Annotated in this window: 92 protein-coding genes and 1 tRNA gene (1 of these 93 running past the window's edge); 56 read left to right on the top strand and 37 right to left on the bottom strand. The window is 65.4% G+C overall.

Annotation, left to right across the window (positions count from 1 at the left end):
* A protein-coding gene (locus tag DL240_RS10080) for a biosynthetic peptidoglycan transglycosylase (protein ID WP_111729768.1) crosses the window boundary here: on the bottom strand, positions 1-720 show its 5' portion. Its footprint begins 2,073 nt before the window's first position; only the first 720 of its 2,793 coding nucleotides appear in the window; the start codon lies at positions 718-720; its stop codon lies off the left edge, out of view.
* Positions 721-1,340: 620 nt separating this feature from the next.
* Here DL240_RS10080 and DL240_RS10075 point away from each other — a divergent pair.
* Together DL240_RS10075 and DL240_RS10070 are read left to right on the top strand one after the other, a co-directional pair.
* The gene (locus DL240_RS10075) at positions 1,341-2,804 is read left to right on the top strand and encodes a M23 family metallopeptidase (protein WP_111729767.1); all 1,464 of its coding nucleotides are present in this window, start codon (positions 1,341-1,343) and stop codon (positions 2,802-2,804) included.
* Between the two features lie 42 nt (positions 2,805-2,846).
* A complete protein-coding gene (locus DL240_RS10070) occupies positions 2,847-4,427 on the top strand; it encodes an AbgT family transporter (protein WP_111729766.1) in 1,581 nt (526 codons plus the stop codon).
* 107 nt (positions 4,428-4,534) lie between these two features.
* On the opposite strand, the gene recN is transcribed toward DL240_RS10070, so the two are convergent.
* Positions 4,535-6,244, bottom strand: a complete 1,710-nt coding sequence (recN, locus tag DL240_RS10065) for a DNA repair protein RecN (protein WP_111729765.1) — start codon at positions 6,242-6,244, stop codon at positions 4,535-4,537.
* A 248-nt stretch (positions 6,245-6,492) separates the two neighbouring features.
* On the opposite strand from recN, the gene DL240_RS10060 reads away from it, so the two are divergent.
* Both DL240_RS10060 and DL240_RS10055 read left to right on the top strand, forming a co-directional pair.
* Complete coding sequence (locus DL240_RS10060; protein ID WP_111729764.1) at positions 6,493-7,674, top strand: tetratricopeptide repeat protein; 1,182 nt, start codon at positions 6,493-6,495, stop codon at positions 7,672-7,674.
* A complete protein-coding gene (locus DL240_RS10055; RefSeq protein ID WP_111729763.1) occupies positions 7,674-8,483 on the top strand; it encodes an HAD-IIB family hydrolase in 810 nt (269 codons plus the stop codon). The genes DL240_RS10060 and DL240_RS10055 overlap by 1 nt, the downstream gene beginning before the upstream one ends.
* Positions 8,484-8,499: 16 nt before the next feature.
* On the opposite strand, the gene DL240_RS10050 is transcribed toward DL240_RS10055, so the two are convergent.
* Positions 8,500-9,234 carry a hypothetical protein gene (locus tag DL240_RS10050; protein ID WP_111729762.1) on the bottom strand — a complete coding sequence of 245 codons (735 nt, stop codon included), beginning with the start codon at positions 9,232-9,234 and terminating at the stop codon, positions 8,500-8,502.
* Between the two features lie 300 nt (positions 9,235-9,534).
* Positions 9,535-10,188 (bottom strand): hypothetical protein, encoded by a 654-nt coding sequence (locus tag DL240_RS10045; RefSeq protein ID WP_111729761.1) that lies wholly within the window; start codon positions 10,186-10,188, stop codon positions 9,535-9,537.
* Between the two features lie 177 nt (positions 10,189-10,365).
* On the opposite strand from DL240_RS10045, the gene DL240_RS10040 reads away from it, so the two are divergent.
* Both DL240_RS10040 and DL240_RS10035 read left to right on the top strand, forming a co-directional pair.
* Positions 10,366-11,448: an arginine N-succinyltransferase gene (locus DL240_RS10040; protein ID WP_111729760.1), complete on the top strand. Its 1,083-nt coding sequence runs from the start codon at positions 10,366-10,368 to the stop codon at positions 11,446-11,448.
* Positions 11,449-11,496: 48 nt separating this feature from the next.
* Positions 11,497-14,550 (top strand): serine/threonine-protein kinase, encoded by a 3,054-nt coding sequence (locus DL240_RS10035; RefSeq protein ID WP_111729759.1) that lies wholly within the window; start codon positions 11,497-11,499, stop codon positions 14,548-14,550.
* A gap of 62 nt (positions 14,551-14,612) precedes the next feature.
* On the opposite strand, the gene DL240_RS10030 is transcribed toward DL240_RS10035, so the two are convergent.
* Both DL240_RS10030 and DL240_RS10025 read right to left on the bottom strand, forming a co-directional pair.
* On the bottom strand, positions 14,613-14,945 hold the full coding sequence (locus tag DL240_RS10030; protein WP_111729758.1) for a hypothetical protein: 333 nt from the start codon (positions 14,943-14,945) through the stop codon (positions 14,613-14,615).
* A gap of 99 nt (positions 14,946-15,044) precedes the next feature.
* Positions 15,045-16,583 carry an amidohydrolase gene (locus DL240_RS10025; RefSeq protein ID WP_111729757.1) on the bottom strand — a complete coding sequence of 513 codons (1,539 nt, stop codon included), beginning with the start codon at positions 16,581-16,583 and terminating at the stop codon, positions 15,045-15,047.
* A 137-nt stretch (positions 16,584-16,720) separates the two neighbouring features.
* On the opposite strand from DL240_RS10025, the gene DL240_RS10020 reads away from it, so the two are divergent.
* From DL240_RS10020 to lspA, 4 genes are all read left to right on the top strand, one after another.
* A complete protein-coding gene (locus DL240_RS10020; RefSeq protein WP_111729756.1) occupies positions 16,721-17,725 on the top strand; it encodes an amidohydrolase family protein in 1,005 nt (334 codons plus the stop codon).
* Positions 17,722-18,543, top strand: coding sequence for a hydroxymethylpyrimidine/phosphomethylpyrimidine kinase (locus DL240_RS10015; RefSeq protein WP_111729755.1), 822 nt, complete (start codon positions 17,722-17,724; stop codon positions 18,541-18,543). The genes DL240_RS10020 and DL240_RS10015 overlap by 4 nt, the downstream gene beginning before the upstream one ends.
* Before the next feature lie 118 nt (positions 18,544-18,661).
* The gene (gene ileS, locus DL240_RS10010; protein WP_111729754.1) at positions 18,662-21,517 is read left to right on the top strand and encodes an isoleucine--tRNA ligase; all 2,856 of its coding nucleotides are present in this window, start codon (positions 18,662-18,664) and stop codon (positions 21,515-21,517) included.
* Positions 21,514-22,263: a signal peptidase II gene (gene lspA, locus DL240_RS10005; RefSeq protein ID WP_111729753.1), complete on the top strand. Its 750-nt coding sequence runs from the start codon at positions 21,514-21,516 to the stop codon at positions 22,261-22,263. The genes ileS and lspA overlap by 4 nt, the downstream gene beginning before the upstream one ends.
* A gap of 93 nt (positions 22,264-22,356) precedes the next feature.
* Here the strand turns inward: lspA and DL240_RS10000 are convergent, their stop codons facing one another.
* The 6 genes from DL240_RS10000 to DL240_RS09975 all read right to left on the bottom strand — a co-directional run bounded on the left by DL240_RS10000 (position 22,357) and on the right by DL240_RS09975 (position 27,417).
* Positions 22,357-23,373, bottom strand: a complete 1,017-nt coding sequence (locus tag DL240_RS10000; protein ID WP_158542470.1) for a sigma-70 family RNA polymerase sigma factor — start codon at positions 23,371-23,373, stop codon at positions 22,357-22,359.
* 491 nt (positions 23,374-23,864) lie between these two features.
* The gene (locus DL240_RS09995) at positions 23,865-24,785 is read right to left on the bottom strand and encodes a PorV/PorQ family protein (protein WP_111729751.1); all 921 of its coding nucleotides are present in this window, start codon (positions 24,783-24,785) and stop codon (positions 23,865-23,867) included.
* A gap of 95 nt (positions 24,786-24,880) precedes the next feature.
* Positions 24,881-26,002 carry a glycine oxidase ThiO gene (gene thiO / locus DL240_RS09990; protein WP_111729750.1) on the bottom strand — a complete coding sequence of 374 codons (1,122 nt, stop codon included), beginning with the start codon at positions 26,000-26,002 and terminating at the stop codon, positions 24,881-24,883.
* Positions 26,002-26,607, bottom strand: coding sequence for an A24 family peptidase (locus DL240_RS09985; RefSeq protein ID WP_111729749.1), 606 nt, complete (start codon positions 26,605-26,607; stop codon positions 26,002-26,004). The genes thiO and DL240_RS09985 overlap by 1 nt, the downstream gene beginning before the upstream one ends.
* Before the next feature lie 188 nt (positions 26,608-26,795).
* Positions 26,796-27,002 carry a Flp family type IVb pilin gene (locus tag DL240_RS09980; RefSeq protein ID WP_111729748.1) on the bottom strand — a complete coding sequence of 69 codons (207 nt, stop codon included), beginning with the start codon at positions 27,000-27,002 and terminating at the stop codon, positions 26,796-26,798.
* Positions 27,003-27,210: 208 nt separating this feature from the next.
* On the bottom strand, positions 27,211-27,417 hold the full coding sequence (locus DL240_RS09975; RefSeq protein ID WP_111729747.1) for a hypothetical protein: 207 nt from the start codon (positions 27,415-27,417) through the stop codon (positions 27,211-27,213).
* A gap of 315 nt (positions 27,418-27,732) precedes the next feature.
* Here DL240_RS09975 and mfd point away from each other — a divergent pair, with 315 nt between their 5' ends.
* The 6 genes from mfd to DL240_RS09945 all read left to right on the top strand — a co-directional run bounded on the left by mfd (position 27,733) and on the right by DL240_RS09945 (position 36,843).
* Positions 27,733-31,350 carry a transcription-repair coupling factor gene (mfd, locus tag DL240_RS09970; RefSeq protein ID WP_111729746.1) on the top strand — a complete coding sequence of 1,206 codons (3,618 nt, stop codon included), beginning with the start codon at positions 27,733-27,735 and terminating at the stop codon, positions 31,348-31,350.
* Between the two features lie 12 nt (positions 31,351-31,362).
* Entirely contained in the window at positions 31,363-32,391 is a 1,029-nt protein-coding gene (locus DL240_RS09965) for a peptidylprolyl isomerase (RefSeq protein WP_111729745.1), read from the top strand.
* Between the two features lie 73 nt (positions 32,392-32,464).
* Positions 32,465-33,457 (top strand): peptidylprolyl isomerase, encoded by a 993-nt coding sequence (locus DL240_RS09960; RefSeq protein ID WP_111729744.1) that lies wholly within the window; start codon positions 32,465-32,467, stop codon positions 33,455-33,457.
* A complete protein-coding gene (pdxA, locus tag DL240_RS09955) occupies positions 33,444-34,448 on the top strand; it encodes a 4-hydroxythreonine-4-phosphate dehydrogenase PdxA (protein WP_111729743.1) in 1,005 nt (334 codons plus the stop codon). The genes DL240_RS09960 and pdxA overlap by 14 nt, the downstream gene beginning before the upstream one ends.
* A 254-nt stretch (positions 34,449-34,702) precedes the next feature.
* Complete coding sequence (locus DL240_RS09950; protein WP_111729742.1) at positions 34,703-36,196, top strand: hypothetical protein; 1,494 nt, start codon at positions 34,703-34,705, stop codon at positions 36,194-36,196.
* A complete protein-coding gene (locus DL240_RS09945) occupies positions 36,193-36,843 on the top strand; it encodes a CDP-alcohol phosphatidyltransferase family protein (RefSeq protein WP_111729741.1) in 651 nt (216 codons plus the stop codon). Before DL240_RS09950 ends, DL240_RS09945 begins: the two co-directional genes overlap by 4 nt.
* A gap of 86 nt (positions 36,844-36,929) precedes the next feature.
* Here the strand turns inward: DL240_RS09945 and DL240_RS20710 are convergent, their stop codons facing one another.
* Complete coding sequence (locus tag DL240_RS20710; RefSeq protein WP_283808355.1) at positions 36,930-37,061, bottom strand: hypothetical protein; 132 nt, start codon at positions 37,059-37,061, stop codon at positions 36,930-36,932.
* A 227-nt stretch (positions 37,062-37,288) separates the two neighbouring features.
* On the opposite strand from DL240_RS20710, the gene DL240_RS09940 reads away from it, so the two are divergent.
* The 3 genes from DL240_RS09940 to DL240_RS09930 all read left to right on the top strand — a co-directional run bounded on the left by DL240_RS09940 (position 37,289) and on the right by DL240_RS09930 (position 43,668).
* The gene (locus tag DL240_RS09940) at positions 37,289-38,320 is read left to right on the top strand and encodes a M42 family metallopeptidase (protein WP_111729740.1); all 1,032 of its coding nucleotides are present in this window, start codon (positions 37,289-37,291) and stop codon (positions 38,318-38,320) included.
* Between the two features lie 8 nt (positions 38,321-38,328).
* Positions 38,329-39,498, top strand: coding sequence for a pyridoxal phosphate-dependent aminotransferase (locus DL240_RS09935; protein WP_111729739.1), 1,170 nt, complete (start codon positions 38,329-38,331; stop codon positions 39,496-39,498).
* Between the two features lie 702 nt (positions 39,499-40,200).
* On the top strand, positions 40,201-43,668 hold the full coding sequence (locus tag DL240_RS09930; RefSeq protein WP_111729738.1) for a pyruvate carboxylase: 3,468 nt from the start codon (positions 40,201-40,203) through the stop codon (positions 43,666-43,668).
* Positions 43,669-43,798: 130 nt separating this feature from the next.
* Here the strand turns inward: DL240_RS09930 and DL240_RS09925 are convergent, their stop codons facing one another.
* Entirely contained in the window at positions 43,799-44,896 is a 1,098-nt protein-coding gene (locus tag DL240_RS09925) for a hypothetical protein (protein WP_111729737.1), read from the bottom strand.
* Positions 44,897-45,088: 192 nt separating this feature from the next.
* Here DL240_RS09925 and DL240_RS09920 point away from each other — a divergent pair, with 192 nt between their 5' ends.
* On the top strand, positions 45,089-45,595 hold the full coding sequence (locus DL240_RS09920) for a hypothetical protein (protein ID WP_111729736.1): 507 nt from the start codon (positions 45,089-45,091) through the stop codon (positions 45,593-45,595).
* A 4-nt stretch (positions 45,596-45,599) separates the two neighbouring features.
* Here DL240_RS09920 and DL240_RS09915 read toward each other — a convergent pair whose 3' ends face one another.
* A complete protein-coding gene (locus DL240_RS09915) occupies positions 45,600-46,262 on the bottom strand; it encodes a hypothetical protein (protein ID WP_111729735.1) in 663 nt (220 codons plus the stop codon).
* Positions 46,263-46,439: 177 nt separating this feature from the next.
* Between DL240_RS09915 and DL240_RS09910 the strand changes: the two genes are divergently transcribed.
* On the top strand, positions 46,440-47,600 hold the full coding sequence (locus DL240_RS09910) for an SAM-dependent methyltransferase (RefSeq protein ID WP_146618223.1): 1,161 nt from the start codon (positions 46,440-46,442) through the stop codon (positions 47,598-47,600).
* A 124-nt stretch (positions 47,601-47,724) separates the two neighbouring features.
* On the opposite strand, the gene DL240_RS09905 is transcribed toward DL240_RS09910, so the two are convergent.
* A tRNA-Thr gene (locus DL240_RS09905) sits at positions 47,725-47,797 on the bottom strand.
* A gap of 55 nt (positions 47,798-47,852) precedes the next feature.
* Between DL240_RS09905 and DL240_RS20705 the strand changes: the two genes are divergently transcribed.
* Together DL240_RS20705 and DL240_RS09900 are read left to right on the top strand one after the other, a co-directional pair.
* Positions 47,853-47,978, top strand: a complete 126-nt coding sequence (locus tag DL240_RS20705) for a hypothetical protein (RefSeq protein ID WP_283808354.1) — start codon at positions 47,853-47,855, stop codon at positions 47,976-47,978.
* Positions 47,975-49,639, top strand: coding sequence for an OmpA family protein (locus DL240_RS09900; RefSeq protein WP_111729733.1), 1,665 nt, complete (start codon positions 47,975-47,977; stop codon positions 49,637-49,639). The genes DL240_RS20705 and DL240_RS09900 overlap by 4 nt, the downstream gene beginning before the upstream one ends.
* Before the next feature lie 43 nt (positions 49,640-49,682).
* Here the strand turns inward: DL240_RS09900 and DL240_RS09895 are convergent, their stop codons facing one another.
* A complete protein-coding gene (locus DL240_RS09895; protein ID WP_111729732.1) occupies positions 49,683-50,594 on the bottom strand; it encodes a LysR family transcriptional regulator in 912 nt (303 codons plus the stop codon).
* 215 nt (positions 50,595-50,809) lie between these two features.
* Here DL240_RS09895 and acnA point away from each other — a divergent pair, with 215 nt between their 5' ends.
* Both acnA and DL240_RS09885 read left to right on the top strand, forming a co-directional pair.
* Complete coding sequence (acnA, locus tag DL240_RS09890; RefSeq protein ID WP_111729731.1) at positions 50,810-53,563, top strand: aconitate hydratase AcnA; 2,754 nt, start codon at positions 50,810-50,812, stop codon at positions 53,561-53,563.
* A 453-nt stretch (positions 53,564-54,016) separates the two neighbouring features.
* Entirely contained in the window at positions 54,017-56,347 is a 2,331-nt protein-coding gene (locus DL240_RS09885) for an FG-GAP repeat domain-containing protein (protein WP_111729730.1), read from the top strand.
* Between the two features lie 311 nt (positions 56,348-56,658).
* Here the strand turns inward: DL240_RS09885 and sigJ are convergent, their stop codons facing one another.
* Both sigJ and DL240_RS09875 read right to left on the bottom strand, forming a co-directional pair.
* Positions 56,659-57,540: an RNA polymerase sigma factor SigJ gene (gene sigJ / locus DL240_RS09880; RefSeq protein ID WP_111729729.1), complete on the bottom strand. Its 882-nt coding sequence runs from the start codon at positions 57,538-57,540 to the stop codon at positions 56,659-56,661.
* 16 nt (positions 57,541-57,556) lie between these two features.
* Positions 57,557-58,711 (bottom strand): NAD(P)/FAD-dependent oxidoreductase, encoded by a 1,155-nt coding sequence (locus tag DL240_RS09875; protein ID WP_111729728.1) that lies wholly within the window; start codon positions 58,709-58,711, stop codon positions 57,557-57,559.
* A gap of 201 nt (positions 58,712-58,912) precedes the next feature.
* Between DL240_RS09875 and DL240_RS09870 the strand changes: the two genes are divergently transcribed.
* Complete coding sequence (locus DL240_RS09870) at positions 58,913-59,728, top strand: zinc-ribbon domain-containing protein (RefSeq protein ID WP_111729727.1); 816 nt, start codon at positions 58,913-58,915, stop codon at positions 59,726-59,728.
* A 90-nt stretch (positions 59,729-59,818) separates the two neighbouring features.
* Here DL240_RS09870 and DL240_RS09865 read toward each other — a convergent pair whose 3' ends face one another.
* The gene (locus DL240_RS09865; RefSeq protein ID WP_111729726.1) at positions 59,819-61,174 is read right to left on the bottom strand and encodes an iron-containing alcohol dehydrogenase; all 1,356 of its coding nucleotides are present in this window, start codon (positions 61,172-61,174) and stop codon (positions 59,819-59,821) included.
* 248 nt (positions 61,175-61,422) lie between these two features.
* Between DL240_RS09865 and DL240_RS09860 the strand changes: the two genes are divergently transcribed.
* The 5 genes from DL240_RS09860 to DL240_RS09840 all read left to right on the top strand — a co-directional run bounded on the left by DL240_RS09860 (position 61,423) and on the right by DL240_RS09840 (position 67,198).
* Positions 61,423-61,710 (top strand): hypothetical protein, encoded by a 288-nt coding sequence (locus DL240_RS09860; protein ID WP_111729725.1) that lies wholly within the window; start codon positions 61,423-61,425, stop codon positions 61,708-61,710.
* A 168-nt stretch (positions 61,711-61,878) separates the two neighbouring features.
* The gene (gene accC, locus DL240_RS09855) at positions 61,879-63,399 is read left to right on the top strand and encodes an acetyl-CoA carboxylase biotin carboxylase subunit (RefSeq protein ID WP_111729724.1); all 1,521 of its coding nucleotides are present in this window, start codon (positions 61,879-61,881) and stop codon (positions 63,397-63,399) included.
* 44 nt (positions 63,400-63,443) lie between these two features.
* A complete protein-coding gene (locus DL240_RS09850; RefSeq protein ID WP_111729723.1) occupies positions 63,444-63,971 on the top strand; it encodes an acyl-CoA carboxylase biotin carboxyl carrier protein subunit in 528 nt (175 codons plus the stop codon).
* Between the two features lie 40 nt (positions 63,972-64,011).
* Positions 64,012-65,703 (top strand): acyl-CoA mutase large subunit family protein, encoded by a 1,692-nt coding sequence (locus tag DL240_RS09845; RefSeq protein WP_111729722.1) that lies wholly within the window; start codon positions 64,012-64,014, stop codon positions 65,701-65,703.
* Between the two features lie 145 nt (positions 65,704-65,848).
* Complete coding sequence (locus DL240_RS09840; protein ID WP_111729721.1) at positions 65,849-67,198, top strand: NAD(P)-dependent oxidoreductase; 1,350 nt, start codon at positions 65,849-65,851, stop codon at positions 67,196-67,198.
* A gap of 83 nt (positions 67,199-67,281) precedes the next feature.
* Here the strand turns inward: DL240_RS09840 and DL240_RS09835 are convergent, their stop codons facing one another.
* Positions 67,282-68,340 (bottom strand): type II secretion system F family protein, encoded by a 1,059-nt coding sequence (locus DL240_RS09835; RefSeq protein WP_111729720.1) that lies wholly within the window; start codon positions 68,338-68,340, stop codon positions 67,282-67,284.
* Positions 68,341-68,523: 183 nt separating this feature from the next.
* Here DL240_RS09835 and DL240_RS09830 point away from each other — a divergent pair, with 183 nt between their 5' ends.
* Complete coding sequence (locus tag DL240_RS09830) at positions 68,524-69,129, top strand: alpha-isopropylmalate synthase regulatory domain-containing protein (protein ID WP_111729719.1); 606 nt, start codon at positions 68,524-68,526, stop codon at positions 69,127-69,129.
* 22 nt (positions 69,130-69,151) lie between these two features.
* Here the strand turns inward: DL240_RS09830 and DL240_RS09825 are convergent, their stop codons facing one another.
* The gene (locus tag DL240_RS09825) at positions 69,152-69,973 is read right to left on the bottom strand and encodes a hypothetical protein (protein WP_111729718.1); all 822 of its coding nucleotides are present in this window, start codon (positions 69,971-69,973) and stop codon (positions 69,152-69,154) included.
* Positions 69,974-70,546: 573 nt separating this feature from the next.
* Here DL240_RS09825 and DL240_RS09820 point away from each other — a divergent pair.
* Both DL240_RS09820 and DL240_RS09815 read left to right on the top strand, forming a co-directional pair.
* Positions 70,547-71,263: a hypothetical protein gene (locus DL240_RS09820; protein ID WP_111729717.1), complete on the top strand. Its 717-nt coding sequence runs from the start codon at positions 70,547-70,549 to the stop codon at positions 71,261-71,263.
* A gap of 99 nt (positions 71,264-71,362) precedes the next feature.
* On the top strand, positions 71,363-71,836 hold the full coding sequence (locus DL240_RS09815; RefSeq protein WP_111729716.1) for a response regulator: 474 nt from the start codon (positions 71,363-71,365) through the stop codon (positions 71,834-71,836).
* Positions 71,837-71,910: 74 nt separating this feature from the next.
* Here the strand turns inward: DL240_RS09815 and DL240_RS09810 are convergent, their stop codons facing one another.
* A complete protein-coding gene (locus DL240_RS09810; RefSeq protein ID WP_111729715.1) occupies positions 71,911-74,883 on the bottom strand; it encodes an FHA domain-containing protein in 2,973 nt (990 codons plus the stop codon).
* Positions 74,884-74,998: 115 nt separating this feature from the next.
* On the opposite strand from DL240_RS09810, the gene DL240_RS09805 reads away from it, so the two are divergent.
* The 3 genes from DL240_RS09805 to pckA all read left to right on the top strand — a co-directional run bounded on the left by DL240_RS09805 (position 74,999) and on the right by pckA (position 79,651).
* Positions 74,999-76,498, top strand: a complete 1,500-nt coding sequence (locus DL240_RS09805; RefSeq protein ID WP_146618222.1) for a sensor histidine kinase — start codon at positions 74,999-75,001, stop codon at positions 76,496-76,498.
* A 31-nt stretch (positions 76,499-76,529) separates the two neighbouring features.
* Complete coding sequence (locus DL240_RS09800) at positions 76,530-77,939, top strand: sigma-54-dependent transcriptional regulator (RefSeq protein ID WP_111729713.1); 1,410 nt, start codon at positions 76,530-76,532, stop codon at positions 77,937-77,939.
* 116 nt (positions 77,940-78,055) lie between these two features.
* Entirely contained in the window at positions 78,056-79,651 is a 1,596-nt protein-coding gene (pckA, locus tag DL240_RS09795; protein ID WP_111729712.1) for a phosphoenolpyruvate carboxykinase (ATP), read from the top strand.
* Between the two features lie 20 nt (positions 79,652-79,671).
* Here pckA and DL240_RS09790 read toward each other — a convergent pair whose 3' ends face one another.
* The 6 genes from DL240_RS09790 to DL240_RS09765 form a co-directional block, all read right to left on the bottom strand.
* On the bottom strand, positions 79,672-80,166 hold the full coding sequence (locus DL240_RS09790) for a hypothetical protein (protein WP_111729711.1): 495 nt from the start codon (positions 80,164-80,166) through the stop codon (positions 79,672-79,674).
* Positions 80,167-80,199: 33 nt separating this feature from the next.
* Positions 80,200-82,350: a M48 family metallopeptidase gene (locus DL240_RS09785; protein WP_111729710.1), complete on the bottom strand. Its 2,151-nt coding sequence runs from the start codon at positions 82,348-82,350 to the stop codon at positions 80,200-80,202.
* 324 nt (positions 82,351-82,674) lie between these two features.
* The gene (locus DL240_RS09780) at positions 82,675-83,109 is read right to left on the bottom strand and encodes a RidA family protein (RefSeq protein WP_111729709.1); all 435 of its coding nucleotides are present in this window, start codon (positions 83,107-83,109) and stop codon (positions 82,675-82,677) included.
* Between the two features lie 20 nt (positions 83,110-83,129).
* Positions 83,130-84,590, bottom strand: coding sequence for a 2-hydroxymuconic semialdehyde dehydrogenase (locus DL240_RS09775; RefSeq protein WP_111729708.1), 1,461 nt, complete (start codon positions 84,588-84,590; stop codon positions 83,130-83,132).
* Between the two features lie 37 nt (positions 84,591-84,627).
* A complete protein-coding gene (locus DL240_RS09770) occupies positions 84,628-85,320 on the bottom strand; it encodes a helix-turn-helix transcriptional regulator (protein ID WP_111729707.1) in 693 nt (230 codons plus the stop codon).
* 72 nt (positions 85,321-85,392) lie between these two features.
* Positions 85,393-85,815: a hypothetical protein gene (locus DL240_RS09765; protein WP_111729706.1), complete on the bottom strand. Its 423-nt coding sequence runs from the start codon at positions 85,813-85,815 to the stop codon at positions 85,393-85,395.
* Between the two features lie 177 nt (positions 85,816-85,992).
* Between DL240_RS09765 and ychF the strand changes: the two genes are divergently transcribed.
* Together ychF and DL240_RS09755 are read left to right on the top strand one after the other, a co-directional pair.
* Entirely contained in the window at positions 85,993-87,087 is a 1,095-nt protein-coding gene (ychF, locus tag DL240_RS09760; protein ID WP_111729705.1) for a redox-regulated ATPase YchF, read from the top strand.
* A complete protein-coding gene (locus tag DL240_RS09755) occupies positions 87,084-87,692 on the top strand; it encodes a DUF6624 domain-containing protein (RefSeq protein ID WP_111729704.1) in 609 nt (202 codons plus the stop codon). Before ychF ends, DL240_RS09755 begins: the two co-directional genes overlap by 4 nt.
* On the opposite strand, the gene glpX is transcribed toward DL240_RS09755, so the two are convergent.
* The 6 genes from glpX to DL240_RS09725 form a co-directional block, all read right to left on the bottom strand.
* On the bottom strand, positions 87,689-88,705 hold the full coding sequence (glpX, locus tag DL240_RS09750; protein WP_111729703.1) for a class II fructose-bisphosphatase: 1,017 nt from the start codon (positions 88,703-88,705) through the stop codon (positions 87,689-87,691). The genes DL240_RS09755 and glpX overlap by 4 nt on opposite strands.
* A 135-nt stretch (positions 88,706-88,840) precedes the next feature.
* On the bottom strand, positions 88,841-89,584 hold the full coding sequence (gene rph / locus DL240_RS09745; RefSeq protein WP_111729702.1) for a ribonuclease PH: 744 nt from the start codon (positions 89,582-89,584) through the stop codon (positions 88,841-88,843).
* Positions 89,585-89,679: 95 nt separating this feature from the next.
* Positions 89,680-90,597 carry an N-acetylmuramoyl-L-alanine amidase family protein gene (locus DL240_RS09740; RefSeq protein WP_158542469.1) on the bottom strand — a complete coding sequence of 306 codons (918 nt, stop codon included), beginning with the start codon at positions 90,595-90,597 and terminating at the stop codon, positions 89,680-89,682.
* Between the two features lie 159 nt (positions 90,598-90,756).
* Positions 90,757-92,295 carry a hypothetical protein gene (locus DL240_RS09735; RefSeq protein WP_111729700.1) on the bottom strand — a complete coding sequence of 513 codons (1,539 nt, stop codon included), beginning with the start codon at positions 92,293-92,295 and terminating at the stop codon, positions 90,757-90,759.
* Positions 92,296-92,360: 65 nt separating this feature from the next.
* The gene (locus DL240_RS09730) at positions 92,361-93,515 is read right to left on the bottom strand and encodes an OmpA family protein (RefSeq protein ID WP_158542468.1); all 1,155 of its coding nucleotides are present in this window, start codon (positions 93,513-93,515) and stop codon (positions 92,361-92,363) included.
* A 149-nt stretch (positions 93,516-93,664) separates the two neighbouring features.
* Positions 93,665-94,072 (bottom strand): DUF4398 domain-containing protein, encoded by a 408-nt coding sequence (locus DL240_RS09725; protein WP_111729698.1) that lies wholly within the window; start codon positions 94,070-94,072, stop codon positions 93,665-93,667.
* A 439-nt stretch (positions 94,073-94,511) separates the two neighbouring features.
* Between DL240_RS09725 and DL240_RS09720 the strand changes: the two genes are divergently transcribed.
* Positions 94,512-95,252: a hypothetical protein gene (locus tag DL240_RS09720; protein WP_146618221.1), complete on the top strand. Its 741-nt coding sequence runs from the start codon at positions 94,512-94,514 to the stop codon at positions 95,250-95,252.
* Between the two features lie 647 nt (positions 95,253-95,899).
* On the opposite strand, the gene DL240_RS09715 is transcribed toward DL240_RS09720, so the two are convergent.
* The gene (locus DL240_RS09715; RefSeq protein WP_111729696.1) at positions 95,900-96,520 is read right to left on the bottom strand and encodes a DUF4920 domain-containing protein; all 621 of its coding nucleotides are present in this window, start codon (positions 96,518-96,520) and stop codon (positions 95,900-95,902) included.
* 194 nt (positions 96,521-96,714) lie between these two features.
* Here DL240_RS09715 and DL240_RS09710 point away from each other — a divergent pair, with 194 nt between their 5' ends.
* The 11 genes from DL240_RS09710 to dnaX all read left to right on the top strand — a co-directional run bounded on the left by DL240_RS09710 (position 96,715) and on the right by dnaX (position 110,504).
* A complete protein-coding gene (locus DL240_RS09710) occupies positions 96,715-96,945 on the top strand; it encodes a hypothetical protein (RefSeq protein WP_111729695.1) in 231 nt (76 codons plus the stop codon).
* Positions 96,938-97,786, top strand: a complete 849-nt coding sequence (gene larE / locus DL240_RS09705) for an ATP-dependent sacrificial sulfur transferase LarE (protein WP_111729694.1) — start codon at positions 96,938-96,940, stop codon at positions 97,784-97,786. The genes DL240_RS09710 and larE overlap by 8 nt, the downstream gene beginning before the upstream one ends.
* On the top strand, positions 97,783-98,562 hold the full coding sequence (gene larB, locus DL240_RS09700) for a nickel pincer cofactor biosynthesis protein LarB (protein WP_111729693.1): 780 nt from the start codon (positions 97,783-97,785) through the stop codon (positions 98,560-98,562). The genes larE and larB overlap by 4 nt, the downstream gene beginning before the upstream one ends.
* Positions 98,559-99,767, top strand: a complete 1,209-nt coding sequence (gene larC / locus DL240_RS09695; protein WP_111729692.1) for a nickel pincer cofactor biosynthesis protein LarC — start codon at positions 98,559-98,561, stop codon at positions 99,765-99,767. The genes larB and larC overlap by 4 nt, the downstream gene beginning before the upstream one ends.
* 285 nt (positions 99,768-100,052) lie before the next feature.
* A complete protein-coding gene (locus DL240_RS09690; RefSeq protein WP_111729691.1) occupies positions 100,053-101,045 on the top strand; it encodes a hypothetical protein in 993 nt (330 codons plus the stop codon).
* Positions 101,046-101,159: 114 nt separating this feature from the next.
* Positions 101,160-102,068 (top strand): hypothetical protein, encoded by a 909-nt coding sequence (locus DL240_RS09685; RefSeq protein ID WP_111729690.1) that lies wholly within the window; start codon positions 101,160-101,162, stop codon positions 102,066-102,068.
* A 106-nt stretch (positions 102,069-102,174) separates the two neighbouring features.
* A complete protein-coding gene (locus DL240_RS09680; RefSeq protein ID WP_146618220.1) occupies positions 102,175-103,812 on the top strand; it encodes a hypothetical protein in 1,638 nt (545 codons plus the stop codon).
* Positions 103,813-103,877: 65 nt separating this feature from the next.
* Positions 103,878-104,603 carry a lamin tail domain-containing protein gene (locus tag DL240_RS09675; protein ID WP_111729688.1) on the top strand — a complete coding sequence of 242 codons (726 nt, stop codon included), beginning with the start codon at positions 103,878-103,880 and terminating at the stop codon, positions 104,601-104,603.
* An 11-nt stretch (positions 104,604-104,614) separates the two neighbouring features.
* A complete protein-coding gene (locus DL240_RS09670) occupies positions 104,615-105,904 on the top strand; it encodes a hypothetical protein (protein ID WP_111729687.1) in 1,290 nt (429 codons plus the stop codon).
* A 47-nt stretch (positions 105,905-105,951) separates the two neighbouring features.
* Complete coding sequence (locus DL240_RS09665; protein ID WP_158542467.1) at positions 105,952-107,823, top strand: phospholipase D-like domain-containing protein; 1,872 nt, start codon at positions 105,952-105,954, stop codon at positions 107,821-107,823.
* Between the two features lie 251 nt (positions 107,824-108,074).
* On the top strand, positions 108,075-110,504 hold the full coding sequence (gene dnaX / locus DL240_RS09660) for a DNA polymerase III subunit gamma/tau (protein ID WP_111729685.1): 2,430 nt from the start codon (positions 108,075-108,077) through the stop codon (positions 110,502-110,504).
* 10 nt (positions 110,505-110,514) lie between these two features.
* Here the strand turns inward: dnaX and DL240_RS09655 are convergent, their stop codons facing one another.
* Complete coding sequence (locus DL240_RS09655) at positions 110,515-111,096, bottom strand: hypothetical protein (protein ID WP_111729684.1); 582 nt, start codon at positions 111,094-111,096, stop codon at positions 110,515-110,517.
* Between the two features lie 109 nt (positions 111,097-111,205).
* Here DL240_RS09655 and DL240_RS09650 point away from each other — a divergent pair, with 109 nt between their 5' ends.
* From DL240_RS09650 to DL240_RS09630, 5 genes are all read left to right on the top strand, one after another.
* Entirely contained in the window at positions 111,206-112,969 is a 1,764-nt protein-coding gene (locus DL240_RS09650; protein WP_158542466.1) for an oligosaccharide flippase family protein, read from the top strand.
* Positions 112,966-113,529 (top strand): hypothetical protein, encoded by a 564-nt coding sequence (locus DL240_RS09645; RefSeq protein ID WP_146618218.1) that lies wholly within the window; start codon positions 112,966-112,968, stop codon positions 113,527-113,529. Before DL240_RS09650 ends, DL240_RS09645 begins: the two co-directional genes overlap by 4 nt.
* A gap of 52 nt (positions 113,530-113,581) precedes the next feature.
* Positions 113,582-114,322, top strand: a complete 741-nt coding sequence (locus tag DL240_RS09640) for a hypothetical protein (RefSeq protein WP_111729681.1) — start codon at positions 113,582-113,584, stop codon at positions 114,320-114,322.
* 98 nt (positions 114,323-114,420) lie between these two features.
* Positions 114,421-114,885 carry a TerB family tellurite resistance protein gene (locus tag DL240_RS09635; RefSeq protein ID WP_111729680.1) on the top strand — a complete coding sequence of 155 codons (465 nt, stop codon included), beginning with the start codon at positions 114,421-114,423 and terminating at the stop codon, positions 114,883-114,885.
* Between the two features lie 194 nt (positions 114,886-115,079).
* Positions 115,080-115,343, top strand: a 264-nt coding sequence (locus DL240_RS09630; RefSeq protein ID WP_199589785.1) for a hypothetical protein, incomplete at its 3' end; no start/stop codon positions are given.

The following is a 115,343-nucleotide window of genomic DNA, read 5'->3' as shown; positions in this document are numbered from 1 at the left end:
GCCCCGCAGGCGCAGGGCGGGCTGGTCGGGCTGGCCGATGCGCAGGTCGGCGTCGCGGGCCCCGGGGGAGAGGGTGCCGTGAAGGTGCAGGGTGTCGGACGCGCTGAGCAGATTGAGGGGAGCGGGGAGCTCGCTGCGAGCCTCGACCTCCCAGGTGTCGCCACTGGCGAGCAGGGCGATGTCAAAGGCGCGCAGGCTGCGGGCCTGCGCGCCCTGGCCGGCGCTCAGGTGGAGCTCGTCGATCGTGAGGTCGGGGAGGTTTTTAAGCAGGTGCTCCAGGCGTCCGGCCCCCTGGTGAGGATCTCCGGGGTCATGGTCCGCCGAAGCGCTGGCGTCGGTCGTGGCCGGTGCCCCGGGGCGCGGGGTGCTCAGCAGCTCGCGCAGGCGTTGGGGGTGCGAGGCCACCACGGCGGCGTTTTGAATCTGGATCGCGGTGAGTTCGGGGCGAGCGGTGAGCAGCGAGTGGGGCCGGGCATGGAGGCGGACCCGGGCGGCGTCCAGGGAGAGGGTGTCGTCGAGGAGCTTCACGTGGAGGTCATCGAGCTCGATGGCGCCGGTCCAGCTCAGGCTCAGCGAGGACCAGTGGGCATGCACGCCGGCGCGCTCCAGCGTGCCGGGCAGCGCGCGTTCGACCAGGGGCGCGGCCAGCCGGGGCAAAAAGAGCGCGGCGATGATCAGCGTCGCTGCGATGATTCCCACGATGATGGTGCGGCGGTTCAACCGGTCTCCTGCACAGTCCGTTCAGTATTCTACAGCGCTTTCCCGGGCCGATTAGCCCCAACCGGTGGTGAGTTGTCAACGTTTTGTCCGGGATTTCACAACCTGACACAGCCGGCGCCCGGAGCGAGGGGCATCCGCCATCGCCTCAAATCGTCAAAAACCCGGCGCTTTGGCATTCTCGAGGCCTTCGCCCCCTAGCTCGTCGTGACAAGTTGGCACAGTGGATGGCTTTGCCCCCCAGCTCGTCGTGACAAGTTGGCACAGTGGATGGCTTCGTCCCCCAGTTCGTCGTGACAAGTTGGCACAGTGGATGGCTTTTTTTCTGATTTTAGCGGATTTTGAGGGATCGGGGATGGTGTCTGGCGCGCCGTCCAGGCGGCTTAAGGGGGCATGGCTCGTCGTGAGCCGGCGCGGCGCGCAGAGAAGGCCGGAATATCTGGCGCTGAAATCCACTCCAGACACTCGCCGCTTAAGCACGCTGCCCGGGGGCTTATCCCCGCGCTGTGGCCGTCGATCGCCTTGACGCTGCGCGGCTCTGCGGTGAAGGTGTGGCAGTTTTCTAAAAAGCCTGGTGCGATCTTGGACGATGCCGCCGGGCGTATGCTCGAGATTGAGGACGTATGCGAGGTCGTTGGCCGAAGCAGGATCTGTTGCTCTACCCACGTCGGCGCCGGCGCAAGCGGCCCTGGCCGGCGCTGGTGTTGGGGGCGCTGGCCGTGGGGGTGTTGCTCTACATGATGCTCGGGAAGGAGGACGAGCCCGACCCGGTGGCCCTGGCGCGCAGCGCGACGATGGCCGAGGCCTACATGCGGGTGGACAGCGCGTTGGCGCTGGCACAGGAGGGGCTCAACAACGGGCAGGCCGAAGCGATGGTGGAAGCCCGCGCCGAGAAGAGCGCGCTCACCGCCAGCTTTGAAGAGGGGCGAGCCGCGACGCTGGCCGGGGAGATCAAGCCCAACGAGTCGGTGTTTTTGAGCCTGCAGCGGCGCAATCTTTCGGCCGGAGCGATCCATAAGGTGGTGAGCGCCACCGAGAAGGAGTTTGATTTTCGGCGCAGCCGCCCCGGGGATCAGTGGCGGGTGCAGACCGATGATGCTGGCGAGATCGTCGAATTTCGCTATCAGACTTCTCCCGAAGACATCTGGGTGACCCGGCGCCAGGATGACGGCAGCTACGTGAGCGCGCAGGAAGAGGTGCCCATCGAGGTGCGCCACGAGGCGGTGGCCGGGACCATCAACTCCAGCTTCTGGCTGGCGCTGGAGGCCACCGGGGAGAGCGGCGCGCTGGCCCACCGCTTTATGGAGGTCTTTCAGTACACGATCGACTTCAACACCGAGACGCGTCAGGGAGACCACTTCGCGTTGATCGTGGAGAAGGTGTACCTCAACGGGGAGTACCTGCGTTACGGACGGCTGATCGCGGCGAAGTACATGGGGGAGCGCGGCAATTACTGGGCGTTCTACGATGAGGAGCGTGGCGAGGAGCCCGGGTACTTTGATGAAGAGGGGGAGAGCCTGCAGCGGCAGTTCTTGCGTAGTCCGCTGCCCTTTACGCGGGTGACCAGTCGTTATGGTCGGCGGGTGCACCCGGTGCTGGGGGGCACGCGCATGCACCGCGGGGTGGATTACGGCGCGCCGATCGGCACGCCGGTGCAGGCGGTGGCCGACGGGCGGGTTAGCTTTGCCGGGCGGCGCGGCGGCTACGGCAACCTGTTGATCGTCAAGCATAGCGGGGGCTTTGAGACCCGATTTGCGCACCTGGACGGGTTCGGCCGGGGCATTCGCTCCGGGGTCAAGGTGACCCGCGGTCAGATCGTGGCGCGCAGCGGCAATACCGGTCGCTCCACCGGCCCGCACCTCCATTATGAGATGTTGCAGAATGGCCAGCATATCGATCCCCTCTCGGTGGACACCGCCAAAGGGGAGGCGCTGAAGGGAGCGGCGCTGGCCAGTTTTCAGCAGGAGACGGTGGGGCCCTGGCGCCAGCGTTTGATGGACACGCTTAAGCAGGCCGTGCCCCAGGCGCTGGCCCGTACGGCCGTGTCTCCTGATGAGACTCCCGACACGATTGAGAGCGCCAACTGAGGCGTTGTCTGAAAACTTATTTCGCGAAACGACGAGAGCCCGATGTCCGCATCCCCCGCACCCGAAGAGCGCCCGAACCTGGCGGTACGCACCCTTGAGAAGATCGCGAGGGTGGGCAACCGCCTCCCCGATCCGCTGACGCTCTTTGTGATCATGGCCGGGCTGGTCGTGGTCCTCTCGGCGCTTTTGGCCGGCGCCAGCGCCGAGGTTCGGCAGACCTCCGGGGAGCTCAAGCTGATGGAGGTGCAGAGCCTGCTGAGCTGGGAGGGCATCCGGTGGATGTTTTTGAGCGCGATCGACAACTTCATGGGCTTTGCGCCCCTGGGGCCGGTGCTCACGGTGATGCTGGGGATCGGCATCGCCGAGCGCACCGGCTTTATCACGATGGGGCTGCGGGTGTTGGTGGCCTCGGTGCCCAAGAGCATGATCACGGCAACCCTGGTCTTTGCCTGCGTGATGAGCTCGATGGTGGCCGACGCCGGCTACGTGGTGCTGACCCCGCTGGGGGCGCTGCTCTTCGCCGGGTTGGGGCGCCACCCGATCGCCGGGCTGGCCGCGGCCTATGCCGGGGTCTCCGGCGGCTTCAGCGCCAACCTGTTGATCACCGGTCTGGACCCGATGCTGGCCAGGCTCACCGGTCAGGCCGCCGAGACGCTGGACCCGGGCTACGCGGTCAACGCCACGGCCAACTACTACTTTTTGGTGGTGTCGACGATCCTGGTCACCGTGGTCTGCACCTGGGTGACGACCAAGATCGTGGAGCCGATGCTCGGGAAGTGGGACCCCTCCCAGGCCAGCGATGAGTACGGAGGTAAGGACGCGCCGGAGGAGCCGGGGGCCGAGGAGCGTCGGGCCTTCTTCATCGCGCTGGCGGTGGGCGGGGTGGTGGCCGCGGGGATCGCGTTTCTGGGCATCTGGTCGGGATCGCCGCTGCGCGATGTGGTGGAACCCGGGGAGCCGGCGGTCTCGGCGCTGCATTCCTATTTTGAGGCGGTGGAGGTCTTGATCGCGCTGCTCTTTGTGTTCCCGGGCATCGTCTACGGCGTGGTGATGAAGTCGATTAAGAGCGATAAGGACGTGGCCAAGATGGCCAGCGACACCATGGGCACGATGGGAGCCTATGTGGTGTTGGCATTTATCGCCGGGCAGTTCGTGGCCTACTTCAACTGGACGAACCTCGGGGCGATCACCGCGGTGCGCGGCGCCCAGGGGCTGGAGGCGGTGGGGCTGACCGGGATGCCTCTCTTGCTGGCATTTCTGGGGGTGTCGGCGCTGATGAACCTCTTTGTCGGGAGCGCCAGCGCGAAGTGGGCGTTTATGGCGCCGATCTTTGTGCCGATGATGATGATGATGGGCTTTAGCCCCGAGGTGGTGCAGGCGGCCTACCGGGTGGGCGATTCCATCACCAATATCATCACCCCGCTGATGCCCTACCTGCCGATCATCATCGTGTTTGCCCAGCGTTATGTGCGCGACATTAAGATGGGGACGATTCTCACGACGATGCTTCCCTACTCGGTGGCGCTGGGGATTGCCTGGACGGTGCTCTTGATCGTCTGGTTGCAGTTGGGTCTGCCGCTGGGGCCGGGCGTCTCGGCGACCTATGTGCTGCCCGGGGGTTGAGCCCCGGATGGCCCGGGGGGGCGGAGACGTTTCGCAGGTATAAAAAAACGCGCCCTTTTGGGGCGCGTTTTTTTTGGGGGCGGAGAAAGCGCGGGCGTCAGCCCGCGTCAGCGGGCCTGCTGGGTGAGGAGCTCGCGGGCGGCGTCGCGGGTGGTGGTGGTCACGCGGGCGCCCCCGAGCATGCGGGCGACCTCGTCGATGCGTTCCTCTTCGCTTAAGGGGCGAATGATCGACTGGGTGCGCTCGTCGACGAGCATCTTTTCGACGACGTAGTGGTGGTCGCTGCGCGAGGCGATCGAGGCCAGGTGGGTGATGCAGAGCACCTGATGGTCGCGGGCGGCGTGTTGAATCTTGGCGCCGACCACATCGGCGGTGGCACCGCCGATGCCGGTGTCGACTTCGTCGAAGACGTAGGTGTCGATGGTGTCGCGTTCGGCGAGCACGGTCTTGATGGCGAGCATGATCCGGGAGAGTTCGCCGCCGCTGGCGATTTTGGCCATGGGGCGCGGCTCTTCGCCGACGTTGGGAGCGAGCAAGAACTCCAGGCGATCAAAGCCGCGGGCATCCAGGGTGATGGCGGCGTCGGCCTCGCTGGCCTGGGTGGGCGGGAGTTCGGCCGGGGAAAAGTGGGGGACGAACTGGGTGCGGGCCATGTTGAGGTCGCCGAGCTCGGCTTCGACGCGGCGGCGCAGTTCGACGGCGGCCTCGCGGCGAGCCTGGCTGAGTTTACGGGCGATGACCCAGGCCTTCTGGCGGGCCTTTTCCAGGCGCGCTTCGAGTTCGTGGCCGTGTTCCTCGGCGTTGTCCAGGCGGTGGAGCTCCTCGCGCATGTGGGCGGCGTTTTCCAGGATGGCGGGGATGTCCTGGCCGTACTTCTGGCGCAGTTTCTTGATGACTTCCAGGCGTTCGATCACGGTGTCCAGGCGTCCCGGGTCGGCGTCGATGTCGAGGTCCTGATCCTGGAGGTCGCGGGCGGTCTCTTCGGCGGCGATGCGGGCCTCATCCAGGCGCTGGGCCAGGCCCTCCAGGCGCGTGTCGTAGCGGGCGGCGCGCTTGAGGGCGTCGACGGCTTCGCCCAGGCGCTCCACTGCGGAGTCCTGGCCGGCGTAGGTGTGGCGCAGGGCGGAGCGCACCGCGTCGTTGATCTTCTCGGCGTAACGCAGGCGGTCGACTTCGGCCTCGTGCTTTTCTTCCTCGCCGGGTTCCAACTCGGCGGCGTCGATCTCGACAAGCTGGAAGCGCAAAAAGTCGGCGCGGTGGAGGCGGTCGCGCACGTTTTCGTGCAGCGCTTTGAGCTCGCGTTTCAGGGTGTTGACCTGGCTGTAGGCCGCTCCCATCGTGGCGACCTGCTCGGAGAGGCCGGCGAAGGCGTCGAGGAGGCCGATGTGCTCATCGGCGCGCAGCAGGCTGTAGTGTTCGTGCTGCCCGCTGATGTCGACCAGGCCGCGGGCCAGGGAGGCCAGGTTGGCCAGGGTGGTGAGGCTGCCGTTGACGAAGACCTTGTTTCGTCCGGAGCGGCTGAGGATGCGCCGGATGATGAGTTGGCCCTCAAAGTCGATGCCCTGTTCGGCCAGACGCTGGCGCAGGCGCTCGGCGGTGATCGCCGAGGGCTCAAAGACGCCCTGGACGATGGCTTCGTCTTCATCGGTGCGAATGACCTCGGTGCTGGCGCGTCCGCCCAGCAGGAGGTTGAGCGCGTCGATGATGATCGATTTGCCGGCGCCGGTTTCGCCGGTGAGCACGGTGAAGCCCGGGCGGACGGGGATCTCGAGGTGTTCGATGATGGCGAAGTTTCGGATGACGAGGTGGGTGAGCATGGCCAGGCCCCCGGAAAAGGTTGGTCAAGAGCGCGCCCGACGCCGGGCACAGTATCCAGTCGATCAACATGCAAGCGCTTTGGCGCCCCTGCCTGCGCATAGGTTCAGGAAATAATGCACCTGCGCGCAGGTTTCAACCTGAGCGCGCAGAGAAGAGGTTGGAAAGACTCTTTGCTAAGGTGGAAGACGCTGCAGATACGCGGGGTGAGCGGGGTGCTTTGGGGGCAACGCAGAGACGAGGATGCCTGATGAGTGAGCAAGAACCGGTGGACGGTGGCCAGGTCATTGATCGGCGGCAATGGCTGGAGGTTCGGGTGGACGGGCTCATTGAGAGCCAGCGCCACGACGAGGCGATTGGTTATCTGTGTCGGCTCTTTGAGGAGCTCGACGATCCGGTGGGGCTGGCGCGCTGTGCGACGTATCTGGGGTATCTCTATTTGCTGGAGGGCGATCTGACGCGCTCGGAGCAGTGGTTGGAGCGGGCGCGGGAGCGTGATGCCGACGATCCGCATTTGAGCTACGCGCTGGGGCACGTGGCGCTGTTGCGGGGCGCGCCCTGGCGGGCGGTGCTGCGTTTTATGGAGGCCTTCGTCGAGGCGGAGGAGGCGCATGACGCCGCGGAGTTTTTGCGCAGCGGGGCCTGCGCGTTGCGCGCCGGCGGTCAGCCGGCCCCGGCGGTGAGCATGTTGCTGGGGGCGCTGGATCGGGATCTGGGCAACCCCTGGATCCTCGACGGTCTGGCCCGGGTTTATCAGGAGAATGAGCGCTGGCTGGAGAGTTTACAGGTGCTCAAGGAGCTGGGGCGAGTGGTGGCGCAGGCGGCCAGCTCGATGGTGGTGCGGCGCTCGCCATCGGCGCGCTACCTGCTGCGGGAGCGCCTGATCAGGCGCTCGGTGCGGGTGGGCGATGTGGAGGCGCGGGCCCGGGAGGTGAACCTGCAGCTGCGGCAGCGCTTTGAGGTGGTGCTTGACGGGCGTCAGCGCCGGGGGCCGACCGGGCTTGCGCCCCGGCAGTTTCCCCGGGCGCTGGGCCATCTTCTGGACGTGCTCGGTGGGGAGGAGCGGGGGCTGGAGTTGAGCGAGAGCGCGCTGGGGTTGTGGGCGCAGGCCAGCCACGAGCGCTTTGGCGATTATCTGGGGGCGGAGAGCCTGGCGGCGGCGGTGCACGTGCTGGTAGAGCGCCTGCACTGGCGGGTGCCCTCCAGCGCGCAGCGGATTGCCGCGGCCCACGGCGTGGACGAGGAGCGGGTGGGCCCGGCCGCGCGGGTGGTGGCCGGCAAGCTCGGGCTGCAGCTCTTTGATACACAGGCGATTTTTTCGGAACTCAATCTGGAGGAGCGGCGGCGCTTTGAGGCGTTGAGCCGCGCGCTCCTCTTTGGCGAAGGCTTGAGCGCGGCGCGTACGTCGGGGCCGAGTCTGGGAGGTAAGTAATGCGAGCAGTCGATCTGGTGCTCCTGGATCTGGACGGCACGGTGATTGGCCCGGATGGGCAGGTGGCAGACGAGGTCTGGGAGGCGGCCGGCCGGGCGCGGAAGGCCGGGGTGCGCCTGGGCGTGTGCACCGGCCGGGCGGCCACCGGAGTGGCGTTGAAGGTGGCCCGGCAGCTGGACGAGAGCGCCCCGCATATCTTTCATAACGGGGCGCTGATGCTGGGGGAGGGCGCCGAGGTGCAGCATTGTGAGGGGCTGGGCCCGGAGCCCTTGCAGGCGCTGGTGCGGCATGCGCGCCTGCACCGGCTGACGCTGGAGCTCTACACCGCGCACGCGATCTTTGTGGATCGCGTCTGTGAGCGCTGCGCGCATCACGCCGAGGTGCTGGGGCAGGAGGTTCAGGAGCGCGACCTGCTCAAGGTGCTGGCGCAGGAGTCGGTGGTGCGGGCGCACTGGATCGTGGCCCCGGAGGCGATCGAGCTGGCCTGCGCGCAGCATCCCTCGGGCACCGAGGTGGGGCGAGCCTCGTCGCCGGCCCTGCCGGAGAGCCTCTTTGCGAGCGTGACGCGGGCCGGGGTCTCCAAGGGCAGCGCCGCCCTGCGGGCGGCGCGCTTGTTAGGGGTGGCGCCGGCCCGGGTGATGGCGGTGGGCGACAGCCAGGGAGATGTGCCGATGCTCGAAGTGGTGGGCTGGCCGCGGGTGATGGCCGACGGCGATCCGGCGCTGCAGGAGCGCTACCCGGTGGTCTCGGCGGTGCGGGCCCACGGGGCGGCCGAGGCGCTGCGCCTGGCCGCCGGTCTCCCCGGCTGAGTCGGGCCCGGGAGGCTCAGAGGCGCAGCCCCAGCCCGCCGACCCAGTCGAGCCCGCCGCGGCCAACAGCGTCGTCCTGGGTGTACACGGTGCCGTTGCTGTCGGTGAGGGTGATGGTGCTGTAGCCAAACTCGGCCAGGATGCGGGCCTCAGCGAAGAAGAAAAATCCGTTGTCCTCACTGATCCGGAAGCGCGCGCCCGCCAGGGGGCCGATCAGGAAGGTCGTCTCGCTGAAGGAGCCCCGGGCCGGGTCATTATCGAGCGAGAGATCGAAGCTGTAGAAAGAGGGCCCGGCGGTGAGCCCCACGTAGGCGTCGAGCTGGCGAAGATCGAAGGCTTTGGCCAGGGCGTCGAAGTGCAGGGTGGCCCGACCCAGGGGGTTGGCGTACCAGGCGCTGACGTTGAGCGGGGTCAGCGCGGTCACCGCGGGGCAGAGGATGCAGTAGCCCATGTTCACCGTGGCACCGATGCCCAGGGTCATGCCTTCTCCCAGGGGGATGAGGCCGAACTCGGCGCCCGGCTCCAAAAAGAGGTAGAGCCCGGAGCTGAGCCCGCCGGAGAGGGTCATGTCCAGGGTGCCCAGGTTAAACCCCAGCTCGTTGGTGTCGGAGATGGTGACGTCCGGGCCGGTCGTGGTGGCGCTGGCGTGGTTGGGAGAGGGCTCAGCGGGTTGCTGCGCGGCGGCGGTGGCGGTCAGAAAGAGGGTGACGGTGGCGGCCAGCGCGGCGGTGGCTCGGGTGAGGTGGCGCATCGTGGAGGTCCCCTTCGGTCAGATCGGTGGAGGGCGACGCGATGAGAGCGCGGCGCCCGAAGAAAACGCAAAGTCTGGTGCGGGGAGGGTAGCGCGAGGCGAAGGCAAGTCAATGGGTTTTGAGGGAGGGGCAAGGTGTGGTTGGAGAGGGCGGCAAAGGGGCAGGAGGGCCGGGGTGGGGCGTGGGGGATGTGCGGGAGGTAGCGAGGGGAGTTGAAGTGGAGGTGCGGGAACGCCAAAGCCCGCGCCACCTGCAAGAGGTGGGGCGGGCCTGGGAAGACGAAGCGCGGCGGTCGCGCGTCAGTGGCGAGGGCCGATGTCTTCGAGGATGTCGCCGGAATCGTCGCTCTCGTCAAAGCCTGCGGCCCGGGCTTCGGGCTGGGGGGCTTCTGTGGGTGGCGGCTCGGCGGGGGCCTGCTGCGGAGCGCTTTCGACGGCCTCCTCCCGGGGCGGGAGCGTCTCGCCAACGACCCGGCGGTAGAGGTAGCGCGCGCCCATGGAGGCGCCCATGCCGGCGACCAGCGCCGCCGGGCCCATGGAGCCGGTGATCATGTAGGCGGCCAGGGTGCCCGCGGTGCCCGAGGAGCTGGTCAAAAAGCCGCAGCCCGCCTCGGAGCCGGCGTGAATCACGGCCTGCTTGCCGTCGATGCGTCCCTGGCGTACCGCCTGCAAGGCGTTCATGCCGCCCAGGGCGCCGTCGACCACCGCGCCGGCGACGCCAGCGCGGCCGCAGATCACCGCCAGATCGCGTATCGGCCCCGACGAGATGACGAAGCGAGCTGATTGCATCATGGGGGCCTGCGCGACGAGCGCGGCGGTGTGGGCCGCGCCCTGGCGAGTGCTGACCACCGAGGTGCGTACCGAGCGCAGCGCGGTCTCACCGGTGGCACGGCGTGCCGATCGGCGCAGGCTGCGCCCCAACTTACCCAGTCCTTCCATGAAGCGATCGGACATACCTTCCTCGTAGCTGCGACAGGATATGGTCAGGTGGATGCCGGAGCTTGCAAGCCGCCGGGTGACGACTATGCTCCAACCATCAATGTAAGCAACGCCTGCGGCGCTGACAAATTCCCCCCGGCGTGGCGCTCGGTGCCCCCGGACTTCCTCTTTTTGGTTTGCTGGAGCAACGCGATGTTTGTGCTGCGCGATGTACGCCCCGATGATCTCGACGAGCTGGAACGCCTGGCCCACCACCTCAACACGCTCAATTTGCCGGCGGATCGCCAGAAGCTGGCCGCAACCATCGCTGAGAGCCAGGAGAGCTTTGCCGGGGAGCGGCCCCATCATGCGCGTCAGTACGTCTTTGTGATGGAAGACACCGCGGCCGGGCGCCTGATCGGCACCTCGATGATCATCGCTCAACACGGCAGCTTCGAGCGGCCGACGGTGTACTTTGAGGTGCGCCAGGAGCAGAAGTACTCCCAGACCCTGGCCCGGTACTTCGTGCACCAGGTGTTGCAGCTGAGCTTTAACTACGATGGTCCCACCGAGATCGGGGGCCTGATTCTGGATCCGGCCTATCAGGGGCACGGGATGAAGCTGGGTAAGTTGCTCAGCTTTATGCGTTTTTTGTTCATTGGGCGTCGCCGGGACTGGTTCCGCGACGCGATCATCGCCGAGCTGCTCCCGGAGCTAAACCCCGACGGCACCAGCGATCTCTGGGAGTGCCTGGGGGCGAACTTTACCGAGCTGGAGTATCGGGAGGCCGATCAGCTCAGCCGCCAGAATGTGGAGTTCATTCGCAGTCTTTTTCCGCAGACGCCGATTTACACCGCGCTTTTGCCGGCGCATGTGCGCGAGAAGATCGGGGTGGTCGGCGGGCCGACACGTCCGGTGGAGAAGATGCTGCGCTCCGTTGGCTTTGAGTGGGATCGCAGCATTGATCCCTTCGACGGGGGCCCCACCTTTGTGTGCCCCACCGAGGAGTGCCGGCTGATTCAACGCACTCATGAGGGGATGTTCGCCGGCAGCTTCCAGGACGCGGAGGAGGCTGAGGGCGAAGCGCTGGTGAGTGTGGAGCGCCCCGGGGCCCGGGGCTTCCAGGCCACGATTGCCCGTTACCGCCGGGCGCCTCGTGGTTACGAGCTGCATGCGCCGGTGGCGCAGGCGCTGGGCCTGCAGCCCCGGGAGACGCTGGGGATGTTGGTGCTCAGTGGTCGGGAGATCGACGATCTGTGGAGGGGGCGCTGGGAGGATCAGGGGGGGGAGGAATAAGGGGGCGTGGAGGGAAGTGGCGAGGAAGCGGATGGCGAGGGGAGGGGCATGTCTGGCGAGCTGATGGCAGGTGAGGGCCCCGGGGCCGAGGGGCTTTTGTCCGGGGAGATGATTGCCGGGCGCTACGTGGTGCGGCGGCGGCTGGGCGCCGGGGGGTTTGGGGCGGTCTACCAGGCGCGGGATCGTCTGCTGGATGAAGACGTGGCGCTGAAGGTGCTGGAGCACCAGGGCCCGATCATCGAACAGCGCCATGTCTGGCGCGAGGCTGCGATTTTGCGAGTTCTGGATGTGCCCGGGGTGGTGCAGCTGCGCGACGAAGGGATTGATCGCGGGCGCTACTTTCTGGTGATGAACTACGTCGCGGGCGCGCCCTTCCCGGGCCGCGGGGTGTACGGCTGGGAGGGGCTGGCGATGCGGGTGCGCAGCCTGCTCAAGGTGCTGGCGCTGGTGCACAGTCAGGGGGTGGTCCACGGCGATTTAAAGCCCGGCAATGTGCTGGTTGACGATGGGGGGCGGGTGACTCTGCTGGATTTCGGGGTGGCCAGCTCGCAGGGGCTGAGCAGGCAGGGCGGCGACGTGGTCCGGGGCACCCCGGTGTATCTGGCGCCGGAGCAGTGGCGAGGCGAAGCGCCGACGCCGCGCAGCGATCTTTACGCGGTGGGGGTGATGATCTACGAGGCGCTGGTGGGGCGCCGCCCCTACCAGGGGGATTCGGCTTCGCAGCTCAGGCGCAGCGTGCTCCTGGACCCGCTGCCGGAGTGGCAGCCCCGCGTCGGCGGGGTGCCCGATGAGGTGGAGGCGCTGGTGTATGGGCTGCTGGCGCGCGACGCCGAGCGACGCCCGGCCAGCGCCCCGCAGGCCCTCTCGATGTTTGCCGCCGGCCGCCAGCGTTTTCAGGAGGTGGAGTGGCCGATGCTCGGGCGTGACGCGGACTTTTCCCGGGTGGAGGCGGCCATTGAGCAGCGTCAGCCCATTGACGTGGTGGGGCCGGCCGGGTCGGGGCGCTCGCGTCTCCTCGATGCGATCGAAGAGGTGTACCTGGCCCGCGCCGAGCGGGCGGTACGGCGGGTAGCCTGGGGGAAGCGCCCGCTGGAGAGCCTGTGGGCGTTTGGCGTCGACCAGAGCGCGCCGGGGCGCTCCTTTGATGAGGTCGCTCGCCAGGCGCGGGAGCGGGTCGAGGCCTTCTTGCGCCAGGGCGGGGTGGTGCTTGTCGATGACCTGGAGCGCATCGATCGCTGGTCGCGGGAGCTCCTGGTGGCCGCCCGGCCCCGCGGGGCGATGGTGCGGGCGCTGCTTCCGGAGCAGGCTGCTGCGCCGCGGGTGGAGCTCTGCGATTTAAGCCCGGAGCAGCTTCAGGGGCTCTTTTGCGGTCATGAAGAGGTGTTCGGGTTGCGCAGCGGGGGGGCGCGCGAGCTCTGGCGGCGTACGCTGGGACGTCCGGCGCGGGTGGTCCAGGAACTCGATGACTGGATCCGGGTCGGGGTGGCCCGGGCGGTGGGGTCCCGGGTGCAGCTGGAGCCGGCCGCGCTGAGTCGTCTGCGTGCCGGAGCCCGAATCAGCGTTCAGCGCGCCGAGCTGGCGCCCCAGCTGCCGTCACGGGGGCCGCGCCGGGATCTGCTGGCGTGGTTGACCCTGGCGCATCCCCTGCGCGACTCCGGGGTGATCGCCGGCCTGACCGGACGCACCCGCTGGGAGGTGCAGGCCGAGATCGCCGACCTGACGCGTCAGGGGCTGCTGCCCGATGCGGGGCAGGGGGATGTGATCGTGCCGGCCTTCGACGCCCTCTTTGTCGACTGGCAGCTCGATGCGCGGCGTCGGGCCCATCAGAAGATCGCCGAGGTGTTGCCCCCGGGACATGCCCGGCGTTTTTCGCACCTGGTGCAGGCCGGCAACGCTTTGGAGGCTGCTGAGGAAGCCTGCCTGCTGGCCGAGGAACTCGACCGCAATGGCGAGGTGGGCCGGGCGCTGGCCATTCTCGACGAAGGATGGGCCGCGCTCCGGCTTTGTCCGGAACGCGGTCGTGCGAAGCGAGAGGCGCTCTTTTTGTGTTGGGCGAAGATCGCGCTGGCCACCGGTGCTCCCCGCGATCTGGAGCGGTTGCTCTCGGCGATGGAGCGCGCTGGCGAGCCGGGGGCATCTGGCGAGCATCTGGAGCGCCTGGTGCGCGCGGCGATCTTGAGCATGCAGCTTCAGGGGCCCACCGCGCTGGAGACGCTGGATGCGGTGGAACCTTTTGAGGATCCGGAGCTGGAGTTGCACCGCCAGCGCTACCGCCTGCAGGCCTCCTGGGGGTGTGAGCGCGAGGCTGGCGAGCAGGTCATGGACGCGATTGAGACCTGGGCGCGCGCTCACGACTGCTCCGAGGTGCAGGGGACGGTGCGGGGCTGGAAGGGGCTGATCTGCTATCGTCAGGGCCGCTTTGCAGACGCCGCCACCTTACACAGTGAGGCGGCTCGCCTTAAACGTCGGGTGAGCGCCCGTCTTTCTTCGGCGCTCAATGCGGCCACGGCGCTTCTGGAGTGCGATGAGCTGGAGCACGCGGAGCACCTGATCACCCAGGCGCTGCGTCTGGCCGAGCGTCGTCGCCAGGCGATCTACGTGGTCCGGGCCCGGGTGATGCTGCGTCGGCTGGCGTATCGTCGCGACGAACTCAGTCGGGCCGATGAGGACTTCATTGCCGCGGCGCGTGAGTTGGCGCCACCGGAGCTCGATGGGCTGATGTCGCTGGTGGAGGCGGCGATGGCTTTTCGACGCGGGGAGCTGGAGTCGGCCCATCTGCACGCGATGGGGGCCTACCAGGCCTGGAGTCGCACGGGAAATCAGTGGGGCGCCTGCCTGGCGCAGGCGCTGGCCTGCCACTGTGGCCGGGATACGGACTGGGTGGAGCTGGGAGATTTGATAGTCCGGGCGCAGGCCTGCCATCTCCCGCGTATTGGCGCGCAGATCATCGGGCTGGTGGCGCCGCTGGTTGAAGTGGTGCCGGATTCGGCACGCCAGTGTGTGCTGCAACTGGCCGCGGAGATGACTGCGGCGCAGCGCCAGGCGCGTCGCGAGGTTTTAAGTGTGCAGGAGGTGCTCGACGCGCTGGGAGCGAAAGGCTGAGCGGATTGGCTGGGTGAGGCGGCCCGGCGCGGGCCGGGCCGCCTCACCTCTCAGAGTGTAGGTCAGATCCCGCCCCAATTAACCTGGGTCTCGATGATGCAGTGGTGCGCGGGATTGGCCGGCGCGAGGTGCTCTCGGCTCCATTTCCCGAACGCTTCAGGCGAGGTGAAGTCTACCGGGATGCGCTCAAAGCTCAGGGTTTGACCCATGGGCACATCGAAGGGAAAGGCGACGGAGTCTTCGGCCACAAAGTAGGCGGTGCGGTTGTTAAAGGTATCCAGCGTAAACCAGCCATAGCCCAGCGTGACTCCGTTGAGGGAGATCTCGTAGCTTCCCGAATCGATCTCCATCACGCCGGGGTTGTTCATTGCGGTTCCATAGGTCATCAAAGGCATAGCGCACTCCTGGCATGCATCATTGAAATCCAGTCCCCTCCCACCGCCACTCGGTGTGAAGATCTCTACGATAGCGGTCTGAGTTCCGGCTGAAAAGCGCTATGTCCGGGCGGGGCGTCCCGGCAGGTGTGACCAGGTCAGCTCGGTGTCCCAGATCTCCGGGGCCGAGGCCTCAAAGGGATCGACGGAGAGGCCGATGATATCGGCGAGGTAGCCCGGGCGAAGTGCGCCGAGCTGGTGCTCGCGATGCGAGGCGTAGGCCGCTCCGTAGGTGTAGGCGGCGAGGGCCTCTTGCCGGCTTAACGCGTGCTCGGGGCGAAAGGGGCGCGCGTCGTAGCCCTGGCGCGTGAGCGCGGTGGCGATGCCGTGCCAGGGGTTGGGATCGTCGATCGGGTAGTCGCTGCCGGCGGCCAGGAACGCCGGAAAGAGATCGCGCCAGGCGAAGAGGCGCTCCAGCTGGTGGTCAAAGAGGCGTCGGGGAGCCCAGGGCACGTCGCTGCGCAGGTGGATGGGTTGAATGCTGGCGATGACGTCGAGCTCGGCAAAGCGGGAGCGATCTTCGGTGGCCAGGAGCTGGGCGTGTTCCAGCCGGGGGCGCAGGCGTTGGCGCAGCGGGGCCGGGACCCGTTCAAAGGCGTCGAGCACCGAGCGGGCCGCCGCATCGCCGATGGCGTGGACGGCCACCTGCCAGCCGGCGGCCATCAACTCAGGGATGCGTTGGCTGAGGTAGCCCGGCGCCTGGGTCTGCAGGCCCTGGCCGCCGGTGCGGTAGGGCTGGAGCATCCAGGCGCCGGCCGAGCCCAGGGCGCCGTCGGCAAAGAACTTCAGGGTGCCCACGCGGTGGCCCCGGGCGTCGGCCGCCCGGGGGCCGCGTGCAAGCAGGTGCTCAAGCAGGGGAGAGGTGGCGTCCATCCAGAAGTCGACCCGCGAGGGGAGGTCGCCTTCGGCGATGAGCGCGTCGACCAGCTCCAGGCGCTCCAGGGAGGTGAACGCCATGGAGCAAAAGCTCACGCCATGATCGAGGAGCGTGTGGGCGGTGCGATGAAAGAGCAGGCGATCTTCGTGGGCGTCGGCCGCCGGTAAGGCGCGCAGTACCGGGTTCATGGCGTGGTCGACAAGCACCCCGGTGAGCCTGCCCTCGGCGTCGCGTTCGGCCAGCCCGCCGCTGAAGTCGTGCCCCCGCTCGTTGAGCCCGGCCTGGCGCAGCGCTTCGGAGTTGACCCAGAGGGCGTGAGCGTCGACGCGGTGGAGGCAGACCGGGCGGTTGGGAAAGAGCTGGTCCAGAAGGGTCAGACTCAGAGGGTGGTCATCCTCAAAGTTGTTCTCGTCCCAGTTGGTGCCCACGACCCAGCCATCCGGGCGCAGGGGAGCCTGGCGCAGACGCTCCACGATCGCCCGGGCACTGAGCCCGCGCAGGTCGATGGTGTGCGCCCGCAGCCCGGCGCCCCACAGGTGAATATGCGCGTCGCCCAGGGCCGGCATCAGGCAGGCCGCCTGTGGCTGCACGATCGGGGCGGAGGTCGCGGCCCGCGCGCGGGCCTCATCGCCCCTGGCCACCACGTGCTCACCTTCGATGAGCAGCGCGTCGGTGAAGGTGCCGGTCGGATCGAGGTAGATGCGGGGATGGAGGATCAACATCGCGCAGGGCCCTCTGGAGCATAGGGAAAGGTGGCGGGCGACGACCCGCACAGAAACACAGATTGTCGCTGTGACGCAATCGTGCCACGGTCCGGAACAACGCGTGTGTCACACAACGCTGCAACCAGGAATGTTCCATGATCATTGATGCGCACGTTCACCTGATCGGGCTGCGACCCGAAAACGGCTGCTACCTCAGCCCGCGACTCTCCGGAGGCTGGGCTTATCAATGGCTCACACGAGCGCTGGGCATGGCCGGCGTGGGGCGCGATGAACTCGATGGTGCCTACGCCAACCAGCTCACCGCCTGGGTGGATGAGAGCACGCTGGATGCGGCCTGTCTGCTGGCCTTTGATGCGGTCTATGATGAGGCCGGGGCCTACGATCATGAGCGCACCCAGGTGTACATCTCCAACGACTACCTCTTTGACGTCTGTGCGCGCTCGGAGAAACTTTTACCCATTGCCTCGGTGAATCCGCAGCGTCGCGATGCCATCGACGAGCTGGAGCGCGTGGTGGAGCAGGGCGCGGTGGCGATCAAGCTCCTGCCCAACTCTCAGGACATTGATCTGGCTCGCCCCACCTATCGGGGGTTCTGGGAGCGCATGGCGAAGCTCGACGTGCCGCTCCTGACCCATACCTCCTTTGAGCACACGATCCCGCCGATCAACCAGGCCTGGGGGCGGCCGGCGAAGTTGATTCTCCCGTTGGACTGTGGCGTGAGGGTCATCGCCGCGCATTGCGCGGGCAGCGGTGTGGTGCATCCCTTTCGCGAGGATTTTGATGACTGGCGGGTAATGCTGGAGCGTTTCCCCAACCTCTATGGCGACATCTCGGCGATGGCCTCGATCTCGCGTTTCCCCTATTTGCAGCGAGTCTTGGACGACGAGCTCGCCCGCCGTCGCGTGATCCTCGGCAGTGATCATCCGGTGCCGGCCAACCCCTGGGTGTTTGCTCGCCGGCTGGGCTGGCAGCGGGCTCGGCAGATTCACCAGATTGCTAATCCCCTGCAACGCAACCTGGAGCTTTTTGCCGCGATGGGGGTCGATGAGGCGATGCTGCGCCGGGGCGCACAGGTGCTGCGCCTGCCCCGGGAGTTTGCGACGCGTCCAAAGACCGCCGGCAGCGGAGCCGGGCGATGAGGGAGCCTGATCCACGTGAGACACCGCTGGTGCTGACCATTGCCGGAACCGATCCCAGCGGGGCGGCCGGCATTCAGGTCGATCTGCAGGTAATGCGTGACTTTGGGTGTCATGGGATCAGCGCGATCACGGCTCTGGTATGCCAGAACACCGCCGGGGTGCGCGGGTTTGAAGCCGTGAGTCTGCCCACGTTGCAGGGGCAGTTGGCGGCGATTTTCGATGATTTTGATCTTCAGGCGATCAAAATTGGCATGGTTCCCTCCGGAGCCAGCTTCGAGGTCATTGCCGCGTTTCTGGAAGACACCGGGGGAAGCATCGACGTGGTGCTCGACCCGGTGTTGGCCAGCGGCGACGGCCGCGCTTCGCTGCACGCCGAGGGGTGGTTTGAGGGGCTGGAGCGGGTGCGGCCCTACGTCTCCCTGCTCACTCCCAATGCCGAGGAGGCCCGGGCCATTCTGGGAGGCTCCCCGCTGGAGGAGGGCCCGGCGCTGGCCCGGGCGCTGGTCGCTCAGGGTTGGTCGCGGGTCCTGGTCAAGGGCGGTCATTTGCCGGCGCGGGCCGACGGCGGGGTGGTCGATGTGCTTGCCGACGCCACTGGCGAGCGCAGTTTTGAGCCGCTTCCCCGCTGCGAGGCCGATGTGCGTGGCACCGGGTGCCAGCTGGCCTCGGCGATCGCCTGCGCCCGCACCCGCCACGCCGACTGGGCGCAGGCCATCGACCAGGCCCGGCGCTATCTCAACGAGCTGCTCCATCGTCAGGCCCGCGTCATCGGTCGCGGTCGTCCGGTGGTGGTGCGGGCGAAGCCGCCTGAGGGGTAAGCCCTCTTCGGGCACGAAATCCGGCGCAGGGCCTGCTTTATTCGGGGCCGGCGCTGTGTTAGAAGAGCGCGATTCGGGTGGTGATTTTCCAACCTATGAACTGCTAAGGAGTGCCGCTGTGGGCAAGGACTTTAAAGACACCCTCAACCTCCCCTCGACCGACTTTCCGATGCGCGCCAATCTGGCCGGGCGCGAAGAAGCACGCGTGAGCTGGTGGCAGGACGAGGGGATTTATCAGGCGTGGGTGGAGCGCGGTAAAGCCGAGGGCTGGCCCCGCTTCATTCTTCACGACGGCCCTCCCTACGCCAATGGCACCCTGCACCACGGCCATATTCTCAACAAAACGCTCAAAGACTTTGTGGTGAAATTCCGCAACATGGCCGGCGAACTCTGTGAGTACGTGCCCGGGTGGGATTGCCACGGGCTGCCCATTGAGCACCAGGTGGATAAGGAGCTCGGCAAAAAGAAGCGCGAGATGACCAAGGTCGAGATTCGCCAGGCCTGCCGCGAGTACGCGCAGCGCTTTGTCGACATCCAGCGCACCGAGTTCCAGCGGGTGATGGGGTTTGGGCAGTGGGATGATCCCTACCTGACCATGTCCTACGATTATGAGGCGACCACGGTGCGGGAGCTCGGCCGCTTCTTTGAGAAGGGCATCGTCTACCGCGGATTCAAGCCGGTGCACTGGGACTGGGCGGCGCAGACCGCTCTGGCCGAGGCCGAAGTCGAGTACGACGCGTTCACCACCGAGCACGTCTACGCGAAGTTCCCCTTTGAAGAGCTTCCCGAAGCGCTTCGGGCCCGGGTGGGTGAGCGCCAGACCTTTGCGGTGATCTGGACGACCACGCCCTGGACCCTGCCGGCGAACCTGGCGATCGCGCTCAATCCCGACCTCACCTATCAGCTGGTGGCGGTCGGCGATGAGGTTTACCTGATGGCCGAGGGGCGTCGCGAGCAGGTGCTCAAGGATTGCCGCATCGAGGAGTCTGAGGTCCTGGCCAGCTTTGAGGGTCGCGAGCTGGTTGGCGAATTGGGCGAGGGGCGGGGCCTGAAGGCGCGCCATCCCTGGCTGGAGCGCGATTCGGTGCTGCTGCCGGCAGATTACGTCACCCTGGAGCAGGGCACCGGTTGTGTGCACACCGCTCCGGGCCACGGTCAGGAAGACTTTGAGCTGGGCCGCCAGTTTGGTCTGGGGATTCTCTGCCCGGTCGACGAGTACGGGAAGTTCCGTGGGGCCGAGGTCGAAGAGTTTGTCGGCACTCAGGTCTTTAAGGCCAACCCGGTGATCCAGCAGAAACTTGCCGACCTGGGGATGCTGCTGAATGCGCCGGGCGACAAGGTGACCATCGATCGCTATCCGCATGGCTGGCGCAGCAAGAAGCCGGTGATCTTCCGGGCCACCGAGCAGTGGTTTGTGGCCATGGAGCCCCAGGCGGCCGGTCTGGAGGAGGGCTTTGAGCTTCGTAAGGCCGCGCTCGAAGAGATCGAAAAGATCAACTGGGTGCCGCAATGGGGCCGCGATCGCATCCACGGCATGGTGGTCGGGCGTCCGGACTGGTGCATCAGCCGCCAGCGTAGCTGGGGCGTGCCGATCACGGTGATGTACTGCCGGGCGTGCAACGAGGCGTTGGCCACGCGTGAGATCGCCGATCATGTGGCAGATCTGGTCGAAGACCACGGTGCAGATGTGTGGTTTGAGCGCGACGCCTCCGAGCTGGTGCCCGCGGGCACGGTCTGTCCGGCGTGTGGCGGCGATGACTTCCGCAAAGAGGAAGACATCCTCGATGTGTGGTTCGACTCCGGCGTCTCCTGGTCGGCGGTGCTCGACCGCAAGCTGGGGATCGGCACGCAGGCCGATCTCTACCTGGAAGGCAGCGATCAGCATCGCGGCTGGTTCCAGTCCAGTCTGCTGGCCTGCCTGACCTCCCGCGGTCACTCGCCCTACAAGACCTGCCTGACCCACGGCTTTGTGACCGATGAAGACGGGCGCAAGTACTCCAAGTCGAGCAAGAACTTTGAGCCGCCGCAGCGGATGATCGATCAGTACGGCGCGGAGATCCTGCGTCTGTGGGTCTCGGCGGTGGACTACCGCGGTGACATCACTCTCTCCACCGAGATCCTCAAGCGCGTCTCGGACGCCTACCGCAAGGTGCGCAACACCTTCCGCTTCCTGCTGGGCGGGCTGGAGGGCTTTGAGCCTGGCGAGGCCCTGGCGCTGAGCGAGCTCGAAGAGATCGATCGCTGGGTGCTCCATCGCACCGCCGAGGTGCTTGAGCGCATTGAGGAGGCCTACCGCGGCTACCAGTTCCACACGATTTACCACACGCTGGTGCACTTCGTGACGGTCGACCTTTCCAACGTCTATATGGATGTGACCAAGGATCGAATGTACTGCGAGGCGCCGGGCTCCCGTGAGCGCTTGAGCGGTCAGACGGCGTACTGGCTGGTGATCGATGCTCTGGTGCGGGCACTTGCCCCGATCCTCTCGTTCACCTGCGAGGAGGCCTGGGAGCATCTGCCCCACGGGGAAGATGCCGAGAAGAGCGTGTTTTTGGCGGGCTTCCCTACGCATACCGCCGCCTGGAAAGACGCGGCTCTCGGGGAGCGCTGGGAGCGCCTCCTGGAGGTGCGCCAGGAGGTTCAGAAGGCCATGGAAGAGAAGCGCGCGCGTAAGAAGGGCGAGCGTAAAGAAGGGCAAATCGGCAGCAGTCAGGAGGCGCATGTGACGGTGGGCGCGTCTGGCGAGACCCTGAGCCTGGTACGCAGCTACGAGGAGCAACTTCCGGCGCTTTTCATCGCCAGTGAGGTCGTGATCGAAGAGGCCGCGCCGAGCGAAGGGAAGATCGTGGAGGTCGGGGTGGTTCCGGCTTCAGGGCAAAAGTGCCCCCGTTGTTGGAACTTCTGGATTCAGCCGGGCAGCGACGCTGAAGTCTGCCCGCGCTGCGCCCACGTGCTGGAGGTGATCGAGGGATGAAAAGCCAGTCCATGTGGAAATACGGACTCTTCGCGATGATCGTGGTCATTGGCGTAGCGCTCGACCAGTGGTCGAAGTGGTACGCTGAGAGCTGGCTCGCTACGGAGCGCCCGGGATTCTTCTCGCACCCGATTGTGCTGGAAGTTCCTCAGGAGGCGGAGGGCACGACGGTCGAGGAGTACCTGGGGCAGACCTTTGAGGCGAATTCGCCGGAAGAGGTCAAGGCCATGGCGCAGCTCTACACTCGGACAGAAGACGGTGTGCACCTGCGGCCCGAAACCGAGTTGGAGGCCGGGCAGATCATCGAGGTGACCAATCGCGATGTCACCGTGATCGAGGGGTACTGGGACTTTCAGTACACCCGCAATCCGGGCGCGGCCTTTGGGCTTTTTGCCGATAAAGATAGCGAGTTCCGAAAACCCTTCTTTCTGGGGGTGAGCCTGCTGGCGGTGTTGATCATCCTGGGGCTCTTGCGCGGGGTTCAAAACGACCAGAAGCTGCTTTTGTGGGCGCTGGCGCTGATCGCCGGTGGCGCGCTGGGGAACTTCATCGACCGGGTGCGCTACGGTTACGTCACGGACTTCATCGTCTGGAAGTACACTGACGTCTATCGCTGGCCGACCTTTAACGTGGCCGATGCCCTGATCTGTGTGGGTGTGGCGTTTATGGTCATTGAGATGATTCGCGATATGCTCCGCGAGCGCAATCAGGCTGGCGAGGCGATCGAGATCGAGGCGCAGGCCTGAGCAAGGCCTGGTGCCGAGAGCTAAAACACCATTAAAAAAGCCGCCCCGAATCTTCGGGGCGGCTTTTTTAATGGTGGTAGGTGAACCGGGGGATCAGCCAAGCTGATCGAGGAAATCGATCTCGACCTCGTCGCCGAGCCGGTCGAGCAGAAAGCGGCGGAAATCGTCACGGATCTGCACCTCGACCTGTCGGATGCGTTCTTTGGAGACGCCCCAGTATTCGCCCAAATCCACCAGGCTGCGGGGGTCTTCGGCGATCATGCGATCGAACCAGATGGTCATCTCCCGTTCGTCTTCCAGGCTCTGGCCGAAGGCGTTGATGGCCTCGCGCAATCGGCTGGCCAGGTCGTAATCGGTGACCAGAGATTCGGGGTCGGCCGATTCCGACTGCATCAGCTCCCCGATGGTGGTCTTTTCGTGACCGGGGGCCTGAGCGTCGAGGTAGACCGGGGGCGCGTCGAGTTGAGCGGCCACGCGCACCACTTCGCTTTCGTCGACGTCGAGGTAGTCGGCGATCAGGGCCGGAGTGGGGTTGGGGTGGCCCTGACGCATCAACTCCCGGCGCGCCTTTTTGAGGTTGTAGAAGAGCTTTCGGCCGGCGCGGGAGCTGCCGATTTTGACCGGGTGGAGATGATTCATCAGGTAGTTGAGAATCATCGCCCGAATCCAGTACTGGGCGTAACTGGTGAACTTGACCCCGCGGTAGGGATCGTAGCGGGTGACGGCTTCGGCCAGGCCGACGTTGCCCTCCTGGATCAGGTCCAGCAGGTTGGTCCAGCGCCGCTGGTATTCCCTGGCGAGTTTTACGACCAGGCGCAGGTTGGTGAGGATGAGCATCTTGCCGGCGTTGCGGTCGTCTTCGTTGACGTAGCGCTCGGCCAACTCTTGTTGTTCCTCGGCCGGCAGCGGCTCAATGTAGTTGAGTCGGGCCAGGTACGCGGTGAGTGGATCGGCGCTGGCCGGAAGGTTGAGGTTGGAGCCACGCATCATCGGCAGGCTCAGGTCTCCGAAGAGTTCGGAGACGTCGCGCAGCGAGCCCGCGTCGAGGGCCATATCCTCGTCGCTGCCCTTAATGCGGGCGCCTTTGCGCGTGGGCTTGTCAACGAGCACCTCTACCTTAGGTTGAGTGGACTCATTAGGTTTTGGATGTTGGGTAGCCATAAACTCGATACCCCCTGGCGATAGTCGCCCAGCCCCGGGTGTATCGAATCCCCGGGGAGGACCTACAAGCGATCTCTACTGCAAGAGATGCGCAGTCGAGGATCGACGTTTCAAAGAACTTCGCACTGAAAACACCACAGCCATGCGATCTATTCGACATCGCGGCGGCGCTCGGAGGCTCGAAGCCCGAGACGACGATCAAACTACAAAGCTAAACACCGACCGGTGGCGAACAGACCTTGGCAGAACGACGTCGGCGACCGGGTACCGCTGCACGAGAGACGCGCGGGACTTCCGCCACCTTACACCCGGCGAACGCGGGCTCCGGGCGGCGTACTTCTACGGCGAGGAGGAAGGCTCTAAGCCTAGGCGAAGAGGGGAGGGGCGTCGAACGAAAGTTTTCCCCATCCCCTGTTCAGGTGTGTTTGTGGGGCAAGTGATTAAAAATACACCGAAAATCCGCCGGAGATGTAGCCAAAGCTGGAGCTCTGGTTGAGGTCGTGGCGGTAAGAGAGATCGAGGCCCGCAGCCTGAGAGCGCCAGCCGAATCCGGCGGTGATCAGGTTTCTTTCAAAGAATCCCTGGCGCTCAAATCCCAGACGCAGCGGAATGGCTCCGGCGGCCACATATTCGGCCCCGACTCCGAAATCGAAGAGGGGATCTTCGGCCGAGCTGATGTCGACAAAAGCCTGTCCGGTGAGATGGAAGGTGGAGACCGTTCCCAGGCCAAAGCCGCCGCCAATGCGGGTGGGGGCGGCACCGCGGCAACGGGCATCGTTGCGGCAGGGATCGATGAGGTTCTGGCCGTTGATGCCGAGGTGCAAAAACTCGGTGACGCGGAACATCGCCCCGACATCGACAGTGAAGCCTTTGAAGAGCACCTGGCTGTCTTCGTTGTCGGGATCTTCGGGGAGGGAAGAGTCGGTGTAGTGCATGTAGCGCCCGCCGACTCCCAGGGAGATGCGCTCAGGGATCACCGGGACGGCTGCGGCGGCGCGAACGTCGTGGCCGGAGAGATCGGCGTGATCTTCGGCCCCGAAGTAATAGGAGTAACTCACGCCGGCGGCGATCTGCGGGTTGGTTTTGCTGTCGGCGATGCCCGCGCTCAAGAGCCCCCCCTGGGGGGTGTAGGTAAAGGCACCGTCCAGGATGTACATCTCACCGCGGGCCAGGCCCGCCGGGTTATGGTAGAGGCTGTCGACGCCGGCGGCGATCGGGGTCAGGGCGTTGCCCATTCCGGTGGCGCGTACCCCGGAGTAGGTCTCGGGGAGAGGATCGGCCTGTTGGGCAAGAGCAAGGGAGGCGGGCGCCGTCACCGCGAGCGCGGCGGTCAGGAGGCTGGCGCGTTTGAGCATCTTCATCGTGTTCCCGGTGATCGTGGTGGATCGGCATCAAGGTGCGGGGAGTGATACCTGAAAGTCGTCGCCCGCGGCAACCGTGGCGGCGTTGCGCCCGCTCAGCGGGCGCGGCGAGTATGACGCAGAGCATCGGGCGGATCTTCACCGCGAATCAGGGCTTCGAGCCCCAGGGCGGTCAGGGGGGCCAGGAGGATGCCGTTGCGGCCATGTCCCACCGAGAGGTGCAGGCCCTGGACCGGGGTGGGGCCCAGCGTGGGGAGATTGGAGAGGGAGACGGGGCGAAAGCCCACCCACTGATCGAGGATCGGGGCGTCGTAGATGCCCGGGAGGGTCTCCCAGGCGCCGCGCAAGAGTTCAAACACGCCGCCGGCAGTCAGCCGGGCATCGAATCCCCGCTCTTCACTGGTGGCGCCGATCACCAATTCGCCATCGGCTCGCGGGACCAGGTAGGCATCGGGGGCGCGGATGACATGCTGGCACAGTGGTGGGTCACCTGACCCCACCACGATGACCTGGCCGCGCACCGGGCGCACGTGCGGGAGGAGTCCGGGGGGCATGCCTTTAAGCTTGCGTGACCAGGCGCCGGTGGCCACCAGGACATTCGGGGCGTCGACGTGGGTGCCGTCGGCCAGGGTCACGCCGAGCACGCGGGAGTGATCCTCGCTTAAGCGCAGCGCATCGACCGCGGTGTGTTCGTGGAGTTTGCCGCCGTGGGCCTGGAGCGCGCGTCCCAGCGCGGCGACCAGGCGTCGGGGGTGCACCTGATGATCGTAGGGGCAGAAGAGCGCCAGGTTAATAGTGGGTGAGAGCCCGGGCTCCAGTTTACGGGCCTGATCGCCGCTGAGGCGCTCCACCGGAAGCTCCAGGCGTTGATGAAAGCGGTGCAGGTGGGCCAGGGCTTCATCATCGTCGCGATCGATGCCCACCACCAGGGTGCCCCGGGTGCGGTAGTCAACATCGAGGCCGCTTTCTTCCTCGAGTTCGCGGACAAAGTCCGGGTAGAGCGCCAGGCTGGCCTGTCCCAGGGCCAGCTGCGCTTCTTCTTCGAAATGGGCCTCGGCGGCCGGGGCGAGCATCCCGGCGGCGCGGGTGGATGCCCCCTCTCCCAGGTGGCCGCGCTCAAAGACCTCGACCTCCCAGCCCGCCCGCGCCAGGCGCCAGGCGCATCCCAGCCCGGCCACGCCACTGCCGATGACGATGATTCGCCCGGTTGTTGTCATCACACCGTCTCCTGAATCCACAGGCGTAATCCCTCCAGCCACAGGGGCCAGTCCAGGTAGGCATCGGTCGTGGAGAGTAACACGCCAAAGAAGATCGGGATCGCAAAGGGCAGGTAGGCGCGTTCGTCGGGCTCCAGGGATTCGGTGAGGTTGGTACGGCTGGTCACCGAGAGCAAGAGCGAGCGCAGCACGCGGAACATCTTGCGAAACATCTCGACGATGTAACCGTTGGCCACCGAGAGGGTCAGCCCCATCAGCAGGCCGATGAGCGTGGCGTAGAAGATGACCTCGTAGAGGCCGCTAAAGCCCACAAAGGCACCGATCACGGCAAAGAGCTTGATGTCGCCGCCGCCCAGCCAGCCAAAGGGCAGAATCAGGATGCCGACCACCAGCACCGTAAGCGCCGCGAGCAGTCCGCCGCCCAGCCCCGAGAGACCAAAGGCCAGGGTGTGGGCTACAAGCCCCACGATCACCCCGGGATAGGTGACCTTGTTGAAGACTTTGCGCTGTTGGAAATCGGTGACGGCGGAGATCAGGCAGATGGTCAGAAGCGGGACCATGATCAGGATCTGGGCCCAGGGTGGGAGCGCGGTGATCGCTTGCATCGAGGATGCCCTTGGAAGAGGTCAACGGAGAGCTGTCGAACCATAGCATAGCCCGGGGGTCTGGCGACCAGAGCCCGCAGGACGTGCCGGGGAGCGGGTATAGAACAGGCAAAAAAAAGAGCCCACCAGATGGTGGGCTCCTTTTTATCTTACATGCGCAGGCATGTCAGATAACGATCAAACTTCGATCAGCCGGTCGGGCGGCTGGAGAAGTCGACGTTGGTCTGAACGTCTTCGTTCGCTTCCACGAACTTGTCGGCCACGGTGGCACCGAAGGCCTTGACGATCATGATGACGAAGCAGGCGATGAGGACGAGCAGGATGATGTACTCGGTGGCGGTGGCGCCGTCTTCGTCGTTGTGCAGCGAGATAAGCAGGTTCTTGAAGTTGTTCATTGGATGTTCCTCCCAGGGAAGTTTGGCCAGACTTCTGTCGGACCGGGTTGTGAAGACTCACTCGACGCGCTGAAGTCGCGCTTCGGGTGATTGTTACAGCAACGAGTGTGCCAGACTATGAAAAAAAATGCTGCGTGGTGTTTTGGGCCGATCTTCGAGGAAAAGTGTGCCACTTTGGCACGATCCTCGGGATCGAGTCCCCAAGTCACTAGACCGCGGGGTGAGCGAGCCACCAGACCAGGAAGTCGCGGTAGGCCTTGACGTAGACCGCGGTGGAGATCAGAGCGATGGTCGCGCCGATCGAGATCAGCGAGAAAATGATCAGATACTCGGTGTAGGCCACGCCGCGTTCATCGCGGTGCAGGCCGTCAAGCGAGTGGACCAGCGCGAGTTTCAGTGAGGTCAGTGCGTTCATGGGATCCTCATCAGTGATCCGATCAGGTCATCGAGCCCGGTGGTTCGCCCGTTGCATGAGGCCGAGGGGGCTTGCCTTCGGGGTTTCGGGGACGCGACGAACGTTACGATTGTGAACCGCCGTGGTCAAGCCACGGGGGCGCGTTCTTTCACCGGGGGAATGTGCAAGGAGCGGGCCACCGGCAAATCTCCGGCGAGGAAATCCGGGGGAGGATGGGCGTGTTTGACAGCAACGAGGAGCACGGACTACACCCGCCGGGCGCACAGCGCGGCGCCGGTATCTGAGCGCTCCAGGTCAAGGTAAGCGAGGAAGATCGTGGCAGAAGAGTTAGCCCAGAATCTAGAGGAAGCCCCCCGAGAGCAGGTCACTCCGGAGCGCGAGGAGCGCTACCCGGTGGAGGTTCTGGCCGAGCGGATTGGTGACGGTCAAGCCGTGGAGGTGCAGGCGGGCGGGGGAGGTCTGATGGCCGCGGTGCTGGCCGATCTCTCCGGGCGGCTCGGGCGGCCGGTGGTGGTGCTTACCGCCGAGGAGCGAGCCGCGGAGCGCCTGGCCGACGATTTGCGTCTCTTCTGCGGTGAGGTGGAGGACCTGGGGGAGGTTGAGGGGCTGGCCCCGGTGGACGAGACGCTTCAGGAGGTGGTGGTTCACTACCCCTCGTATGATGTGGGGCCCTTTTACCAGGCCACCGCCGATCGGCGCGTGACCATGGGCCGGCTGGCCGCGCTGCATACGCTCAGTGGGGAGCGGCCGCCGCGTTATGTGGTGAGTTCGGTGGGGGCGGCGATCCGGCGCACGTTGAGCCCCCAGGTCTTTGCGCACCACTCTCACCGCCTGGAGGTGGAGTCGACGCTGGATAATGAGCGTCTGCGCGAGGTGATGGGGCACCTGGGCTACTCGGAGGTGCCGGTGGTCGAGGATCCGGGGACCTTCGCGGTGCGCGGTGATATCGTCGACATCTATTCGCCGCATGAGGAGCACCCGGTGCGCGTGGAGCGCTGGGGCGATGAGGTGGCCGAGATCCGGCAGTTTCACCGGGAGACCCAGCGCAGCATTGAGGAGCGCAGCCACTGCGACATCTTTGCGGTGCGCGAGGCGATCCTGGACAAGGAGAACGTGGGCCGGGCCATCGGGCGGCTGCGCGCGCTCAGCGCCGAGATGGGCCGGCCCTCCAGCGATCTGCGCGATCTGATCGCCGATCTGCAGGCCGGGCTGCACGTGGTGGGGATCGAGGCGCTGGTCCCGGCGCTCTATCAGGAGATGGGCGATCTGCTGGACTACGTGCCCGCCGATGCGGTGGTGGTGGTGCTGGAGCCGGGGGCGCTGATGGCCCGGGCCCGCGGGATCTGGGAGAAGCGGCGGCGGGAGTTTGAGGCCTCCCGCGCCGACGAAGAGTACGTCTTTGAGGTGGGGGAGTACTACCGGGGCGTGCCGGCGATGGGGGACTGGCTCGGGGAGCGCCTGGCGGTGGAATGGCGGCGCGTGGCGATGATCGAGGACGCCGCCGAGCGGGGCTGGGCGGTGCCCGAGGAGCGGGTTGAGTTTCGCGTGCGCGAGAACAACGATGTGATCGCGTTGCGCAAGCATTTTCAGGGGGTCGAGCAGACGGTTAAGGCGCTGGGTGAGAAGCTCCCGGAGTGGAAGGAGCGCTACGGGCGGATCTGTTTTGCGTGCCGCACCCGGGCGCAATCTGAGCGCCTGGTGGAGTTGCTGGGAAGTTACGGTCATGACGCGATGGTCTTGCCGGCGCCGCTCGATATCAGCGAACCGGTGCCGCCGCCGGCCGATGTGCTGGAGGTGTATGCCGGGGAGCTCAGCGCGGGCTTTCGTTCCGAGCTGCTGGGGGTGGCGCTGATCTCGGGCGTGGAGCTCTTTGGCCAGCGGGTGGTCACCCATGAGCGCAAGTCGATCACCGAGCATGCCGCGATCAGCCACTTTAAAGATCTCAACGATGGGGATCTGGTGGTGCACGTGGATTTTGGCATCGGGCGCTACCGGGGGATCGCGCACCTGGATGTGGAGGGGATCGCCAACGACTTTCTGCATATCGAGTATGCCGGGGGCGATAAGCTCTACCTGCCGGTGTATCGGCTCGGGCGCGTGCAGAAGTACATCGGCGGGGGCGATAACATCGCGCTCGATAAGCTCGGGGGCACGCGCTGGGATCGCACCAAGGAGAAGGTCAAAGAGAACATCCGGGAGCTGGCCGGCGATCTGCTGGCGCTCTACGCCAAGCGCGAGCTGACCAAGGGGATTGCCTTCAGCCCGCCGGATGCGTTCTACGAGGAATTTGAGCAAGCCTTCCCCTTTGATGAGACCCCCGATCAGGCGCGCGCGATTCATGAGGTGCTGCGCGACATGGGTAAGGCGCGGCCGATGGATCGCCTGATCTGCGGTGATGTGGGTTTTGGCAAGACCGAGGTCGGGATCCGCGCGGCGATGAAGGCGGTGATGGATGGCAAGCAGGTGGCGGTGCTGGTGCCCACGACCCTGCTGAGCGAGCAGCATGCGATCTCATTTGAGAAGCGCGTCAAGGCGTTCGGGGCGCGGGTGGCGGCGATCAACCGGTTCCGCTCGGCCAAAGAGGTCAAGGAGATTCTGGCCGACACTGCCGCCGGAAAGATCGATGTGCTCATCGGCACCCACCGCATTCTGTCCAAAGATGTGGAGTTCGCCGACCTGGGGCTGCTGGTGGTCGACGAGGAGCAGCGCTTCGGGGTGGCGCATAAGGAGAAGATCAAGCAGCTACGCGCCAATATCGACGTGCTCACGCTCTCGGCCACGCCGATTCCGCGCACCCTGCAGATGAGCATGCTGGGGATTCGCGACCTCTCGATCATTGCGACCCCACCACACAACCGTCTCTCGGTACGCACGCACGTGGCCCGCTTCAGCGATTCGGTGGTGCGCGAGGCCATCATGCGGGAGCTGGGCCGGGGCGGGCAGGTCTTCTTTGTGCACAACCGGGTGCAGACCATCGAGGAGATGGCGCGTCACCTGCGCGAGATTGTGCCGGAGGCCCGCATCGGGATTGGCCACGGTCAGATGGGCGAGGGCAAGCTCGAGGAGGTGATGTACGCCTACATCCGCGGGGAGATTAACGTGCTCTTGTGCACGAGCATCGTGGAGAGCGGGCTGGATATCCCCAACGCCAACACCATCATCGTCAACCGCGCCGATATGTTCGGGCTCTCCCAGCTCTATCAGCTGCGGGGCCGGGTGGGGCGCGGGAGCCAGCGTGCCTATGCCTACCTGCTGGTGCCGGCCCGGCGTACCTTGCCCGATGATGCTCAAAAGCGTCTGGAGGTGATTCAGACCTACACCGACCTGGGCAGCGGTTTTCATGTGGCGAGCTACGACCTGGAGATCCGCGGGGCGGGCAACCTGTTGAGCGATGATCAATCGGGCCACGTGGTGGCGGTGGGGCTGGATCTCTACACCGAGCTTCTGGAAGAGGCGATTGGCGATATCCGCGGACAGGAGTTGGAGGACGCGCTGGAGCCGGAGGTCAACATTCCGGTGGAGGCCTACATCCCGGAAACCTACATCCCGGCTACGAGCCTGCGGTTGATGTTCTACAAACGCTTCTCGCTGGCGCGCTCGGGCGATGAGCTGGCGCTGATCTTTGAGGAGCTGGTCGATCGTTTTGGCGATCCGCCCAACTCGGTGCGCAACCTCCGGGATCTGATCAGCGTGAAGATCGACCTGCGACGCATCGGCTCGCAGCGTCTGGATGCGGGGATGAGTGCGATTGCGCTGGAGCTGGATCAGCGCACGCCCCTGGATCCGGCGCGGGTGCTGGAGCTGGTCAGTGCCAGCGGTGGTCGCTGGCGCCTGACCGCCGAGATGAAGTTGATCTACAAGCTCAAGGTCGATGAGTCGGCGCAGCTGATGCGGACCTCCCGGGCGATTCTCAATCAGCTGCTGGCGTTGTAGGGTGGGGGCGTGATGACGACGTGGACAAAAAGCGCCGCCGGAGTTGTGCTGGCGATGATGATGATGATGACGGGGCCGGCTGTGAGCTGTGCTCCCGAGAAGCCCTCGGCTCAGGCCGGCGCCCAGGCTGCGGCGCCGCCGAAGCAGGCGCCGGGCCAGGAGATCGTGGTCGCCCGGGTCAACGGGGAGCCCCTGACCCGGGCCGAGATCGAGCGGCGCATCCAGGCGCTGGCGCCCCACGCCCGGGCCCGGCTGCAGTCGCCGGAGCAGCGCCAGGCCTTTTTAAAGAGCGTGGTGCAGTTTGAGGTGATGGCCGACGCGGCCGAGGTCGCCGGGTATGGCGAGCGCCCGCAGGTCCGTCAGGCGATGCGCGAGGCGATGGTGCGTCTGATGCTGGCCGAGGCTCTTAAAGAGAGCGGGGCTATGGCGCTGGGGCCCGAGGCGCTGGAGTCGTACTACCGGGAGCACGCCGCGGAGTTTAAAGTTCCGGCGCGCCGCCTGGTCTACGAGCTGGTGGCCGAGAGTCGTCCGGAGAGCGAGCGTCTGCGGCGGAGCTTTACCCGGGAGGCCTACGCCGAGACCGATCAGGCGCTGGCGGCCTTTGCGACCCTGGCCGGTCAGTACTCGTTGGATCGGCGCTCCGGGGATCGTAATGGTCTGCGGGGCTGGGTGTCGGCCAACGCTTCGGAAGTCGGCACCGACGCGCTCTTTGAGACGCCGCTCGGGCAGGTGAGCGTGCCCTATCACGATCCGGCCCGCGGCTGGGTGGTGGGCTTTGTGGCCGAGGAAGAGCCCGCGCGTCAGCCCCTTTTAGCCGAGGTTGAGCGCGAGGTGCGCACCCGCCAGCTGGAGCAGCAAAAGCGCGAGCTCCGCCAGGAGCTCATCGACCGTCTGATGGCCGAGGCCTCCATTGAGATCGACCAGGAGGCGCTGGACCAGGTGGCGCCTCCGCCGCCGGCGATTCCGGCGAGCCTTCGGGAGCTCCCGCGCCTGCCGGTGCGTGATCAGGGCGCCGAGGCCACGACTCACACCACCGACTGAGCGCCCGCGCCGCCCTCTCGGGACGGCGCTGACCCTTTTTGATGTTTGAACTTCAGCAAGCTGAGAGCCACCCATGAACCTTTTGACACTTCGACGCGCCGCGCTGGTGGTGCTTGTTGCGCTGGCCTCCGTGGCGCTCACGCTACCGGTGGGCGCCTCGACGGCGCAGGCGGCCATCATCGACCGGGTGGTCGCTCAGGTGAACGATGAGATCATCACCCTCTACGAGCTCGAGACCGAGGCCCGCACCTTTTTGGTGCAGCAGGGGCGGAACACGCGGGTGCTCGACGATCCGCAGCGTCGTCAGGAGATCCTGGGCGAGGTGCTCGAAGACCTGGTTGATCGCCTCCTGATCAATCAGGCCGCCGCCGAGATCGGTGAGCAGGTCACCGACGCCGAGGTCGACCAGTGGATGAGCGCGCTGCGCCAGCAGCAGGGGCTGAGCCAGGAGCAGTTCATGCAGATGGTGGCGCAGTACGGCATCGACTTTGAGACCTACAAAGAGGTGGTGCGCGACAACCTGCTGCGCATGCGCATGGTCAACTTAAGCGGTCGTCCGGCCACGGTGGCCGATGCCGAGATCGATTCGGTGTACCGCCGCCGTTTTGGTTCGGCGGGCAAGGAGCGTTTCATCACGGTGCGCCATATCCTGGTGCCGGTCGAAGGCAGGGAGGCCAGTGTCGAGGAAGCGGCCCGGGAGCGGGCGCTGGAGTTGCGGGGGATGGTCGAGTCCGGCACGAGCTTTGAAGAGGTTGCCTCCGAGCACAGCCAGGGGCCGGGCGCCGATAAGGGCGGGCTGCTCGGGGAGTTTCGTCGCGGGCAGCTGGAGTCGAGCTTTGAGCAGGCGGCCTTTGAGCTGGAGCCCGGGGAACTCTCGCAGCCGGTGCGCACCCCCTTTGGGTATCACGTGATCGAGGTGCTCGAGAGCGAGGAGCGGGTCGCCGACTCGGCCCAGCAGCGTCGCGCCCAGATCCGGGCTGAGCTTCAGGAGCAGGCCATGAATCGGGTGGTCGAGACCTACCTCCAGACCCTGCGCGCCAAGGCCTTTGTCGATGTCCGCTACTGAGTTGTCGCCGGTGAGGCTGGCACTGACCATGGGGGACGCCGCGGGCATTGGCCCGGAGGTGATCATCAAGACGCTGGCCGAGCTGGAGCGTGCCGGAGCACGGGATCTGGAACTCCAGGTCTACGGCAGCGCCGCGGTGATGCATCAAGAGGCCGCCGCGCTGGGGTATCGCGGCCGGCTGGAGGTGGTGGAGGTGGTCCCGGAGCTCGACTTCTCGGATCGCCCGGTCGGGGTGCTCGACGCGCGCTGCGCGCGTGCGCAATGGGCCGCGCTGCAGCAGGCGATGGCGGCGGTCGATGCCGGACTCGCCGACGCCATCGTGACCGCCCCCTGGAACAAGGCTCTCTTTGAGCTGGCCCAGATGCCGGTGGTGGGCCACACCGAGGTGCTCCAGCAGCATTACGGGCTCGATGAGGTGGTGATGATGCTCGGCGGCGATCGCCTCAAGGTCGCGCTGGTCACCACGCATGTTGCGCTCTCGGAGGTCAGCCCGCGGCTGAGTCCGGCGGCGGTGGAGCGGGTGGTGGAGATCACGCTTAACGGGCTGCGCCGCCAGTTCGGGCTGGAGCGCCCGCGCCTGGCGGTCTGCGGGGTCAATCCCCACGCCGGGGAGCGCGGTCATATGGGGCGCGAGGAGCTGGAGTGGCTCGATTCCACGGTGGCCGAGCTGGACCAGCGCTACGGCGCGCTCGCCAGGATCAGCGGACCCTGGCCGGCCGACACTCTTTTTGCAAAGTTTGGCCGCGGCCAGACGCCCTACGACGCGGTGATCTGCATGTACCACGACCAGGGGCTCATCCCCCTGAAGCTGCTGCACTTCGGGGAGTCGGCCAACATCACCCTGGGGCTGCCGATCGTGCGCACCTCGGTGGATCATGGCACGGCCTACGACATCGCCGGCCGGGGCATCGCCGACGCCGGCTCCATGCTCTACGCCACGCGCCTGGCCGCCGAGATGGTGCGTCGAGGAAGGGCCGCGCTGGCGAGTTAATGGCGATGTTCGGGGTTCTGGTGGGCGCCTGAGGTCGGTGGCGCGCCCGCCCCGGAGGTTTGAGCCCGGTGTCGCCGCGATTAGATCTGAAGCAGGCGTCGAGTGGTTCGTTTACCCCACCCGGGACGCGCTCCCGGTGGAAGGTTCGAGCTCCCCGATATGTTTGATGTGCCGGCCCCTCCTCGCCGCCTGCCGGGGCGGTCGGTTTCCCCAAGGCCGCGCCCGGCGGCCACTGACAGTAAAGGCGTAGACGCATGGCGCAAGCAACCCGCGCGTTCCAAAACGAAGACCGCATCTTAGGCGCGCTCAAGAAGCGCGGTGGCCAGGCCACCGTCGGTGATATCGCCACCGACACCGGTCTGCCCTACGAAGAGACCGAGCTGGCGATGCGCCATATGCTCGAGATCTACCAGAGTCATCTGGATGTCGATGACGATGGCAACCTTCTCTACCGCTTTGATCCGGCGTTAAAGGCCCGTGGGTATCAGAAGGGACGGCGCTGGTATGAGTTTAAGAAGCGCGCCTGGGCGGTATTCACGTGGATCTTTAAAGTCTCGATCATGGTGGTGCTGGTCGGCTACACGGCGACCTTCATTTTGCTGCTCATCGCCTTTGCGATCGCCGGGATCGCCGCGGCTTCGTCGCAGGATAACGACGATATGGGCGATGTCTTCATGCTGCCCATCTACCTGATCGCCCGCATTCTGGAGACGGTCTTCTGGGTGAGCTGGTTCAGCGGCGACTTCGGCGGGGGGCGCCGGCGGCGTCGGCCCCGGCGTCAGGTCCAGCGTCCGGAGGTGCCCCTTTATAAGCGCATCTTTCAGTACGTGTTTGGCCCCGAGATTGAGCGCGATGAGCTGGGGGCGGAGCGGGCGTTTGCGCGTTTTGTGCGCGCGCGCCAGGGGCGGATCACCGCCGCGGACTGGGCCTCGCGCACCGGTCTGAGCCTGGAGCAGGCCGATCAGGCACTGACCGCCGCCACGATGCGCTTTCGCGGCGACATCGACGTGGCCGACGACGGCACGCTGGTCTACCGCTTCGACGACCTGCGGGTGAGCAGCGAGGCCGGCGCCCAGGAGCGCGGCCCGGTTCCCGGGCCGATCTGGAAGCGCCGGGTCCAGGTCCCGCCGCTGACCGGAAATACCACCTCCACCAACGTGTGGATCTCGATCTTTAACGGCTTCAACCTGCTGATGGGCCTCTTCTTTTTGAGCGGCGCCAGCCAGCTGGGCGTCGGGCTTTCGCTGGCCCTGGGAGTCATCCCCACGCTCTTCAGCCTGTTCTTCTTTGCGATTCCGCTGATGCGCCGCTTCTCCCGGGGCCGCAAGCTCAAGCGCGCGCAGAAAGAGAACGAGCGTCGCGAACTCATCGAAGCCGTCTACCTGGCCAGCTCCCAAGACGGGGTCGCCCGGCCGGTCGACGCCCAGATCTTTGAGACCCACCCCCGGGGCGACCGGGTCTTTGCCGACTTTGAGGGCGACATTCGCGTGGAGGACGACGGGCGTACCCTCTACCTCTTCCCCCGCGTGGCCGAACAGCTGGCCGCCGCCGAGCGGGCCCGGCGAAGCGCCGAGCAGGAGCTGGTCTTCGGGCAGACCATCTTCTCCTCGGATGAGGAGACCCTGAGCATGGCCGATGCCGAGATGCTGGAGTTCGATCGTAAGCTCGCGCGCGAACTCGGCGGCAGCTCCATGGTGGAGTTTGACTGGGAGTCGCTCGAAGAGAGCGCCACGGTGGGGGCCCGATGAGCCAGCGGGACGAGTCCGGGGAGCTGACCCGGCCCAGACGTTTTGAGATGCTGCGCTCCTTTGCGCTGGCCGATTTCATCACGATAGCCAACGCCGCCTGCGGAGTCGCAGCGATCTTCTGTTGCCTGAACTACCTCGATGAAAAGCTCGATATCTACGTGTGGTGGGCGTTCGGGCTCTTGCCCCTGGCGCTGGTCTTCGATGTGTTCGACGGGGCGGTGGCCCGCTGGCGGCGCAAGCACTCGGCGTTGGGTGCCGATCTCGACTCGCTGGCCGATGTGGTCTCCTTTGGCGTGGCCCCGGCCGTGCTGGCCTACACCCTGGGCATGCGCGGGGGCTGGGATACGGTGGTGCTGATCTACTTCGTGGTCTGCGGCATCGCCCGTCTGGCCCGCTACAACGTGACCGCCGACGCCCTGAGCCAGGGCACCGGCAAGGTGCCCTATTACGAGGGCACCCCCATCCCGACCAGCCTGGTGCTGGTGCTGGTGATGGCGGTGGCCTTTGATCGCGGGGCGGTCGGCGCCAGCCTCTGGGGCGGATCCATCGAGCTGCTGGGGTGGGGCTTTCATCCCCTGGTGCTGATCTTCGGGCTCAGCGGGAGCGCCATGATCAGCACCCACCTGCGCATCAAGAAAATCGGCTGAGCGCCGGCTCGCCAGGCGCATAAAAAAAGCCGCGTCCCTTACAAGGGGACGCGGCTTTTTTATTAAAGAGACCCGGTGCGGGCAGCTTACGCAGCGTGGGCCAGGTACTTCGAGATCAGAAGGATCGCCGCCACACCCAGGCAAATGCCCACGGTGACCACCGGGACCCAGGGCGCCTGGTGGATGGGGCCCTCGTGCTCGTCGTGATTCTCAGCCATGCTTTGCTCCTCAATCTAATCGGGTCGTCGTGGGGTGCCTTGCTAAAACGGCGGCATCTTTGCCAGCCCCGGCCCGAATGTAAAGCAAAAACCCACATCTACGCCTGTGGCAATTCGGCGCGCTTGTCGTGCACCACCGCCGGTAGTACAACCCGCCCTGCGTGAGCGCTCCCCGGCGGTGAGCGCCCTTTTCAAGCTTGAGACTCTCGAGAAAAACGAGGCCCCCCATGGATCTGTTGAAAGTGTTGTCGGAGATGCCCGGTGCGCCGGGTCGTGAAGAACTGGTGCGTGAGTTCATCGAGTCCAAGGTGAAGGGCCTGGCCGATGAGATCCACACCGACGCCATGGGCAACCTGATCTGCCGCAAGAAGCCGGCCGAAGGCGCCACCGACGTGAAGAAGGTGATGATCGCCTGCCACATGGACGAGATCGCCTTCTACGTGCGCCTGATCGACGACAAGGGCTTCATCCGCATCCACAACGCCGGCGGGTTCGACAACCGCAACCTCTTCGCGCGCCGCGTGCGCATTCAGACCCGCGATGGCGAGCTCATCGAGGGCGTGATGAACCCGGGCGGTCGCCCCATTCATATCGCCGCTCCCGAAGACCGCACCAAGATCCCCAAGATGTCGGAGTTCTTTGTCGACACTGGTCTGGATAAGGAGACGGTCACCACCAAGATCCGCCCGGGCGACCCGGTCACGCTGGTGCAGGAGTTCACCGAGCTTGGCGAGATGGCCACGGGCAAATGCCTGGATAACCGGGTGGCCTGCTGGGTAGGGGTGCGCCTGCTGGAGCGCCTGCAGGCCAGCGATAAGTACGATGTGTACGTGGTCTTCACGGTGCAGGAAGAGATCGGCCTGCGCGGAGCGATCACCAGTAGCTACGCCATCGAGCCCGACATCTCGATCGCCATCGACACCACCCTGGCCGTCGATACCCCCGGGGTGCCCGGGGAGGAGCAGATCACCGAGATGGGCAAGGGCGTGGCGATCAAGATCCTCGACGGGTACGCCATCAGCGATAAGGGGCTGGTGGATACCTTCGTGGACCTGGCCGAGAAAGAAGGCATCACCCACCAGTACGAAGTGCTCCCGATGGGCGGCACCGACGCCGGTGCCATGCAGCGCGCGCGCGCCGGCAGCCGCTCCATCGCGCTGAGCGTGCCCACCCGTTACATCCACACCGTGACCGAGATGATCCATAAGGGCGACCTGCGCGCGACCCTGGATCTTCTGACGGCCTACCTCAGCCAGTGAGCCAGTTGATGTCGAAGACGACGCAGGATGTTCGCAGCGAACGCATCGGTTTTTTGGAGCAGTCCGAGATCCGGGCGATGACCCGGGAGTGCACCCGCCTGGGAGGCATTAACCTGGGGCAGGGCGTCTGCCCCTTGCCCTCGCCGCCGGCGCTGCTGGAGGCGGCGGCGCAGGCGGTGCGCGAAGATCTGAGCACCTACAGTCGCTTCGATGGGGTCGATGAGGTGCGCCAGGCCGTGGCCGAGAAGCTGGCGCATTACAACAATCTTCAGGTCGATCCGGAGACCGAGATCGTGACCACGATCGGCTCGGCCGGCGCCTTTGTCTGCACCTTGCAGGGGCTCTTTAACCCGGGCGATGAGATCATCGTCTTTGAGCCCTTCTACGGCTATCACGTCAACGCGATTCGCGTGGCCGGATGCGTGCCGAAAGTGGTGACGATGCAGGCGCCCGACTGGACCTTTGACCCCGAGGACCTGGAGCGTCTGCGCAGCGATCGCACCCGGGCGATCCTGGTCAATACCCCGGGCAACCCCAGCGGCAAGGTCTTTGGTCGCGAGGAGCTCACGCTCATCGCCGACTTCTGCAAAGCCCACGACCTTTTGGCCATCACCGACGAGATCTACGAGTACCTGGTGTACGACGGTCAGGAGCACATCAGCCTGGCCACGCTCCCGGGGATGTTCGAGCGCACGATCACGATGTCCGGGTTCTCCAAGACCTTTGCCATCACCGGCTGGCGCCTGGGCTACGTGGCCGCACCGGCGCATCTGGCCGAGCCCATTGGCCTGGTCAACGATCTCTTCTACATCTGCGCGCCCACGCCCCTGCAGCACGGCCTGGCCCGCGCGCTGAAGGTGATCGGCGACGATTATTTCGATGAGATTCGCACCAAATACAAAGCCAACCGCGATCTCTTCTGTGAGGCGTTGACCCGGGCCGGGCTGACCCCGCACGTGCCCGAGGGCTCGTACTACATTCTCACCGACGTGAGCCGCTTCGGGCTCCACGACGCCCGGGCCTCCGCGATGCATATCCTGGAAAAGGCCGGCGTGGCCTCGGTGGCCGGTTCGGCCTTCTTTGCCAGCGATGGCGGCCGCGACCTGGTGCGTTTCTGCGTGGCTCAGCCCCGCGAGGTGGTCGAAGAGGCCGCTGAGCGCATGCAGGTGTTTCGCTAACGCGCACCCCCCACGCTGCGAGACCACAGTACGTGACGAAAAGGGCGAGCCTTCGGGCTCGCCCTTTTTGATGATGGCCGGGGCGGAGGAGGCGTTGGGGAGGCTAAGTTGCCGGGTCGGGGTGGGCAGCAGGGCCGGTAAGGGGCCTGAGGCGCGGCTCTGAGGTGCTCAGAATCGCCGGTAAGGGGCCTGAGCTGGCGATCTGGCTGTCGAGATCGAGAGGTAAGGGGTCTGAGTGGGCGATCTGGCTGTCGAGATCGAGAGGTAAGGGGTCTGAGTAGCGGCTCTGAGGTGCTCAGTGTGGCAGGTAAGGGGTCTGAGCAGGCGATCTGGCTGTCGAGATCGAGAGGTAAGGGGGCTGAGTAGAGGATCTGTTTCGAACAGAAGGGGAGCTAAGGGGGCTGAGTAGGCGATCTGGCTGTCGAGATCGAGAGGTAAGGGGTCTGAGTAGCGGCTCTGAGGTGCTCAGAGTGGCCGGTAAGGGGTCTGAGTGGGCGATCTGGCTGTCGAGATCGGGAGGTAAGGGGGCTGAGTTCTGATCAAACATTCAGATAACCCCTCGCCGGGGGCGTGTGGGTGACGAGGGTTGGGGGCATGACGCGATGCGTCGGTCGGGCTATGGTGGACGGGCACTTCGTGAAAGGCATTAGGCCCGGGCAGACCCCGGTGGAATGGACACCTTTAAATGAGGTTGTGGCGGATATGGCAAAAGAGATCCGGAATGTGTTGGCGGCAAACCGTGGCGAGATCGCGGTGCGGATATTCAGGGCATGTACCGAGATGGGAATCGCCACCACGGCGATCTACAGCCGGGAGGATCGTCTGGCGATCCACCGCTACAAGGCCGACCGGGCCTACGCGATCGGGGAGCCCGGCAAGCCGGTGGAGGCCTACCTGGATGGGGATGCCATCATTGAGCTGGCGCTGGCCAAGGGGGTGGACGCGATCCACCCGGGGTACGGATTTTTGAGCGAGAACGCCGACTTTGCCCAGAAGGTGATCGAGGCCGGGTTGATGTGGATCGGTCCGCCTCCGGAGGTGATGCGGGCGCTGGGCGACAAGCTGGCCGCGCGCGCGGTGGCGCGGCGAGCCGGGGTCCCGGTGGTGCCCGGGAGCGAGGGGGCGATTGCCACGGAGGAGGAGGCCCTGGAGGCGGCGCAGGCGATCGGCTACCCGCTGCTGGTGAAGGCGGCCCACGGCGGGGGCGGGCGTGGGATGCGCGTGGTGCATGAGGAGGGGGAGCTGCTGGAAGCGCTGCGCGCGGCGCGCAGCGAGTCGCAGGCGGCCTTTGGCAGCCCGGCGGTCTTTCTGGAGCGCTACGTGGTGAACCCGCGCCATATTGAGGTGCAGCTCTTGGGCGACACCCACGGCAACGTGGTGCACCTCTTTGAGCGGGACTGCTCGGTGCAGCGCCGCATGCAGAAGATCGTGGAGCTGGCGCCGGCGCCCAACCTAAGCCCGGAGGTGCGCGAGAAGCTCTACGCCTACAGCCTGCGCCTGGCTCAGGAGGTGGGCTACAGCAGCGCGGGCACCGTGGAGTTTCTGGTTGAGGAGCGCGATGGCGAGTTCGAGGTGTACTTCATTGAGGTGAACACCCGGATTCAGGTCGAGCATACGGTCACCGAGATGATCACCGGCCGCGACTTAATTCAGGCGATGATCCGGGTGGCCGAGGGGGCGCGTCTGAGCGATGCGGCCATCGGCATTGAGGGGCAGGATTCGATTGAGTGTCGGGGGCAGGCGATCCAGGCCCGGGTGACCACCGAGGATCCGGAGCGGGGGTTTGCGCCGGACTCCGGACGCATCATCACCTACCGCTCGGCGGCCGGCCACGGCATCCGCCTGGACGCCGGGGTGGGGGGCTCGGGCTCGGAGGTGTTGCCTTATTACGACTCGATGCTGGTGAAGGTCTCGGCCTGGGGTCAGGACCTTGGCGAGGCGGCGCGCCGGCTGGATCGCAGCCTGGCGGAGTTTCGGATTCGCGGGGTCAAGACCAACCTGCCCTTCTTGCAGCGAGTGGTGCGCCACGAGCACTTCTTGAGCGGGGAGACCCACACGCGCTTTATCGACGAGACGCCCGAGCTCTTTGTCTACCCCACGCGGCGCGACCGGGGGACCAAGGCGTTGCGGGCGCTGGGCGATATTACGGTCAACGGCCCCCCGGGGAGCGCGACTGGCTTTGAGCGCCCCCGGCCGCTGATCGTGCCCCGGGCGCCCCGGGTCAAAGGTCGGCCGCCGGTGAGTCCGGCCTACGCGGTCTTTGAGCAGGAGGGCGCCGAGGGGTTGAGCAAGTGGATCCGCAACCAGGAGGCCCTGCTGGTCACCGACACGACCTTTCGTGACGCGCACCAGTCGCTTTTGGCCACCCGGGTGCGCACCAACGACCTGCTGGAGATCGCGCCGGCCACCGCGCACGCGCTCCCGGGGCTCTTCTCGTATGAGATGTGGGGAGGCGCGACCTTTGATGTGTGCATGAGGTTTTTGCAGGAGGACCCCTGGGAGCGTCTGGCGCGGATGCGTCAGGCGATTCCCGGGGCGCTCTTTCAGATGCTGCTCCGGGGGGCCAACGCGGTGGGCTACACCAATTATCCGGATAACGTGGTGCGGGCCTTTGTCCAGGAAGCCGCAAGCGCCGGGGTGGATGTCTTCCGGGTCTTCGATGCGCTTAACTACGTGCCGAATATGGAGTTGGCGATGGAGGAGGTCGCCCGGGCGGGCAAGATCGTGGAGGCCTCGATCTGCTACACCGGCGACGTACTCGACCCGGATGAGACCAAGTACACGCTGAACTACTACACCGACCTGGCCCGGGAGCTGGCGCGTCGGGGGGCGCATATCCTCAACATCAAAGACATGGCCGGGTTGCTCAAACCCTACTCGGCCCGGGTGCTGGTGGAGGCGCTCAAAGAGGCGGTGGATCTGCCGATTCACCTGCACACCCACGACACCTCGGGCAACGGGGTGGCGATGTACCTGATGGCGGCCGAGGCCGGCGTGGATGTGATCGATTGCGCGTTGAGCTCGATGGCCGGGTTGACCAGCCAGCCCTCGCTCAACGCGGTGGTGAGCGCGCTCGATGGTCAGGCGCGCCGTCCCGATCTCGATGCCACAGCGCTGGAGGGCCTCTCGGAGCACTGGGAGCTCTTGCGCGAGCTCTACTACCCCTTTGAGTCGGGACTGAAGTCGTCGACGACCGACGTCTACAACCACGAGATCCCGGGCGGGCAGTATTCCAACCTGCGTCCGCGGGCGATTCAGCTGGGGCTGGGAGAGCGCTGGCCCGAGGTCAAGCATACCTACCAGCGGGTGAATCAGGAGCTGGGCAACATCGTGAAGGTTACGCCCACGAGCAAGGTGGTGGCCGATTTTGCCATGTTCCTGGTGCAGAACGATCTGAGCTTTGAGGCGATCTACGCGATGGCCGAGCGCGGCGAGGAGATCGATTTTCCGCAGTCGGTCATCGACTTCTTTTACGGCAAGGTGGGGCAGCCCTACGGGGGCTTCCCCGAGAAGCTCCAGTCGATCGTGCTCAAAGGGCGCCAGGCGCTCAGCGGGCGCGCTGGTGAGGGGATGCCCGACTACGACTGGGAGGCCAAAGACGAGGAGCTGCAGGAGCTTCTGGGGCGCGCGCCTACGCGTCGCGAAGCGATCAGCTACGCGCTCTATCCCAAGGTATTTGCGGGGTACGCGCGCACCATCGAGGAGTTCGGGGAGTACCGCATCCTGGAGACGGTGCCCTTCCTCTACGGCATGGAAGTCGGGGAGGAGACGATGGTGGAGATCGAGGAGGGCAAGACCCTGGTGATCAAGCTCATCGCGATCAGCGATGTGCAGGCCGAGGGCACGCGCCGGGTGTATTTTGAGCTCAACGGCCAGCCCCGGGACGTGGCGATACTTGATGCCTCGGCCGAACTCAGCTCCAGCGCGCGGCCTCTGGCCGACCGGGCCAACCCCGGGGAGGTGGGGGCGCCGATGCAGGGTAAAGTGCTCACCATTGCGGTCGCCGTCGGCGATCGGGTCAGCCGGGGCGATACGCTCCTGTCGACGGAGGCGATGAAGATGGAGACCACGATCACCAGCCCGGTCGATGGCCAGGTTATGGCCATTGAGGTTCGGGAAGGCGATTCAGTAGGGGCCGGGGAGCGGGTGGTGATCATCGAGCCTGCCTGAGCCCCCGGGCGCGCCGGCCGGTTTCGCCGGCCGGCGCCGTGCCCATAAAAAAAGCCTCGCCGGGTTCTGGCGAGGCTTTTTTATGGCGAGTTGGGCTCCCGGCTGGCCATCGTGGCGAGCCGGGAAGGGCTCAGGCGCCGCTGGCGTCCAGGCAGCGCTGGAAGTCGCTGGAGAAGCGGGTGCTGTTGCCACAGGCGCGAATGACCGGCGCCGGGGCGCTGCGGAAGGTGGCCGCGGTGGAGACGCAGCTGCGGAAGTCACTGGAGAAGGTGGTGGCCTGGTCGCAGGCGCGGATGGCCGGAGCCGGGCGCGTGCGGAAGTCGGCGGCGGTGCTCAGGCAATGCTCAAAATCGCCGGAGAAGGTGGTGGCTTCACCGCAGGCCTTGATGGTGGCCACGGCGTTGCGGGGGCGAATCTCACTGGCGAGCTCCACGCAGCGGGAGACTCCGCTGGAGAAGCGGCTGTGTTCGCCGCAGGCGTTGATGATCTCGGCGCGGTTGGCACCGGGGCGGTTGGGGCGGTTGGGGCGGTTGGGGCGGTCGTGGTCCCAGTCATCGCAGCCGCAGTTCGGGCCATGGTGGTCGTGGTGGTGATCGTTGTGGCCGCCGCTGCACGAGGAGTCGTGGTGGTGGTCACGATTGCAGCGATCGTCCGGAGAAGGGTTGCCGGGCCGGTGGGGGCGGTCGGGGCGATTGGGACGGTCGGGCCGATTGGGGCGGTTGGGACGGTCGGGGCGATTGGGGCGGTCGGGGCGATTGGGGCGGTCGGGGCGATTGGGACGGTCGAGTTCCCGGATGGGCAGGCGCAGGGTCTGGGCCGGGCGCAACCGGCCGGTGCGGATGGTGGTGATGGTGTTGCGCCCCTGCGTGCCGACCATGCGCAACTCGATGTGCGAGGCGTTGGCGCGGCGGCCCACATTCAGCGTGGCCTGGCCGCGGGGGGAGTCCAGGCGCAGGGCCTGCACGAATTCAAAGGAGCGGTTACGGCCTTCGGGCAGGTAGACGTTGAGGCGCGGCTGGATGTTCGCCCGCTGCAACGCCCGCCAATCTCGCGAATCGACCTGGTAGGTGATGAAGAGCTGGCCGCGGTCGCGCTCGACCTGGAGGGTGTCCAGACGCACGTCAAAGCCGCGGGACTGAGCCGAGGCGCTCGTCGAGAAGAAGAGCGAGGCCAGCACCATCATGGCGGTCACGATCGGGGAGAAGCGGGCAGCAGGAGGGCGTTTCATGATGAACTCCGAGAGTTTTGCTGCGCCGCGGGCCGCCCTGACGGCCCGCGGCACAAGAGGAGGAGATGCTACGTCCGGGGCGAAGTTGCTTAAGTTTCCCGGTCGCATCGTTGAGACGCCGACCTGCTCGCGGTATTCATCAACGCGGCAGGTTTACCTCATTTCATGAAGACAGGTCTTCGGGAGCCCCCTATGAGCGATGATCGAAAGTACAGTCGAGGCAGTAAGTACACGCAGAACAAGCGCGCCTCAGGCCGCAGCGCCGAGCGCGACCGCAAGTCCGCGGCGGCGTATAAGGCCGATCTGGAGAAGTTTTTTACGTCCGGGGCCAAAACCCCCGAGCGTTTTGAGAAGTTGGCCGAGGGGCTGGCCCCCGAGGAGGGCAGCCCCGGGGCGGCCTATCAGCAGGCCGTGGCCGAGCTGCGCCAGATCGAGGAGTTGCCGGCGCTGGTCAAGGCGATCAACGCCTTTGTGGCCGCCGGCCACCCCTGGCCCGATGATGAGGAGGTGCTGATCAAGGCGCTGGATCACCCCCGCGAGCGCACCCTGCACGGGGTGCTCGATCACCTGCTGGATCTGCAGGCACGCAAGGGGATCAAGCGAGGGGTCGCAATAAAGGCCCGGCTCGGGACCCTGAAGGTGGTCTCCGATGATCCGGGCCTTTTAAAGAAGGTCGAAGCGCTGGAATCGGTGCTCTGAAGGCTCAGGGCGCCGGGGAGGTGTCGCCGAGCTCGAAGACTTGATCGAGGCAGGCGGTGATATCCTCGCAGACACCTTCTTCGATGCGCTCGGCGCAGGCGTCGGAGTACTCCCAGAAGACATCGCTGCGGGTGCGGGCCATGCGGTAGCAGGCCTGGCGCAGGGGCTCGGTGGATTCGCCGGGGAGGCACTCGCCATGGGCGTCGATGAAGGCGTCGCAGCGCATCTGGCGATCAAGGGGAAGGTCCAGGCGCACGTAGCAGGTCTGCGGGGCGTCGGCTTCGCGGGCCTCTTCACAGGTGAGGTCTTCGACGATGCACCGTCCGAATTGCTCGACGGCGTCCAGGCTCCACTGGCGGATGGTGTTCTCGCAGCGCGGGCGGCAGTCGGATTCGGCAGCCTCACAGGTCTCGAGCTTTTCGCACATCGTGCGGCAATCCAGCCCTTCTACGCCCAGGGGGCTGCGGCAGACGAAGTCTTCGCAGACCAGGGGGGCGCGGCAGTCGTCATCGGCGCCGTTGCAGAACTCGCCATCGTTGCCCTGCTTGATGGTGTCGTCAGCGCGACAGGCCAGAACGTTGAGGCTCAGAACGACGAGCGCGGCGATGGTGAGGGGGCTAAAGAGAGGTCTGGCAGAGAAGGGCATGGCGCTCAAGTCCTTGATCATGGGTGCGCGCAGCGCTGGCCAAAGGTCGAATTTAACGAGGGTTGGGAGTAGCACAGGGGCCGGGCTTTGACAAACTTTGTGCCGGCGGCCCGGGCTCTCGGGCCGATTTGCCGGGGTGGATGGCCGGGTGGTAGAAGGTCAACGAGACGTTCACACGACAACAGACTGGAGGCGGTGATGAGTTCGACGGCGAATCAAGCGGTAGAATCAACCCAGCTCTCTGCGGCACTGGATCCGCATCGACGAGGGTCGGTGGTACGGGCCTTTGGCGAGGTGTTGACCGGCAAGGAGCGCGTGGCGTTAGCGGGGTGGCAGGCGGCCAGCTACATGGTCGAGGCGGCCTCCGGGGCGGCGTCGGTGGTGGTGATCCTGGAGGACGAGGCCGGCTGCCAGCTGGCAGGCGAAGCCGCCGCGCGTCAGGGGCTGGCGGCCAAGGTCGAGGTGGTGCAGGCCGGGCTGACCGAGGTCACTCTGGGGCAACGCGCCGATGTGGTGATGTACCTGCCGGTATCGACCTGGATGTTGGAGGGCCCGGACGCCGCGGTGCTGGCCCACCTGGCCGGCGCGGTGCTCAAATCTGGCGGGCAGCTGATCCCCTGGCGAGTGGCCCAGTTGATGGAGTTGGCTCACGTGCCCACCGGCGCCGGGGGCCTGGAGGTGCGGGCCGCCCGGCTGAGTCGTCCCGGGGAGCCGGTGGCGATCTTGAGCGAGTCGAAGCATTTTTTAACCACGGAGTTCGCGTCGGCGGCCCGGGCGCAGGATGGGATTGATGATACGATCTTCATTCACGCGCTGCTCGGCGGGGTGGCCAGCGGGCTCCGTCTGAGCTCGATGGTCGAGCTGGTGCCCGGGGTAGCGCTGATCAGCTCCGAGCAGGCCGGGGGGCCGATTCTGGCGCCCTTTAAAGAAGATGTGGTGGTGGAGGCCGGGCAGACCCTGAGCGTGCATGTGCGCTACCGGCCCGGCCAGGGCCTGGAGACCGCGCGCTTTAGCGCGCGGCTGGCGCTGGGCACGAGTGATCGGGCGGAGTTGGCCGGCGATCATCCGGTGGTTCAGGCCTTTAAGACCGAGGTCGAGGAGATGCTGCGCGGCGTCGATGCCATGGGGCGAGGCGCCGATCTGGATCGGGTGGTCAGCTACACCCGTGAGCCCCACGGCGATGTCTCGCGTCTGACCGCGATGTTCTGGACGGTGGACGATGATTTCCACAAGCCCTTGCGCAAGCTGATCGAAGGCGTGCGACGCGCCGGAGCCGAGGCCAGCGGCCAGACCCCCGGCGACGAGGCGATCTACCAGTGGATGCTGGAGGTCTACGAGGCGGTGCGCGCCGAGGCTTGAGCCTCAAAAGCCAAGAGCAAGAAACCAAAGAGGCTCCCCGTTGGGGAGCCTCTTTGGCTTTAGCTCACTTTTTTAATCCCTGGGAGGGAACTTCAAGAAGCGAGTATGTCTTGACGCTCTTTTAAGCCAACGACCGGACTTGAACCGGTGACCTGCTCATTACGAGTGAGCTGCTCTACCAGCTGAGCTACGTTGGCACGCTCAAGCGGCACTGTGTCTATACAAGTTGGGGGTGGACGTCAAGAGGTGACGATGCGAAAAGATGCCCTGACCCTGGTAGCCCCTTTTTTGATGCTTTTTCGTGTGGGCGCGGCAGGCCTGGTGAGTCCGGGGGCTCGGGGCCTGTGGTGCCGGCTGGATGTGGGAGTGGGAAGATGACGATGTGGGTAACGTGGGCCGAGCGCTGCGCGATGAGCGCGGTGGGTGTGGTGGTGATAACAACGCTGGCCGCTTCGGCGTCGGCGCAGGAGAGAAGCGGGTTTGATGCTCAGACCTTTGCCCCGGTGGTGAGCCCCGGGGCGGTGTTTTCGGTCGATAGCGCCGCGAGCGCCGGGCATCTTCAGCCCTATGGCGCGTGGATGCTGGGGTGGGCCAACGATCCGCTGGTGCTGGAGTATGAAGATGGCTCCCGCGAGCCGGTGATCGATCAGCAGATCACCGGACATCTTCTGGGAGGCCTGGGCTTCGGCGATCGCTATCAGGTGGAGTTGGGGCTGCCGGTCATCTTCAGCACCCGGGGCAGCTATGAAGGCGCCTCGCTGGCGGGTGCCGGCGTGGGGGACCTGACGCTGCGGGGCAAGGCGCAGATTCTGAGGCTGGCGGGGGGGAGGTTCGGGCTCGGCGCAGGGTTTGGGCTGAGTCTGCCCACCGGAGATGCGCTGGCCTATCGAGGCGCCGGGGCCGTGAGCGCCCATCCCGAGGTGTTGGCGGACTATCGGATCGACTCGCCGGCCGGTCCGCTGGTGCTTTCGGCCAACCTGGGAGCTCGCCTGCAAGGGGTGAAAGAGGTGCATGATCTGCGCATCGGACCCGGGCTCACCTACGGGGTGGGGGCGGAGCTGGAAGCGGTGGCCGATGTGCTCTTTGTGGGGGCTGAGCTTTTTGGCGCGTCGGTGCTGGTGGACCCCGCGATCACCACGTCGCCGCTGGAGGCCCTGGTCGGGGTGCGCTGGGCACTCACCGAGCACCTCTCGGTGACCCTGGCCGGCGGTGGTGGTCTGGTGAGCGGCGTGGGAAGCGCGGCGCAGCGCGGCCTGGTAGGGTTGAGCTGGCGTCCGGACGGGGCGCCGGAGCGCGCGGCGGCCCGGCCGCCAGCGTGCGCGGTACAGACGCCTCCCGATTATCAGGGGCCCCGCGACGAGCAGGGCTGCGCCCTCGTGGCGCCGCAGGGCTGCGAGAGTCTGGCCGCGGACTGGACCGGGGCGGTCGATGCGCAGGGCTGCCCGCTGCTCGATCAGGATGGCGACGGCATCCTGGATGCTGAGGATGCCTGCCCCACCGAAGCGGCTGATTTCGACGGACTGGGCGCCGGCGATGGCTGCCCCGAGGACGATGTGGATGAGGATGGGGTGCTCGACCTGGACGATCGCTGTCCCGAGGTGCCCGGGCTGCGCACCCATCAGGGCTGCCCGCCGCCGGTGCAAAAGGCGGTGCGTGAAGACAACGCGATTCGCATTCTCGACAAGGTGTTTTTCCAGACGGATAAGGCCGTGATCGTGGAGGCCTCGTTTGAGCTGCTGGATCAGGTGGCGCTGATTCTGCGGACCAACCCCGATATTTTGCTTCTGGAGGTGGCCGGGCATACCGACCGCCGCGGGGATGCCGAGTACAACGAGATGCTCTCCGAGGAGCGGGCCAAGGCGGTGCGCGAGTACCTGGTCTCGCAGGGGGTGGACGCCTCCCGGATCGTGGCCCGGGGCTACGGATCCGGGCAGCTCTTGGATGAGAGCGACACCGACGAGGCTCACGCCGCCAACCGGCGAGTGGAGTTTAGGATTCTGGAGCAGGGCGACGAAGGGGGGCCGTCGCGGGCGCCTTAAAGAGCGCGCCCCGGAGCCCTGAGCTGGCAAGGCGCCGGGAACCTTAGCCCGGCCCCGGCTGTCCGACCCGGGTGCTGCGCATGGTGGCCAAAAAGGCCCGGGCGGCCGCCGGCAGAGTGCGGTCGCTGCGGTAGCACATGGCCAGCGTGCGCTTGAGGGGATGGGCGCGCGCGCGCAGCCCCCGTTCGGTGCCACTGAGCGCGTGTTGGCTCACAAAGGCCGCGCCGATCCCCTGGGCGACCATCTGTTTGAGCGATTCGATGGAGCGCAGCTCCATGACGATATCCGGATCGATGCCGGCCTCGAAGATGCGGGCGTCAATGAGGTTTCGCACCGCCGAGCCCGCCTCAAAGAGCACCAGAGGCACCCCGGCCAAATCTTCCCAGGCGAAGGTGCGCTGGCGGCTGAGCTCAAAGCGCGGGGGGATGAGCAGGCGTAGCTCATCGTCGATCCACTGCTCCAGGTGCAGGCGTCCCGGGGCGGTGTTGTTGGAGCCGGGCTGCTTGATCGGCAGCGTCACCACGCCCAGATCCAGCGCGCCGCTGAGCACGTCTTCGACCACCGACTGGGAGGGCTGCTCGCGCACAAAGAAACGAATCGCCGGGTTGGCCTCGTGAAAGCGCGCCAGCAGGGGCGGCAGCAAGAAGGTGGTGGCGGTGGCCCCCCCGCCGATCGAGAGGGCGCCGCGCTGCAGTCCCGAGAGCTGGTCGAGGGCGCTGCGAGCGTCTTCGAGGCGCGAGAGCGATTCCTGGGCGTAGGGCAAAAGCGTCTGCCCGGCCTGGGTAAGGACCAGGCCGGCCGAGGTGCGGTCGAAGAGCTTCTGACCCACCGACTCCTCCAGACGGGCCAGCTGGGCGCTGACCGCCGGCTGGGTCAGGTGCAATCGGCCGGCGGCCCGGGTCATGTGTTTTTCGTCGGCCAGCACCAGAAAGGTGCGTAGATGACTGAGTTCCATGGGGCTGCCTGATAGGGGAAGCGAAGACGACAGGGGGGGAGCGTCGCGTCAGCGGAGATACCGGCCGCGCGGCGGTCGGGGGTGATAAATGAAATTAATCGAAACAATAGACTGAATCAATTTTACTTATTGCTGCCCCGTTCTTAGCATCCTCAGCGTCGTAAACTACTGGTATTTCAACCCGAACCGCGACTTCTACCGCAGACGAGGACTTCATGACGAACTCGGACCGTTTCGGCGCCAAAACCACCTTTGAAACCAGCGCGGGAAGCTACACCGCCTACCGCCTGGACGCCCTGAAAGACAAAGGGATCGGCCACGTCGACAAGCTGCCCTACTCGATCAAGATCTTGCTCGAGAGCTGCCTTCGTAACTTCGACGACCATGTGGTCACCGAGGAGCACGTCAAGGCGCTGGCCGGCTACGACGCCAAGAACGTCGGCGAGCAGGAGATCCCCTTTAACCCCGGCCGCGTGGTGCTTCAGGACTTCACGGGGGTGCCGGCGGTGGTCGACCTGGCGGCGCTGCGCAGCGCGATGAAGCGCATGGGCGGCGATGTGAGTCAGGTCAACCCGCTGGCGCGCGTGGATCTGGTCATCGACCACTCGGTGCAGGTCGACGCCTTCGGCAGCGCGAAAGCCATCGCGATCAATGCCGAGCGGGAGTTCGCCCGCAACCAGGAGCGCTACGAGTTCTTGAAGTGGGGTCAGCAGGCCTTTGATAACTTCTCGGTCGTGCCGCCGGAGACCGGTATCGTGCACCAGGTGAACCTGGAGTACCTGGCCGAAGGCGTGCTCACCCAGGAGAAGGATGGCGAGCAGGTCGCGTTCCCGGACTCGTTGGTGGGCACCGACTCGCACACCACGATGATCAACGGCCTGGGTGTGATGGGCTGGGGCGTGGGCGGCATCGAGGCCGAGGCCTGCATGCTGGGTCAGCCGATCTACATGCTCATCCCCAAAGTCGTGGGCTTTAAGCTCACGGGCAAGCTGGCCGAAGGGGCCACCGCCACCGACCTGGTGCTCACGGTCACCGAGATCCTGCGCAAGCACGGCGTCGTCGGGAAGTTCGTGGAGTTCTACGGCCCGGGCCTCGACGATTTGAGCCTCTCGGATCGTGCCACGATCGCCAACATGGCGCCGGAGTACGGGGCGACCATGGGCTTCTTCCCGGTCGACGAGAAGACGCTGGAGTACATGGAGCTGACCGGCCGCGACGCCGAGACGATCGAGCGCGTCAAGGCTTACACCCAGCTCAACGGGCTGTGGCGTAACGACGACGCCGGCGTGGTGTACTCCGAAGAAGCCAGCCTGGATCTGGGCGATGTGCAGCCCTCGCTGGCCGGGCCGAAGCGTCCCCAGGATCGCATCCTGCTGAGCGACATGAAGGGCGAGTTCAACCTGGCGCTGGAGAAGACCTTCGGGACGACTCCGGGCGCGACGCCGGCGGTGGAGACGACCTTCCAGGGTGAGACCTTCGATCTGGAAGAGGGCGCGGTGGTGATCGCGGCGATCACCAGCTGCACCAACACCTCCAACCCCAAGGTCATGATGGCGGCCGGCCTGCTGGCCAAGAAGGCCAACGAGCTGGGCATCAAGGCCAAGCCCTGGGTGAAGACCTCGCTGGCTCCGGGCTCGCGCGTGGTCACCGACTACTACGAGAAAGCCGGCCTGACCGAGCACCTCGAAGCCGTGGGCTTCTACACGGTGGGTTACGGTTGCACGACCTGCATCGGGAACTCCGGTCCGCTGCCCGACCCGATTCGCGAGTCGATCGTCAAGGGCGACCTGGTGGCCGCCTCGGTGCTCAGCGGTAACCGCAACTTCGAAGGCCGCATCAGCCCCCATACCCAGGCCAACTACCTGGCCTCGCCGCCGCTGGTGGTGGCGTACGCGCTGGCCGGCAACGTCAACGTCGACCTGTACAACGATCCGATCGCTCAGGATCGCGACGGCAAGGACGTGTTCCTCAAGGACATCTGGCCCTCGAACCAGGAAGTCGACGAGGCGATCGCTCAGGCGGTGACCAAGGAGCAGTTCACCGCTCAGTACTCCAACGTCTTCGAAGGCCCCGAGGCCTGGAAGTCGCTGGAAGCGCCCACCGGCAAGGTCTACTCCTGGTCGGAAGAGTCGACTTACATTCAGGAGCCGCCCTTCTTTGTGGACATGCCCGAAGATGCCCCGGCGATCACCTCGATCAAGGGCGCGCGGGTGCTGGCCAAGCTGGGACAGTCGATCACCACCGACCACATCAGCCCGGCCGGCGCCATCGCCGTCGATAGCCCGGCGGGCCGTTACTTGAGCGCGCGCGGCATTGAGCGCGGGATGTTCAACAGCTTTGGGTCGCGTCGTGGTAACGACCAGATCATGACCCGCGGCACCTTTGGTAACATTCGCATCCGCAACCAGGTCGCGCCGGGCACCGAGGGTGGCTACACCACCTACTTCGGCCCCAACGAGATGCCGGAAGGTCCCTTTGAGGGGCTGAACTACGAGAGCGACGTCGATCCGAAGCAGGGCGAAGTCTGCTTCATCTACGACGCGGCGGTGAAGTACCAGAAGCACGGCATTCCGCTTGTGGTGCTGGCCGGCAATGACTACGGCATGGGTTCGAGCCGTGACTGGGCGGCCAAGGGAACCTTCCTGCTGGGCGTGCGCGCGGTCATCGCCGAGAGCTACGAGCGCATCCACCGCTCCAACCTCATCGGCATGGGCGTGCTGCCGCTGCAGTTCGAAGAAGGCCAGAGCCATGAGTCGCTGGGACTGACCGGCGAGGAAGTCTTCGACATCGAGCTCAGCGACGATCTCAAGCCGCTGTCCACGGTGACGGTCACGGCGACGCATCCGGAGAGCGGGGCGACCACCAGCTTCAACGCGATGGTGCGCATCGATACCCCGGTGGAGGTCGATTACTACCGCAACGGTGGCATCCTCCACATGGTGCTGCGCCGTCTCTTCAAGGGGCAGTGAGACCTTGAGGAGCGCCGGGGCTAGAGCCCCGGCGGCTGAGTAGGAAAGAAGCGCCCCCGACGCCTCCGCGTCGGGGGCGTTTTTTTGCTCTAAGAGGCGGAAACATCACGCATCTTTGGCCCGCACCCGGAGGCTGGCCGGCCCGGTGGCGCGGGCAGTCTCGGGCGTGTGGCGTGTCCCTGAACCATCTGGAGCAGTGGCAGGTCACCGGCCAGGCAGAGTGCCGATGTCACTCTAAGTCGTTCCCACGTACGAGGTTTTTGGCATGGTGCGGGGGAGGGCCTGCGGGGGCGCCGGTGGCGTTCTTTGCGTAACAGAACGTACGTGAAGGATGTGTGGTAGTGTGTGATAGTACTTGTGTTGCGCAGCGAGATTCACTAGTAAGTCGGCGAATTCGTTTCATAACTCCCACGCCGGTGGGCGAGTGTCGGCGAGGTTAGCTTGAGGGATAGGATGAAAGATCGAGTCATCAATTGGATGGTTGGCGGTGCCCTGGGAGCTCTTGCGCTGGGCGCCGCGGCCTGTGGTGAGGACCCCGTAACCAGTGTTTCGGGCCAGGGAAGCCCCTGTCAGATCGATCAGGATTGTGGTCCGGGGCTGGTGTGCTCGGCGGGCTACTGCGCGCCGGACCCCAATGAGACCGGTGGCGATCCGGATGGCGGCGGCGACCCCGATGGTGGCGGTGATCCCGATGGTGGCGGCGACCCGGATGGTGGCGGCAACCCCGATGGCGGCGGTGACCCCGATGGTGGTGGTGACCCCGATGGGGGCGACGGTGGTGGCGATCCGATCGACCCGGTGGACCCGGACGTGGACCGCCGCGATGACCGCCCGGTGAACCCGCAGTGCGTGTATGGCGAGCGCGGGGACACTTTTGTGCCGGATCAGACCTGGGCCTTTGAGGTCGATAACACCATGCCCTACGCCACCTACGATGGTCATGGCGGCGGGGCGGTGTTTGCCGGTCACGCGATCAATCAGGTCATGATGACGCCGGCGGTGGCCAACCTCACCGACGATAACGGCGATGGCGTCATCAACGAGCAGGATATCCCGGAGGTGGTGTTCACGACCTTTTTGAGCACCGAGGAGTACGGGCGAGATGACCAGCTGGTCACCGGCGTGCTGCGCGCGGTCTCGGGCGACGACGGTCGGCACCTCTGGAGCACGGGGTATCGCGAGATCGAGGCCTTCCGTGGCAAGCAGCCGGGCGACTACCGGGCCAGCGTCGGTTTTCAGCCGGCGGGCAGCGTGGCCATCGGCGACATCAACAACGATGGCAAGGCCGAAGTCGTCGCCGCGATCTGGGATTACCAGTCGGTGGGGATGATGGGGCTGGCGGCGGTCTCCAACACCGGGGAGATTCTGTGGATCTCCGACGATGATGCTCCGCACCGCGCGCTTTCCTGGTGGGGAGGGCCTTCCATCGCCGATATCGATGGCGATGGGGAGCCCGAGATCGTGTTCGGCTCGGTGGTCTACGACAACCAGGGCCGCCTGATGTGGGACGGGCGCGAAGCGCCCGGGCTCAGCGCCACCAATCCCCTGGGCAATAACCGCGGTCTCGGCCCCTTGAGTGTCGTGGCCGATCTCGACCTGGCCAATGACTCTCCGAGTGGCACCCGTACCCAGGAGATCATCACCGGCAATGCGGTGTTCACCTACGATGGTCGCAAGCGCTGGGAGAGCCCCCTGGGCGACGGATTCCCGGCGGTGGCCGACTTCAACGGCAGCGGCTTCCCCGAGGTGGTCGTGGTCAGCGATGGTAGCGTGCGCATCCACGATGGCCGCACCGGTACCCTGGTCTGGGGTCCGGTCGAGGTGGGCGCCGGCCGCCTGGGCGCACCGACCGTGGCTGATTTCACCGGTGATGGCCGCCTGGAGATCGGGGTGGCCGGGGCGACCAAGTACGTCACCCTGCGCGTGGATTACGGCCTTCCCGGCGCCAACAACGCCCCCTCGTTGAGCCAGGCTCGCCACTGGGAGCGCACCACGCAGGACTCCTCGAGTAACACCACCGGCTCCAGCGTGTTTGATTTTAACGGCGATGGTCGCGCGGAGGTGGTCTACAACGACGAGATCTACCTGCGCGTTTTTGACGGTCCCACCGGTCAGGTGCTCTTCGAGGTGCAGAACTCCTCGTACACTGCGCTGGAGAACCCGATCATTGTCGATGTCGACAATGACGGCACCGCCAACATTGTCGTGTCCACCAACGACTTCGAGTGTGGCGATCGGATCACCTGCACCGGGGGCTTCGCCGGGCTGCGGGTCTTCTCCGACGCCAACGACAACTGGGTGGCCACCCGTCGCATCTGGAACCAGCACGCCTACTTCATCAACAACGTGAACGAAGATGGCTCCATCCCCGCCGAGCCGGCGCCCTCGTACCGCGATCACAACACCTTCCGGCTCAACAGCCTGACGACCATCGATCCGCAGGCCGCCCCCGACCTGCTGGCCGAGGCGCCCGAGGTCGTCGCCGATGAGTGCCTGCTGATCGTGAGCGTATGGGTCACCAACTCCGGTGCGGTCAACGTCGGTCCCGACATGGCGGTGAGCTTCTACGCGGTGCAGGGCGGCGATCGGCGCTACCTGGGCACCGGCTACACCACCGAGGGGCTGGAGCCGGGGCAGTCGGAGCGCGTGCGGATGGAGCTGGATCTGCCCGCAGGCAACTGGGATGTGATCGCGGTGGTCGACGATGAGAACGGCCAGGGCGCTCGTAACGAGTGCAACGAAGACAACAACCGCATCCTGCTCGCAAGCGGTCAATCCTGCTGAGAGCGGGAGGAGCCAGGGGGGCTCGGACCTTGTCCGACCCCCACCCCTGCCTCTCGCGAACGTGTTTTGACCCCCTCGACGCCCCCGCCCTGGCGCTCGCGAGCGTGTTTTGACCCCCTCGACTCCCTGGCAAGAGGCAGGCAGAGCGTCTCGCGACCCCCTCGACCCCCTGGCAAGAGGCAGGCAGAGCGTCTCGCGACCCCCTCGACGCCCCGTTCGGGGTATATGGGTGGGGCGATGGGACCCAAAAGAGAAGCCCCGGCCACTGGCCGGGGCTTTTTTTCGTCCGGGAGCCTCCGGGCGCCGAGGGCTCAGGTCAGATGTGCCAGCTTTCGGGGGTTGCGGAGAATGTAGATCTGCGTCACGCGGGCGTCGGCGACCTCAAATTGAAAGAGGGTGGGGAGGCCCTGCGCATCGTAGAAGAGCATCGCCATACGTCCGTTGATCTCCAGGGCGGTGCCAGCCCCCGAGCCGGCGTGCTTGCGGGCCAGGCCGTGGAGGAAGCGGGCGACGGGGTCGGCCCCGACGATGGGTTTTCGGGCGGTGCTGACGTGTCCTCCCCCGTCGGAGAGCACCACGACATCGGGGGCCAGGACGTCCATCAGCGTCTGGATATCCCCGCCCATCGTGGCCTGGAAGAGACCCTCGACGGTGGCGCGGTGGGTGTCATCATCGACCAGGGTGTGGCGCCGCCCGGAGCGCACCCGGGTGCGGGCGCGGTGCACGAGCTGCCTTACGGCCTCCGGCGATTTTCCCAGCGCCCGGGCGATCTCCGGGTAGTCAAAATCAAAGACTTCCCGCAGCACGAAGGCCGCCCGTTGCTCGGCGTTGAGGCTCTGGAGCATCACCAGCATGGCGGTGGAGACCTGGTCGGCCAGCAGGAGCGCCGACTCCGGGGAGCGCGCCGCCGGCTGCTCGGGCTGCGCGGCGGTGGGCAGGGGCTCGGGAAGCCAGACGCCGGGGTAGTCTTCGCGCTGACGGTTGCGCTTGCGCAGGGCGTTTAACGCCTGGCGGGTGGCGATCTGCGCCAGATACGAGCGCGGGTGCGCCACCGGGGTCTCCACCGCTCGCCAGCGCAGGTAGCACTCCTGGACGACGTCTTCGGCATCGCTGACGCTGCCGGTGAGGTTGTAGGCGATCTTAAAGAGGAGCGCGCGGTGCTCGGCAAAGGCGCTATCGGGTTGGGCAGACATCGTCGGGCTCCGTACGTCAGGCCGCGGGTTCGTCGTCGGCTTGCGGGCCAAGCTCCGCATGTTGGGACCAGGAGAAGGTGCCGGGATGGCGGGCTTCGTTGCTCAGCGAGCGCAGGGTCATCCGGCAGATCGATTCCTTAAAGATGCCCCCGGCAAGCCCTCCCATGTGGATGCTACGGGGGCGGTCATCCGGGTGAACGAACTGTACCAGGGCGTTTTTGGGGCCGAGCGCGATGTTCTGAACGATGTATCCGCCGCGGTAGGGCTCCAGGGGGCGCTGCTCAAGGTAGCGCTGCACGTTGTCGGCCACATGCGCCCCCAGGGGCAAGGCCGAAGCACAGCCCATCCGCAGGTAGGCGTAGCCGGGGTGATCGATGGCGATGGCGTCGCCGGCGCCGAAGATGTTGGGGAAGCCCGGGACCTGAAGCTCGGGGGTGACCTGCAGGCGCCGCCGGGTATCGTGGGGCAGGCCACTGGTCATGGCCAGCGAGGGGGTGGAGAAGCCGGCACACCAGATCAGCAGGCCATCGCCCAGGAGCGCGCGGCGCGCGTCGTGGTCACGCATCGGCACGGGCTGATGGGTATGGACGATGACCTTTAAGCGCTTGAGTCGGCGCAGGATCGCCGCGCGCGCCCGCTCCGAGACGCTCGGGGCGATGGCGCCGGCGCAGTGGAGGTGGATCTCGATCTGGGGGTGCTCGCTGGCGATCTCCCCGACGAGCTCCAGCCCGGTGTGCCCGCCACCGACGATGTGCACCGGGCCCGAGGTGTGCTCTTTAAGTCGGCGGCGAGTCTCTTCGGCGCCGGCCAGCGTCGAGATTTGCAGGGCTTCGGGGGGGGCGGCGCCTTCGGCAGAGCCGGCCGCGTAGATGAGCACGTCGTAGGACAGAGACTCCCCGCCGGCCAGCGTGACCCTCCGGGCTTCGGGCTCGATGCTCTCGACCGAGTCGACCAGCAAGTCGACCTGGGGATGCAAAAGAGTGGCGAGGGGATGGGAGACGCTCTTAAGGGTGGATGCCGCGTAGCTATGCAGGCGAATGCGCTCGATGAAGTGGTCTTTCGGGTTGATCAGCGTGACGCGGGGGCCTGCCGCGTCGTCGGAAAGGCACAGGCGATTGGCGGCCATAATGCCGGCGTATCCGGCGCCAATGACGATGATATGTGGGGTCATAGCAAGCTCCTTACTTCGGGATGAAAAGGACAAGACAAACGTGCTACATACCCGACACCGCCCGGGACGAGGTTGTGACAGAAATTTCTAAGATGAGGGTGGGTTGACAAGCCCGCCTCAGCTGCACATCCTCCACCGAACCCGAGATATGGCCGGCAAAAGTGCCGGCTCTGAAGCGTCAAATCGCAACGTGGAGTGCGCATGAACATCTGCCCGAATTGCGGCAAAGAGGTCGACGAGAACGCGCGTCACTGCGGGCATTGTGGCCATAAGCTGCAGATCGAACAGAAGAAGACCATGCTGGGCATGGCGGCCATCGATCCGGCTGAGCTCCGCGCGCATCTGGCCCGGGCCCGCGACACCGCCGACGCCGCCGACGCCGCCAGCACGGGCGCGCCGGCCTCGTCGCCGGAGATGGCTCCCACCGAGGTGATGGCGTCGATCAGTGCGCCGGCGGAGTCCGGCGTCGAGTCGGAGTCGGCAGAGCCGGGCTTTGAGGATGAGGTGGATGCGGCCACCGGGCCCACGCAGGCGATGTCGGCGCTCACTGAGCCCGCTCCCGCGATCGAGTCGCCGGCTATCACTACCCCGGGGGGCGACGTGGCCGCGCAGGCCACCGGTCCGATGGAAGCCTTACAGACGCCGGAGAGCTCCGCGAGCCCGGCGGCGGCCGATGGCCGGGAGGCCGTCGAGGAGGCCGACCCCTTGGCGGCCACCGAGATGGAGCTGCCCGCGGTCGACCTTAAGCGGCCTGCCGAGCAGCCGGCGACGGCGGCGGCCGAGGGCGATGTGCCGCCGGTGTCGACTCCCGAGCCCCTGGCGAGCGCTTCCGAGCCCCTGGCGAGCGAGCTTGGCGAGGCGTCGGAGCAGGGGCTGGCGAGCACGCTCCCCGATAATCTGGCGCAGCTGACGGCCGATCCCGAAAATAAAAAGCGCCTGCTCCTCTTTCTCGGGGCCGCCGCCGCGCTGCTCCTGGGCTGCTGCATCCTGGGCTCGGCCCTGGCCTTTTTCTTATGAGCCGGTGAGTTGAGCGAGCCGTAAAACGCCGACACCCCGCGCCTTGAAGGCGCGGGGTGTCGGCGTTTGGGGAGCCTGAACTGGCGAGGATCAGAAGATCTGGGTGTCGTAGAGACGGTCCACGGCCCGGTCGGTCCAGGCGTCGAGGGTGCCCAGCTCCCAGGCCAGGTGCAAAATGGTGTAGCGGTTGCGGATGTCTTTGGAGTGCGCCACCGCGCGCCAGGCGCGCTCCCGGGCGACGTCGAGCTCGGCAAAGCGCACCGGGCACTTGGCCTCCAGCAGCTCTTCCTCCAGGGAGTGACAGGTGCGCAGCGTCGCGCCGACCTTCTCGCGCAGGCTCGACCACTCCTCTTTCAGCGTGGTCAGGCGCCGCCGCAGATCCTCGGGGGTGGGGTAGGCCTTCTCGGCGTGTTTGACCACGGCTTTAAAGAGGGGGCCAAAGCGCGTTTGGAGCTCGGCGGCGTAGTCCTCCCAGGGCTTGAGCGCGGCCACGCGGGCCTCCACGTCGATGTCGGCCGGATCCATGGCCATCAACTGCTCGTAGAGAAAGGCCGTGGTCAGCGTGCCCACGCCCACCTGGCAGCCGTGGAAGTCGTGGGGCTCATCAAAGGCGATGGCCGTCATGTCGATGAAGTGGCTGATCAGGTGCTCGCCACCGGAGGCCGGGCTGGAGGAGCCGGCCACGCTCATGGCCAGGCCGCTGAGCATCAGGCTGGCCGTTAAGTCGTTGACGGCCTGGCGGTCACGGCGCGGCAACTTCGGGGCGACGCCTTCCAGGAGCGCGGCGCCGGCCTCGATGATCGTCATGGCGTCGGCGGAGTGGAAGGTGCCATTGAGCCAGGCCGAGAGCTGCCAGTCGGCGTTGGAGACCGGCTTCGACATCAGGTCGCCCAGGCCGCTGCAGATCATGCGGTAGGGCGACTCGGCCAGCACATCGACGTCGGCCACGACCACGCGGGGCGCCCGGCAGGGCACGGTGGTTTTGACGCCCTCGGAGAGCACCGCGGCGATGCCCGAGGTGTAGCCGTTCATGCTGGGAGAGGTAGCCACACAGGCCATGAACAGGTCGTTGTTATAGCAGGCCTGCTTGACGATATCGTTGATGGTGCCGCTGCCGACGGCCACGCCGGCGACCGCGCCGCTCTCTTTGAGGGCGGCCTCGTAGGCGGCGATGGAGGCGTCGTCACAGCGCGGGGTGTCCTGGCCGGGGGCGTCGGCCACGTCGAAGCGCTCCCAGGGCAGCCCGAGGCGGTCGAGTTCGGCGGCCAGCGCTTTGCCGGCGGCCTCCCAGGTGTTCGCATCCACCGCGACCAGCCAGGTGCCACGGGGCAGGTGCGTCTGCATCTGGCGCACGCCCTCGGCCGTGGCGTTCTGGCGGAGTACGATGGCGCGGGTGTCGAGATGGTCGGCGTAGCGGGTTAAGAGCTCGTCGATGAATGCGGTCATAGAAACCTCGGGGAAATGAAGGGGACCTCAGCTGTCGGCATCACCATGCCCGTATCGTCGCAATCTTCAAGGCTTGCGGGGGCATCCGGGGAGAAATTCCGGGAAAAATTTGCCCGCGATCGGCCCGGCCTTTATAACATAGCGGCAAGTACGCCGTAGGCCGTTGTTGTCGTCTTGTGATTGCGTTGGTTACTCGGTGCCTGGCCGAGCTAAACCTGGCTTATGATGATTCGGTGGAGGATAGAGACTTGAGTAACCAGACCAAAAATCAGCAACGCGGATCGGTCGTCACGACCACGGAGACCGCACGCTCGAAGAGTGACACCCGGCTCGACGTGCTCTCGCCGCAAGAGGAAAAGGTGTTGCGCATGTTGCACGGGCTCAGTGAAGAAGACAGCCATGAGCTCAAGTTCGCATTGGGCGCCGACGAAGAGACCCGGCTTAAGCTCGCGATGATGGAGCGCGACCTCCACGAGGCGCTGGCTCCGACCGCGGAACTCGCTGCCGGTGAACTGGATGATGGTGGTGATGCGTAAGTCGCTGTAATAAAGGTGGTTTATGTGTAAAAGGAGGCCCTTTGTGGGGCCTCCTTTTTACCTTCTTGTCGAAGCCTGAGGTGGCTAGACCGCATTAGATGCCTTTGATAACGTCGCCCGGCTAACAGGCCCTCCCGGGGCCGGGGTGTTGATGCCACAGGAGGAGCGATGTTTGAGAAGGTGTTGATCGCCAACCGCGGCGAGATCGCAGTGCGCGTGATGCGCAGCCTGCGCGAGATGGGAATTGCCACGGTGGCGGTGTACTCCGAGGCCGATCGTCAGGCCTTGCATGTGCGCATGGCCGACGAGGCCTATTGTGTGGGACCGGCGCCCAGCGCCGAGAGTTACCTGCGAGCCGACGTCATCCTGGAGGTCGCCAAGAAGAGCGGCGCCGAGGCCATCCACCCCGGCTACGGATTCTTGAGCGAGAACGCCGACTTTGCCCGGGCCTGTGAGGCCGCGGGCATCACGTTCATCGGTCCGCGCCCCTACGCCATCGAGGCCATGGGGGAGAAGACCCGCGCGCGCCAGCTGATGGAGAAGGCCGGGGTGCCGCTGGTGCCCGGCACCAAAGACGCGGTGGAAGACGTGGCCGAGGCCCAGGCCATCGCCGAGTCGATGGGCTTCCCGGTGCTGATCAAGGCCTCGGCCGGCGGCGGGGGCAAGGGCATGCGCCGGGTCGACGAGCCGACCGAGTTCGCCCAGGCCTTTGAGGGGGCGAAGCGCGAAGCGCTGAGCGCCTTTGGCAACGGGGCGGTCTACGTCGAGAAGTACGTGCTGCAGCCGCGTCACGTGGAGATTCAGGTGCTGGCCGACGGTCAGGGCAACGTGGTGCACCTCTTTGAGCGCGACTGCTCGGTGCAGCGTCGCCATCAGAAGATTATCGAGGAGACTCCCTGTCCGGTGCTCAAAGAGGAGACGCGCCAGCGCATGGGCCAGGTGGCCTGTGAGGCGGCCCGGGCGGTGGATTATGTGGGGGCGGGCACCGTGGAGTTTCTGCTCGACGCCCAGGGCGACTTCTACTTTTTGGAGATGAACACCCGGCTGCAGGTCGAGCACCCGATCACCGAGATGATCACCGGCATGGACCTGGTGCGCTGGCAGGTGCGCATCGCCGCTGGCGAGCGTCTGGACTTGAGCCAGGACGACATCACTCGCCGGGGCGCGGCGGTGGAGTGCCGCATCTACGCCGAGGACCCCGAGAACAACTTCATGCCTTCGCCCGGGCCTCTGCACGTGCTCAAGACACCCTCGGGCCCCGGGGTGCGCGAAGACGGCGGGGTTTATGAAGGCGGCGAGGTCACGGTGCATTACGATCCGATGATCGCCAAGTTGATCACCTGGGGCGAAGATCGCCAGCACGCCATCGAGCGGATGCGTCGGGCGCTTAAGGAGTACGTGGTCGGGGGCATCGCCACCAACATCGCGTTTCATCGCGAGGTGCTCGACCACCCCGACTTTGTCAGCGGCGACTACAGCACCGACTTCGTGCCGCGGTGGCTCAAAGAGCGTCAGAAGCCCGTGCCGAAGTTTGAGCTCGACGCGGAGCTGGTGGCGGTGCTCAGCGCGCATCGTCGCGAGGAGTCGCTCCAGCAGAGCGCGGCGGTGGGCCCCGGCGGGGCGAAGGGCGCGGCAGGTGGGAGCAGTCGCTGGAAGGCGCTGGGCCGGATGCGGGCGCTGGGACGCTGAGCGCCCCGGCCGACCTCGACGACGTGAGCAGATGAGGAGACACCATGAGCGATAAGGTGAAGTATTTTGTGGGCCAGGACGACGAGGAGCGCGCCTGGCAGGTGGAGACGGTGGAGGCCGGGCTCTACCGGGTCACGCGCCCCGATGGCGAGACGATCGAGGTGAGCGCGTTTGCCGCCGATGCCGCCGGATTGAGCCTGTTGAGCCAGGGGCGCATCATCGAGGCCGATGTGCTCCGCCGCGAGACCACCTACGAGGTGCAGATCGATGGCGAGACCCACGCCATCGAGGTGCTCAACGAGCGCCAGAAGCGCATGAAGGCGGCCGGCGTCGGTGCGCGTGGCGCAGATAGCCCGGAGCTCAAGAGCCCCATGGCCGGCAAGGTGGTCGCGTTGCCGGTGGCGGTCGGTCAGGAGGTGGCGCTGGGCGATACGGTGATCATCGTCGAGGCGATGAAGATGGAAAACGACCTCAAAGCGCACCGCCCCGGGGTGGTGGCCGAGGTGGCCGTGGTGCCGGGCCAGGCCGTGGAAATCGGCGATGTGCTGGTGCGAATTGAAGATGTGCAGTGAGTGAAAGCCGGCCCCGGTGGGGCCGGCCCAGGGAGTGAGCATGAGCGACCAGGGACGCGAAGCGGAGTTTTGGGAGGCGTTGCAAGAGGCCGACGCGAAGTGGCAGCAAGACGTGCTGAACCCGCTGCTGGAGCGCTTTGGAGAGCGCCGCGAGCGCTTTGAGCGCAGCGATGGCAATGAGGTGGAGGCGGTCTACGGCCCGCAGCACACCCGGCATCAGGATTTCCTGCGCGACCTGGGCTTTCCGGGGAGCTACCCCTATACGCGCGGGGTGCAGCCGACGATGTACCGCGGGCGGCTGTGGACGATGCGCCAGTACGCCGGCTTTGGGGACGCGGCGCAGTCCAATGAGCGCTACCGCTACCTGCTCTCTCAGGGCACCACCGGGCTTTCGGTGGCCTTCGATTTGCCCACGCAGATGGGCTACGACTCCGACAGCGCGCGGGCGCGCGGGGAGGTCGGCAAGGTCGGGGTGGCGATTGATTCCATCGCCGATATGGAGGTGCTCCTCGATCAGCTGCCTCTGGATAAGATCTCGACCTCGATGACGATCAACGCCACCGCCTCCACCCTGCTGGCGCTCTACGTGGCGGTGGCCGATGCCCGGGGGATCGATCGCGGAAAGCTGCGCGGCACGATTCAAAACGATGTGCTCAAGGAGTACATCGCCCGCGGCACCTACATCTATCCGCCGCGCCCGAGCATGCGCATCATCACCGACATCTTTGGCTTCTGTCAGGCCGAGGTCCCGCGCTGGAACACGGTCAGCATTTCGGGCTATCACATCCGGGAGGCCGGCAGCACGGCGGTGCAGGAGGTCGGGTTTACGCTGGCCAATGGCATCGCCTACGTCGAGGCGGCGCTGGCCGCCGGTCTGGATGTGGATGAGTTCGCCGGACGCCTCTCGTTCTTCTTTAATGTGCATAACAACTTCATCGAAGAAGTTGCCAAGTTCCGCGCCGCGCGCCGGCTGTGGGCGCGCATCATGAAGGAGCGTTTCGGGGCGAAGGATGAGCGCTCCATGCGCCTGCGTTTCCACAGTCAGACGGCCGGCTCCACGCTCACCGCGCAGCAACCCCAGGTCAACATCGTGCGCGTGGCCATGCAGGCGCTGGCCTCGGTGATGGGAGGGACCCAGTCGCTGCATACCAACTCCTGGGACGAGGCCCTGGGGCTGCCCACCGAGGCCTCGGCGCTGATGGCGCTGCGCACCCAGCAGGTCATCGCCCACGAGACCGGTGTGGCCGATATGGTCGATCCCCTGGCGGGAAGTTACGCCGTGGAGGCACTGACCGACGCCATCGAAGAGGGAGCCCGGGATTATATTGAGCGCTACGACGAGCTCGGCGGGGCGGTGCAAGCCATTGAGGCCGGCTTCCCTCAGTCCGAGATTCAGGAGGCCGCCTACCAGGCTCAGCTGGCCCAGGAGCGCGGGGAGCAGGTGATTGTCGGGGTCAACCGCTACAAGGCCGAGCAGGAAGCGCCGGTGGCGATCCACGCCATCGATCCGGAGGTGGAGCGCTCCCAGGTGGCTCGACTGCGCGAACTCAAGGCCTCGCGAGCGGCCTCGGAGGTCGAGCGCGCTCGTCAGGCGCTGGCGCAGGCAGCCCGCGGCGGCGAAAACCTGATGCCTCATATCGTCGAGGCCGTCGTCCATAAGGTGACCCTGGGCGAGGTCGCCGATACCCTGCGGGAAGTCTTCGGGGAATATGTCGAGAATGTCGTCTTTTAATCGTGGGTCGAGGCTCGTGCGTGAGCGCGACTGACGTATCCCATGTCACCGTCCTTTACGGGGCCCGAAACAGGCCCCCGGCCGACTTTGCCGGGGGCGTGTTTGGTCTGGTCCCCCCGGGGAACGCAACTGAACAAGGCCCAAGATGTCTGAGCTGCACGACGTGCGCATGTTGCGCGATTATTTTCGAAAAGCGCTGATTCTGGAGAACCCTCACCCTTCTCTGGATCGTTATCTCACCTCGATGGGCATTGAGGTGGAGCGCCTCGATGAGTCGGTGACCCTCAACGAAGATGAGGTCGTGCGCATTCTGGAGGAGGGACAGCACGACCTGCTCTTTAAGCGCAGTCGCTTCGAGGTGAACGAGCGGGTCTTGCAGGCCTCGCAGAATCTGGCCGCGATCATGCTCTGTTGCATCGGCGACGACTCGGTGGATCGGGAGGCCTGTGCCGAGAACGGCGTTCTGGTGATGAACGATCCGGTGAGCAACGGACGCTCGGTGGTGGAGATGGTGCTCGGGGAGATGATCTGTCTGGCGCGGCGTATCTTCGACGCCGATCGCGACGGACGCAGCCACCTGTGGACCAAGAACAGCAAGGAGCGCTACGAGCTCAAGGGTAAGAACCTGGCGATCATCGGGCTGGGCAACATCGGCAAGCAGGTGGCCCAGGTGGCCGAGGCCTTCGGCATGCGGGTCTTCTTCTACGATACCCGCGAGCTGGCCCGGGAGGTGGGCATCGCGCTGGGCTGGACTTCCTGCGCCACGCTTTCGGAGGCCTTCCGGGTCGCTGACGTCGTCACCGTCCACGTGGGTGCCGAAGACCACCGCGGTCGCAGCAACCGCGACATGATTAGCTACGAGCATTTCTCGCAGTTTGGCGCCGACCGCGAGCCCTCCAGCCCGCGCATCTTCATCAACGCCGCCCGGGGCTTTCTCTACGACCCGGAGCTTCTTAAACGTGCGGTCGAGCAGGGGCATGTGCGCCGGGCCGCGGTCGATGTCTTCCCTCAAGAGCCGGGCTCCAGCGATGATCCCTGGTCGAACCCCTACGCCGATTTTGCCAGCGTGGTCACGACCCCGCACATCGGCGCGGCCACCGAAGAGGCCCAGCCGCGGATCGCTCAGCATGTGGCCAACACCACGCAGCTTTTCAACGAGCAGGGCATCGTGCGCGACTGCGTCTTTAGTCCCGGCCAGACCATCGGCGTGGAGACCGACGGGGCCTGCACCATCCTGACGGTGATTCACAGCGATCAGCGGGGCACCAAAAAAGCCGTGGATGATGCGATCTTCGAGGCCGGCTTAAACAACATTCGCTCCTCTCACCGCGACTTCCCGGATTATGGCTTCGCCTACGAGGTGGCGGCCATCGATCGGCCGCTCGATACCCGGCAGCTTCATGAGCTGGTGGCGCGCGCCCAGTCGATCACCGGTGATGTGCGGGCGGTGCGGGCGATCCGGCAGATTCCGCTGCGTAACGAGGGCTGCAAGTGAGTCCGAAGGTGATGTAGCCCCCACAAAAAAAGCGAGCCCTTGCAAGGGCTCGCTTTTTTTGTGGGCGGCGGGTGGCCGAAAACTCAGAGCAGGAAGTCGTTCTGGAACTGGCTGACCAGGGTGAGCAGCAGCGCGATGATGACGCTGGCGGCGATGGCCATTCGCGAGACGTACACAAAGCCGTTCATCAGGTTCTCAAAGGTCTCGTCGGCCCGCTCCTCATAGCGCTCAGCCAGCGACGAGAGGCGCTCCTGAAGCCGACCGGTCTCCTCGCCGACATCGACGTTCTCCAGGATGTCGTCGGGCAGAACCTTCATCTGGTAGAGCCCCTTGGCCAGGCTGCCCCCCTCCTCAATGACGCGCTGGGCGATGTGGATCTTGCGCTCAATGTCGGAGTTGTTGGAGGCCTCGGCGGCCAGCTCCAGGGCTTTGTGTACGGTGAGTCCGCTGGAGATGGACTGCTCGGTGTAGCGACAAAAGATCGAGTAGGTGTTGTAGAGGCTGGCGCGGTTGAGGAGGGGAACCGCCAGCCAGAGGCGGTAGCCCAGCCCGCGCACGCTCAGGTCGACCGGGAGGTTCAAAAAGACCATGGCGCCAAAGCCCACCAACAACAAAAAGATGGCCCCCTGGAGCACACCGCCCATCAGCACTTCGCCCAGCGCCGTCCAGGTGTCGTGGCGCATGGCGATTTCGGTGAGGTCGGCCGTAAAGAGGGTCAGGGCGATGAAGACGCCGAGCACGATCAGCAGGACCGGTTCGGCAAAGGAAATCAGGAGCTTTTTTCTGCGCCGGTGGCGTTTACCGTAATGGTTGGCCAGATGGCGGAAGGTTCGCGGGAGTTTTCCCTGTTCCTCGGCCACCAGCACGAGCTTTCGGGCGGTCGAGTCGAGCAGGCCGTAGCGGGCGAACGCCTCACCGAGCATATCGCCGCGTTCCATCAAGGAGTGGCGCAGCCTGCGGACCATCTTCGACTCAAACCCCTGGCGGTCCATCATATCGATGATGCGGGCGTAGCTCATCCCGCTCTCCAGCCCCTCGAAGAAGATCGTGCATAACGAGGCGGCCTCGGCGTCTGTGAGATAGGTGGAAGACTCGCGAACCACCGGTTCGCGTTCATAGGGGGCGGAGTAAGGTGAGGCCATCAGGAAGACTCTCTCGGGGTGGCCCGTTTACAGGCCGTGCAATGTTCGGCGACGATGGAAGCGCCTCGCCAGAAAAGAGGGGGGAGCGTGCATCAGGAGGATCGCCGCCGGTGTCCAGAAGCTGCGACAGCTTAACGTATGACCCGTCGATAGGAAACGTCTCACCCGGACCAAGGAGCAAAGATGGCATTAGATCAAGATAAGATGGTCAGTTTGATGCGTGAGATCCTACAGGAGGACTACCTCACCCTGGCGATCAAGGCCTACAGCCTGGAGGAGCGCCTGGATCAGGACGAATGCCAGATACGCTTTCAGCTGGAAGAGCCCGGGGGCAAGTTGGCTCAGGTGGAAGGACGAGGGGTGGGAACCATTGATGCGCTCTTCCGGGGGCTTCGTCAGCACCTGGCCCATGATTATCCCTCGCTGAGTTCGATCGCGTTCTCGCAGTTCGCGATCCAGGGGCTTTTTAACAGCGAAGATGGCCAGGAGTCGTCGCGAGCCTGGGCTGAGGCCACTGTGGGCATCGTCAACAGCCAGGGGCGGGAGTTTGTCTTTCAGACCCGCCAGCCCTCGGTCAGTCGCGCCGGGATCGAGGCCACGGTCAAAGCGGCGGAGTACTTTGTGAACAGCGAGCGCACCTATGTGCGTCTGCACGAGATTCTGGAGCACTACCGCAAGGAGGGGCGCACCGACCTGGTGGAGAAGTACACCGACCTGATGACGCAGGTGGTGCAGAACACCTCGTATTCGGAGGTCGTGGAACGGATTCGGGCGCAACTCAAGGGGTGAGTCGCCGCCGGTAGGGGGGCTGTTAGCGGCAGCTCGCCGGGGTGGGTTGACCCGGCGAACCCAGGAGTGGGCCGGAGGAGAAGGTCTCGCGGTGGTAGCAGAAGTTGGCCGGGTCGCGCCCCGTGGTGGCTTCCGAGTGCAGGCCAAAGGCGACGTTTTCGCGAATCTCACGACTCGCCGTAGAGGCGCCGCTCGGATCGATGAGCGCTCCGTCTCGCCAGGCAACCTCGTCGTGAATCACAAATCCGAAGTCGCCCTCCAGCTCGATCATGCGCATGGAGCGCGAGAAGTTTGAAAGGCCGACCGGACGCCCCCAGCGTCCGAATTCGTAAGAGGCCGTCGGATCGAGTGTGTCTTTGATGTCGTAGTAAGCGTTGTTGCGTCGGTAGAAGACAAAACGCTCCCCGGGGCCGATGGGTTGGAGGGCTTCGACGATGGCGCGTTCTTTGGCGGTATCGATGACGCGGTCGATTTCGATGCGTTCGTTGGTCTCCAGGATCTCGATGACGATGACCCGCGGGTCGATGGCTCCCTCTCCCTGATTGAGGATCTCGATGTATTCGCCCAACTCCCGTGACTCTCCGGGGGGAGGTTCGGTGTGAATCATCAGTTCGGAGAAGACCAGTGCCGCGCGGGCCGGCGGGGCATCGACGTCGCCATCGGGATGGGAGGCGTCGAGTTCGGTATCGGCGTGGAGATCGGCGTCGGGTTCGGGGGCGCGATAAGGGTAGTCCTGGAGGTCGAAGGCCAGGTTGCAGCCCGAGTGCACGAGGGCGCCCAGAAGCAGGGCGGCCAGCGCTCTACCGGAAGAGGGCCGGGAGCAGTTGGGGGTAAGCTCGTGCATAGCGTCTGGTGAGGGCTGAGGCGTTCGATAAGGAAGATGTTGCCGGGGGCTCGAAGGGGAAGCCGAGCGTGCTTTGTGTTGTCAGCCTAAAACAGATGGGATAGGGTGTCGAGAAGAGCAGGCGCGCTGCCACCTGGATGACGCGCCGCTTGTCCCCGACACCAACAGGGTACCATGCTCGACCCAGGGCTGGAGGTTTCCGTGACGCGCTGCGGGCCCCTCGTCTGAGTTGCGCCGCGAGATCTTCTGACGTGGTGAGTCGGCATCGGTGAGTAGATTGATGAACAGGGAGCGAACGCCGCCCTTGCATATGAGGGCAGCGCGCTCCAGACGCCTCCACAGACCAGGCGTCAGCGCGAGGGCGAACCCGAGGGTTTGCCCCACACGATCGTAGACCCGGGGAAGGGCGCGCCACCCGCGCTAATGTGAGGTGGTCGGCTCCCCCGGATGAAGGTTCTAAACGAGCGACATACCGCCATATCGCCGCGTTGGCCTGGCGCGCTGCCTGTGTGCAGCGTCGGGGCCGCCTGTGGCGATCGACAGTGACCTTTCAGGCTCAGCACCGAGGAGAGGATGAGCGAAGAGGCCAACCAGAGCGCCCAGGACAACAACCCCGAAGGGGGCGGCAGCAGCAAGCGCCGCCGTCGTCGTCGCCGCCGGCGCTCGCGTAGCAGCAAAGGCTCCAATCAGACCCCGCAGACTCAGCAGAGCCAGCAAGAGGACTCGGCCGCTGCCAAAGATTCGGGCGGAAGCAAGGCGGTCGCTAAGAGCAAAGCGCGTCCCCGGAGCAACCGCAGCTCTCGGGGAAGCGCCCGGCGGAACAGCCGCAACCGCAGCTCGGGCAAGCGACGTCCGCGCAAGAAGACGCCGGTGCGCAAGCTCAAAACCCCCGAGAGCAAGCTCGGTGGTCGCGAGCCGCTGGTCGATCTGAGCGCCGCGCCTCAGCAGCGCGGTCCGGTGGAGCTGACGCCTTTTGAGCTCTTCTGCGCGTACCACTGCGGGATCACCGATAACAACAATTACCGCCAGCAGTCGCTGCGTGAGGTGGCCCGGCGCTTCAATAAGCCGGTCCCGGAGATGGAGCAGGCGCTGCGCGACTTTGGGCTCGATAAAGAGACGGTCAAGCGTTCGCGCTTTGATATCTCGCTCTGTCACCTCGATATGAAGGTGGCTCCCGAGGGGATCGATAAGCGCGAGTTGGCCCGGGTGCTCTTCGACGAGTTTTTGGAGGAGACTCCGAAAGCGCGGGAGCGCGTGGAAGCGTTTGAAGCCGAAGCCAGTGGCGAGTGATGGGAGCGGGAGATTTCGGTGGCAGCGGCGTTGGATGTGTGTAGGATTGCCCTTGCGCCCCGACTAGACCCACCGAGTTCCCGAATTTGAGGTAGATGCATGGACCCCACTGAGAAGAGTGCCGGCGAGTCGATCGATTTGATCGCCGATGAGGATCTGCCCTACGGCGCGCCGACGACCCGGGAGCGCCCGCTCATCTTGCTGGCCGATGACGACAGCGAGCTTCGGGCGATGCTCAAAGCGCATTTCAGCCGCCGAGATTGCGATCTTTTGGAGAGCATGGATGGTGGTGAGGCGCTGGAGCAGATCATCTCGCACCGGCCCAACCTGGTCATCCTCGATGTGATGATGCCCGAGCTCACCGGTTGGGAGGTTGCCAAGTACGTACGGCAGCACGAGGTGTACGAGCATACCGGTATCATCATGCTTACCGGTATTGGGCCGACCAACAACGAGCTGACCAGCCCGCTCTTCGGGGCGGATGACTACATCGATAAGCCCTTTGACTTCACGGAGCTTCAAGAGAAAAGCGCCCGTGTGCTTGAGCAGCGTCAGTCTCCGCCGCTGCACTGAGGCGACGCAGTTTCAGGGTGACGTTCAAATAAAAGCCCCTCCGATACTCGGAGGGGCTTTTTGTGGTTTGGGGCTCAGGGGAGTTCGTCGAGCATGGTGCGGGCGCGCCGGTGATTATCGCTGGAGGGGGGGACCATTGTCAGGATCGTGCGACAAAGCGCGGCGGCGGCTTGAGGATCGCTGGCGCGCTGTCCGGCGGCGAGAATGTAGAGGCTGTTGGCTTCCTCCTCCAGCGCCAGGGCGAGCCGGCGGGTGGTGGGCTCGGTGGTGGAGAGCGCGCGGGCGCGGGTGAGCAGGGAGTAGGCGCGGGCGTAATTGTCGGCGGCCAGGGCCTGGTTCCCCTGTCCGGCAAGCGCGGCGGCGATGAGTTTGGAGGTGCGCTCGTCGTAATGACCGCTGGCCACGTTTCGGTCCGCTCGGCGGGCTTGCTGGAAGTGCTCCAGGGCCTGTCCGAAGTTGCTTTGAGCCAGTGCGTCTTCGCCGCGATTGATGGAGCGCTCGAAAGTGCGAATATCGTTGGCCGTACGTTCGGCGCGCTCTCCGGTAGCGCCGCCCGCACTCCGGGCCAGGGATTCGAAATGGGCTGCGGCTTGAGCGAACTTGCCCTGGCGGTAGAGGTTGAGGCCGGCGGTGAAGTTGGCATTGGAGGCAGCCGCTTTGGAGGTGCTGCCTGCCGCGGGCATGTCGGCGAATGGGTTGTCGAGCTCGGGCCGCGCGGGCTTTGAGGTGGGGCGGCGTGTCGACGAGGCGGCGTTGCTGCGGGATTGCGCGCGAGCTTGCGCCTGGGCCTGGGCTTGCGCCTGGGCCTGGGCTTGAGCTTCGGCTTCGGCTTTGAGTCGGGCTTCGGTGGCGTCGAGATCTTTGAGAAGCTGGCGCCCACCTTCGTGCTGGGGTGAGATCGAGAGAAGCTCCAGGGTTTCCTGACGACTTGTGACCCAGTCTTCGGCTTCAAAAGCGCGTCGGGCGCGTTCAAAGGTGCCGTGCACCTCGCCCTGACGGGCCAGGCGAATCAGCGATTGTGCTTCGCTGTGGTAGACGCTCTCGCGTGGGATGGCCTGAACCTCGGCGAGCAGCGCATCGTCGAGGGCATCGACCTTTTCGCGGGCGCGCTCCACCGTGGCCTGCGCGCGTTTCTCAACGTTGATGCGCTCAAGTTGGGCATCCACCTGGCCAAACTCCGGATCTGCCTGGGCGGCCTTTTCGAAGAGTGCGCGGGCGTCGTCCCACTGGCGGTGTTTGATGGCGTCGACGCCCTCCAGGTAGAGGGCGCGTGCGCCACTATCGACGTGCTGTGGTGCGGTGACCGCGGCGGGCTCGTCTTCGGAGAGTGCCAGGTGTGCGATAAGCCCGACCAGGGGCAGGCAGAGCAGGGCCGCGCCGACGGTTACTCCCACCAATACCTTGTCGAGGCGGCGGGGGGCCCGGCCTGCGACCGGTGAGGGAGCCGAGGCGGGGACGCCATTGGCGGTGCGTGTCGACGCCGCCGGGAGAAGCCTTCGCTGGCGACTTTCGGTGGGTTGTCCGCCGGGGATGACAAATTGGAAGATGCTCTGGCCGGTCTCAATGCGATCGCCGTGAAAGAGGTCGGCTTCGCGAACCTTGACGCCGTTGACCGCGGTACCGTTCACCGACATCAGATCGCGCACCATGAACGTGTCATCATGCTGCTGAATGATCTCGAAGTGCTTACGGCTCATGGAGAGGTCGGGCACCACGATGGAGTTGTCGGTGCCGCGTCCCACGGTGGAGCGCAGACGGTTAACCAAAAACTCCTGACCGGCGGTGGGCCCACTCAATGTGGAGATGCGGGGGCAGACCGGGTCCGATTCAAAAGGACTGGAGAAGACTTCGGTGGCCTGGGCGGCGAAGTCATCGGAGGGGTCGCTCGTCTTAGCCTGGCGGGAGGCGTTGCGCTGGCGGTCGCCGCGGGCGAGTTCTTCGACCGAGGAGAGCTGGGTGGACGCAAAGGGTTCGGAGTCGTGCGTGGCAACCGTGATCGATGCATCGCTGCGAGCGGCGGAAGGTGGCGCGTCGCCTGTCGCGAAGATGCTCTCGGCGATCTCAGTGTGTTCATCGTCGAGATCGTCGGTCGGTTCGAGGCTCTCGAGTGGCGAGTCCGCGATCTCGGTGGCCTCGCCGACAAAGGGCGAGTCTTCGTCCTCCTGGTCGGCGGCGCTATGAAGATCGAGCGGCGAGTCTGCGATTTCGGTAGCTTCGCCGACAAAAGGAGGATCATCGTCCTCCCGAGCTGTCGGTTCGAGGCTCTCGAGCGGGGAGTCCGCGATCTCGGTGGCTTCGCCGACAAAGGGAGGATCATCGTCCTCCCGAGCTGTCGGTTCAAGGCTCTCGAGCGGGGAGTCCGCGATCTCGGTGGCTTCGCCGACAAAGGGAGGATCATCGTCCTCCCGAGCTGTCGGTTCGAGGCTCTCGAGTGGCGAGTCCGCGATCTCGGTGGCTTCGCCGACAACAGGCGGGTCTTCGGGCGCGTCGCCCTCGGCGTCTGCGGAGTTCTCGGCGTCTGCGGACTCCTCGGGTTCGCCGGGATCCTGCTCCACCGGAGCGACCTGGTCGAGTGAGGGGGCCGACGTCTCCACCGCCTCGTCTTGTGACGCCTCGGAGGTCGGGGTGGCGAGTTCGGAGTCGAATGCGTGGCTGAGCATCGTTTTTCGCTGCGTGTCGACAGCGCGTGAATGCTCGTCGAGCGGGGCTTTATCGGCCTCACTCGCTTCGGGGTTGGTTTCTCGTGGCACTTCGATGGTGGGAGGAAGGGGGGTGTCGCTGAGGGGGGCGACGTCAGGGAGGGGGGGCGCGGCGGGGACCTCGGGTTCTTCTTTGGCCGCGGAATGTCGTGGGGGAGTTCGCTTTGCACTGAGCCCGCGTAGGCGCTCCGAGAGCGAGCCCGGCGGGCTCTTGGGGCGTAGCGCGCCCAGGCCCGGGAGGGTGTGTCGGGGAGAGGCCTGCGAGGAAGATGCTTCGTGCTCCTGTGCCGCGGGAGCGTCCTCGGACGGCGTGTCGCCCTCCACAGGCTTGTTCTCCGCGTCAGTCATGGGTCCTCAGAAACATGCCAGCAATTGATCTCAAGGCCTCGGGAAGGATAGCGTTGGCGCAAGAAAGGTGTCAATCCGGTGCCCCTTTTAAGGGAGCAATCACGGGAGTTGAAGTGTGAAACAACGAGGTTCACTGCGTACGCAGATGATCGCGGCCTTTGTGGTGCCCACGGTGTTGATCATCGGCGCGATGATCGCCCTGGCCTGGGTCAGCGCGGAGCGCGGCCTGGAAGAAGAGGTCGGTCGTCGGCTGATGGCCATTGGCCAGGGCGTCTCGGCCGAACTCAGCGAAGGAATCGACGCCGCACAACTTGAGCGGTTGGATGGCACGATGGAGCGGGTGCGAGCGCGTATGAGTCAGCGCCTGGAAGCGACCCGGGCGGCCACCGGGGCGCGTCGTCTGCTGCTCGTCAACGCCGAGTTGGAGAGCCTGGTAGATACTGAGCCCCGGGTGGGCTTTGGCCAGTCGATGTTTGAGCTGGAGACCGACCGCCTGGAGATTGAACGCAGTTTTGAGGACGGTCAGGCGCGCACCAGCCCGATGTTTCGGAGTCGGGATGGGGAGCGTCATAAAAGGGCCTTTGTGCCGGTGCTCTTGGAGGGCCGGGCGGTGGCGATGATCGTGGTCGTGGCCAGCGCCACCCATTTTGAGCTCCTGGGAGACTTCGGGGCGTCGCTCGCCGGGTTGGGGGTGTTCGGTGTGGGGATTGTGGTGGTGGTCGCGATCTTCTTTTCGGCCGGGCTTTTGCGGCCGGTGCGCCGTCTGGTCAGCGGGGTGGAGCGGGTGGCTCAGGGGGAGCTGACGCGCCCCCTGGTCAGCGTGGAGCATCCGGCGTCGGGGCCCCGGGAGATCGCCTTTTTAATGGGGGCCTTCGAAGACATGCGCCAGTCGGTGGTGGCCCGGGATGCGCACATGCGGATGATGCTCGCCGGCATCGCGCACGAGGTCCGCAATCCGCTGGGAGGCATGAAGCTCTTCTGCGGTCTGCTGCGCGAGGAGCTCGACCACGAGGGTGAGGACGAGAAGTTAAAGATGCTCGAGAAGATCGTGCGGGAACTCGATTATCTGGAGCGTGTGGTTACGGACTTTTTGGCCTTTGCGCGGCCGAGTGAGATTCGACCGGAGCGTTTTGAGGCTGCCGAGATGCTCCAGGAGATTTCCGAGTTGCTCGCGGGGGAATGTCTGCAGGTGGGGTGCACGCTCCACATTGAAGGGGCCGACCAGGTGGTGTGGACCGGTGATAAAAGCCGGCTGCGTCGGGCGGTGCTCAACGTGGTGCGCAATGCGTATCAGGCCAGCGGGAGCGGCGCGTCGGTGCGAGTGGTTGTCCAGGGCGACCAGGTGCAACGCTGCGTGGTGAGTGTGATCGATGAGGGGCCTGGTATTGAACCGGAGAAGTTGGCAGAGCTGAGCACTCCTTTTTTTACCACCCGGGAAAAAGGCAGCGGATTGGGACTCGCGTTGACGCGTCAGATCATTGAGAAGCACGGCGGAGAGTTGCGCATTGAGAGCCAGGTAGGCCGGGGCACCCGGGTGGGGTTGAGTTGGCCCTTTGATGAGAGCCTTGCGCAGACGTCTCCGCATCCGAAGGTGCCCGAGGGGTGGTTGGGTTGAACTTGGCGCGGGAGCGCCCGGGAGAATGAGTATGGCAAAGGTGTTGGTGGTCGAAGATAACGACACGCTGCGCGAGGGCGTGGTGCAGGTGCTTGAGCGTATGGGGCACACGGCGCTGGCGGCCTCCGGTGGGGTGAAGGGGCTTGAGATCTTCAGGCAGGAGCACCCGGAGCTGGTCATCACCGACCTGAAGATGGAGGGCGTCGACGGGATGCAGGTCCTGGCCGGGGTGCGCGAGGCCAGGCCGGAGGCGCTGGTGATCATGATCACGGCGTTTGGCAGCATTGAGACCGCGGTGGCGGCGATGCAGGCCGGAGCGTTTGATTTTTTGCCCAAGCCTTTTCCGCCGGACTTATTGCGGGCCAAGGTCAGCCGGGCGCTGGAGGTGGGGGCGGAGCGGGCCCGGGCCGAGCGCCTGGTCGAAGAGAACGCGATGCTTCGGGAAGACGCCGCGCGCGGATTTGATGAGGCCATTGTGGGTGACTCCGCGGCGATGGCGACCATATTGGAGCGGGTCCGGCGCGTGGCCGGCAGCGACTCCACGGTCTACATCCACGGCGAATCGGGTACGGGTAAGGAGCTGGTCGCGCGGGCCATTCATAAGGCCAGTGCCCGGGCGGCGGGGCCCTTTGTGAAGGTCAACTGTTCGGCGTTGGCCGAGAACCTGCTGGAGAGTGAGCTCTTTGGTCACGAGAAGGGGGCCTTTACCGGAGCGCATAAACGTCGGCTGGGTCGATTTGAATTGGCCGAAGGGGGGACGATCTTTCTGGATGAAATCGGCGATATTCAGCCGGCCACGCAGCTGAAGTTGTTGCGGGTTCTGCAGGAGCGCGAGTTCGAGCGGGTCGGTGGCGAGGCGACGCTAAAAGCCGATGTTCGGGTGGTGACGGCCACGCACCGGGATCTGCGGGCGGAGGTGGCTCAGGGGCGGTTTCGCGAGGATCTTTTCTACCGGCTGCATATTATTCCGGTGGAGCTTCCCCCGCTGCGCGCGCGACGCGAGGATGTGCCCGATCTGGCGGCGCATTTTGTGGAGAAGTTGGCCCGGCGTACCCGCTCCTCGGCCACGCGCATTGGGGCGGAGGCCATGGCGTTGCTCAAGCGTTATGAGTGGCCGGGCAACGTGCGGGAGTTGGAGAATGTGATTGAGCACGCGCTGGTCTTTGCCCGTGGCGAGACGATCGGCGTGGGGGACCTTCCACCGGTGCTGGGCGGGAGTCGGGGGGCGGCCAGTGGTGTGGATCTGGCGGCGGTTGAGGCCTCCAGTCTTCCCGAGGTGCTGGAGGAGTTGGAGCGTGCCTTGATTGTCGCGGCCCTGGAAAAAGCCGGCGGCGTGAAGGCGGAGACGGCACGCTTGTTGGGGATTAAGTCCAGCGCGCTCTACTACAAATTGGAAAAATACGGGGTGGAGTCGGCCGACGAGGAGTCTTCGCACGGATAAAGAGGCGTACTTGACCGGCCCCGGGACCGGTGATTAGTGTGCGGCCAGCCGCCGCCGGCGGCCATTGGGTGTGGGTGAGAATTCTCAAAAGGTATGCAGAACGCAAAGGTGACTTCATGAGCAAGGTCGACTTGAAAGGGTACGGCATCGACGGTCCCCAGGTGTTGCGAAACCCCAGCGTAGCTCGCCTCTACGAGATGGCGATTCAGAACGATCCGGGGGCGGCGATCGCCTCAAGTGGAGCGTTGATGGCCTTCTCCGGTGAGAAGACCGGACGTAGCCCCAAGGACAAGCGCCTGGTGCGCGAGGCCACCAGCCAGAACGACATCTGGTGGGGCGACGTCAACATCGAGATGAGCCCCGAGGAGTTTGCACAGAACCGCAAGTCCGCCATTGAGTACCTCAACGATCGTCCGGTGCTCTACGTGATCGACGGCTACGCCGGCTGGGATAAAGAGCACCAGCTCAAGGTGCGTATTGTGTGCGCGCGTGCCTATCACGCGCTCTTTATGCACAATATGCTGATTCGCCCGAGCGCCGAGGAGCTGGAGAGCTTTGGCGAGCCGGATTATGTGATCTTCAATGCCGGAAGCAGCGCTGCCGACCCGGCGCGGGTCAAGTCGGTGACCTCCAAAACCAGCGTGGCGCTGAACTTTGAGCGTGGCGAGTTTGTGATTCTGGGAACCGACTACGCCGGTGAGATGAAGAAGGGCGTCTTCACCATCATGCATTACCTGATGCCCAAACGAGGCGTGCTCTCGATGCATTGCTCGGCCAACCAGGGCAACGAGCGCGGCGATGTTTCGCTTTTCTTCGGGCTTTCGGGCACCGGGAAGACGACGCTCTCCACCGATCCGGCGCGCGCGCTGATCGGCGACGACGAGCATTGCTGGACCGACACGGGTGTCTTCAACATTGAGGGCGGGTGTTACGCCAAGACGATCGATCTCTCGCAGGAGCAGGAGCCGATCATCTACGATGCGATCCGCTACGGCTCGGTGCTGGAGAACGTGGGCTACGATCAGGAAACCCGCGAAGTTGACTACTCCGACAAATCGATCACCGAGAACACCCGCACGTCGTACCCGATCGAGTACGTGCCCGGCGCCCAGATTCCCTGCGTGGGTGGGCATCCCAAGAACATCATTTTCCTGACCTGCGATGCGTATGGGGTGCTGCCGCCGGTGAGCCGGTTGACGCCGGAAGCGGCCATGTACCACTTCATCAGCGGGTACACCGCCAAGGTTGCCGGCACGGAGGTGGGCGTGACCGAGCCCATCGCGACCTTCTCGGCATGCTTTGGCGCGGCGTTTTTGGTGTGGCACCCGATGCGCTACGCCGAGCTTCTGGCCGAGAAGATGCGTCAGCACGGCGCCAACGCCTGGCTGGTCAACACCGGCTGGACCGGCGGGGCCTACGGGACGGGCAAGCGCATGAAGCTGAAGTACACCCGTGCCATCATTGATGCCATCAACACCGGCGCGCTGGCCGAGGCGCCGACGGTGCTCGATCCCTACTTTAAGCTCGACGTCGTCACGCAGGTGGAAGGGGTGCCCTCCGAGGTGCTGGTCCCTAAACAGACCTGGGCCGATGGCGAGGCCTTTGATGCCACTGCGCGCAAGTTGGTGGGGCTCTTTGAGACGAACTTTGAGCAGTACGCCGATCAGGCCGGGGAGGCGATTCTCAAAGCAGCGCCCTCGCTGAAGGGCTAAGCCCCCCCGGGCTTGATAGCTTAGTTTGAGGTGTTGGAGAGCGCCGCTTCCTGTGTGGAGGCGGCGCTCTCGAAGCTCTGGCGCGTCGCTTCGAGGGCCCGGGTGATGCGTTCGGGTTGGAGGCGAGGCAGCTCACTGGCGAGCAGGGTATCGCGGTGGGCGCGTAGCGCCTGCGCAGAGCCCTCGCTCTGGGAGGCGATCTGGGGCGCGTAGTCCGCCAACATTTCGGCGGTGCGCTTCATCTCCACCGGGGTCATCGGACCGACCCTGGCGAGCGCACGCGCCTTTAAGAGGGGCAATTGCCGACGAGCTTCGGCGACCTCCCAGTCTCCCAGATCGCCGCGGGTCAGGTGCTCCTCAAGCTCAATGATGGCCGGGTCGAAGGGATCGAAGGTCGCCTGGGCCCGGGGGCTTTCGTGCTGGATCGACATGTCGACCCGGGGAAGCACGAGGGAGAGGAGAATGAGGATGGCGCAGGCGGTCCAGATCCAGCTGGCTTTGATGCGTACAGGCATGAAGACGTCGGGTTAGAAGGGGCGGTCAGAGGCTCAGCGGGCATCCCAGCGGGCCACGAGCTCACGCTGGTAAACCAACATCGCGCCCAGACTCTTTCGGCGCAGGTGGTCGACGCGCTCGCTGGCCTGTTGCCACTGCGCCACAAATGCGTTGAGCCAGGTGTGCTCGAGTCGTCCTTCCATGACCGGAGTGAGGTCGATCAGAGGTTCGGCGAGTACGCGTTGGCGCAGGTTCTCGTGGGCGTCCACGCCGTGCATCTCGGGCAGGGGTAGCTCCGGGTGCAGGGCCTGGTAAAAGGTGGCGTGGGTGCCGACCAGGGTCTCGAAGATCCATTGTAGGGCGTCGTCGTCAAGTTGAGTTTCGGAGACCAGGTGGGTGACCCGGGCCAACGCAGGCGACTGGTGACGCATCCAGCGGGCAAGCTGCTGGAGGTGATCGTGAAAGAGGTAGCGCTGGCGGAGTTCCGTGGCGAGTGCCGGGTCCAGACGGCTGGCGATGACCAGGTGGGCGTGCATCAGGTCGGCATCGAGCTGAGCGAACCAGCGGCGCTCCTTCTCCGGGTCACGCTCGCAATCGACTCCGGGAGGGCAGGGCTGGGTGGTGGCCGGGCTGCGCAGGGGGCGAGCGTGTCCCTGGGCGGCGACGGGCTGGCGGATCAGGTGAGGGAGCTGGCGCTCCAGGCGGGCGCTGGCCTGATCGAGCGTGGGGCCGATGAGCTCGTGGAGCCACTGCGCGATCTCTGCGTCGCTGCTCTCTTCGTGCTCGGCGGCGGCAAAGACCTCGTCGAGGTTGCCGAACTCCACGTAGCGATGTCCAAAGACCACGCTCTCGCGGGGGCTGAGCAGGATCTCGTCGTGCTCCCCGGCCAGGTGGCGCTGCAGAGAGTCGGCGGAGTGCGTGGGAGCAGGGTCGCCGAACTCGGCGGCGTTGTAGGTGCGGGTCAGCGCCTGGCGCAGGTTCTCGGGCGTCTCGAAGAGGGTCCAGGCGGAGCGCTCGTCAAAGGAGGTGCGTTCGTAGCGCATACGGGCGTGGGCCTCACGCACGTGGTGGGGCGGGTGCGAGTCGAAGAGGTCAGCGCGCTCCTCGGTATGCTGCGGATCGAAGACCCATTCAAAGCGTGTCGGGTCGGTGGGAAGTGTGGGAGGTTGCCCGAGTGTCGGGTCGCCGAGGCGCTCGCGCATGGCGTCCATCAAGGCGCTGTGATGCACAAAAAAGTCGTTGGTGCGCATGCCCTGGTCGGCGGCCTGTTCCAGGTCGTAGCGGGTCTGAGAGTAGCAGCGGTCTGCCCAGTCGGCGCGTTTGAGCGCGTGGATCAGGGCATCGCTCCCGGTCAGGCGCACGGCCACGCGGTCGGCATGAAGTTCCATCTGACGGCTCACCGAGGCGTCCAGGCGCTCCAGCGCAGCGAGTGCGCGGCGAGCGATGGCACGCACCAGGCGCGTGGCCAGCTCCAGGCCAAAGGGGATGCCCAGGCCGCGGTGCCAGCGGGTGCGTGCGCGTGCCAGGGCCCGGTCGATCGGGTCGTGGCCCTCGACCAGTTGGCGCAGCACCTGGGCGACCACGTAGACGTAGTGGCTCAGGCGCATGGAGCGCTGGGAGAAGTGCCCCAGTTCGTGGGCCAGCACCGCCTCCAGCTCGGTTCGATTCAGGGTGTTGATCAGCCCCAGTCCGATGAGCAGATTTTTGCGCACCGGGAAGATCAGGTTGAGCAAGGAGGTGTCATAGAACACCCCGGCGTTGACCTGGGGGCAGGCGTAGACCTTGTGTGGCAGGGGCGCGCCAGCACGTCGGCTCAGATCGGTGAGAAAGCGAAAGAGCTCGGGCTCGTGTTCGGCGTTGAGTTCGATGAACTGCGAGCGATCGACGGTCTGGCGGTGAAAGAGCCCTTTGATCAGCACCAGGGCCAGGGGCAGAAAGACCGTCAGGGTCAGCGCGCCTAAGAGCCAGTCGTCGAGGTGAATAGGGCCGCTTAAGGCGTGCTTGACCACGACCACGCTGGCGGCCACGCAGAGAATCAGCGCACCGAAGTACAGGGCCAGAAGCCCGATGAGTGCAGCCGCGAGCAGGCCTACCCGGATAAGGTAGGCGCCGTTGAGTTGCAGGGCGTGCCGGGGCACGCGGACCGAGTGGCTGTCCGAAGCGTGGACGGCCGGGGCAAAGAAGTGGAGCCAAGAACGATTCATGAAGACCTCCCAAGGGCTGACTGAACGTCCCACCTGGGAAAGCCCACCTGATAAAGACCGGACCTCAGGGCTTTCGGTCTAGCTCGTCTAACGGCCTGCGAACTAGGAGTGGATTACAACTCGGCTGGAAAATTACCAGCGGAGTGTAAGTATAGATCGATTTTGTTCGGGATCAAAGTTTTTTGCCCGAAAGGATCTTTCCACAGCGTTTCCACAGGTCGCATAAAAAAGCCCTCCCGCAGGGGAGGGCGTTGAGTGAAGGAGTTTGCCAGACGATCGCCAGGGATACTTTGCACTTTAGGCGAGCGCTGGAAGGGCCGCGGCTTAACGAGCGGTCTGAGAAAGGGGCAGGTAAGCTACCGCTTTCATTTCGATGGCCAGGTTCGGGTGGGGCAGCTGATGTACCGCCACGGTGGTGCGGGTGGGGCCGGTGTCGGCGTCGAAGAAGCGGTTGTAGGCCTGGTTGTAGCCCTCAAAATCGTTCATATCGATGAGGAAGGTCGTGATGTCGACCAGGTGTTCCAGCCCGGCGCCGGCTTCTTCCAGGATGCGGGCGATGTTCTGAATGACGGCTTCGGTCTGGGTGGCGATGTCGCGAAGGATGGTGCCATCGGCGGCCCGGGTTACCCCGACATGTGTGTTGTCGGGGCGTCGGCAGGAGACCCCGGAGACAAAGATCAGATCGCCCACACGGCGCGCGTGCGGGTAGTGGGCCAGGGCCTGAGCGCGGTCATTGAGAATGTAGGGAGTGGAGCTCATGGGAGGCCTTTTAGGAGAAATCAGAGCTTGATGCAGATGTTTCGGGTCTCGGTGTAGAAGTCCAGCGAGTGGGTGCCGCCTTCGCGGCCGATGCCGCTGAGTTTAACGCCGCCAAAGGGTGTGCGCAGATCGCGCAAAAACCAGGTATTCACCCACACCAGTCCCACATCCATTCGGGCGGCGACGCGGTGAGCCCGGCGAAGATCGTGGGTCCAGATGGCCGCGCAGAGCCCGTAGTCGGAGTCATTGGCCAGCGCCACGGCCTCCTCTTCGGTGTCGAAGGGGTGGATGTGGCAGACCGGGCCAAAGACTTCTTCGCGGACCGTGCGGGCGTCGGGAGCGAGACCGGTCCAGATGGTGGGTTCGACGAAGGCGCCCTCTTTGAGGGCGCCGCCCAGCTCTGGGATGCCACCGCCGGTGATGACCTCGGCGCCTTCGCTTCTGGCGAGCTCAAAGTAGCTTAAGACTTTGTCGCGGTGGGCCTGACTGATGAGAGGACCCATCTGGGTGGCTTCATCGAAGGGGTCACCCACACGCAGACCGCGGGCCCGGGCGGCGAGTCCGGCCACGAACTCCTCGAAGATGGGGCGTTGCACGTAGACGCGCTCCGAGCACAGGCAGACCTGGCCGGTGTTGGAGAAGGTGGAGCGCGCGGTGCCGTCGATGGCCTCCTGGAGGTTGGCGTCGGCAAACACGATCGCGGCGTTTTTTCCACCGAGCTCAAAGGAGATGTTGCGCACATGCGGGGCGCAGGCTTCCATGATGGCGCTGCCGGTGCGCGACTCTCCGGTGAAGGTGATCGCGTCGATATCAGGGTGGCGGGTGAGCGCTTCGCCGGCCGAGCCCGGTCCGGCGCCCTGCACCACGTTGAAGACTCCGGGGGGAATCCCGGCTTCGTTGAACACCTCGCCAAGGAGGGCTGCGGTCGAGGGGGTTTCTTCGCTGGGTTTTGCCACGACGCAGTTTCCGGCCGCCAGCGCCGGTGCCACCTTCCAGGTGAGTAGCAGCAGGGGCAGGTTCCACGGTGAGATCACGCCGACCACCCCCAGGGGGCGCCGGATGGTGTAATTGAGGGCGCCGCGGCCGTCGGGAGTATCGGTCTCAAAGGCCGCGCTGTGCTGGCCGCGCATGAGGTTGGCAAAGAAGCGAAAGTTTGCGGCGCCGCGGGGGATGTCGATCCGAGAGGCAAAGCTGGCGGGCTTTCCGGTGTCGAGCATCTCGGCCCGCAGAAACTCGTCGAAGCGTGCGAGAATGCCGCTGGCGACGCGCTCCAGCGCGTCGAGGCGGGCGTTGAGGCTCATCTGGCCCCAGGGGCCCTTGAACGCGCGGCGAGCGGCTTCGACCGCGCGGTCGATATCCTCCGGGGAGCCTTCGGCGACCTGGCCAATAACCTTGCCGGTGGCCGGGTTGATGTTGGGGAAGTAGGAGCCCTGGAGAGGTTCGACGTACTGGCCGTCGATGAAATTGAGGATTTTTTTCACGTCGAAAACGCCTTCAAAAGCCTAAAATCAGGTCGAATTATTCGTCGAGTAAGCTCATCTGGCCCGGCGGTGCCTCTTTTTTACCGGCGCTCTCCCCGGAACTTTTGGCAGGTTTAGGTCGCGCTTTGTTGGGCCAGCCGCCCACCGGATGCAGGTCGCCGATGCGACTGAGGCGAAAGACCCGCTCATCGCGGCGCAAATGGCAGTAGGCGTGGAGGTAGGTTTCGGCCTCCAGGCTAATGGGGGTGATGCGTCGCTGAGTTAGTTCGCCGCGCCCCCGGCTGTAGTAATGCATCTCCAGGTCGACGCCGCCGTGAATGGCCCACCGAATCAGGTCGGTGCGGCTGGCCGCCGGGTTGAGCTCGCCGGGGTTCTCCGCGCGATCGGGGCTCCAGTCGGGGTCGATGGCGCTGCCGATCCACAGGAGGATCTCGTAGGCTTCGACCTCGATGTCCATGACCTCTTTGGCGCCGAAGGTGGCGAGCACCTTGCGCAACACCTGGTCCAGGGCCCGGGAGTTGACTCGGCTGGCGCCATGCTCGCGCAGGTTCTCCAGGAGCAGGCAGGCCAGGGCCACCGCGCCGCGCTCCTCGGCGGTGCGCAAGAGCACGTCGCCGGGGGCTTCGGGGAAGGTGAGCGGATCGTCTTCGTTATTTCGGGCTGACGCCCGTGCCAGCCGCTCGGCGATTCTGCCGCGGATGGTCGGGATTTGAATGGGTCCATCGCCCACAGCGCGACTCCTGGCTGGTGGGAGTGAGGGCCGGCGAACACGTCTGCCGACCGGAGCATGAGAGGCACTTTATCAGGGGTTGTCGTCTTCTTCGAGCGGCCCCGGGGCAGCTGAATCCTGTCCGCGGGCCAGGCGCTCGAACTCCTCTTCGAGCGAGGCCTCATCGGGGTCGATCAGGCCGCCCTGGCGAACCTGTTCGAGCAAGGCCTCAGCGCGCTCGACCTCGGCGCCATCGGGGCGACGGGCCTGACGGATAAGCAAACGTTTCTTGGCCTGAAGAAGTTCCAGCTCTTCGCGGGTCGCGTGGCCCCGGGCGCGCAGGGCATCGACGCGTTCGGTGGCCTGGGCGGCCAGCTCGGCGTGTCCCTTCTCTTGGGCCAGAACGACGCGGCGCTTCCAGGTGGCGAACTCGTCACGCAGTTGTTCGAGTTCGGCCTCCACGCGCTTCTCTTCGCGAATCAGGTAGGCCATCTCGGGGTGGTACGACGCATCCATAAGCTCTCCCTTGTCTCGCAGCCTGGCGAGCGTATTGCCAGAAAGTAAACACCGCGCCGGCTTGCGGTGGGGGGGCACATTGACTAAAAGGTCCGGCGCGCACGCCGGCGATGTCCGCGGGCGTTTAGCGTATGAGAATCCTGAGTAAAACACGTCCCTCGCACCGAAGAAACTATCATGAGCGTCTCCGCAGGCATTGTCGGACTCCCGAACGTGGGCAAGTCGACCATTTTTAATGCGCTGACCCGCGCCGAGGCGCAGTCGGCCAACTACCCCTTCTGCACGATTGATCCCAACGTGGGCATCGTGCCCGTGCCCGACGCCCGGCTCAAGACCATTGAGAAGTATGTGCCGGCCAACAAAATCATCCCGGCGGTGGTGGAGATCGTCGACATCGCCGGGCTGGTGCGCGGCGCCTCTCAGGGCGAGGGGCTGGGAAACAAGTTTTTAGCCAACATTCGAGAGGTCAACGCGATCCTGCACGTCGTGCGCTGCTTCGACGATGAGAACATTACCCACGTGGAGGGTGGTGTCGATCCGGTGCGTGATGTCGAGATCATTGAGACCGAGCTGATTCTGGCCGATATGCAGACGGTGGAGCGTCGCCTGGAGAAGGCCCGTCGCGCGGCCAAGGCCAATGACAAGACCGAGCGCGCGCGCGTGGAGGTCCTGGAGAAGGTCCTGGCCGAGCTCAACGAGGGCACCAGCGCGCGTGCCATCGAGCTGAGCGAGGAAGAGCTCAAGCTCACTCGCGACAGCCACCTGCTCACCGACAAGCCGGTGCTCTATGTGGCCAACGTCAGCGATGATGACCTGGAGGGCAACAACCCTCACGTGGGTCGCCTGCGCGAACTCGCTGCGTCGCAGGGGAGCGGCGTGGTCGTGGTCTGCGGTGCGATTGAGGCCGAGCTGGTAGAGCTGGAAGAAGAAGAGCAGATGGAGATGCTCCAGGGGCTGGGCATTGATGAGCCCGCGCTCAATGTGCTGATTCGGGCGACCTACAGTCTGCTCGGACTGCAGGCCTTCTTTACGGCTGGCGAGCAAGAGATCCGTGCCTGGACCATCCCGGTGGGAGCGACTGCGCCGCAGGCCGCGGGCGTGATCCATACCGACTTTGAAAAGCGCTTCATTCGCGCCGAGGTGTACACGGTCAACGACCTGGAGACCTACGGAGATGAGGCGGGGATTCGCGCTGCGGGCAAACTGCGCCTGGAAGGCAAAGAGTACGTGGTCGCCGATGGCGACATTCTGCACATTCGCCACAACGCGTGACGCCTTCCCACACCGCTGAACTCGCCGCCAGGCTTCGGGAGCTGGCGGCAGCCGATCACACCACGCGCCAGGATTTGCTGGCGCGTGGTGAACTTTTTGACGGCTATCATCCCGAGATGCGCGCGGTGCATGAAGCCAACGCCCGCGCGCTGATGGCGATCCTGGATGCCGACGGCTGGCCACGGGTCGATGAGGTTGGCGAGGAGGCCGCGTCAGCGGCCTTTCTGGTGGCCAGCAACGCCATCAGCTGCCCCGAGGTGCAGCAGCGAGCGCTGGCGTTGATGGAAGCGCTGCCTGCGGAGCAGGCGCGCCCGCGGGAGGTTGCCATGTTGGGTGACCGCATCCGTTTTAATCAGGGGCGCCCTCAGCGCTACGGCGCGATCATCGACTGGGATGACCAGGGGCGCCTGGGGCCGGGCCCGCTGGAGGATCCCGAAGGGGTGGAGGCTCGGCGCGCCCGGGTGGGGCTGGAGCCCTTGGCGCAGGTGATGACCCGTCTTCAGCGTCGTGCAGACGAAAAAGGCGACGAGCCGCCCGGAGATTGGGCGGCCCGTCGCCGTCAGATGCACGCTTTCTTTGTGAGCTGCGGCTACCGCGAGCCCTAGCAGATGGGCTTGCCGCAGTCGGCCATGTTCTCGTGCAGGCCTTCCAGCGTGTAGGCCGGCTTGCGACGGAAGTCGTGCGTGGCCTCAATGGCGCGTACGGTCCCGGATTTAGAGCGCATCACCAGGGAGTGGGTTTCGCAGCCGCCGGCGAAGAAGCGCACGCCGCGCAGGATGCTGCCCGAGGTCACCCCGGTGGCGGCGTACACGATCTCGCCATGGGCCAGATCGTGGATGCCCATGAGGGCCTCGATGTCGCGATCGCCCATGATGCGGCGAGCGCGCTGGCGCTCCTCATCTTTGTAGAACATCAGACGGCCCTGGATCTCGCCACCCAGGCATTGTAGGGCGGCCGCGGCCAGCACGCCCTCGGGGGCGCCGCCGATGCCAAACATGATGTCGATGCCACTCTCGGCGCGGCAGGTGGCGATGGCCGCGTCGACATCGCCATCTTCGATCAGGCGAATGCGGGCTCCGGCCTGCCGAATGGCGGCGATCAGGGCTTCGTGGCGCGGGCGGTCCAGGACCATGGCGGTGAGATCTTCAACCCGCACTCCGCGAACCTCGGCCAGGCGGTGGAGGTTCTCCTGTGGGGAGGCGTCGAGCTCAATGACGCCGCGGGCCTCCGGCCCTGCGGCGATCTTCTTCATGTAGATGTCGGGCGCGTTTAAGAAGCAGCCATGCGGTGCCATCGCGATGACCGCCAGCGCCCCCGGACGGCCGTAGGCGCAGAGGTTGGTGCCCTCCAGCGGATCCAGGGCGATGTCCATCTTCGGATCGCGTTCTGCGCGCCGCCCCACCTCTTCGCCGATGTAGAGCATGGGCGCTTCGTCGCGCTCGCCCTCTCCAATGACCACGGTGCCGTTGATATGCATCGTGTCAAACGCCGCGCGCATGGCGCTGACGGCCATCTGATCAGAGTAGGTCGGATCGCCCTGACCCATGGAACGGGCCGAGGCGATGGCGGCGGCTTCGGTGACGCGCACAAGTTCCAGCGCGAGGTTGCGATCATCCATAGGAGTCATAGGAGTCATCCTCAAAGTTGGGGTCGCCAGGGGGGCTTACCAGACGCCTTAAAAGCGCCGCTGCTGGTCCACGGTGCCACCTAATCTGGGCACAGCAGGCCCCAATGCCATAGCGAAGCCCGGGCCTTATTTAAAGTGCAAGCGGTCGGGCAGGGCTTCTTGCTGAAGCGTGCTGAGTTCGCCAATACCCTTTTCGGCCAGGTCCAGCAGCGCGTTGAGTTCGGCGCGGGTGAAGGTGGCTTCTTCGCCGGTGCCCTGAACCTCGATGAGACGACCGGAGCCGGTCATCACCACGTTGAGATCGACATCGGCGGCGGCGTCTTCGACGTAGGGAAGATCGAGCAGGGCGCGGCCTTCGAGCATCCCGCAGCTGATCGCGGCGACCGAGTCGGTCAGGGGAAGGGCGGCGATGACGCCCTCTTCGAGCAGCGTGTCACAGGCCAGCGCCAGCGCGACGTAGGCGCCGGTGATGCTGGCGGTGCGCGTGCCGCCGTCGGCCTGAAGCACGTCACAGTCCAGGTAGACGGTGCGCGGGCCGAGCTTTTCCAGGTCGGTGACCGCGCGCAGGCTGCGACCGATCAGGCGCTGAATCTCCTGGGTGCGGCCGCTCAAACCTCCCCGGCTCACCTCTCGCCGAAAGCGCGGCGAGGTGGCCCCGGGCAGCATGGAGTACTCGCCGGTGACCCAGCCGCGGGTGTTGCCCGGGCGGTCCATCCAGCGCGGTACGCGCTCGTCGACGCTGGCGGTGCACATCACGGTGGTGCGCCCAAAACGCACGAGCACCGAGGCCGCGGGCATCTCGGTGAAATGGGGCTGGATCGATACCGGACGAAGTTCATCGACGGCGCGGCCGTCAGAGCGGGCGGTCATGGGGAGCTCCTCTGCGCAGAGCGTGGAAGGGATAAAAAAGTGCCCGCGCGTGGCGGGCATCGGCAGCTGGCAGGTTCAGGGAGCTAGCACAGCTCTTAGGGCTGGTCGAGCACCCGGGCCATTTCGTCGTCGAAGGCATCAATGGCGTCGACCAACGCGTTGACCACCCGCTGACGGTGGGCGCGCTGCACCAGCTCCTGGCCTTCGCCGGGGTGGGTGAGAAAGCCGGCTTCCACCACCACTGCCGGCATATGCGCGCCGCGCAGCACGCCGAAGTTGGCCTGTTTGACGCCGCGATCGATGGAGTCCAGGTGGGTGCGAAAGCCATTTTGCACGCAGTGAGCCAGGTGCCCGCTGAGCTGGTGCTGGTGGGCTCGCATCAGATCGCGCTGAATGAAGATCAGGTCGTCGCCGTGCTGGCCCACCAGGCGGGCACCTTCCACCGGGGATTCCACCGCGCCGCCCTCGGCGCTGGCGAGCATCGGGCTCTGCTCCTGCTGCTCTCCTGGGGTGACTTCTTCGGGGGTTAAGAAGAAGGTCTCGTAGCCCAGCGCGCGGTTATGAACCGCGGCGTTGTAGTGCAGCGAGAGGAAGAGGTCGGCCTCGGCCAGGTTGGCCAGGTGCACGCGCTCCGAGAGTCCCATCGAGGTATCCCAGTAGCGGGTCATCACCACGCGCACCTCGGGGTAGCGGGCTTGAATGGCCTCCCGCAGGTGGTAGGCCAGCTCCAGGGTCAGGTGCTTTTCGCGGATGCCGGCCACGCCGATGGCCCCGTGGTTCTCCCCGCCGTGTCCCGGGTCGAGCACGATGGTGCGCACGCGCTCCAGCTCGGCCTGTTGCGGCGGCGGGGTGGTGCGATGGGCGGCCAGGCGGGCCTGATCGCGCAGCGCGACAACGCTGGAGAGATCGATGCCCCAGAGCGAGCCGGGGTGTGCGGCGGCAGGCTGGGCACCGAGTACAAGCGCCAGCCCACAGGCCAGCGCGCCGACAATGCTGGAGATCTTAAGGTTCACGTGCATGCTCCCTGAAAACGTCACCGTCCGTGGTTCCGAGTTTCGTGCAGGGCAGCGTAACAGTCTGTGCACAGAGCGCAAAAAAAAGGCGGCCCACTTTCAAGGGCCGCCTCACTCCCGCCGGGGAGTCGTACGTCGTATGCCGCGGGTGTGTTCGCCTCAGATCCGCAGGCGCAGCCCCAGGTTCACGTCGACGTTAATCGAGGTGTCGGGGAAGAGGACCATCACGTAGGTGTCGGTCACAAAGTCCAGATGCCCGGAGAGAGGCACGTAGAAGCCCCCGCCAAACCCGAAGTGGGCCCAGCCGGTGCGTACGGTGTCGCGGATGTAGCAGAAGGGCACGCCGGTGGACTCATCCTGGAAGATGTCGCGATTGTCGCAGACGCCATCGGAGCGCATCGCGTTGTGCTTAAGGCGCAACCAGTTGCGCACGCGCCCGATCCCCAGGCCCACCGAGGAGTAGAAGCGGGGAGCTCCCAGCGAGATGTCGCGCTGGTATTTGATGCCCAGCAGGCAGTCGCCGGGCAGGCCCAGCCCGAAACACTCTTCTTCGTGCTCCCAGAAGGGCGCGTCGGTGTCGATGCTGCCCTCGACCAGGGTGGAGAAATCCTGGGCCGGCGAGAACTGCCAGCGCCAGTAGGCCCCCACGCTGTTGCGTTCGGTGAGGCGCCAGCCCAGGTCGAGTTTGGCGTGGGCAAAGGCGGCGACAAAGCCTGGGGTGACCTCGCGATCGATCTGAGCGGTGGGAGTGGTGCCGCTGGTCAGAAAGCCCACGTCGGTGCCGCCGAGCAGCGTGGCGTAGAAGCCGCTTCCCAGTGCGTTCTCGTCGTCGGAAAGTTCCAGGGGCTCCTCATCAGCGGGCGTCACCTGCGCGACCGGGGCCGGGGAGGGCGCCGGGGCCTCGGTGCCACTGCCCATCACCGAGATGCGGTGAGGGTTGGTGGTGCGCCCGCTGCTAGCGACGACGTCGCCGGTGCGGTCGACGGCTTCGATGTAGTATTCGATCTGGCTGGTGCGCACGTGGCTGGCGTCCAGCGAGAAAGCAAAGCGGGTGTTGCTGGAGGGGGTCATCTCCGAGCGGGTGAAGTCGTCTTCACCGAAGCGGCGGTGATGCACAAAGACGCGAAAGACCGGCAGAGTCTCGTCGACGAAGGCCTCAAAGAGCACGGCCTGGCCGGCGTTGGCTCGCGCGATGGGGCGGTGCTCCATGGGCTGGTCGGCGTCGGGCTGGGCGTTCTGGTCATGCTGCGTCGGGGCGGGCTCGGGGGGCTTTGCTCGCCGGCGCGCACGTTCAAAAATCTGGCCGAGTTCGGGGGTCTCATACACCGGGAAGAGCACCGAGTTGGGGTCGGTTTCCAGCGCGGCAACAAAGGCCTCCTCGGTCATGGCTTCGTCGCGGGTGGCGGCAAAACGCACGATGCCCAGCATCACGTAGGCGCGGGCGACCGCCGGGGTGCGCAGGTTGTTGCGGGCGGCCACGACGACGGCTTCTTCGAGGGCCTGCTCGGCCTCCTCGATCATGAGCATGTCGTAGTCTTCCATGGCCTGGTCCAGCAGGGCGGAGACCTGCGAGTCGGCCGCGTCCTGCGCGTGAGCCGGGGCCGCAGCGCTCAGGCTGATGGCGCCCACGGTGGCGGTGGCCAGCAGGCCACAGGTCAGGAATGCACCGAGGCGGGCAGTGAAGGCGGGATAAACCATGGGAGTGTACCGGGTGTGGCGCGACCCGGCGGCCCGCTCCTGAGGAGCCGACCGCCGGGAGTGATTCAGCGGCTGGTGATGTGGATCTCGACGCGACGGTTATTAGCCCGTCCTTCTTCCGTCGAGTTGTCGTCGATGGGGCGAGTGAGGCCAAAGCCCACAGCTTCCATGCGCATCGCGTCGATTCCGCGCTCGATGAGGAAGGTGCGTACGCTGGCGGCACGATCCTGGCTCAGCTGCATGTTGTAGCTGGCGCGGCCGCGGCTGTCGGTGTGGCCTTCCACCCGGATGGTGATGTTCGGGTTGTCGCGCAGGATCTGGGCGACCTGGTTCAGCAGCGGGTAGCTCTGCGGCAGAATGTCGGCCTTGGCCGTGGCGAAGTACACGCGCTGGTTGAGGCGGATCTGGTCGCCTTCGACCTCGGCGAGCTTGGGCTCTTCGGGTTCGTCGACCGGGCAGCCGGCGTTTTCGATCGGACCGGGCTCAAAGGGACACTCGTCCAGGATGTTGGGGATGCCGTCGTTGTCGACGTCTTCGACCGGGCAGCCCGTCTCATCCTGGAAGCCGATGAACTCCACGGGTTGCGTGGGGCACTGGTCGTTGATGTTGAGGATGCCGTCGCCATCGAGGTCGAGCATCGGGCAGCCCTGCTGGCCGGAGAAGCCATCGACGTCGCCGGCGATGTCCGGGCAGAGGTCGTTGAGGTCGGCCACGCCGTCCTGGTCGTTATCGTTATCGGGGCAGCCGTCTTCGTCTTCGAAGCCATCGTAGTCTTCGGCCTGGAAGGCACAGCGATCGCGGGCGTCGGGGATGCCGTCGCCGTCGGCGTCGGTGGTGAAGTCGACCGGGGCTTCGACCACGTCGATGGTCTCGGCGACGTCGATGTCCAGGGCCAGGTCTTCGGGCAGGCACTCCTCGTAATCGGAGAGCTTGTCGGCCTTGCGGGAGTTCTCTTCGGCGAGCTTGAGGTGGCGATCGGCGCGGGTGAAGTCCCCGCGGCTAAGCTCGTAGAGGCCGAACTCTACCTGGGCCTGGGCAATCGCGATCTCCTCGGGCGCGCAGTTGTAGGCGCGCGGGTAGATCGACTCGTTGATGGCCTGGATCTCTTTGGCCTGACCACGCAGCTTGGCGCCGGTGGTGCAGCCAGTGGAGGAGGCCAGCATCATCACGCAGCTACCAAGGAGCAGGGCGAAACGCATCGTCGACTTCTGGGGGTTCATCGAGCACGACCTCGTTGGACCGGCGCCCCGCATGATGCATGTCCCTTAAAAGGTGGGTGAGCACCGGAGGGACAAAGAGCGAAACGGCCTAAAAACAACAGCCGGGCGCTCGCCAGAAAGGAGGCGACGCCCGCACACATTAAGAGCTCTTATTCAGCGTCAGTTACTTCGGCCGGCGCTTCTGCCGCCGGTGGAGGCGTTTTTTCGCGACCCAGCACCGGATGTCCGGGCCAGGGCGCCTCGCGCGCGTTGATCAGCGCCGTTTCCGCCGCTCGCCGCGCCTGGGTGGCGTAGTCGTAGGCGGCCTCAAATTGCGAGTAACCCCACTCTTCTTTGGCTTTGTAGAGGTAGTGGGAAGCGCTGGTGTACTCGTAGGGCGCGTGAATGTTGGCGTCGGCCACCCGCGCGCGTTCCAGGGCAACTTCCGCCTGGCTGATGCGGCTGGTCGCCTGGACAGGTCCACAACCCACAAGCAGCGCGGCCGCGCCGGCCATCAGAACCAGAGGGCGTGCTCGCCGCAGGCAGGCGATGAGCGCATCAGATCGAAGTGGGATCATAGCTCAGACAGTTGCTAAGGCGCGCCGCAGACAGGCCCCGAATGAAGTGGCGGGAGCCGGCGCAAATGCGGGTGCGCGATCAAGTAAACGGACGCTATTGCACTACCAAAGGGCTCGAATCAGTGTCAAGGCGGTGGTCCGGGTGACCGAGGGGTAGGCGGAGTGACCGGGGGGGCAGGCGGAGTGACCGGCGGGCCGTCGGGAAGTTGCGTGATAGACAGCCGCGTAGGTGCCGTGGTAGCCGGCTCGCGCTTAACTGCCTACATTGTGTACAGGGGATTGTTCGCTCTAAAGATTTTATGACTTTATAGATTGTGAGATGTTCATGTTTCGGTTGTTATGTTGTTTTTTTGTAGGTGTGTTTTGGGTGTCGTGTGCCACGGTAGCCTCAGAGCCCTCAACGGAAGATGATACGTCCCCGGACGCCGGGGAGGCACAGGTGGTTAATACAACGACGGGGCGAGAGGTGTTGCTTAATGCGAGCCTGAAGTATCATACGCCTGCGTTAAGGCAATGTTATGAGGCCTGGGTGGCGGCTCTAAATGAAGAGGACCGTCCGCGATACGGGGTTGTGCTTTATTATCGGGTGAATATCACGCGCGTCGGACGAGTGATCGCGCTGGAGCCGGTGTATCACACCGAGCGTTATCGTGACCTGCACCGCTGTGTTAGCGACAGGCTGAGTGAGGTCTGGGTTACTGCAGCAGGGGCCCAGGTCGATCAATTTCTGCCGGTGACGCTTCATTTTTCGAAGCGCAAGATTGGTGACGATACGTATTTGTCCCGATCGGATAGCTGGTTGGAAGATCAGTTGAGTCGTATTAAAGACAAAGAGAAAGATGCGGAGGCTTTTTGTCAGGTTTATCATGTTTATGAGGTGGTTATCAGGAGTCGCGACGGTTTTCTGGATTGTTACGACAAGAGAGTTGGTGATGTGTTGCCACCTTTTCCCTATGGTTACGTGGATGTGACTTTTCGAGTGCGGTTGGATGGGTCGACTTCCCATGGTCGCGCTTTTGGTGAAGAGGCGTTTGGTGAGGAGATGTTTCAGTGTATGGGGGAGGTGCTCTCGGAAATGCGTTTTGATGAACCCGAAGGCGGTATTTGTGTTATTAATTTTCCTCTGGCCTTTCAGGCAGTAGAAACTACGGGGGTTGTGCACGTGGAGGTCGATGATTGATATTCGAGGGGGGGGGCTGGCGGGGAGGGCGTTGTCGGACCCGGGGGCCGGAGACGGGGGGCGGCGGGAGGAGGGAAGGGCAGGAGTAGAGCGCGAACTTCGGGGCCTCCCGGTCGCGCAAAAGTTGCGCGGTACAGGCTGCGAAGGCTCCGGGGCGCGTTGGGGCGGCTCAAAACGCGCTGCGAAGCCTCAGTTGAGTGTCCGGGCGCCTCAAAAGGGGTTGCGAAGGCTCCGGGGAGTGCTTGGGGCCTGTTAAAGGCTCGGCGAAGCGTGAATCGAGGGTGTTTCAAACGCCAGGCCGGGCTCCAAAGGGTAAAGAGGTCGTGCTTTGCCGGCGAGGAGGTCGCTTAAGGCTTCGCCAGCACGTTTCAGGTGGACGAGGGGGCGCTTGAGGCTTCGCCGGCCGGTCTCTGGCTGACGAAGGGGGCGGATAAGGCTTCGGAAGCCAAAGTTCATTTTAAAATAGAGGCGCTTAAGCGCATGGCATAAGGGGGAGAGGCGATTCTTCGAAAACGCGGGGGGGGTCGCCCCCGGCTCGCCGCCAGAGCGCCAAGAGCGCCCCGGAGCTCGGCTCCGGGGCGCTCTTGGCTGCCCGGGCTGGCGAAGGCATCGCCGGCCCGCAGGCTTTGGGAAGGGAGGCGGGGAGTTCAGGCCTTCGGCTGGCTGATCTCAATGCCGGTGGCGGTGAACTCGTAGTTCTTCTGTTCGCCCTCGACCTTCTCGGCCGGCTCGCCAGTGGCTTCGGCCTGATCTTCGGCGTAGTGCTGGGCCATCTCTTCGCTGATGACGGTGGCCTGGAGGGTGCCTTCGACGATGACGTCGGCGCCGTCGGAGTTACGCGAGACAAAGAAGCCGTAGTCCTTCATGCGCACGCGCACCGGCTCCTCGACCTGGTCGGTGGTCAGGGTGAACCAGCAGCCCTTTTTCTTGCAGACCTGCTCGATCTTGGCGCTGACCTTGATCGGGCCTTCCGGGGCCGAGGTCAGGGCCTGGTCCAGGGGCAGGGGCTCGCTCTCCAGGGTGAAGGGGGCGCCAAAGTGGCGCGTCTCTCCGGGCTCCAGATCGCCGGGGAGCTCTTGTTTGGCCTGGGCCTGATCGTCGGCCGGGCCATCGGTGACTTCGGGCGCGGCTTCGGCGGTGGCGCCTTCGCCTTCCTCGGCCGCTTCGGCGCTGGCCTCGGGTTGGCCTTCGGTGGCGGTGGGTTCGGAGGAGTCGCAGGCCAGGGGGCTGGCGAGCAAGAGGATCAGCAGGAGGAGAAGAGGCCGCATCAGGGGGGCTCCGGGGTTGGGGGAGGGCGTGGCGCGCGCTAAACCAGGCGCGTTCGGTAAAATGAACGGCGGCAGTGTAGCAGGATGTTTGCCCAGCGCCAGTGGCCGGTGCGCTTGAATCTCTCGCGCTAACAGGGGTAGAAGCCACAGCGCTGAGATGGAGCGCTGCCCTTGAAGGGCGGTCAGGAGGCGAAGTGGACGAGCAACAAGAGAAGGCCATCGCGACGATGTGCCAGGAGATGGGGCTGGCCATTGGCGGTGTACGCCGCCGGGGAGCCGTGTTGGTGCTGGAGCCGGCCGAGGGCGGGAGTCTCCCGGACGCCGAGCGTCTGGGGGCGATCGCCCGGGCGCTTTCGGAGCAGGGCTACCGCTATGTGACCCTGGACCTGGCCGGTTTTGAAACCCGGGAGGTACGCGATGCGTGAGCAGGAATCGACCTACCGGCTCTCGCCAGAGCTGGCCGCCCGGCGCGCGGCGATCGAGGCTGAGATGGCCGAGCTCGGGCAGCTGGTGGTGGCGTTTAGCGGCGGGGTGGACTCGGCGGTGGTCGCCGCGCTGGCCACCGGGGTGCTTGGTGAGCGGGCGATGGCGGTGACGGCGGTCAGCGAGACGCTGGCCGGTCGCGAGCTGGAGGAGGCCCGGGAGCTTGCCGCCGAGATCGGGATTCGCCACGAGCTGATCGAGTTCAGCGAGCTCGACGACGAGCGTTTTCGGGAGAACACGCCCTCGCGCTGCTTCTTCTGTCAGTCGATGCGCTTTGATGAGATCGCCAAGATCGCCGCCTCGCTCGATTGTGAGATGCTGGCCTCGGGGACCAACGCCTCCGACCTGGGGGATCATCGCCCCGGGCTCAAGGCGATGGCCGCGCGCAAGGTCTACCAGCCCTTGCTCGCCCACGGGGTGCATAAGGACGAGGTGCGCGAGCTGGCCCGGGCGCTCGGATTGAGCGTGTGGGATAAGCCGGCCAAGGCCTGCCTCTCGTCGCGGATTCCGCACGGCCTGGAGGTGACCCGCGAGCGTCTACGCCGCGTGGAGCGGGCCGAGGAGGTGTTGCACGCGCTGGAGTTTCGGCAGTTTCGGGTGCGGGCGCACGGGGAGCTGGCCCGGGTGGAGATCGCCGCCGACGAGCTGGCGCGCGCGCTGGAGCCCGGGGCCTTGCAGCGCATCGCCACCGGGGTGCGTCAGGCCGGCTTTGAAGAGGTAACCCTGGATTTGATGGGCTTCCGATCCGGGAGTCTCAACCCTGTGAAGGAGCGCAACAGATGAGCGAGGTGGTACGAGAGCTTCTGCGAGCCTACCGCGATGGTGAGGTCGCTGAAGACGAGGTGGTCGATCGACTGGTGCAACATCCTTTCGAGGAGCACCTCATCGGGCGTTTTGATCACATGCGCGAGGCACGCACCGGGATTCCGGAGGCGATTTTAGCCGAGGGTAAAGATCCGGTGGCCGTGGCCGCGATCGTGGAACGCTACGCCCGGGAGGGCCGTCAGCTGATCGCCACGCGCGTGACCGAACCGGTGTTGCGCGCGCTGGAGCCGCAGCTGGGAGGATTGCAGCATTATAAGGTAGCGCGCATCGTCTCGACCCTGCCGGCGCAGATCGAGGAGGCCCGCGCCGAGGTCTGCGTGATCAGCGCCGGGGCGCTGGATCGACCGGTGGCCGAAGAGGTCGCCGTGACCAGTCGCCTGCTGGGCAACCCCACCCGGGAGATCTTTGATGTGGGCGTGGCCGGGCTCAATCGCCTGATGGGCGAGCTTCAGACCATTGAGAAGAGCGGCATTCTGGTGGTGGTCGCCGGCATGGACGGCGCGCTGCCCAGCGTGATCGGGGGGCTGGCCTCCCAGCCGGTGATCGCGGTGCCCACCAGCGTGGGATACGGGGCTAGTTTTAAGGGGGTGGCCGCGCTTCTGACCATGCTCAACGCGTGTTCGCCGGGGACCGGCGTGATGAACATCGACAATGGATTCGGGGCCGCGGTGCTGGCCACCAAGATCAATCAATTCGGGATGCGACGCATCCAGAGCATGAGGGAGCAGTCATGACGACGCATCTTCACCTGGACCTTTTGGGCGGGTTGGCCGGCGATATGTTTCTGGCGGCCGCCATCGACGCGGGCCTCGTGGATGTCGCTCGCCTGGAGGCGGCGCTGGGCACCCTGGGGCTGGGCGCGGTGCGCGTGCATCAGGAGCGCGTGGTGCGCGGCGCCATCGAGGGCGTGCACGTGCGCTTTGAGGGCTGGGACCCGGCGATGGAGAGCGATCACCGCCACTTAAGCACCATCGAGGCGATGATCGCCGAGAGCGGCCTGAGCGCCGGGGTGAAGGCGCGCGCCACCGAGATGTTTCGCACGCTCGGGCGCGCCGAGGCCACGGTGCACGGCATCGAGCTGGAGCGGGTGCACTTCCATGAAGTGGGGGCGGTTGACTCGATCCTCGATTTTGTGGCGGCCGCCTGGGTGATGGAGGAGGTCGACGCGACTTACTCTTTTGGGGCGATCCCGGCGGGCAGCGGCACCATCGAGACCGCTCACGGCACGATCCCGGTGCCGGCGCCGGCGACGGCCAAACTTCTGGAGGGGTTTGAGATCACCCACCGGGACGTGGCCACCGAGTTTGTGACCCCGACCGGAGCGGCGATTCTGGCGACGGTGGCCTCGCGGCCCGGCACGCGGCAGGGGCGGCTTAAAGCCAGCGGGTTTGGCTGTGGCACCCGCGATTTCGGCTCGCACTCCAACGTGGTGCGCCTGGTGGTCCTGGAGCAGGGCGCGTCGCCGGCCGGTGAGCCCTGGGAGCGCGACGAGGTCGTGCAGCTGGTCTGCGAGATCGACGACCTTCAGCCCGAGCTGATGGCGTCGGTGGAGGCCACGCTCTTTGAGGCCGGCGCGCTCGACGTGGTGCGGGAGCCGGTGCTGATGAAGAAGGGCCGTCATGGCGAGCGCCTCTCGGTGCTGTGCGAGGCCGGGCGCCAGGAGGCGCTCCTGAAGGCGATCTTCGTGCACACCACGACCTTCGGGGTGCGGGTGCTGCCGATGGCCCGGGTCAAGCTGCGCCGCACTCGCTGCGAGGTCTCCACCGCTTTTGGTGAGGTGCACGTGAAGGTGGGCTGGCTCGGCAACGAGGCGATCAAGGCGACTCCCGAGTACGAAGAGTGTCGGGCCCTGGCCGAGCAGCACGGGGTCTCGGTGCACCGGGTGTACCTGGCAGCCCAGGAGGCCGGCCGCGCGCTGCTAGAGGCCGAAAACGCCTGACGAGGCGATCAGGGCGATCGCCTCGTGGCGTGGTGTTGGGCGGCTATCGGGGCGGCGAAGCCCCGATATTCCGCGAAAATTCGATGAATCCACTTGAGCTGTTGAAACACCTCAAACCTCATGGTAGGTAGCGCTCCCAACGGAGGGTCCGGTGTCGTGAGACCTCGGGAAACTCCAGAGAATCGGGAGTTTAGGCCATGTGTGAGTACAAGAGGTCTGGCGCTCGTTGGGAGCCGTACCCGTTCCGGGTGCGGAAAAAGTGACCACACAATGCAGGAAACGACGATGTCGAAGCGAAATCTGTTGACGGTGATGTTCTGTGCGATGGCGCTGGCTATTGCGCCTCTTACTGCCTGCGGCGGGGCGGAAGACCCGAGCGGCGATGACAAGGTTGAGGATACCGGGACCCCCGATGAGGACACCGGGACCCCCGACGAGGACACCGGGACCCCCGACGAGGACACCGGCCCCGATGAGGATACCGGCACCCCCGACACCGACGTGCAGCCGGGCTCCTGCGTCAAGAACTCCCTCTTCGTCGGGCAGGTCGGTGACTTCGAAAACGACGTCCACAGCGGTGGCGTGCCCTCGACCACGGTTCAGCTTGAGGATGCCGGCCTGGGAGCCTACCTCGACCTGCTCGAGCCGACGGCGACCGAGCCGGAAAGCCCCGAGTCGGCATTGATCACGCTGGATCCCCCTGTGGTCGTCACCGGCGCGACCGTCATCGCCACCACCCATGCTGACTACGGTCAGAAGCGCTTCTGGGTGCAGGACGCCAATGGCGTGGCGCAGTTCTTCCTGAATGAACCCATCGCCGAGCCGATTCTGGTGGGGCAGAAGGTCAACTTTACCCTCGAGTCGTATCAGTACTACGGCGGTCAGGAGCAGATTAAGTCGGTAAGCGGCTTTGAGATCGTCAGCACGGATAACGAAGTGCCCTTCGTCGACCTGGACGGCGAACTGACCATGGATCACTACCAGAAGCTGGTGCGCGTGGGTGGTGAGCTGGTCGGTGCCCCCACCGAGTGCGGTGGTTCCAGCAAGTGCTACACCATGGTCTACGGTGAGAACGATGAGTTCTCCTTGACCCTGCGTTCCGCCTCGAACTTCCTGGCCGAGGGCGATTGCGTGACCTTCATGGGACCGGCTTTCGCACACCCGCATCCCTACGATGCGCGCTACGTGGAAGATCCGGCGGCTACCCCGCAGCCCTCGGCGCAGCTTGATACGATCAACTACGGTTGGCACTTCAATCCGCCGAGCTTCGAAGACTGATCGCCTTCGACGAGCCGGCCGCCCCCTTAAGGGGGAGGCCGGCTCGTCGTCTTTTGGCTCCTGTTCTGGGGGCCAACGCGAACCGAAAGACTCTTCTTTTCTTCCCGAGATACGATGATGACGCGAAGCCGAAGTACGGGCTCTCGCCAGCTGCCGGTGGGTGCGCTTGTCGCGCTGACGCTGGTGGGCGCCACTGCGTGTGTGGAGCCTCAGCTGGGTGAAGATCCGGCCGACTACTTCTCCGATGGCGAGTACGGGCAGGTCCAGGACCCGATCGCTTTCTCGACGACGCCCTACGATTTCACCGGCGAAGTGCCGATCGAAGATGTCAAAGCCCTCTACCCCGACGAGGTGGTGTGGTTCGGGTTCAGCCCCGGCGAGCCCTACCCGGTCTCGGGAGACTGCGATCCGGAGCGGGATTGGGATCAGACCGTTCCGGCCACGCTCAACGAGCTCCCGGCGGTGATCGAAGGCGTGGTGACCACGCACCCCCGTTATTTCCAGAAGGTCACGGTGTGCGGGATCGAGCAGCGCTACTACGGCAGCTACACCCTTGAGGACGCCAGCGGCGGGATCCTGGTGCTCAAAGACTCGCGTCTGGCCGAGTTTGATATCGGCGATCGGGTCCGCATCAAAGTCCGCGGCATCATGAAAAACTTCGATTCCCTGGCGGTCCTCTCCTACAGCGAGGAAGAGGTGATCAACCGCCCCGACGAGCGCATTCCGGTGCACTTTGAGGAGGTGGAACGCCACTTTAGCGCCAGCGAAGATGTCTACCAGGTGCGCCGGGTGACCGGCCGCGTGGTGCTGGAGCCGACGAATCAGAACTTCAACGAGATGCGGCTGCAGTCGTTGGAGGATCCGAGCGTGGAATGGCTGGTCAGCCTCGACGCCGAGCTGGGTCGCCGCGGCGTGGGCCCGAAACTCGGGGAAGTCGTGCAGGTGACGGCCCCGGTGATCAACAGCTTCGGGGTACGCCTCCTGATTACGGCCCTGGGCCAGCTGGAGCGCATCGAAGAGTAAACAGGCGCTCTCCTACACCGAATCCTTAGAAATTGTCTCGCCGGAGACCCTCGCCCGCGATGCGAAGGTCTGGCGCAGTAAAGTCCGAGCAAAAGACGAGAAGAAGATGAAGATCAATGCAGGTCGCGCGGGTGCGTGGATGTTGTTGGGTGCAATGGTGGTGCCGTCGACGGCGCTGGCTCAGGAACTCTCTCCGGAAGAGGCGGTCAGCACCGGTAAGGTGCAGGCTCCCGAAATCGCCCCGGTTGAGGTGGAAGAAGAAGAGGATGAGCGCCTGGAGTGGGATTTCCGTCTGACCAGCGAAGTGCACTCCTCGGATAACGCCGGGTTCCGTCAGCTGGACGAAGAAAACGGCAACCAGGAGCGCATCGAGACCGACGATCGCCACACCTTCGCCTACACCTCGATCGCGCTCGGCGCGAACTACCGGGTGCTCGACGATACTCGCCTCAACTTCAGCGCGAGCCACTCCGGGCTCTGGGGCAGCGACCAGATCGGTGGCACCAACGAGTACGGCGGGTTCTTCTACGTCTACGACCTCAACGTGGACTGGACCGCGGTGGACGTGGACGGCTTTGAGCTCAGCGCGAAGTTCGGTCGCCAGGCCCACACCATCGGTGGCACCCCGCGTGACTACTTCTTGCGCGACAACGTCGACGGTCTGACGCTGACCCTGGACATGGAAGAGGCCGGTCGGGTTCGCATCCTGGCCTTTGACCTCTACGCCTCCCAGGGACGCCCGGATACGGTGAGCTTCCTGCAGTGGCACTCCGGTCGCGACCTCGTCTACAACATGCGCGGTGAGACCAACACCTTCCGCTACGGCGGGGTCTACGAGAACACCGACCTGGTCGAGGGCCTGGAGGCGCGCGCCTTTGGTTACTTCGCCTCGATCGGCGGCGCGGGAACCGGCGCCGACCGCACCCACGAGGGGACGCTGGGGAACTTCTCGGATAACGACTTCTCGTGGCTGGCCGGTGCCCGCGCGAGCTACTTCCTGGAACTCGATACCGCGCGTCTGGGCGTCTATGGCGAGTACGCCTACTCGGGTGGCATCGACCGCAAAGAGGTCAACATCGGCGTGCACGACGTGGCCATCGACGGTCAGGCCTTTGGCGCCGGCTTGAGCGGCGACATGGACCTGGGTCCGGCCGGCCTCTCGCTGGCGCTGCAGTACTTCCGCGCCGACGGCGCGCAGTACGGCGCCGACGGCCTGCAGTACAACCACGGCTTTGTCTCGATGGGCGGCTCCTACGCCGGCGGCCTGAACATGGGCCGGTACAACGGCTGGCGCCCCTCGGCGTACGTCAGCCGCGACGGCATCGCTCATGGCGAGCATGACATCCGCCGCGAAGGCGGCACCCAGATCCTGCACGCCGGCCTGGGCGCGACCCTGGAGCAGGGCCTTCGCCTGGACCTGGGCGCCTGGATGTACCAGGACACCGGCTCGACCAACCTTGATTTTGACCGTCTGGACGCCGCCGGCGACCGTCTTCCCTCGGGCTACTCGCGTGACCAGCTCGAAGCGCAGCAGCGCCTGGGCAAGTCGCTGGGAACCGAACTCAACGCGAGCCTGAGCTACCAGGCCAACGACGCGCTCTCGCTCTACGGTGTCGGCGGCATCTTCCTGCCGGGTGAGTTCTACGAGATCGAGATCACCCGCAACGCCGGTAGCGCCCGCGGTAGCGTGGACAACCTCCAGCAGTTCTGGGCTGTCTCGGCCGGTGCGACTCTGGTCTTCTGAGACCGCGTCGACGATAGGTGTGGGTTGAGATTTGGAGCGGCGCCTTCTGGCGCCAGGGAGAGAAGATGAGAGCGCGATGGTTAACAGCGGGGCTGCTGGTGGCAGCCGCCGCAGGGTGTGTAGACACCTCCGACCCGGGGGCCTCCTCCGAGCAGGTGCTCTACCGCTGGGAGACCGATGGCGAGCCGACCACCGGTGAGCGCGGCAACATGTTGGTCAACGAGATCAACTGGGCCGGGAGCGTCTCCGACGATAAGTCCTACGACCCGGACGACGTCTTTATTGAGCTGCTCAACAAGAACCCCCGGCCGGTCAATGTCTCGGGCTGGAACCTGGAGATCGGCGGCGATTACTCGCGCAGCTTCCGTCTGCCGCAGATGGAAGAGCCGATTCAGCCTAACGATTTCTTTGTGATCGCGGCCAAAGCCGACGGCGCCTTTGGGGCCGAGGCGGATGTGATCCTCGAAGGGCTGAAGCTGGGTAAGCGCGCGGTGTACGTGAACCTGCGCGACGCTGACCGCCGCCTGATGGATTCGGGTGGCTCCCGCGAGGAGTACATCTTTGCCGGGAGCTACGACCTGGTGACGACGCGCTCGATGGAGCGCACCCAGGTGCTCTTTGGCAACCGCGGCAACCAGGACCGGGCCTGGACCTCGAACATCGATGATGTGATGGGCACCGGCGGCGAGCGCAAGATCGCCCAGGGTTGGCGCACCTACACGATGGCCAGTCCGGGGCAGGCCAACAGCGCCGACTACACCGGCAGCAACACCAGCGGGGGCTTTGAGTGATGAGAGCGAAGATGCGACGCACAATCCCCTATCTTACGCCCCTGGCGCTGGCCGGTGTGCTGGCGCTGGCGGCGCCCACCACGACCACCGACTGGGTGGAGCCGGCTCAGGCTCAGAGCGAGGACTACGAGGGCTGGTTCACCTACGTGGACTACTACGTGGGCGACGACGTGCAGGCTGACGTCATCGCCGGGATGGTCCGGGACATCGACCAGGCCACCGAGCAGGTGGAGGCGGCCTTCGGCATGCTGGAGAAGCCGGCCATCGTCGACGCCCTGGAAGCCGCGGCGGCCCGCGGGGTCGCGGTGCGCGTGGTCAGCGACAACGAGAGCAGCTCGGTCAGCGGTATTCAGGCCCTTTTGAGCAATCCGGACATCGACACGGTGCTGGGCGATGGGCCGATCTCCTATCTGCCCGACCCCACGCTGACCACGGTGCTGGGCTATTGCGACGAGCATGGCTCGGGCGATTACATCTGGTGCACCGCGGCCAGTGGCGTGCCCAGCAATAACGACAACATGGTCAATCGGCCTGGCGCCTATAACGTGATGAGTCACAGCTTCGTGGTGGTCGACACCACGACGGTGTGGAACGTCAGCGCGCCGATCAACGACGCGCAGCCGATGTGGCTGGCGTTTCGGGCGATGAGCGAAGACCTGGCGCGCAGCTTCCGCCGGGAGTTCAATCAGATGCACGGCGGGGTCTTCTCGACCACGCTCAGCGTGTACAACGGCCCGCTCAAGTCGATCACCCAGAACGTGACCCTGCGCCAGACCAACCGCGGTCAGATGCGGGTGACCTTTAACCCCCAGGAACGCCTGGTTAAGAACATCATCGACGAAGTCTACCGCGCCAAAGGCTCGGTGTGGTTGATGACCAACGACCTGCAAAACGGCGACCTGCTCAAAGCGTTGCGTTACAAGCGCGACAACGGGTTCGATGTGCGGGTGCTGGTGGGTTCGACCCAGGGCACTTCGGTGGACGCCGAGCTGGACGCCATCGGGGCGGTGCGTGCGCCGGCGTCGATGGGACAGCTGCCGACCTTCATTATCAACGACGCCGGTCGCGGCAGGGACGGGCGCAACCACCCGCGGCTGGTGCAGATGCTCAGCCATAACCTGTGGGAAGGTGCCCCCCTCAACGTGATCAGCCGCGTGCCCAACGACCGGGTGCTCGTCTACAAGTCGGACACCTTCGTCGACGGGGCGATGTGGGAAATCGTGGAGTTCGGCTCCGATCGCTACGACGCGGTGGAGAGCTTTGTGGACGCCTGGCAGCAGCTCTGGAGTGAGGCTCAGTGATGGAAACGACGACCAACGTTTTTGAGCAATCTGGCCGGGAGCACACGATGATGACCCGAGGTATGGCAAGCGTGGCGCGGACTCTGGTGCTGGCGGCGCTGGCGCTGGCCGCCGCGGCCTGCGGACTCGACGATCCGGGCGATCTCGAAACTCTGGAGACCCCCAGCGTCGAGGTCTTCTTCAACTCGCCGGGATATACCCGGGGGAGTGAGTTCAACCGCAAGCCCAGCGAATTCATCACCGAGCGCATCGACGCGGCGCGGGTCTCGGTGGATGCGGCGGTGTACGGCTTTAACAAGCAGAACATCGTCGATGCCCTGGTGCGAGCCCACTACCGCGGGGTGCGCGTGCGCCTGGTGGCCGACGCTGGCGAGTACAGCCGCGGGTCCTACGGCTACGACATTATGGAGCAGCACAAGGTGCCGATTCAGACCGGCAACCAGTTCCATATCATGCACGACAAGTTCTTCGTGGTGGACAACCGCTTTGTGTTTGTCGGGACCGGGAACATCTCCAACTCCGAGTTCACCCGCAACAACAACAACTGGGTGTGGTTCGATAACGTCGAGCATGCCGAACTCTATACCGCGGAGTTCGAGCAAATGTTTGACGGACGCTTCTCGGCGGCCAAGCACCCGACCACGCTCCCCAACGTCTTCCAGATCGGGGATACCGAGGTCGAAGTGCTCTTCTCGCCACAGGACGACGCGATGGGCAAGATCCTGGAAGAACTCAAGAATGTGGAGAGCTCGATCTACTTCACGATCTTTGCGTTCACCAAAGACCAGGTCGCCAGCGAGTTCATCGCCCGTCATAAAGAGTTTGAGCGTTTCAACGCCGAAAATGGCTTCGATGATCTCTCCCCGCTGGAGCGCCCCAAGGGCGTGGTAGGCGTGCTGGACCGCTCGCAGCTGCACGGTAACGGGCAGTACCACCAGGGCTACCGCCTGGCCGCCAACGGCATCCCGATGCGGCTGGATGGCAACGAGAACTCCCGTCTCCCCGGCGACTACCAGGCCGGCGGTGGCCGTCTGCACGCCAAGACGATGATTCTGGATGCCGGCACCCCCAACGCCCGGGTGATCACCGGGAGCTTTAACTGGTCCTCGGCCGCCACGATCTCCAACGATGAGATCCTGATCGTGCTGCGTGGCGAGCGCATCACCAACCAGTACCTGGAGGAGTTCCACAACATCTGGCGCAACGGCAAAGACATCTCCACGGCCATGTGCAACCTGATGGTCAACAACGATGAGCTGCGCTGCGATGATGAGGTTCAGCCCGGTGATGTGGTCTTCAGTGAGGTGCACTTCGACGGCTGGAACGGGGAGCGCGATCCCTCCGACCACAACTGCGGCGGCGGAAGCGATCTAGACTGCCGTCGTCGGGTGACCAACGACCAGTTTATCGAGCTCTACAACACCACCGATAAGCCGATTAACCTCTCGATGTGGACGTTGAGCAACGGTCAGGATGTCACCATGGGCTTTACGCCCGGCACCGTGATCGATCCCGGGGAGTACTTCCTGGTGCTCGACCACAACACGGTGCCCCTCTCCGAGCGCGATCCCCAGCGTGGCGAGCACGCCTTTACCAACCCGGACTTCGTGCTCAACACGGCCAACGACCCGCGTTTCCGTCGTCTGAACCTCAAGGCCGCGTCGATGCAGCTGGAGCTGCGCAATACGCGGCAGGTGGTCGTGGACCGCGCCGGCGATGGCAGCCCGGCGTACTTCGGCGGGCGCCAGGGCGATACCAACTACTCGATGGAGCGCATCATCGACAGCAATGGTTCGGTGGGCGCCGGCGATCAGCGAGGCAGCTGGAAGCAGTGCTCGGCCACCGAAGGTGGTGTCAACGTCAATGAAGCGTTCCGCAGCTTCATCTTCGCCACCCCTGGTGAGGCCAACTCTCCCTGATTTGTGTGGGATTGATGGATGGTGTGTGGGGGCTATCCGGCCCCCGAGCATGGCTTGCTAAGTGATGGATGCAGGCTGAAATGCCCACCATGCTGGACTGGTCGAGATGCATGGATCTGGATCGTTAAAAGGGAGGCCCGCGCCTGTAGCGCGGGCCTCCCTTTTTTTTGGTCCCCGAGTGAAGTAGAACACAGCACGATGTGCCGGACGGGCGGTCTGTCCGGGCAAGAGCAGGAACTTCAGGCGTAGGGATGTCGATGTCGTACGTGGTGTTGGCCAGAAAGTGGCGCCCCGAGCATTTCGAAGAGGTCGTGGGCCAGGGGCATGTGGCCCGCACGCTCAAGAACGCGATCGAGCAGGACCGGGTGCACCATGCGTACCTCTTCTGCGGCGCGCGCGGGGTGGGCAAGACCTCCACGGCCCGCATTCTGGCCAAGGCGCTCAACTGCCACCAGGGGCCCACGGCCACGCCCTGTTATCAGTGCCCATCGTGCCTGGAGATCTCCAGGGGGCAGTCGGTGGATGTCTTTGAGATCGACGGCGCGTCGAACCGGGGCATCAACGAGATCCGCGAGCTGCGCGAGGGGGTGCGCTACGCCCCGAGCCGCGACCGCAACAAGATCTACATCATCGACGAAGTGCACATGCTTACCACCGAGGCCTTCAACGCGCTGTTGAAGACTCTTGAGGAGCCCCCGCCCCACGCGCGCTTTATCTTTGCGACGACCGAGCCGCAGAAGATTCCGGTGACGATTTTGAGTCGTTGCCAGCGTTTTGATTTCAAGCGCATCGGGCAGAACGATATCGTCGAGCACCTGGAGCATCTGTGCCGCCATGAGGGGATCGACGCCGAGCGGGCCGCGCTGCAGATCGTGGCACGTCAGGCCGCCGGCGGGATGCGCGACGCGCTGAGCCTGCTCGATCAGATCATCAGTTTTTCGGGGAAGACGATTCGGGAGGCCGAGATCGCCGAGGTGCTCGGCGTGGCCAACCGTCGCCATCTCTTCGACCTCTCGGAGGCGGTGCTGGCCGGCGACGCCGAGCGCGCGCTGGTGGTGGTCGATGAGGTGAACCGCTACGGCTACGATCTGCAGCAATTTGCCTCGGAGCTGGTCACGCATTTCCGCGATCTGATGGTGACCGCGGTGGTGCAGGACCCGGAGAAGGTCACCGAGCTCACCGAGAGTGAGCTGGCGATCGCCCGGCGCCAGATTGAGGGCAAGGCCCAGGAGCTCTTGCACCGCTGCTTCAGCGTGATGGTGGAGGGCGCGCAGAAGATGCACCGCTCTCCCTACCCCCGGCTCATCTTTGAGATGACCCTGGTGCGTCTGGCGGCGCTGGAGCCGATGGTGGGGCTGGATCTCTTGATCGACCGGTTGAGTCTGCTCGAAGAGGCGCTCTCGGAGGATATCGGCGGGGAGATCGCCTGGCCGGAGCGGCCCGCGGCGCCCGCGGCGCCCGCGCTTTCGGCACCGGGAGCGGCAGAAAAAAAAACTCTGAGCCCGGCTGAATCCGAGCCCGGCGACCCGGCCGAGGACGCCCGTAAGGCCGAAGAAGCCCGTAAGGCCGAGGAAGCGCGAAAGGCCGAAGAAGCCCGTAAGGCCGAAGAAGCCCGTAAGGCCGAGGAAGCCCGCAAGGCGGAAGAAGCCCGTAAGGCTGAAGAAGCCCGTAAGGCGGAAGAAGCGCGAAAGGCCGAGGAAGAGCGAAAGGCCGAAGAAGCGCGTAAGGCGGAAGAAGCGCGAAAGGCTGAAGAGGCTCGTAAGGCTGAAGAAGCCCGTAAGGCTGAAGAGGCTCGTAAGGCCGAGGAGGCGCGAAAGGCCCAAGAGGCGGCGCGGGCATCGGCGCCGACGACGGACGCCGAGGGCTGGTCGGTGGACGGCTACGAAGCGCTGATGCGTCCCGAGGATGAGGCGTCGTTTGAGGAGCCCGCACCTTCTCCCGAGCCCGCACCTTCTCCCGAGCTAGCCGCGCCTCCCGAGCCCGCACCTACTCCCGAGCTAGCCGCGCCTCCCGAGCCCGCACCTTCTCCCGAGCTAGCCGCGCCTCCCGAGCCTGCACCTTCTCCCGAGCCTGCACCTTCTCCCGAGCCTGCACCTGCTCCCGAGCCTGCACCTTCTCCCGAGCCTGCACCTGCTCCCGAGCTGGCGGCGCCGGAGCCTTCGGACGCGGACACCGCTGTGGCCGAGGCGCCCCGGCCGCCGAAGTCCCGGGTTCCCGTGCCCCTGGCCCGGGTCGACCTCTCGGAGATCGCGGTGCCCGATGTCTCCGGGCTGGAGTCGGCCCGGGATCGCTGGAAGGCGGTGGTGGAGTTTCTGCGCAAGGGCAACGCCCCGGTGGCCGCGGCCTGCGAATACGCCTATGTGCAGCGCTTTGACGAGGGGCAGGTCCATCTGAGCTTTACCCAGAAGTTTGTCGACATCGCCCAGGAAGACGCCCGCAAGGCGGCGATCGAGACGGCGGTGGCGCGCATCTTCGGGGCGAGCTGGAAGGTGATCATCGAGAGGATCGAGGCCGAGGCGACCGCCGGGGTCACGAACCTGGCCGAGGAGCGCGAAGAGGATATCCGCCGCCGGCGCGCCGCGCTGGTCGAAGACGTGCGCACCGACCCGGTGGTGGCTCAGGCCCAGTCGCTCTTCGGGGCCTCGGATGTGCGGGTGAGTGTGAAGCTCTTTGATGAATGAGGTTCCGGCGTCAGAAGTGCAGGCGCAGGCTCAGCCCCAGACTCCGGGGCTGAGCCGGCCAGGGCCCCGGCCCCGCGGCGCGCTCCAGCTGCAGGCTCTGCTGGAGTTGAAGGTTGTAGCGGCGCACGCCCTGGTAGCTGGTGAGCAGCCCGCCCCCGTAGGCCACGCCGGCCACCCCGGCCCCCAGGCCGATCAGATCGCCGCGATCGAGCAGGAGCCCGTAGCCGATAAAGAGCCCGCCAAAGACCATCAGGGAGAGGGCCACGGTGCCCAGGGCGTACTGCTCCACATAAAAGTTCCCCAGCCCGGGCAAAAGCAGCGTGTAGAGCGCGGCGCGGGTGTGGCTGAGCTTGCTCTCCTCGTAGATACGTCGGCGGTGGTCGGCATTAAAAAAGGTCGAGCGTGGGGCGTCTGCGGCCGCGGCCGGCTCCGGGGCGCCGGGCTCGGCGGCCTCTCCCGCGGCGAGCTGGGCCGCTACCGGCACCGCGTCGCCCTCGGCGTCTGGCGCGCTGGTCTGCTGGGCCCGCGCGCTGAAAGGGAGCAAGATAAAGAGAGCAAAGAGCAGGCCCGTGGCCCAGATCGAAGGTCGCATCGCGTTTGTCCTGATGCAGAGCGGCATGGGTGATGAGGCTGGGATTGTTGACACAAGCCGGGGTTATGCCACAACCACCCCTGTCGATCGACCCGAGATAAGAGGCGAGATGAGCGCGCAAGAGAGAGCAACCGAGGCGGCAAAGCCGATGGATGAAGCGTCGGTGAAGCAGGCCGGACGGGGCTTTTTGATCATTACCGCAGCCAAGGTCTGGTTCCTGGTGACCAGCGCGGTGATTCAGCTGGGGCTGCCGATCATGCTGGGCAGCGCCGAGGCCTTTGGGGTCTTTAAGATCATCACCGAGTCGATCGGGCTCATTAACATGGTGATGATCACCGGGACGCTCAACGCGGTGAGCAAGCTGGTGAGCGAGCAGCCCGATCAGGCCGGGCGCCTGGTCAACATGGCCGTGCGCATGCAGCTGATGCTCGGGGTGCCGGTGGCCGCGCTCTACGCGCTGGGGGCCCCCTGGATCGCCGCCAGTTTTAATGACGCGAGTCTGACGCCCCTGCTGCGTCTGTCGGCGTTGATCATCTTGTTCTACGCCTTCTACGCGATCTTCGTGGGCTACTTTAACGGGCTCAAGGAGTTCGCCCGTCAGGCCAGCCTGGATTTCGGGTTCTCCACGCTGAAGATGCTCGGGATCGTGGGCCTGGTGCTCCTGGGCTTCGGGGTGGCCGGGGCGGTGGCCGGGTTTGTGGGGGCGGCCGGCATCATCTGCACGGTGGCCGGGATCTGGCTCTTTCGCCGCGAGCGCGTCCGGCGGGCGCAGGGCCTGGCCAGCCCGACCCTGGATAAGGCCCAGACGCGCCAGGCCTTTAAGCGCCTGCTCAATTATCTGGTCCTGATCATGCTCTACACCTTCGCGCTCAACGGGTTGATGCGCGCGGACTTCTTTGTGCTCAAGGCCATCGCCTCCGGGGTGCCCGAGCACTTAAGCGGGATGGAGTCGCTCTTCTCGCTGATGAGCAACAAGTTCGCCGGGTTCTACGGCGCGGTGCTCAACGTGGCGCGCATCCCCTATCAGGGCGTGATCGCGGTGACCTTTGTGATTTTCCCGATGATCAGCCAGGCGACCTTCAGCGAGGACACCGGGCAGACCCGGGCCTATGTGCGCAGCACGCTGCGCTACTGCTCGATGTTGATCGCGGCGGTGGCGATGGTGCTGGCGTTTAACGCCGACTCGATCATCGGGGCGCTCTACTCCTCGGACTATCAGGCGGCGTCGGTGGCGCTCTCGATCCTGAGCGTGTCGATCATCTTCTTTGCGCTCTTTTATGTGGCCACGACGATGATCATCGGCTCGGGGCACCCGCTGGCGGCGGTGGTGATCATGGGGGCCTCGCTGGCGCTGAGCGCGGTGCTCAACTACGTGTTTCTGACGCGCACCCACGCCGAGGTCATGGCCGCTATGAGCCCGGTGGTACCGGTGGCGCCCACCGGCGATGCGCTCTCGGTGGTCTCGGCGGCCGCCGCCCAGGCCGAGGCTTCGGCGAATTTTGCGGCGCCCTTTTTGCTGCGGGCGCCCGACTACATGCAGTCGGCGGCCATCGCCACCACGATCGCGATGGTGCTCGGATGCCTGCTCTCGGTGGGCTGGCTCTGGCGGACCTTCGGGGCGGCGCCGCCCTGGGCCACGCTGGGACGTCTGGTGCTGGCCGCCGGGGTGCTCTGGGGCATCGATCTGGTGATGCCCCTGCCGGTGAGCCTGGTCGCCGAGCAGGGCAAGGTCGTGTACCTGGCCATGGTCGTGGGCAAGATGGCTTCGATGGGGGTGGCGCTGCTGGCCACGCTCTTTTTCACCCGGGAGTTCACGGCGACGGATATGGCGCGGCTCAAGGCCGTGATCAGCAAAAAGAAGGGGAAAGCATGAGCAAGGTGAGCGGCAGGTGGGCGGCCCCGGCTAAGGCGGGGGCCGGAGTGCGGGTGTGGATGTGGGCGCTGGCGCTGGTGATGCTTCTGGCCGGGGGGCTGCCCCTGGTCACCGGGTGCTCGGCCGCCCAGACCCGGGAGAAGCCCGGTGACCCGGTCGCGCTGGAGATGAGCGCGCGCAACTTTCATAAAAACCTGCGCTGGGCCCGCTACGAAGAGGCCTCTCAGGCCGTGCACGAGGCCGCGCGGGAGGCCTTTCTGGGCCGCTACGAAGAGCTCGGGGAGGATTTTCGGGTGGTGGATCTGGCCCTGCGCAAGGTGGAGTTCTCCGACGACGGGTTTGAGGCCCTGATCGAGGTGGAGCAAGAGTGGTACGAGCTGCCCGAGACCACCGTGCGTCAGGAGCGTTTTGTGGAGCGCTGGGTCTCCGAGGAGGGGCGGTGGTGGATGCGCGAGCGCCTGCCCCGCGACGAGCACCGCGCCCGCGAGAAGGAGAAGCGCGAGGCCCCGCAAGAGGACACCGCCGCCCAGGATGGGCCGGCGCCAGACGCCGCGCTGTGAGCCCTCGCCAGGGGCCTGGCGAGGCATCAGGAAGGGATGAGTCGGGGATGTGATGAGTCATTTGCCGCCGGGACAGGTCGGGTTTCTGGAACAGGTCCAGTTCTTTTTTACCGAGCTCAGCGGGCGCACCTTTTTGCTGGGGCCCCGCGATCTGGCCTACCTCCAGGAGTTGCAGGAGGCCGGGGTGGCGGCCCGGGCCGTCTGTCGGGGGATCGACGAGGCGTTTCGGGCCTATGGCGAGCGCGATAAGCCGCGCTCGGTGCGCCAGTGCGGCCCCTTTATCGAGGCCGAGGCCCGGGCGCTCGGGGAGCGCAGCCTGGGCACTCACGCCCGCACCGACGCGTATGAGAGCCCCGGCGCCGCGACGCCCCGGGACACCGCCCCGGCGCCGTCTGAGGCCCCTGAGGCCTCGGTGGCCGAGGCGCCGGCGACCCCGGAGCTTCTGCGCGAGGCCCTGGCGGCGATCGAGGCCGCCGGCCGGCAGGCCGACGAAGAGCGCTGGCGAGAGGCCTACCGCCAGGGCTGGCGCGCCGCGCGGCGCCTGCTCGACGAGCAGGGGGCCTTTGGCTTTGAGGAGCTGGAGGCCACCGACGTGGCCCTGATCGAGGCCTACCTCGACGCGCTGGGTGAGCAGGAACGCCTCGAACTCGAAGACGCCATCGCCCTCCAGACCTCCAACGCCCTCGACGCCATGAGCCCCCGGGCTCGCCGCGAGCACCTCTGGGCCAGGCGCCGACAGGAGCTCTTGAGGCGCCACGGGCTGGTGGACCTCTTGCGCATCCTCAGCCGTTGAGTGGGCCGCTGGAGCCCGGGCTCTGGCCGTGTTAGGTTGCCGGCTCGTTCTCGTAAAACTCTCTTTGATGTGTGACTTCTGACTCCCCGGAGGGACCCATGCCTATTTTTCAAATGATCGCCAACAAACTCACCGAGCGCCGCTTCGGCAAACTGACCCAGGAGCAGAACGAGGCGCTGATCGAGACCCTGGTCGCCACCAAGGTGATCGACGGCAAAATCATGCCCGAAGAGGAGCGCGAGCTCGTCGAGGCGATCGGGATGTTGAAATGGCAGGGCGCCTTTGAGGCCGATACCTTCGTGCAAAACGCGGTGGCCGGTGCCCGCAGCCTTGAGCCCACCCCGGCGGTGCTCGCGGAGCTCTTCGGGGCGCTGGGCGCCCGGCTCGGCGACGACTGGCTGCGCGAAGAAGCCTATTACCTCTCCTCGCTGGTCGCCCTCTCCGATCAGGAGGTCCACGAGGATGAGCGCGTGCTCCTGCAGCAGATGGTGCAGTCCTTCGGTATCAGCGCGGAGAAGCAGTCGCTGATCATCCGCAAGATTACCCGGGAAGAAGCGTTCTGAGGCGCTTCGCCCCCCTCAGGACGACGCTGGCGGCGTCGTCCGGGATTCGCACGGCTTCATCCCTGCCTCCTTGCCATCGGCCGCCCTGAGGGGGGCGGTTGGCGTTGGGGGGGGAAGGGAAAGAGTGCCCTGGGAGATAGCCCGGGGCGCTTTTTTTTTGTTCGGGGCTTGGGCTCGGGCTCGGGCTCGGGCTCGTGCTCGTGCTCGTGCTCGTTCTCGACCTCGTGCTCGTGCTCGGGCTCGTGCTCGACCTCGGTCTCGACCTCGACCTCGACCTCGACCTCGTGCTCGATCTCGTGCTCGTGCTCGTGCTCGTGCTCGTGCTCGACCTGGTGCTCGTGCTCGTGCTCGTGCTCGACCTCGGTCTCGACCTCGACCTCGACCTCGACCTCGTGCTCGACCTCGACCTCGTGCTCGTACTCGTGCTGGTGCTCGACCTCGTTCTCGTTCTCGTTCTC

This window comes from Lujinxingia litoralis (genome assembly GCF_003260125.1).
GTDB lineage: Bacteria > Myxococcota_A > Bradymonadia > Bradymonadales > Bradymonadaceae > Lujinxingia > Lujinxingia litoralis.
Note: the sequence above shows the minus strand (reverse complement) of the source record. Positions and strands in the feature narration are given on the sequence as shown.

Bases quoted from the DNA above. Each gene is read 5' to 3' on its own strand.
- DL240_RS09665 (WP_158542467.1), top strand. From the start codon at position 105,952: ATGATGACCCGAGGTATGGCAAGCGTGGCGCGGACTCTGGTGCTGGCG.
- DL240_RS10040 (WP_111729760.1), top strand. From the start codon at position 10,366: ATGTTTGTGCTGCGCGATGTACGCCCCGATGATCTCGACGAGCTGGAA.
- DL240_RS10035 (WP_111729759.1), top strand. From the start codon at position 11,497: ATGTCTGGCGAGCTGATGGCAGGTGAGGGCCCCGGGGCCGAGGGGCTT.
- DL240_RS10015 (WP_111729755.1), top strand. From the start codon at position 17,722: ATGAGGGAGCCTGATCCACGTGAGACACCGCTGGTGCTGACCATTGCC.
- DL240_RS09675 (WP_111729688.1), top strand. From the start codon at position 103,878: ATGAGAGCGCGATGGTTAACAGCGGGGCTGCTGGTGGCAGCCGCCGCA.
- DL240_RS09680 (WP_146618220.1), top strand. From the start codon at position 102,175: ATGAAGATCAATGCAGGTCGCGCGGGTGCGTGGATGTTGTTGGGTGCA.
- larB (WP_111729693.1), top strand. From the start codon at position 97,783: ATGAGCGAGGTGGTACGAGAGCTTCTGCGAGCCTACCGCGATGGTGAG.
- DL240_RS09735 (WP_111729700.1), bottom strand. From the start codon at position 92,295: ATGGTTTATCCCGCCTTCACTGCCCGCCTCGGTGCATTCCTGACCTGT.
- DL240_RS09965 (WP_111729745.1), top strand. From the start codon at position 31,363: ATGACGACGTGGACAAAAAGCGCCGCCGGAGTTGTGCTGGCGATGATG.
- DL240_RS09670 (WP_111729687.1), top strand. From the start codon at position 104,615: ATGCGACGCACAATCCCCTATCTTACGCCCCTGGCGCTGGCCGGTGTG.
- DL240_RS09830 (WP_111729719.1), top strand. From the start codon at position 68,524: ATGGCATTAGATCAAGATAAGATGGTCAGTTTGATGCGTGAGATCCTA.
- DL240_RS09690 (WP_111729691.1), top strand. From the start codon at position 100,053: ATGTCGAAGCGAAATCTGTTGACGGTGATGTTCTGTGCGATGGCGCTG.
- DL240_RS09790 (WP_111729711.1), bottom strand. From the start codon at position 80,166: ATGCCTGTACGCATCAAAGCCAGCTGGATCTGGACCGCCTGCGCCATC.
- glpX (WP_111729703.1), bottom strand. From the start codon at position 88,705: ATGGATGATCGCAACCTCGCGCTGGAACTTGTGCGCGTCACCGAAGCC.
- DL240_RS09810 (WP_111729715.1), bottom strand. From the start codon at position 74,883: ATGACTGACGCGGAGAACAAGCCTGTGGAGGGCGACACGCCGTCCGAG.
- DL240_RS09985 (WP_111729749.1), bottom strand. From the start codon at position 26,607: ATGCAAGCGATCACCGCGCTCCCACCCTGGGCCCAGATCCTGATCATG.
- DL240_RS09635 (WP_111729680.1), top strand. From the start codon at position 114,421: ATGCCTATTTTTCAAATGATCGCCAACAAACTCACCGAGCGCCGCTTC.
- DL240_RS09850 (WP_111729723.1), top strand. From the start codon at position 63,444: ATGAGCGATAAGGTGAAGTATTTTGTGGGCCAGGACGACGAGGAGCGC.
- DL240_RS10055 (WP_111729763.1), top strand. From the start codon at position 7,674: ATGCGAGCAGTCGATCTGGTGCTCCTGGATCTGGACGGCACGGTGATT.
- rph (WP_111729702.1), bottom strand. From the start codon at position 89,584: ATGACCGCCCGCTCTGACGGCCGCGCCGTCGATGAACTTCGTCCGGTA.
- DL240_RS09825 (WP_111729718.1), bottom strand. From the start codon at position 69,973: ATGCACGAGCTTACCCCCAACTGCTCCCGGCCCTCTTCCGGTAGAGCG.
- DL240_RS09875 (WP_111729728.1), bottom strand. From the start codon at position 58,711: ATGACCCCACATATCATCGTCATTGGCGCCGGATACGCCGGCATTATG.
- DL240_RS10045 (WP_111729761.1), bottom strand. From the start codon at position 10,188: ATGTCCGATCGCTTCATGGAAGGACTGGGTAAGTTGGGGCGCAGCCTG.
- DL240_RS09820 (WP_111729717.1), top strand. From the start codon at position 70,547: ATGAGCGAAGAGGCCAACCAGAGCGCCCAGGACAACAACCCCGAAGGG.
- pdxA (WP_111729743.1), top strand. From the start codon at position 33,444: ATGTCCGCTACTGAGTTGTCGCCGGTGAGGCTGGCACTGACCATGGGG.
- DL240_RS09685 (WP_111729690.1), top strand. From the start codon at position 101,160: ATGATGACGCGAAGCCGAAGTACGGGCTCTCGCCAGCTGCCGGTGGGT.
- accC (WP_111729724.1), top strand. From the start codon at position 61,879: ATGTTTGAGAAGGTGTTGATCGCCAACCGCGGCGAGATCGCAGTGCGC.
- DL240_RS09835 (WP_111729720.1), bottom strand. From the start codon at position 68,340: ATGGCCTCACCTTACTCCGCCCCCTATGAACGCGAACCGGTGGTTCGC.
- DL240_RS09730 (WP_158542468.1), bottom strand. From the start codon at position 93,515: ATGAACCCCCAGAAGTCGACGATGCGTTTCGCCCTGCTCCTTGGTAGC.
- DL240_RS09900 (WP_111729733.1), top strand. From the start codon at position 47,975: ATGACGATGTGGGTAACGTGGGCCGAGCGCTGCGCGATGAGCGCGGTG.
- DL240_RS10030 (WP_111729758.1), bottom strand. From the start codon at position 14,945: ATGCCTTTGATGACCTATGGAACCGCAATGAACAACCCCGGCGTGATG.
- DL240_RS09655 (WP_111729684.1), bottom strand. From the start codon at position 111,096: ATGCGACCTTCGATCTGGGCCACGGGCCTGCTCTTTGCTCTCTTTATC.
- DL240_RS09650 (WP_158542466.1), top strand. From the start codon at position 111,206: ATGAGCGCGCAAGAGAGAGCAACCGAGGCGGCAAAGCCGATGGATGAA.
- DL240_RS10060 (WP_111729764.1), top strand. From the start codon at position 6,493: ATGAGTGAGCAAGAACCGGTGGACGGTGGCCAGGTCATTGATCGGCGG.
- DL240_RS09945 (WP_111729741.1), top strand. From the start codon at position 36,193: ATGAGCCAGCGGGACGAGTCCGGGGAGCTGACCCGGCCCAGACGTTTT.
- DL240_RS09865 (WP_111729726.1), bottom strand. From the start codon at position 61,174: ATGACCGCATTCATCGACGAGCTCTTAACCCGCTACGCCGACCATCTC.
- DL240_RS09845 (WP_111729722.1), top strand. From the start codon at position 64,012: ATGAGCGACCAGGGACGCGAAGCGGAGTTTTGGGAGGCGTTGCAAGAG.
- DL240_RS09645 (WP_146618218.1), top strand. From the start codon at position 112,966: ATGAGCAAGGTGAGCGGCAGGTGGGCGGCCCCGGCTAAGGCGGGGGCC.
- DL240_RS09910 (WP_146618223.1), top strand. From the start codon at position 46,440: ATGAGTTCGACGGCGAATCAAGCGGTAGAATCAACCCAGCTCTCTGCG.
- DL240_RS09930 (WP_111729738.1), top strand. From the start codon at position 40,201: ATGGCAAAAGAGATCCGGAATGTGTTGGCGGCAAACCGTGGCGAGATC.
- DL240_RS10020 (WP_111729756.1), top strand. From the start codon at position 16,721: ATGATCATTGATGCGCACGTTCACCTGATCGGGCTGCGACCCGAAAAC.
- DL240_RS09895 (WP_111729732.1), bottom strand. From the start codon at position 50,594: ATGGAACTCAGTCATCTACGCACCTTTCTGGTGCTGGCCGACGAAAAA.
- larC (WP_111729692.1), top strand. From the start codon at position 98,559: ATGACGACGCATCTTCACCTGGACCTTTTGGGCGGGTTGGCCGGCGAT.
- DL240_RS09950 (WP_111729742.1), top strand. From the start codon at position 34,703: ATGGCGCAAGCAACCCGCGCGTTCCAAAACGAAGACCGCATCTTAGGC.
- DL240_RS10050 (WP_111729762.1), bottom strand. From the start codon at position 9,234: ATGCGCCACCTCACCCGAGCCACCGCCGCGCTGGCCGCCACCGTCACC.
- DL240_RS09840 (WP_111729721.1), top strand. From the start codon at position 65,849: ATGTCTGAGCTGCACGACGTGCGCATGTTGCGCGATTATTTTCGAAAA.
- sigJ (WP_111729729.1), bottom strand. From the start codon at position 57,540: ATGTCTGCCCAACCCGATAGCGCCTTTGCCGAGCACCGCGCGCTCCTC.
- DL240_RS09995 (WP_111729751.1), bottom strand. From the start codon at position 24,785: ATGAAGATGCTCAAACGCGCCAGCCTCCTGACCGCCGCGCTCGCGGTG.
- DL240_RS09815 (WP_111729716.1), top strand. From the start codon at position 71,363: ATGGACCCCACTGAGAAGAGTGCCGGCGAGTCGATCGATTTGATCGCC.
- thiO (WP_111729750.1), bottom strand. From the start codon at position 26,002: ATGACAACAACCGGGCGAATCATCGTCATCGGCAGTGGCGTGGCCGGG.
- DL240_RS09975 (WP_111729747.1), bottom strand. From the start codon at position 27,417: ATGAACGCACTGACCTCACTGAAACTCGCGCTGGTCCACTCGCTTGAC.
- DL240_RS09960 (WP_111729744.1), top strand. From the start codon at position 32,465: ATGAACCTTTTGACACTTCGACGCGCCGCGCTGGTGGTGCTTGTTGCG.
- lspA (WP_111729753.1), top strand. From the start codon at position 21,514: ATGAAAAGCCAGTCCATGTGGAAATACGGACTCTTCGCGATGATCGTG.
- DL240_RS09940 (WP_111729740.1), top strand. From the start codon at position 37,289: ATGGATCTGTTGAAAGTGTTGTCGGAGATGCCCGGTGCGCCGGGTCGT.
- DL240_RS09725 (WP_111729698.1), bottom strand. From the start codon at position 94,072: ATGATCCCACTTCGATCTGATGCGCTCATCGCCTGCCTGCGGCGAGCA.
- DL240_RS09980 (WP_111729748.1), bottom strand. From the start codon at position 27,002: ATGAACAACTTCAAGAACCTGCTTATCTCGCTGCACAACGACGAAGAC.
- DL240_RS09780 (WP_111729709.1), bottom strand. From the start codon at position 83,109: ATGAGCTCCACTCCCTACATTCTCAATGACCGCGCTCAGGCCCTGGCC.
- DL240_RS09935 (WP_111729739.1), top strand. From the start codon at position 38,329: ATGTCGAAGACGACGCAGGATGTTCGCAGCGAACGCATCGGTTTTTTG.
- ychF (WP_111729705.1), top strand. From the start codon at position 85,993: ATGAGCGTCTCCGCAGGCATTGTCGGACTCCCGAACGTGGGCAAGTCG.
- DL240_RS20710 (WP_283808355.1), bottom strand. From the start codon at position 37,061: ATGGCTGAGAATCACGACGAGCACGAGGGCCCCATCCACCAGGCGCCC.
- DL240_RS10025 (WP_111729757.1), bottom strand. From the start codon at position 16,583: ATGTTGATCCTCCATCCCCGCATCTACCTCGATCCGACCGGCACCTTC.
- DL240_RS09915 (WP_111729735.1), bottom strand. From the start codon at position 46,262: ATGATCAAGGACTTGAGCGCCATGCCCTTCTCTGCCAGACCTCTCTTT.
- DL240_RS09785 (WP_111729710.1), bottom strand. From the start codon at position 82,350: ATGAATCGTTCTTGGCTCCACTTCTTTGCCCCGGCCGTCCACGCTTCG.
- DL240_RS09920 (WP_111729736.1), top strand. From the start codon at position 45,089: ATGAGCGATGATCGAAAGTACAGTCGAGGCAGTAAGTACACGCAGAAC.
- recN (WP_111729765.1), bottom strand. From the start codon at position 6,244: ATGCTCACCCACCTCGTCATCCGAAACTTCGCCATCATCGAACACCTC.
- larE (WP_111729694.1), top strand. From the start codon at position 96,938: ATGCGTGAGCAGGAATCGACCTACCGGCTCTCGCCAGAGCTGGCCGCC.
- DL240_RS09885 (WP_111729730.1), top strand. From the start codon at position 54,017: ATGAAAGATCGAGTCATCAATTGGATGGTTGGCGGTGCCCTGGGAGCT.
- DL240_RS09765 (WP_111729706.1), bottom strand. From the start codon at position 85,815: ATGGATGCGTCGTACCACCCCGAGATGGCCTACCTGATTCGCGAAGAG.
- pckA (WP_111729712.1), top strand. From the start codon at position 78,056: ATGAGCAAGGTCGACTTGAAAGGGTACGGCATCGACGGTCCCCAGGTG.
- DL240_RS09800 (WP_111729713.1), top strand. From the start codon at position 76,530: ATGGCAAAGGTGTTGGTGGTCGAAGATAACGACACGCTGCGCGAGGGC.
- DL240_RS09870 (WP_111729727.1), top strand. From the start codon at position 58,913: ATGAACATCTGCCCGAATTGCGGCAAAGAGGTCGACGAGAACGCGCGT.
- DL240_RS20705 (WP_283808354.1), top strand. From the start codon at position 47,853: ATGCGAAAAGATGCCCTGACCCTGGTAGCCCCTTTTTTGATGCTTTTT.
- DL240_RS09925 (WP_111729737.1), bottom strand. From the start codon at position 44,896: ATGAAACGCCCTCCTGCTGCCCGCTTCTCCCCGATCGTGACCGCCATG.
- DL240_RS09640 (WP_111729681.1), top strand. From the start codon at position 113,582: ATGAGTCATTTGCCGCCGGGACAGGTCGGGTTTCTGGAACAGGTCCAG.
- DL240_RS09715 (WP_111729696.1), bottom strand. From the start codon at position 96,520: ATGCGGCCTCTTCTCCTCCTGCTGATCCTCTTGCTCGCCAGCCCCCTG.
- dnaX (WP_111729685.1), top strand. From the start codon at position 108,075: ATGTCGATGTCGTACGTGGTGTTGGCCAGAAAGTGGCGCCCCGAGCAT.
- DL240_RS10070 (WP_111729766.1), top strand. From the start codon at position 2,847: ATGTCCGCATCCCCCGCACCCGAAGAGCGCCCGAACCTGGCGGTACGC.
- DL240_RS10075 (WP_111729767.1), top strand. From the start codon at position 1,341: ATGCGAGGTCGTTGGCCGAAGCAGGATCTGTTGCTCTACCCACGTCGG.
- acnA (WP_111729731.1), top strand. From the start codon at position 50,810: ATGACGAACTCGGACCGTTTCGGCGCCAAAACCACCTTTGAAACCAGC.